We start from the raw sequence: 115,343 nt of genomic DNA on the forward strand, positions 1-115,343 counted from the left end.
CGGTGCTCGCGGCGCTCCGCGTGCACGGCGCCCACACACTGGGCGAGCTCGCCGAGCGCGAGCGGGTGTCGGCTCCGTCGATGAACCGCACGGTCAACTGCCTGCAGGAGTCCGGCTACATCGCGCGTGCGGCCGACGAGAGCGACGGCCGCAAGGTCGTCATCTCGCTGACGCCCGAAGGCGAAGCCGTCGTCGAAGAGACCGCGCGGCGCCGCGACGCCTGGGTGGAGTCCTCGCTCGCCGAGCTGACGCCGGCCGAGCGCGAGACGCTTGCGGCCGCCGCCGAGATCATGGCCCGGATGGTCGCCCGATGAGCGCGATGTTCCGGTCGTTCTCTGCCTTCAACTACCGCGTCTGGTTCATCGGCGCCCTGGTGTCGAACATCGGCGCCTGGATGCAGTCGACGGCGATCAGCTGGGTCGTGCTCACCGAGCTCACCGAGAACGACGCCGCGGCGATGGGCGTCACGATGGCCCTGCAGTTCGCCCCGCCGCTCCTCCTCGTCGGTGTCACCGGCCTGGTCGCGGACCGGTTCGACCGCCGGCGGATCCTCCTCGTGACGCAGAGCCTGCTGCTGCTGCTCGGCGTGGCGATCGGCGCTCTCATCTTCGCCGGCGCGATGACCCTGCCGATCATGTACGGCTTCGCGCTCGCCCTCGGCGTGGTCGCCGCGTTCGACAACCCAGCACGCCAGGCGTTCGTCTCCGACCTCGTCGCACGCGAGAACGCCTCGAACGCGGTCGCGCTCAACGCCGCATCGTTCAACGGGGCACGCATGATCGGCCCCGCGGTCGCGGGCATCGTCATCGTCGCCATCGGCACGGGCTGGGTGTTCGTCGCGAACGCGGTCACGTTCCTCGCGATGCTGGCGGCGCTGCTCCTCATCCGCACCCGCGAGCTCGTCCCGCGGGTCAAGGCGCCGCAGTCCTCGCGCCTCGCCGACGGCTTCCGCTACGTCGCCGGCCGTCCCGACCTCATCGTGACGTGCTCGATGGTGTTCCTCATCGGCGCGTTCGGCATGAACTTCCCGATCCTCGCGTCGACGATGGCGGTCGAGTTCGGCAAGGAGGCCGACGGGTTCGGCCTGCTCAGCTCGATCCTGGCGATCGGCTCGGTCGCCGGCGCGCTGCTCGCCGCCCGTCGCGATCGGGCCCGACTGCGCGTGCTGATCGTCGGCACGGCGATGTTCGGGGTCGCGGCGCTCGTGTCGGCGTTCATGCCGACCTACTGGCTCTACGCGGTCACGCTCATGTTCACGGGCTTCGCTGTCGTCACGATGATGACCACGGCGAACGGGTACGTGCAGACCACGACGGACCCGGTACTGCGCGGCCGCGTGCTGGCGCTGTACATGGCGATCCTCATGGGAGGCACCCCGATCGGCGCGCCGATCGTCGGCTGGGTCGCCGCCGAGTTCGGTCCGCGCAGCGCGATCCTCGTGGGCGCCGTCGCCGCCTTCGTCGCCTTCGCGATCGGCGCAACGTGGCTGCTCGTCTCCGGCCGGCTGCACCGCCACGAACGCAAGCGGTTCCGCCTCACGCTCGATGAGACGCGTCCGCTCACGGTCGTCGCCCCCGAGGAGTTCAGCGACGAGGTGGCCGCAACGACCCCCATCCCGCTGGCACGCGACGACGACGAGCTGCCGGCGCGCACGCGCGCCGCGAGCTGACCCCTCCCCCCTCTGCCACCTTTCGCGGTGCCTCCTCGGGCGTCAGCGTGACGCGGGCACCGAGATGGTGAGCGGGACGACCGCGGGGGCGAGACCGTCGGCGGTCGCCCTCACCGTCGCGGCGCCCGCCCCTGTCGGGCGGACGATCGCCAGCGCGCGGCCCTCGAAGGTCGTGACGGACGGACCGGCGAAGGACTCCTCGGTGCGGATGCGGCCGGTGCCGAGCGCGACGAGCTCGGCATCACCCTCGACCTCCACCGTCACCGGACGGTCGGCGTCCGAGGCGACCACCCCGTCCGCATCGGCCAGCGTGATCGCCACGAAGCCGAGCCCTCCGGTGGTGATCTCGGCCCGCTCGGCGGATGCCGTGAGCCCGGGCTCTCCTGCGGTGCGCAGCGCCGTGCGGCCGATCTCCCGACCGCCGCTGCGCGCGATCGCGACGAGTTCGCCTGGCCGGTACTCGGTCTCGAACCGCGCGCGGAACGCCTTGTCGGCTCCGACCGTCTCGACCCCGAGTGAGACGCCGTCGCGGAGCAGCTCGACCTCCTCGGCCGGCGCATAGACGTCGACCGTGACCGGGGCGCCGGGCTCGGCATCCCACGTCCATGACGACACCGAGTCGTCCCAAGACCACGGCGTCGTCGCGGTCGGGCGGCCGTGGTGGCGCGGTGGATGCACCGTCAGATACGGCGCGGTCCGCAGCCCGAACACGATCTCGCGGTAGTACGAGACCGGGCGGCGGTGCCCGGTGATATCGATGTCGCCGCAGCCGGCGAGCAGGTGCGGGTAGGGCCCCGCCGTGCCGGTCGGCTCGTAGCCCGGCGCGTCGGTGTAGTCGACGCGGCCGATGCCGGCCTCGCCGAGATAGTCCCAGCCGGTCCACGTGAAGTCGCCGATGACGTGGTCGAGGCGCTCGACGAGCCCCCACATCTTCTCGATGCGCGACGGGAAGGTCTCGGATCCGACGATGACGCGGTTCGGGAACAGCTCGCGATCGAGCTCGTAGCGCGACTCGGCGTAGTTGAACCCCACGACGTCGAGCACCGACGCGGATTCCTCGGTCGACTGCGTCACGAGCTCCGACGCGTTGGCCGCGGCCATCATGTCGCCCATCGCCGCCATCATCGTGTTCGGGTCGGCGGCGTCGGCCCCGCCCGCGTCGCCGGGAGCGGCATCCGGTTCGAAGCGGCCGAGATTGGCGATGATGCCGTTGATGCCGTTCGTCACCAGGCGGGTGTCGTCCAGATCGCGGATCGCCTCGGCGAGGCGCCGGCTCCACGCAGACCCTGCCGGCGTCGCGAGCTCGAGGATCTCATTCCCGATCGAGTACATGATGACGCTCGGGTGGTTCAGGTCCTTCGCGACGAGGGCGTCGACGTCGTGACGCCACCGGGCAGCGAAGCCCGGCGCCGCGTCGAAGGCGACCTTCGAGCGGGTCCAGGTGTCGGTGAGCTCGTCCATCACCAGCACGCCGTGCCGGTCGCACGCGTCGAGCATCGCGCGGCTCATCGGGTTGTGGGCGCTCCGCAGCGCGTTGAAGCCCGCTTCCTTGAGCAGCCGCACGCGCCGGTCCTCGGCGTCGGCGAACGTCGCCGCCCCGAGCGGCCCGCTGTCGTGGTGCACGCAGGCGCCCCGCAGCTTCACCGCCTCGCCGTTGATCCGGAGACCGCGCCGGGCATCGACCTGCAGGCGACGGATGCCGAAGGCCGCGGCATCCGTGTCGATCACGCGCCCGTCCTCCTCGGCGAGGGTCGTCCGCACGCGATAGAGCGACGGCGTCGTGTCGCTCCAGAGCGCGGGGTGGTCGACCGCGAGGCGCACCCGCGCCACGGCGTCGGAGCCGGGGAGCACCGTCACCGGCGCCGTGCCCGACGCGGCCTCGGAGCCGTCCGGGGCTGTCACCGCCCACGTGAGGCGCAGCGTGCGGGTGTGCCGCGAGCCGTTGCGCACGGTCGTCGCGATGCTCGCGATCGCACGGTCGGCGTCGATGTCGGGCGTCGTCACGCGCGTGCCGTCGAGCGGGATGTGCACCGGATCGGCGACCACGAGGTGCACCGGTCGATAGATGCCCGCTCCGGAATACCACCGGCTGTCGCGGTGCGCGCGAGCCTCGACGGTGATCCGGTTCTGCTCGCCGTACCGCAGGTAGGGGTCGAGCACCGCCTCGAACGCGTTGTAGCCGTTCGGCTCGTGCACGACCGCGTCGCCGCCCACGAAGACGACGGCGTCGCGGTAGACGCCCTCGAACTCGAGCCGCACCGTCTTCTCGCGCCACGCGTCCGGCACATCGAACGTCTTGGCGTACTCGAACACGCCCCCGGGGACGTAGCCGGTGTGCACGCCCTGGTCGCTGTCGGCGGAGCGGGGCAGGTCCCGGACCGCGTCGTGCGGCAGCCGCACGGCGCGCGGCGCGGACTCGGGCGTCGGCGCCTCGAACGCGCCGAGCTTCGGCCCCACCGTCCAGCCGTCGAGGAACGGCTCGCGGATCATGCCTCGTCCCCCTCAGCGGCCTCATCTGCGGTCGCCGGAAGTGCGGCACCGCTCGTCTCGACGGCGTCGACGGACGAAGCATCCGCCGACCGGGCGTCGAGCACCTGCTCGAGACCGGCGAGGTCGTAGCCGCTGATCATGCTGCGGAACGCCTCCGCGAGCGCCTGCGCCATGTCGGTGGACCCGGGGTCGAGGAGCCACTGCACCTGGAGCCCGTCCATGAGGGCGATGGTGGCGACGGCGGCGCGGCCCGGGTCGACGCCCGGATTGAGGCGCCCCGCCTCGGCGACGCGCCGGAAGGACGCGGTGGTGCTCTCGCGCACGGACTCGTAGCGATTCACGAAGTACGCGTGGGCCGGGTGCGTCGGCGACGTCGCCTCGGCGGACAGCGTGCAGTACAGCTCGACGACTCCCGGGATCGACGCATTGTGCTCGGCGAGCCTGACCAATCCCCGGAGGGCCTCGACGCCGTCGGGCAGATCGAAGTCGACGAGTTCGCGCGCCAACTCGTCACGGTGATCGAGCACGGCCATGAGCAGCGCGCTCTTGCTGCGGAAGTGGTGCAGCAGCCCGGCTTCGCTCATACCCACGCGCTCGGCGACCTCCCGCAGCGAGCCGGCCCGGTAGCCCGACTCGGCGAACACCTCGAGGGCCGCATCCAGGATCGCCGTGCGGGTGGCCGCGGATTTCGCATACTCGCCGCGCGGCTTGCGCCTCTTCGTGGGAGCGGTCCCCTCCCGCTTCGCGGCGGAGGTCGTCTCGGTCATCGTCTCACCGTATCCCCGGGTCGTCTCGCGCGCCTCCATCGGCGCCCGCCGGGGTCCTTCCCCTCCGTTCTATAACGAATACCTAGTTGTCGCTAGCTTTTTGTGCCAAAAACCTAGCGTTCACTCGATATTGCTGTTAGCGTCTCCCGGCAGTAGGCGATCCGCAGGGGCATCGCCACAGATGAAGGGACCAAGGATGTTCCGTTGGAAGGCAGCAGCAGCCACCATCGCGATCGCCGCGATCGCCCTCACCGGCTGCGCCGGTGGCGGGGACGACTCCGGCACGAGCGATTCCGGCCGAGCCGACCGGCTCACCCTCACCGCCATCATCGGCCCGACGAGCTACGACATCGGTCAGGGCGCCGAGTACGGCAACCGCAGCCCGTTCTTCCAGGCGGTGTTCGACACGCTGCTGCAGAAGAACGGCGAGGGTGAGATCGAGCCCTGGCTCGCCACCGAGTGGGAGTACAACGAAGACAACACGGTGCTCACGCTGACGCTCCGCGACGACGTCGAGTTCACCGACGGCACGCCGCTCGACGCCGAGGCCGTGGTCGGCAGCCTCGAGCGCTTCCGCGACGGCACCGCTCCCCAGGCGGCGACCCTCGCCGGCAAGGAGTTCGCGGCCGTCGACGCCACCACCGTCACGATCACCCAGCCCGCGCCCGACCCGTCGCTGGTCAACCTGCTGTCGATCGCGCCGGGGCTGATCCAGGCGCCCTCGACATTCGACGACCCCGACTCGGCGACCGAGCCGATCGGCTCCGGCCCCTACGTGCTCGACACGGCCGCCAGCGTCACCGGCACCACGTACGTCTACACGGCCAACCCCGACTACTGGAACCCCGACGTCGTCAAGTACGACAACCTGACGATCAACGTCATCGAGGACCCCACCGCCACCCTGAACGCTCTCAAGGCGGGCGAGGCCAACGGCGCGAAGATCGTCAACAACGACACGATCCCCGAGATCGAGGCATCCGGCTGGACCATCGAGGCCAACGAGCTCGACTTCCAGGGCCTGCTGCTGTTCGACCGCGCCGGCACGATGGCTCCCGAACTGGCCGACGTCAACGTCCGCAAGGCGATCAACATGGCGTTCGACCGCGAGGCGCTCCTCGACGCGCTGCAGGCGGGCTACGGCACGGTGACCGAGCAGGTCTTCCCGACGACGTCGGTCGGCTACGACGAGGCGCTCGACAGCACCTACGAGTACGACCCTGAAGGCGCCAAGGAGCTCCTCGCCGAAGCCGGCTACCCCGACGGGTTCACGCTGAACATGATGTCGACCGCCGCCTTCCAGACCACGTTCGACCTCGTCGCGCAGCAGCTGGCCGACATCGGGATCACGGTGAACTACACCGACCCCGGCACCGGCAACTTCATCACCGACATGCTCGCGCCGAAGTACCCGGCGACGTGGATGGCGCTGGAGCAGAACCCCGACTGGCAGCTGATCAACTTCATGATCGCGCCCGAGGCGACGTTCAACCCGTTCGGCTCGCAGGACCCGCAGGTGGACGAGTACATCACGACGATCCAGATGGGCACCGAGGACGAGGCCGCGCAGGCCACCAAGGACCTCAACGCCTGGATCGTCGAGAACGCCTGGTTCGCCCCGTTCTTCCGGGTACAGGGAACCTACGCGGTGGACGCGAACACGGACCTCGAGTTCTGGCCGTCGAACGCCTACCCCTCGATCTTCGGATTCTCGCCGAAGAACTGAGTCCTCGCCCCGCCCGCGCGTCGCGCGCGGGCGGGGCGACACCACCCACGGGAAGCGACAGACATGCTTGCATTCATCCTCCGGCGCCTGCTGTCCGGCGTCATCCTCATCGCGGTGATCTCCTTCCTCGCGTTCGTCCTCCTCTATGCGGCCGGAGGCGACATCCCCCGCCGAATCCTCGGCGAGAACGCGACCGCCGAGACCGTTGCCAAGAAGGCCGAGGAGCTGGGCCTCGACCGGCCGCTGCTCACCCAGTACTTCGAGTGGCTGACGTCAGCGTTCACCGGCGACCTCGGCCGCAGCTGGTTCACCGGTGAGCTGGTCACGACGAGCGTCACCAATCGCGTCGCCGTGACGTTGTCGATCGTGATCGGCGCGACGGTGATCTCGGCGATCATCTCCGTCGTCGTCGGGGTTCTCGCCGCCCGGCGCGGCGGTGCCGTCGACGGCACCGTCCAGGTGTTCTCGCTCATCGGCTTCGCGATCCCCGGCTTCCTCATCGCCCTCTTCCTGGTGCTCGTCTTCGCGATCAACCTCGGCTGGTTCAAGGCGACCGGCTACGTCCCGCTGACCGCCTCGGTCGCAGGGTGGCTGTCGTCGGTCACACTGCCGATCATCGCCCTGTCCATCGGCGCGATCGCGACCGTCACCCAGCAGGTCCGCGGCTCTGTCATCGACGCCATGTCGCGCGACTACGTGCGGACGCTCCGCTCGCGCGGGCTGAGCACGAACTCGGTGGTCTACCGCCACGTGCTCCGCAACGCCGGCGGCCCCGCCCTCGCCGTGCTGGCCGTGCAGTTCATCGGCCTTCTCGGCGGCGCGGTCATCGTGGAGCAGGTCTTCGCCATCCCCGGCATGGGCCAGCTCACCGTCCGCGCGACGACGCTCGGCGACATCCCCGTCGTCATGGCACTGGTGATCGTCTTCGCGATCATCGTCGTCGTCGTGAACCTCCTCATCGACCTCGCCCAAGCGGCGCTGAACCCGAAGGTGCGACTGTCATGACCGCTGTCGACGTTCCCCTCGCTGTCCCCGTCGCGCCGGTACGGGTGGCGCTCTGGCGACGCCTCGTGCGGCGCCCTCTGGGACTCGCCTCCCTCCTCTTCCTCGCGTTCGTGGCGGTCATCGCGATCATCGGACCGTGGATCGCCCCGCAGGACCCCAACTACGCCGACATCCGCAATGTGCTCTCGCCGCCCAGTGCCGAGCACATCCTCGGCACCGACGGCAGCGGTCGCGACGTGCTGTCGCGACTGCTGGTGGCGACGCAGATCAGTGTCTCCGCCGCCCTCCTCGCTCTCGTCGTCGCCGTCGTCCTCGGCGTGACCAGCGGCCTCATCGCGGGCTACTACCAGGGGTGGTTCAACAGCACGGCGACGTGGGTGACCGAGCTGAACATGGCGCTTCCCGGCATCGTCGTGCTGCTGGCAGCCCGGGCGGTGCTGGGCCCCTCGGTGTGGATCTCGATGTTCATCTTCGGCATCCTGCTCGCCCCGGCGTTCTACCGTCTCGTGTACGCCTCCGTCACCGCGGTGCGCTCGGAGCTGTACGTCGACGCCGCTCGCGTCTCGGGGCTCAGCGACACCCGCATCATCGGTCGCCACGTGCTGTCGGTCGTGCGCGCGCCCATCATCATCCAGGGGGCGATCATCGCGGGCATCGCCATCGCGATCCAGTCCGGACTGGAATTCCTGGGCCTCGGCGACATCAGCGTCCCCACGTGGGGCCAGATGCTCAACGACGGGTTCAAGAACATCTACAAGGAGCCCATCTTGATGCTCTGGCCGTCGCTCGCGATCGGTCTCACGTGCATCGCGCTGACCCTCCTCGCCAACGTCATGCGCGACGAGCTCGAACGGACGGTGTCGGTCCGGCGCAAGCGCCGCCGCGCGGTCGCCACCGCGACCGGCTCCATCGCCGCCGTCACCACCTCGCTCTCGACCGGCGGCGGAGACGTCGTCGACCTCGATGAGCCGCCGATCTTCGAGACCTCCGGCGTCATCGTCCACCAGGACGATGTGCGCAGCAAGGCGACCGAGAAGGTGCTCGAGGTGCGCGATCTCCGCGTCGGCTACGACCAGCCGGACGGCTCGCACATCGAGGTCGTCCATGGCGTCTCGCTCGACATCCGCAAGGGCGAGGTGCACGGTCTCATCGGCGAATCGGGCTCGGGCAAGACGCAGACCGCGTTCGCGGTCCTGGGCCTGCTCCCCCGCGGCGGTCACGTCACCGCCGGATCGATCGTCTACGAGGGCACCGAGCTCGCCGGCGGTGACGACCGCGCCTACGCCGGAGTCCGTGGCCAGCGCATCGGCTACATCCCGCAGGAGCCGATGTCGAACCTCGACCCCGCGTTCACGATCGGCAGCCAGCTGGTCGAGCCGCTGCGCAAGAACCTGGGGCTGTCGAAGAAGGCCGCCACCGACCGCTCGCTCGAGCTGCTCGCCCGGGTCGGCATCCCGAATCCGAAGCGCACCTTCGACGCGTACCCGTTCGAGGTCTCGGGCGGCATGGCGCAGCGTGTGCTCATCGCCGGCGCGGTCTCGACCGACCCCGACCTCATCATCGCCGACGAGCCCACCACGGCGCTCGACGTGACGGTGCAGGCCGAGGTGCTCGAGCTGCTGCGCGACCTGCAGGCCGAGCGGCACATGGCCATGCTGCTCGTGACGCACAACTTCGGCGTCGTCGCCGACCTCTGCGACCACGTCACGGTCATGCAGAGCGGCCTGTTCGTCGAGCAGGGACCCGTGCGCGCGATCTTCAACGACGCGCAGCACCCGTACACGCGGACACTGCTGGACGCGATCCTCGACGAGGGTCCCGCCCGCGGCCCGCTCGTCGCGGTGCCGTCGGGCACAGTGCCGTCCACCGAGAAGGGAGCATGGGCATGAGCACTCCGACCCCGCAGACGCCGCTGCTCGACATCAAGGACCTCGTCGTCGAGTACCCGGGCAAGGGCTTCCGGGCCCAGCCGTTCCGGGCGCTCAAGGGCGTCTCGCTCGACATCCTGCCCGGCGAGACCGTGGGGCTGGTCGGCGAGTCCGGCTCGGGCAAGACCACGCTCGGCCGGGCCGCGCTCGGCCTCGCGCCCGTCACCGAGGGATCGATCCGGTACGAGGGCAAGGAGATCGCGCACCTGAAGCGGCAGGAGCGCCGCGCGCTGAGCTCCGAGATCCAGGTGGTGTTCCAGGACCCCTACTCGTCGCTGAACCCGTCGATGACGATCGAGCAGATCCTCACCGAGCCGCTGACCGCGGCCGGCGTCGCCGGCAAGGAGGCGAAGACCCGCGTGCACGACCTGCTCGACCAGGTCGGCCTTCCCGCCGACGCACGCGGGCGCCTGCCGCGCGAGTTCTCGGGCGGCCAGCGCCAGCGCGTCGCGATCGCTCGGGCCCTCGCCCTGCGGCCGCGCCTCATCGTGTGCGACGAGCCGGTGTCGGCGCTGGACCTCTCGACGCAGGCGCGTGTGCTCGACCTGTTCATCGACATCCAGGACCGCACCGGCGTGGCCTACCTGTTCGTGACGCACGACCTCGCGGTGGTGCGTCACATCAGCCACCGCGTCGCCGTGATGTACCGCGGCGAGATCGTCGAGTCGGGCGACGGCGAGCGCGTGACGTCGCGGCCCGAGCACCCGTACACGCAACGTCTCTTCATGGCCGCGCCGGTGCCCGACCCCGACAAGCAGGAGGAGCGTCGCATCGCCCGGCACGCCCTGCTCGCTTCCGAGGCGGCCGCCGGCGCCGTCTGACCGACTCGGATGCCGCAGCCCGGCCCGGCCCGTGGGTGGCGGGCTGCGGCATCCGTCCTCCTGACCCTCCTCTGAGAAAGAACCTCCCCCGATGACCGACATCGCCACGCACCCCGACGCGGTGCGCCACCTCGTTCCCCTGCTCGGGCGCCTGACCCTCGAGCAGAAGTCGGCGCTCGTACAGGGCGCCGGCTTCTGGACCACCGTCCCGCTTCCCGAGATCGGGCTGCGCGCGATGACGCTATCGGACGGTCCGGCCGGGGTTCGCGGTCCGCGCTGGGACGAGCGCGAGCCGTCGCTGAACCTGCCGTCGGGGTCGGCGCTGGCCGCGTCGTGGGACGTCGACCTGGCATACCGGTACGGGGCGGCCGCGGCATCCGAGGCCCGCCGCAAGGGTGTCGACGTCGTGCTCGGTCCGACCATCAACCTTCACCGCTCGCCGCTCGGCGGGCGGCACTTCGAGTGCTTCAGCGAGGATCCGGAGCTGAGCGCAGAGCTCGCGGCGGCGTACGTTCGTGGTCTGCAAGAGAACGGCGTCGCCGCGACCCCCAAGCACTACGTCGCCAACGACTCCGAGACCGACCGCTTCACCGCCGACGTCCGCGTCGACGAGCGGGCGCTGCGCGAGCTGTACCTCGTGCCGTTCGAACGCGCGGTCGAAGCGGGCGCCTGGACCCTCATGAGCGCCTACAACGCCGTCGACGGCGTGACGATGACCGAGAACGATCTGCTCGAGACGCCGCTCAACTCCGAGTGGGGCTTCGACGGCGTCGTGATCAGCGACTGGACCGCGGTGCGCTCACTCGACTCGGTTCCCGCCGCGCAGGACCTCGCGATGCCCGGCCCCGCCCCCGCGTGGGCGGACCTCGTCGGGGCGATCCGCGACGGACGCCTCAACGAGGCCGACCTCGACCGCAAGGTGCTGCGCCTGCTGCTGCTCGCGGAGCGCGTCGGCGCGCTCGGCGACGCGACGCCGGTGGAGCCCGCGCCGCTCGACGGCCTTGCCTTCGCGCGCGCCGCGGCGATCGAGGGCGCCGTGCTGCTGCACAACGCGGGTGTCCTCCCGCTGGATGTCGCCACCCTGGGTCGCGTCGCCGTCATCGGGCAGAACGCACGCGAGGCCCGGACGCAGGGCGGCGGCAGCGCCACGGTGATCCCCGAGGCCGTCGTCTCGCCCCTCGACGCGATCCGCGCCGCCCTTCCGGGCGCCGACGTGCGGTACGAGATCGGCGCCGTCGTGCAGGAGGGCGTCGCCGAGATCCCGCTCGTGCAGCTGCGCAATCCGGCGACGGGTGAGGCGGGCATGCGCGTCGCGTTCTTCGACGCCGACGGCACCGAGCTCTTCGCCGAGAACCGTCGCTCGACCGCCCTCGTCTGGTTCGGCGGCGACGCACCCATCGCGGCGAGCGCCACAGTGGTCTTCGAGACGCTGTACACCCCGGTCGAGACCGGCGACATCGAGCTCGGCTTCGCGGGCGCGAACCCGGGCCGGCTGTTCGTCGACGAGCGCCTCGTGCTCGACGACGCACCCGTCATCGAGGGCTCCGACCTCGGCGCCGCGTTCCTCAACCCGCCGTCGATCACTGCGACGGTGGCCGTCGAAGCCGGCCGCGAGACGGCGGTGCGCGTGGAGTTCACCCGCGCCGCCGCCGGTGCGCTGTCGGGAGCGCTCAGCGCCACGCTCGGCATCGCCCCCGAGCGCACCGATCCCGAGGAGCTCATCGCCCGCGCGGTAGCGGAGGCCGCGGCATCCGATGTCGCGATCGTCGTCGTCGGCACCAACGCGAAGGTCGAGTCGGAGGGATACGACCGCACCAGCCTCGATCTGCCCGGCCACCAGGACGACCTGGTGCGCGCGGTCGCCGCGACCGGGACCCCGACGGTGGTCGTCATCAACGCCGGCTCGCCCGTCGTGCTGCCGTGGGCCGGCGAGGTCGCCGCGATCGTGCAGGGCTACTTCGGCGGGCAGGAGTTCGGCCACGCCGTCGCCGACGTGCTCACCGGCGCCGCCGAGCCGGGCGGGCGCCTGCCCACCACGTGGCCGGCCGCCCTCGCGGACGTTCCGGTCACCGAGGTGGTCCCCACCGACGGTCGCCTCGACTACCGCGAGGGCCTGCACATCGGCTACCGCGCGTGGCTGAAGGCGGATGCCGAGCCTGCGTTCCCGTTCGGCCACGGCCTCGGCTACACGACCTGGTCGTGGGGCACCGCGCAGCGCGTGGGCGACGCCGTCGAGGTGACGCTCGCGAACACCGGCGACCGTGACGGCAAGCAGGTCGTGCAGGTGTACGCCGAGCGAGCGGACTCCGCCGTCGAACGCCCCGCGCGCTGGCTCGTCGGTTTCGCGACCGTGCACGCCGCCGCCGGCGAGACCGTGACCGCCGCGATCCCCGTGCCGTCGCGACGCCTCGCGCACTGGGCCGGCGAGTGGGTCGTCGAGCCGGGCGACTACACGCTGCGCGCCGGCGCCTCGGTCGCCGACCTTCCGCTTACCGTGAACTGGACGGCCGCGCAGTAGCGGCCGGACCTTCGCCGACGAGAGGACCGCGATGCACGACGTCACCACCGAGAACCTGCAGGGACGCGCTGACGGGCGCCTGGACGAGATCGTCGCCCGCCTCGACGGCTTCCTCGCGGCCGACCCTGATCTCTCCTTCCAGGTCGCGGCGTTCCACCAGGGTGAACCCGTCCTCGACGCCTGGGGCGGGCCGCACCTGGCCGAGCAATCGGTCATGGTGCCCTACTCCGTGACGAAGAACACGATCGGGCTGTCCATCGGCCTCCTGGTCGAGCGGGGCGAGCTGGATCTCGATGAGCGCGTCGCACACTACTGGCCGGAGTTCGCCGCGAAGGGCAAGGACCGCGTCACGGTGCGGCAGCTGCTCTCGCACCAGGCGGGTCTTCCGCAGGCGACGCCGCCGCTGACGTGGGAGGAACTGCTCGACGACCACGCCGCCGCCGACCGGCTCGCGGAGACGTGGGCGTTCTGGCAGCCGGGAAGTGCGTTCGGCTACCACGCGGTGACGATCGGCAACCTCGGCTCGGAGCTCGTGTACCGGGTCAGCGGGCGCTCGCTGCACGAGTTCTACGAGCGGGAGATCCGCGCGCCGCACAGCATCGACTTCTTCCTCGGCCTGCCGGCCGGCCACGAGGAGCGACTGGTGCCGGTCCTGCCGATGATCCGTCCCGTCTCCGACACGACGGCGATGCAGCCGACCGCCATCGGTCTCCACACGTGGGTGACCCCGGGGCCGCAGGTCGATCTCGCGAACCACGAGGCGAGCTGGCGATATGGCCACCCCGCCGGCTCGGGCACGGGCACCGCCCGCGGACTCGCGCGCCTCTTCGCCGCTGCCGTCACCGGCGTCGACGGCACCGCGCCGTTCCTCTCGGCCGACACCGTGGCGCAGATCGGGCAGCAGCAGGTCCACGGCTTCGACGAGGTGCTGGGCCTGACCGACCGTGCACACGCGATCATCTTCCAGAAGTCGACGTCGACGGTCCCGTTCGGCGGTCCGCGCGCGTTCGGCCACGACGGCGCCATGGGCGCGCTGGCGTGCGTCGACCCTGACACCGGCATCGCCTTCGCCTGGACCATCGCGCGCGGCGCGTGGCCGGGTGGCGCGGACCCGCGCGCCGTCGCGCTCGCCCGGGAGCTCGGCATCCTGCTCTCGTCCTGAACCCGCCCTCGTCCTCTCGAACCCGGAGCACCCCGTGACCACGCTGTACAACCCCCTCGTCAACGGCTTCCACCCCGACCCCAGCGTCGTCGCGGTCGACGGCGTCTACTACCTCGCCACCTCGACGTTCGAGTACCTGCCGGGCATCCCCATCCACCGTTCGACCGACTTCGAGACGTGGGAGCTCATCGGGCACGTCGCGACACGACCCGGACAGCTGGGCGTGGAGGGCGTTCCAACGGGCGGCGGGGCCTGGGCCCCGACGATCCGCCACCACGACGGCGTCTTCCACCTCGTCATCACCGACGCGATGGGGCGCGGCATGCTGCACTTCACCGCGACGGATGCCGCGGGGCCCTGGAGCGACGGCGATCTTCTTCTGAAGGCGGATGGCTCGGGCACCGTCGAGGGCATCGACCCCGACATCGCATGGGATGCCGCGGGCACCTGTTACGTCACCTTCTCGGGCCTGCAGCTCAGCGGCGCTCTGGACCCCCATCAGCCCGCGCACCTCGGCATCCAGCAGGTTCGGGTCGACCTCGACGCGCACCGAGCCCTCGAAGAGCCGAGATCACTCTGGTCGGGCACGGGGCTGATGTTCCCCGAGGCGCCGCACCTCTACGAGATCGAGGGCGCGTGGTATCTCCTGATCGCGGAGGGCGGCACCGAGCGCGGTCATGCCATCTCGATCGCACGGGGCGAGTCCCCGACGGGGCCGTTCACCGGGGCTCCGGGCAACCCGCTCGTCTCGGCACGGTCGACGCCGCGACCGATCCAGAACACCGGCCACGGCGACCTCGTGCGCGGCCCCGGCGGAGGGTGGCTCTGCGTGCTGCTGGGCGTGCGGCCGCGCAGCGGCACTCGCGCCTTCTCGGCGCTCGGCCGCGAGACCTTCGTGACGCCCGTGACGTGGACCGACGGCTGGCCGTCGATCGCCCCGGTGGAGCTCGCGCCTCGGCCGGGAACGCGCGTCGAGATCGACTTCTCCGGGCCGCTCGACCGCGAGTGGATCGCGGTCCGCCGACAGCCGACCGACGTCTCGACGCTCATCGGCGGCCGACTGGTGCTGACCGCGGACGGCAGCACCCTCGCCGACCCGCAGCCGGTCTTCGTCGGGCGCCGCCAGGAGCATCTGACGAACGAGGTCACCGTGGCCATGGACGTCGGAAACGGGGTCGGCGGCCTGGCGGTCCGGTACGACGAGAGCTTCCGCATCGAGCTCGAGGCCGGTGGCGGGACGATCACCGCCCGCGCACTGATCGGCGGCCTGCGGCAGGACTGGGCGCACCCGTTCGACGGCGAGTCCGTCGTCCTCCACCTCGCTTCTCGCCGGCCCGTCGGCGGAGGCGGCATGCTCCCGACCAGCGACGTCCTCCATCTCGCCGCGACTATCGACGGCGAGCGCATCGAGCTCGCCGAGATCGACGGCCGCTTCCTGTCGTCCGAGGTCACCGAGTCCTTCACCGGCCGCGTCATCGGCGTCTACGCCGTCGCCGGCGAGGTCGGCGTGTCGAGCTGGATCGCCGAGGGCGACGACGACTGACGGATGCCGCGCACGGCGCTCGTCGCCTTCCCGGCGCCCCCGGCGCCCCGGCGACCCCGGCCCGTTCGGGGGTCGCAACACGCGGCATCCCACCCCTCGTAGCGGCGTGTCGTGCCACCCGAAGCCCGAGCCCCATCCTTCGCGGGTCGCAACACGCGGCATCCCACCCCTCGTAGCGGCGTGTCGTGCCACTCGAACCCCGAGCCCGAGAGGCCGCGAGGAGCTAGGCGGCGGTGACGGTGAGGATCACGCGCTGATACGCCTTGACCGGATACTCGGCGGCGTCGTCCGACGCCTCGGCGATGACGTGGATCGTGTCGCCCGGCCGCGCATCCGCGGGGACCCGCACGACGGTCGTGGAGCCTTCGTCGGCCGCGAGCGCGGCATCCGTCGCCCCCGCCTCGCGATCGACCCACCAGCGCACCCGCACGGTGTCGCCGTCGGGATCGTCGACGGCCGCGGTCAGCGACACCTCGCCGCCGGCCGCGACTCCGAGGTCGACCCCGTGCTCAATCCGCAGGACCGGGTGGTGGTTGGCGTCTTCGTACCCGGAAGTGACGCTCCACCGCAGGCGCGCGGCGAAGTCGGCCTGGGCGTCGGCGAACCAGCGGGTGACGGAGGCCTCGTCGCCGCCGCGTCCGAAACCGGAGTCGGCGATGACCCACGTGTCGTCGCCGTCGTCCGTGCGCACGGCCACGCCGCCCCAGCCGCCGAACGCGGGGTGCTCGTGGCCGCGGAGCCCGGGCACGAGCAGGTTGAGCATGTTGGTCGTATCGCCTTCCGAGATCCACTCACCGGCGGGCTGAGGGTCGATCCACACCTTGTACCCCTGCGCGCGGAGCTCGTCGGCGGACAGACCCGACAGGTGGAAGTAGTCGGTGACGTCGCCCGGCACCATCTGGCGCCCGTCGCCCCAGACGCGGTACAGGGCGCCGAGGGGTCCGACGCTCGTGACGTTCTCGCGCAGCCAGACCGCGCCGAGCAGGCGGTGGTCGGCGGCGGGGACCGTGCGGCGCGCCGTGTAGCCCCACGCCAGCGTGGCGACCTCGATCACGCGGATGCCGGGCCAGCCCTGTGCGATGTACTCGTCGTAGGTGGCGTCCTGCGAGGCGAACTTCGTGATCACGGCCTTCGCCGAGACCTCCGCACGCACCCTCTCCCAGTCGTCCGACCCGCGGAAGCGCTCCTCGATGGAGAGCAGGGCGCGGGCGACGGTGCTGGGCCCCGCCCACAGCTGCAGGAACAGCGGCCCGGGGCGATCGTCCAGCAGCGCGTCGGCGATGAGCCGCGAACCGGGCGACTCCTGCGAGATGTCACCCTCGAACGCGACGTTGCCCTCGCGGATCACCGACCGCAGCCGCTCGGGGCTGGGGTAGCGGGGGTCGTGCACGACCAGGTTCGGGTGCACCTCCGCATACGCGTCGACCGCGTCGTCGATGAACCTCTCGCCGGGCGCCCACCGCCACGCGGTCTGCGGCTCGTCGTACTCGCGGTCGGGGAGGAAGAACGTCGTGCCCGCCCCATCGCCGCGCCAGTGGAACCGGCTGCTCGCATAGATCAGGCCCTCGATCTCGAGCTCGTTGCTGTACAGCAGCAGCCGGATCATCGAGTTGAGGTCGTCGAGCTCGGGATCCGCGGTGATGATCGTCCGCGGCCGCGCCGTGGTCGTCGTCGTGGTCACGAGAGACCTCCCTGCCACCGCTCGAACTCGGCGAGCTTCAGATACATGTCCTCGAACATCAGCCGCGTGTCGACCCAGGTGTAGACCCGCATCGGGCGGGCGCCGGCGACGTCGCCGTAGGCGCCGTCCTCGCTGAGCGCGGGCGTGGGTCGCTGGACGTACCGGCTCGAGGACGGATCGGGCTCGAACACCGACTGCAGCGCGGTGAGCAGCACCAGCGGCGAGTCGCCGAGGGCGTACGTCTCCGACGCGCCGCCCAGGTGCGGGGCGACCATCGCGCACACGTACGCGACCTCGTCGTAGAGGTAGCGGCCGAGCGGACCCGCCGTCGCCACGCGGACGCGCAGCTCGGCATCCGACACGAGGCACTGCCGGTAGACGTCCCGCGCCACCTGCCACAGCGGGATCGTCGAGTCGTTGAACACGACCTGCCCGGCGACCGGGTCGATGAGCAGGTTGTACTCGATCGGCATGGGGTTGGGCGGGGGCACGGCGAGCCCCTCGTGCTCGGCGCCGCCGATCCACACGAGCGTCAGGCGTTCGGCGATCCGCGGCTCGGTGAGGTACGCCGAGGCGATGTCGGTCAGACCGCCGCCGGCGACGTAGAACAGCGGGCTCGAGACGTCGTCGCGCAGTGCCTCGGCGATGATCGCGTCGACGGCAGGGGCTGGCCGCGGAGTCGAGCGGTCCGGCAGCGGCTCGTCCGACCCCGCGACGATGACCTCGGTCGACGTGAGTCCCATGCGGGAGAAGACGTCGCGGACGACGGCCTCGGCGTTCTGCGCGCTGCGGCCGGACGGGTCGAACGGGTCGTCCGCGCGCAGGTGCGAAGCCACCACGAGCCGGATGTCGACGCTCGGCGAGAGCAGGTGATGCACGAGCTGGTAGAGGTCGTCGGGGTCGCCCGCGAAGTCGTTGTCGATGATGACGCGCGCACGCGGCCGGCCGACCGGCGGGATCTGCTGCCAGGGCGTCTCGCCGAGGCTCCAGGAGTGGGCGGGGCGGTTCGTCGGGCGGGTGCTCCCGCTCGGAATCTGCGTCATCGTCGACTTCCCTTTCGCCGCGGCGTCACGAACGATCTCGTCGGCAACTGTAACACCGGTTGACCAATCTCGATGCCCGCGCGGGACGCGGTGACGTGACGCGGCTTGACGTGTCAGCGCGGCTCGCGCACCCCGACCCTCTCGAGGTGCGCGTTGGTGAAACGGCCGTCGGGGTCGAGGCGCTCGAACACCGCGCGCGCGTCGGCCAGACGGGGGTGGACGCGCTCCATGGCGGCACGGTCGAAGCCGTGCAGCTTGCCCCAGTGCGGCCGGGCGGTGAACGGCTCGAGGGCCGCCTCGATGCGCGCGAGCGCGGCGGCGACCTCGTCGGGGTGGTTGAACCACGTGAAGTGGATGATCACGACGTCCCGACGGTACGCCGGGCTCAGCCACAGCTCGTCGGCGGCGGCGGTGCGCAGCTCGGTCCAGATCAGGTGCGCGCGGATGCCGTCGCCCAGGGCGCGCACCGCGTTCAGCGCGGCGGGCGCGTCGGCGCGGGCGACGAAGTACTCGCTCTGGATCTCGTCGCCGAACGAGGGCTGGGCGTCGAGGCGGAAGTGCGGCAGTCGCAGCATCCACGGCCCCGGGACGCCCGCGAGCTCGGTGACGTTGTCCTCGACCCCGAGCGGCGAGTCGCCGGTGAGCGCACGGACGCCGTCGAAGATCGTGTCGGGCACGACGTCGTCGTCGGCGTCGAGGCGCGTCTTGATCCACACGTAGCCGACCGACGGCTCCTCCCACCGCGAGAACACCGACACGCTGTAGCCCGCCGAGGTGAGCTCGTCGTAGTGCGCGAGCGCGGCATCCCAGCTCACACCGGTGTAGATGTCCTGCCGGACGCGGAAGGCCGGCTCGATGTCGAGCGTCAGCGACACGACGATGCCGTACGCGCCGAGGCCGACGACCAGGGCGTCGAAGTCCGCGTCGCCGCGTCGCACCTCGTGCAGTTCGGCGTCTGCGCCCACGTAGCGGAGGGCCCGGACGGATGCCGACAGCACCGGGTTCGCGTCACCCGATCCGTGCGTGCCGGTGGCGGTCGCACCGCCGACGTTGATGTGCGGGAGCGACCCCATGTTGCGCAGCGCCCAGCCCCGGTCGTCGAGCCACACCGCGAGCACCCCGTAGCGGATGCCGGCGGGCACGGTGACCGCCTGCGCGGCCTCGTCGAGCTCGAACTCGGCGGCGAAGCCGGTCACGTCCACGAGCGTGCCGGTGGTGTCGGGCAGGTCGGTGAAGGAATGGCGCGTGCCCAGCGGGCGGACACGCCCGGGCTCACGGAGCACCCGGCGGACGTCCTCCACCGATGTCGCGTCGACGATCCGCGGCGCGGAGTACTCGTAGGTTCCCGCCCAGTTGCGCGCCATCGCGCCTCCTTCACTGCTCGATACGGGCACTGCTCGATACGGGGCTCAGGGCGCGGATTCGGCGGCGAGACGCTCCGATGCGGTCGCCATGTGCGTCGCCATGGCCGAGGCGGCGGCATCCTCGTCCCCCGCCTCGATCGCCCGGAAGACGGCGCCGTGCTCGTCGACCGCGATCCGCGCCTCGGCGTCGTCGTGCACCGCGCGATCGGCGTACACCTGCAGGAGCGACCGCACGACGTGAAGCAGGTCGATGAGCGTGTCGTTGCCGGCGGCGGCGGCCAGCGCGTTGTGGAAGTCGAGGTCGGCGCGCGCGAAGGACTTGAGGTCGCTGACGCCGCTCTGCATGCGGGCGAGCGAGCCCGACAGCGAGGACAGATCGGATGCCGTCGCACGCCCGGCAGCGAGCCGGGCGACGTAGATCTCGAGCCCCGAGCGCAGCTCGAGCAGTTCGGCGGTGTTCTTGCTGCCGATGAGCAGACCCCACCGCAGCGTCTGCGGCAGCAGCTCGCTGGCGGTGCCGCGCAGGTACGTCCCCGAGCCGGGGCGGACGTCCACGATGCCGAGGATCTCCAGCGCTGCGAGAGCCTCGCGCACCGCGGATCTGCCGACGCCCAGCGTGGACGCGAGCTGGCGTTCGGGCGGCAGCCGCGTTCCGGCCTCGAGATCCCCGCTCGTGAACAGGTCCATGAGCCGCCGCGCGACCTCCGACACCGGCGTGCCACTGGGCAGCGCGCCGAGCGCGGCGGTGATCTCGGCCGAGCGGTCGTCGGGATAGGCGGGCATGCGAACAACCTACGGCAGTCGCGGCATCCGCGGGATTGCTTTCGGTCAACCGGTTTGTCAGACTGTCGGCAGGCGACGCTGGTCGCCTTTCTCACGGGCATGTGAGAAAACGTTTCCTGAGGCTCGATGACGAGAGGCGATCACAATGAAGTTCCGGAGCAGGAAGCTCATGGCGGGCACGGCTGGGGTGGCACTGGCGGCCCTCGTCGGATTGACGGGATGCGCCTCGGGCGCCCCGACCAGCACGCAGCCGACCCTCGACCCCGACGAGGAGGTCTCGATCACCTTCACGTTCTGGGGCAATGACGTGCGCGCCGAGCTGTACAACGAGGCCATTGCGGTCTTCGAGGAGCAGCACCCCAACATCGACGTCGACATCATCTTCCTCGCGCCGACGGACTACTGGGAGAAGCGGCAGATCGAGGCGGCCGGGTCGGGGCTGCCCGATGTCGTGACCATGGACCTCGCGTACCTGCGGCAGTACTCGCAGAGCGGGTCGCTGCTCGACCTCGAGCCCTACCTCGGCACCATCATCCAGACCGACCCGATCGATCCGCAGGTGCTGTCGGCGGGGGTCGTCGACGACGTCACCACCGCCGTGCCCCTGTCGACGAACTCGTGGGGCATGTTCCTCAACACGACGCTGCTCGACGAGCTCGGCGTCGAGCCCTTCACCGACGGCACGTGGGACGACTACTACGAGTGGATCGCCGAGGTCAGCGACGCCGGGAAGGCCGCGGGCGTCGACGTCTGGGGCGGCGTGGACCCGACCGGCCGCATCGAGAACTTCGAGCTGCAGCTGCGCGCCGAGGGCGCCGACCTGTTCGACGAGGACGGCACGCCCGGCTTCGACGAGGAGCGGCTCGCGGAGTTCTGGGAGTCCGTCTCCGCGCAGCGCGACGCCGGCCAGCTGGTCCCGCAGCAGCGCATCGCCGAGGTGCAGCCGCTGACGGCGTTCGACAGCGCGCTGAGCGCGAGCGACGCGACGTGGGACAACACCGGCGCCGGCTTCCTCGCGAATCTGGGCGAGGGATACGACATCCAGCTGATCGCTCCCCCGCTCTCTGTGGAGGACGGCAAGGATCTGTACCTCAAGGCGTCGCAGATGTACTCGATCGCGTCGAACTCGGAGCACCCCGCGGCGGCGGCGACGCTGATCGACTTCCTCATCAACTCGCCCGAGTCGGGCGAGATCTTCGGCACCAACCGAGGGCTCCCCGCGTCGGAGACGGCGCGCGAGTCCGCGAACCTCGACGAGCTCAGCCAGACCATCGCGGACTACGAGGCGTCGATCGCCGATCGTCTCGGCGCGGCACCGCCGGTGCCGATCGTCGGCTACGGCTCGCTGCACGAGAAGTTCCGCGAACTCGGAGAGGAGCTGAACTTCGGGACGATGACGGTCGATGACGCCGTGGCGCAGTTCTTCGCCGAGATGGACGTCGTCGTCAGCAGCCAGTAGCCCGGCGTGCGGGGCGGGACGTTGAGCCCGCCCCGCACCTGCCCTCGACCACAGAGGAGTCCCGTGTCCGGTTCCGATCCGCTTCCCGCCCCTCTTCCCGCTCCGCCCGCTTCCCGGCCGTCTCTCGGCATCCAGGGACCGGTCGTCGGCTTCCAGGACCCCTGGGCCGGCGACGCCTCGGACGCGATCATGCGCACGGGTACAGGCATCCCCATCCCGTCCCAGGATCCGGCGCCGAGTCCCCGGGAGTTCGTCGCGGCGCTGCAGGACCTGGGCGCCGACTTCTACGTGCACCACGTGATCCCGACCGTGCACGACCACGCCGCGCTGCTGCGCGACCTCGACGCCGCCGGGATCGACGTCGTGCTGGGCAACGAGTACGGCAACATCAACGGCCCCTACGTCGAGGGCACGAACCGCTACGACCCGCCGGCAGACCTGGTGAGGGATGCCGCCGCCTCTGGCCGCCTGGCCGGCGTGCTGTACGACGAGCCCGAGCACCTGCAGATCCACGCCGACCAGTACCGCAGGGACGCGCACCTGCCGCACTTCGGGCAGACCGACGGTCTCGGCGCCGAGGACGCGATCGCCGTGATCGACACCACGGTCCGCGACATCGTGCGGGATGTCGACGCCGCGGTCGCCGACGCCGGGGGCGCCGCCGTCCCGGTACTCGCCGAGCAGGTGTTCCCGGTGATGTTCCACACCCTCGCGCGGGCCGGGATGACGCCGGCACCCAAGGTCATGAAGGAGTCCTTCCAGCCGCTGCAGCTCGGGACCGCACTCGGTGCGGCGCGGCAGTACGAGCGCGAGCTCTGGATCTGCGCCGATCTGTGGGGCCCCGACGTGGGGCCGTGGCTCACGCGCGCGCCGGGCTTTCCCGGCCACTCCCCCGCCGAGTTCGCCTCGGCCCTGCGGCTCGCCTACCTGTTCGCGCCCACCCGGCTGTTCGTCGAGAACATCGACGTGCTCGTCCGCCATCGCGGCGCGGGGGCGTTCGAGCGCACCGCCCACGGCGAGGTGTGGCGGGAGTTCGTGCGCGACTTCGTGCCGCGGCATCCGCTCCGCTGGAGCCACCGCGATGCGCGCGCCGATATCGCGCTCGTGCACGCGGACGACAGCGACTTCGGACGCGGCGAGCGCCCCTTCGGCAACCGCGACGCGACGGCGCCCGCCGCAGCGCGGAGCGTCTTCGCGGCGTGGCACGCGCTCAGCCACGGGCAGCTCCCCGACCACGGCAGCTGCCTGCACATCCCGGGGTACGACTTCCCGCGTCATCAGCTCAACGGGATCGAACGATCGCGCTTCCCGCTCGACGTGGGCGCGACCGCGCAGACCCGGCTGCACGGCCTCTTCCAGGCCACGCGGAGCGTGCTCGTCTTCGACGAGCAGGTGCGCGCCGACCAGCTCGCGGATGCCGGCCTGATCGTCGTCGCCGGCAGCCGCCTTCCCGGCACGACGCTGGACGCGCTGCGCGTGCGCGCCGAGGCGGGCGCGACGGTGCTCGTCGCCGCGTGGCTGTGCGACGGCGAGCGCAGGCGGACGGAGCGCGTCGGTCGCGGAAGGTGGACCGTGTACGAGAGCTTCGACGATCCCGACGCGCAGGAGGCGATCGCCGCTCACGCCGGTCCGGCCGACGTGTGGACCCAGCGCTTCGCCGATGTCGAGCTGCGGATCCGTGCCGCGAGCCCCGGCGGCGAGACGCTCGATATCGAGATCGCGGACGCCGCGCGCGCTCGGAACGGCTGAGGCGCGGCATCCGACATCGGCTTGCAATTGGTCAACCGGTTTGTCACAATGGTGCGGGAAACCACCTCGATCACCGTCGATGAGCAGGAGTCACCGTGGACCAGAACCAGACCGTCGCCGACGCGCCGCCCGTCGCGCGCTCCGCGATCCGAAAGGTGTCGACGCGCCTCGTGCCGTTCGTGGCGCTGATGTTCTTCATCAACTACCTCGACCGCACCGCGATCGGCTTCGCAGCCCCCAACGGCATGAACGAGGACCTCGCCCTCAGCGCCGCTCAATTCGGGTTCGCGTCCGGCGTCTTCTTCATCGGCTACATCCTGCTCGAGGTGCCCTCCAACCTGGCACTGCACAAGTTCGGCGCACGGCGCTGGCTCTCGCGCATCATGGTCAGCTGGGGCATCGTCGCGTTGCTGTTCACCTGGGTGCAGAACTTCGAGCAGCTCGTCGTGCTGCGCTTCCTACTCGGTGTCGCCGAGGCCGGGTTCTTCCCCGGGGCGATCCTCTTCCTCAGCCTCTGGGTGCCCGCGCAGTACCGCGGCCGCATCCTCATGCTCTTCTACCTGGCGCAGCCCCTCACCACCGTGATCGGCGCCCCGCTCGCCGGCTGGCTCATCCAGCAGCACGAGGTGTTCTTCGGCCTCGAGGGCTGGCGGTTCATGTTCTTCGGCGTCGCGATCCCCGCGATCATCGTCGGCATCGTCGCGTGGTTCTACCTCAAGGACAAGCCGGCCGACGCGAAGTGGCTCACCCGCGACGAGCAGGTGTGGCTCACCGACGCGCTCGACCGCGAGAAGGCGGCCACCCAGAAGAAGGAGCACGGCCACGTCTCGGCGCGCTTCGCGTTCAAGAGCGGCCGCGTGTGGGTGCTCTCGTTCATCTACTTCGGCTTCATCTACGGCCTCTACGCACTCGCCTTCTTCCTCCCGACGATCATCGAGGGGTTCCAGGCGCAGACCGGGCAGACGTACGACGTGTTCCAGAAGGGCCTCATCACCGCGATCCCGTACCTGCCGGCCGCGATCGTCATGTACTTCTGGTCGCGCGACGCGTCCAAGCGGGGCCTGAAGACCTGGCACATCGCGGGTCCGGCGATCGCCGGCGCCATCAGCATCCCCCTCGCCCTGTTCGCCGGCTCGCCCGCCGCGACCATCGCGGTCATCACCGTCACGGCGTGCGCGATCTTCGCCGCCCTCCCGAACTTCTGGACGCTGCCCACCCGCTTCCTCACCGGAGCGGCGGCCGCCGCGGGCGTTGCGCTGATCAACACGATCGGCAACCTGGCCGGGTTCTCCGCGCCGTTCGTCACCGGCGCCGTGCACGACTGGACCGGCGGATACGAGGTGCCGATGTTCATCGTCGGCTTCGTCATGCTGGTGTCGGCCGTGCTCATGGTGCTGCTCGCCCGCAGCAACCGCATCAGCCCGGTCACGGTCGACGAGTCGGATGCCGACGCGCCCACCGTCGACGCGGACGCCCTGCGGGCCGCGGCCGACCCGAAGGGCGACGCCCGATGACGCGCCTGTGGAACGAGCCCGCCGACTTCGCCGACGAGATGATCGACGGCTTCGTCGCGGCCAACGCGCGATACGTCCGGCGCGTCCCGGGCGGCGTGGTGCGCAGCACGACGTCGCCGGCCGGGCAGGTCGCCGTCGTGATCGGTGGGGGCTCGGGCCACTACCCCGCGTTCGGCGGGCTCGTCGGCCCGGGACTCGCGCACGGTGCCGCGATGGGCAATCTCTTCGCATCGCCGTCGACGCAGCAGGTGCACACGGTGGCGAAGGCCGCCGACAACGGCGGCGGCGTGTTCTTCACCTACGGCAACTACGCCGGAGACGTGCTCAACTTCGACGCGGCCCAGGAGCGCCTGCGCGCCGAGGGCATCGCGTGCGAGACCGTCACGGTGACCGACGACATCTTCAGCGCCACGCCCGACGAGAAGCACAAGCGCCGCGGGATCGCCGGCGACCTCACCGTGTTCCGCATCGCGGGGGCGGCCGCGGCCGCCGGCGCCGACCTCGCCGAGGTCACGCGGCTCGCGCAGCACGCGAACGAGCGCACGCGGTCGTTCGGCGTCGCGTTCACCGGCTGCACGCTGCCCGGCGCCGACGACCCCCTGTTCAGCGTTCCCGAGGGCCGGATGGCGATCGGGCTCGGCATCCACGGCGAGCCGGGCATCGACGAGACAGGCATCCCCACGGCCGACGGCCTGGCGGAACTGCTCGTCGAGAAGCTCCTCACCGAGGTGCCGGATGGGGTCGACGCGGTCCGGGGGGCCCGCGTCGTCCCCATCCTGAACGGCCTGGGCTCGCTGAAGTACGAGGAGATGTTCGTCGTCTACCGGCGCATCGCCCAGCTGCTGACGGATGCCGGCATCGACGTCGTCGACCCTCACGTGGGCGAGTACTGCACGAGCTTCGACATGGCCGGCACGTCGCTGACGCTGTTCTGGCTCGACGACGCGCTGGAATCGCTGTGGGAGACCGCGGTCGACACCCCGGCCTACCGGCGCGGCTCGGTCGCTCCGCAGGAGCGGTCCGACGCGACGGCCGCGGCCGACGTCGCCGATGTCATCGAACCCGGCGACGAGGCATCCCGTGCCGCCGCCGGAACGGTGCTCGCCGCCGTGCGCGCGATCGCAGAGACCGTCGACGCCCACGTCGATGAGCTCGGCCGGCTCGATGCGATCGCCGGCGACGGCGACCACGGCATCGGCATGCAGCGCGGTTCGCACGCCGCGCTCGCCGCTGCGGAGACCGCAGTGGATGCCGGAGCCGGCGCCCGCACCACGCTCGCGCGGGCCGCCGACGCGTGGGCCGACAAGGCCGGCGGTACGTCCGGCGCGCTGTGGGGCGTCATCCTGAACGCGATCGCCGCGAAGCTGGGCGACGAAGGCCGCCCCGACGCGGCAGCCGTGGCTGCGGGCGTCGCCGCCGGATCACGAGGCGTCACCGACTACGGCAAGGCCGAGGTCGGCGACAAGACGCTCGTCGACGCGCTCGTGCCCTTCACCTCGACACTGACCCAGGCCGTCGACGCGGGCGCGCAGCTGACCGACGCGTGGCGGACGGCAGCGGATGCCGCCACGCGGGCCGCCGGCGCGACCGCCGACCTGCTCCCCCGCATGGGTCGCGCCCGCACGCACGGTCAGAACAGCGTGGGCACGCCCGATCCCGGCGCGATCTCGCTCGCGCTCATCGTGACGGCCATCGGAGAAACACTCGCCGCCGACACCGTCGCGACCGAGACCTCAATGAAGGAGAACGCTCATGGCACAGCCTGAGACCGCCCAGCCCCTGCGCATCGTGATCGGCGCCGACGATGCCGGCTTCGACTACAAGGAGATCCTCAAGAGGGATCTCGAGCAGAACCCCGGGGTCGCCTCCGTCATCGACGTCGGCGTGGACGCGGACGGCCACACCCCGTACCCCAAGGTCGCGATCGAGGCGGCCCAGCAGGTCGCCGCCGGCACCGCGGACCGCGCACTGCTCATCTGCGGCACGGGCCTCGGCGTCGCGATCGCGGCGAACAAGGTGCCCGGCATCCGCGCCGTCACCGCGCACGACTCGTACTCGGTCGAGCGCGGCGTGCTCTCCAACAACGCCCAGGTGCTCACCATGGGCCAGCGCGTGGTGGGCGTCGAGCTCGCCCGGCGCCTCGTGCGCGAATGGCTGACCTACCGCTTCGACACCACGTCGGCCTCGGCCGACAAGGTCGCCGTCATCGACGAGTTCGAGAACACGGGCTCCTGCTGATGCCTGCGCAGGTCACGGTCGGGGTGAGCCTGAAGACGTACTTCGGGCATGAGCGGGCGCGCGCCTGGTTCGCCGACGTGGCGCGCCGCGCGGCCGCGCACCCCGCCGTGGCCGGCGGCGACGTGCGGTTCTTCGTCATCCCGACGTACCTGCAGATCCCCGCGGCGCTCGAGGCGTTCGCCGGCACCCCGGTGCTGATCGGCGCGCAGGACGTCTCGGAGTTCCCGCCGGGCGCCTACACCGGCGAGGTCACCGCCGCCGAACTCGCCGAGGTCGGTGTCGCGGTCGCCGAGATCGGGCACGCCGAGCGCCGCCGCCTCTTCGACGAGACCGACACCGTGACCGCCGCCAAAGCCGCCGCCGCGCTCACGCACGGCATCACCCCGGTGCTCTGCATCGGTGAGGCCGAGCATCTCGGCGGCCCCGCCGCCGCGCTGGCGAACGTCGAGCAGCTCGCCGCCGACCTCGAAGGGGTGCCGGCCGGGCCCGTCATCGTCGCCTACGAGCCGGTGTGGGCCATCGGCGCGGCCGAGCCCGCTCCCGACGAGCACATCGCCACCGTGACCCGTGCCCTCCGCGGCGCGCTCGACGCCGATCCGGCGCGCGCCGGCAGCGTCGTCATCTACGGCGGATCGGCGGGCCCGGGCCTGCTCACCCGTCTGGGCGAGAGCGTCGACGGCCTGTTCCTCGGCCGCTTCGCCCACGACCCCGACGCCCTGTTCGCGGTGCTCGACGAGGCCGGCGTCCTGGCTGCCCGTCGCACCGGCGTCGCACCGTCCGATTCGGCGAGACCCCAGCGGGTGGACGAGACCGTGGGAGAACCCCACGGTCTCGTCCCCCCGCTGGGGTCTCGCGGAGATTCGCCGGGGGCGAGCGCATGATCGGCCTCGGCACGTACGCCTTCTTCTGGCAGCACTCCGACCAGGTGCCCGAGCCGCTCTCGCTCGTCGGCGCGTTCGAGGCGACCAAGAAACTCGGCGTCGAGCTGTTCCAGATCTGCGACTACGCGCCGCTCGAGTCGATGAGCGACGTGGAGCTGACGGATGCCGCAGCCGCCGCCCGCGACCTGGGCATCGTGATCGAACTCGGCACGAAGGGCATCGAGCCCGAACGGCTGGCGCGCTTCCTCGACCTGGCCGGAGTCTTCGATGCCCGGCTCGTCCGCAGCATGCTGTACTCGCCCGACACCCGGCCCACGCTCGCGCAGGCCGAGGAATGGCTGCGCGCCGCGCTGCTGGCGTACGAGGGGGCCGGGGTCGACCTCGCCCTCGAGACGTACGAGCAGCTCGCGACCGCCGACCTGGTCGGCCTGGTCGCGCGCATCGGCAGCCCGCGCCTCGGCATCTGCCTCGACCCGGCGAACGTCGTCGCCCGGCTCGAGCTGCCGCGCGACTGCGTCGGGGCCACCGCGCCCCACGTGAAGAACGTGCATGTCAAGGACTTCGCCTTCGCCCGCCAGCCCGGCTGGGTCGGCTTCACCTACGGCGGGGCGCCGATGGGCGAAGGGCTGCACGACTACCCGCACCTGCTCGAGACCGTCCGTCCCCGCGAACGCGGGGTCAACGAGATCGTCGAGCACTGGCTCTCCTGGCAGGGAGACGCCGAGACGACCATCCGCACCGAGCGGGAATGGACCCGCCGAACCATCGAATATCTGAGGAGCACGACATGAGCACCACCTCGACCGAGACGTACAAGATCGCCGTCGTCGGCGCCGGCGGGAAGATGGGCATGCGCGTGTCCGACAATCTCGTCAGGACCTCCCACCAGGTCGCGTACGTCGAGAACTCGCCCGCCGGCCGGCAGCGCACCATCGATGCGGGCCGTGAGCTGACGGATGCCGCCACCGCCGTCGCCGACGCCGACATCGTCGTGCTGGCGGTGCCCGACCTCGCGCTCGGACCCGTCACCGCCGACCTCGTGCCGCAGCTGAAGGCCGGCGCGATCGTGCTGACCCTCGACCCCGCAGCGGCGTATGCCGGGCTGCTGACCACCCGCGAGGACGTCATCCAGGCCGTGGCGCACCCCTGCCACCCGTCGATCTTCCTGCAGCGCCAGACGCCCGAGGAGTGGGCCGACACCTTCGGCGGCATCGCCGCCCCGCAGGACGCGATCGCCGCGATCGAGTCCGACGACCCCGAGAAGCAGGCGATCGTCGAGGCGACCGTCCGCGCCATCTACGCGCCCGTGATCGACGTGCACTGGGTCACCATCAAGCAGCTCGCGCAACTCGAGCCGACCCTCGTCGAGACCGTCGCGTGCATGATCGGCGCACTCCTCAACGAGGCGCTGCAGGAGGCCGTGAACACGATGGGCGTTCCCGAAGCGGCGGCGCGCAGCATCCTGTACGGCCACACCCAGGTCGCCCTCGCCAACGGGCTGCGCGGCGACAACCCGTTCTCGGACGCGTGCCTCATCGCGATGGACTACGGCCGCGAGAGCATCATCAAAGAGGATTGGAAGAAGATCTTCCGCGACGACGAGCTCGACAAGAACCTCGCGCGGATGCTGCACCTCGACCACATCGAGCGCTGAGGACGACGATGACCAGACTCGAACGCAAGACCGCGCTCGTCACCGGTTCGGGCACCGGCATCGGCCGTGCCGTCGCGGAGCGGTTCGCCCGCGAGGGTGCGCGCGTCATCATCGCCGACCGGGATGCCGCGGCCGCGAGCGCGACGGCGGATGCGATCGGGCCCGCCGCCCGCGCCGCTGTCATGGACATCTCCGACGAAGCGTCGGTCGAAGCCGCCTTCGGGCTGCTCGGCGCCGAGGGCTGGGCGCCCGACGTCGTCGTCGCCAACGCCGGCGTGCAGCTGTTCGGGCAGGACGCGGCGGCGGCCGACCTCGATCTCGACGTGTGGAAGCGCACGATCGACATCAACCTGACCGGCACCTTCCTCACCGTCAAGCACGCCGTCCGCTCGATGCTGGAGACCGGAGGAGGTTCGATCATCCTCACCGGAAGCCCGACCGGGATCAACGGCGAGGGACGGGACTTCACGGCGTACAGCGCATCGAAGGCAGGCATCCACGGCCTCGGACGGACGGTCGCAGCGGCCTACGCCGATCGCGGCATCCGGGTCAACACCGTCGTCCCGGCCTATACCGAGACCTCGCTCGTCACCACCATCACGAGCGACCCGGAGGCACGGTCGGCGATCATCGGCCGCATCCCGATGGGCCGTGCCGGAGCGCCGGCCGATGTCGAGGGGATCATGGTGTTCCTCGCGTCGGACGACGCCGCGTTCGCCACGGGCGCGCTGTTCGCCGTCGACGGCGGCATGACGATCTGAGGCCACGCGCGACCGGCGCGGAGCACTGCACGCGCGAGTCAGGCGCCCGCAGGCCGCTTCGAGCCCGGCGCGTGCGGGCCGCTCCGCTGTCACAAAACGGTGGCCGCGGCGCACCAATTGCGACAGCGGAGCAGCGGCAGACCGCAGCGAAGACGAGGATGGAGCGCATGGGCGACGAGTGGGACGGAAAGCCGGCGACCGCGTGGCGGAGCGGACCGTGGTCGCTCGAGCTGCGCGACGACGAGTTCGCCGACATCGCGTACGACGGGCACGTCGTGCTGCGGTCGGTGCGCGCCGTGGTGCGCGACCGCAACTGGGACACGGCGGGGCTGATCGTCGACCGCGTCGCCGCATCCGGCCTCGCGCTGACGCTGCACGTGCACTCGACAGACCTCGACGCGGACCTGAGCGGGATCGTCCGGGCCGAGGTGCGGGGGCCCGGGCGCCTGCGGGTGCTCACCGACCTTGAGTCGCAGACCGAGTTCGCGACCAATCGCACCGGCCTCGTCGTGCTGCACCTGCCCGCACTGGCGGGCGCGGCACTGCACGTCCGGCACTCCGACGGCGCGGTCGCGCACTCGCGGTTCCCCGAGCGCATCAGCCCGCACCAGCCGGCTCTCGACATCGCGGGCCTGTCGTGGTCGCACCAGGGGCTCGAGGTCGACGTGCGCTTCACCGGCGACGTCTTCGAGATGGAGGACCAGCGCAACTGGACGGATGCCTCGTACAAGACGTACAGCCGCCCGCTCGCGCTCCCCTTCCCCTACACGCTCGCCGCCGGCGAGAGGGTCGTGCAGTCGATCGACATCGCGGTGTCGGGCATCTCCGCGGCCGCCGAGCCGGATCCCGTGGCGCGCATCCGGCTCGAGGAGGGGCCTCCGCTCCCGGCGATCGGCGTCTCGGCCTCGACGGCACCCGACCCGGCCCCGGCGGACCGGTGGCCGGCGGACGGCGGCGCCTGGCCGGCGACCGTGCTCGTCGAGCTCGACCTCGCGACCCGCAACTGGCGCGCGGCCCTGGACCGCGCGGCAGGCCGGCATCCCGAGTCAGGCAGCGAGCGCCAGCAGAACGAAGCACCCGCCAACACCCCCAATCTCCGGCCACTGAGCGAGCGCCAGCAGAACGAAGCACCCGCCAACACCCCCAATCTCCGGCCACTGAGCGAGCGCCAGCGAGACGAAGCGCGCCCTCCTGCGCTCGACGTGCGATTCGTGCTCGACGACGCCGATCCCGCGAGCATCGACGAGGCCGTGGACGCGCTCCGCGGCCTCTCGATCGCGCGTGTCACCGCGTTCCCGCCTACTGGACCGGCGCGCCATGTCTCCGACCTCGACGCGATCGCCCGGCTCCGCCACGCGCTGACCGAGGCGGGTCTCGACGTCGCCGTCGTGGGCGGAGTGCGCTCGCACTTCACGGAGCTCAACCGCGAGCACCATCGCCTGCCGCGGGGGCTCGCCGGCATCGTGTTCAGCAGCACGCCTCTGTTCCACAGCCTCAGCACCGAGCAGCTGGTCGAGGCACTGCCGATGCAGCGGATCGTCGCCACGCAGGGTGTGAGCATCGCCGCAGGACTCCCGGTGCACATCGGCCCGATCTCGCTGCGTCCGCACTTCAACGATGTGGCGACGACTCCCCCGCCGATGCCCGCGCACGACGACCTGCGCGACGGCTACGGCTCCGCATTGATCGACGCGGTCGATCCGCGACAGTCGGCACCGCAGCTCGCTGCCTGGACCGTCGCCAGCGCCGCCGCCCTCGCCGTGCCCGGTGTCGCCACGCTCGCCTACTTCGAGGAGTGGGGGCCGCGCGGCGTCCGCATGTCCGACGGAACCACACTTCCCGTGTTCGACGCGGTCTCGGCACTGGCCGCGCTGGCTGGTGCGACGGGCCTCCGCGGCGACTCCCCCGATGGTCTCGTCTGGGCCATCGGCGCCCGCACCGCCGGCGACAGCGGCGGCGGCGGCAGCGGCAGCGGCAGCGGCGGCGGCGGCGGCGGCGCCACGATCCTGGTCGCCAATCTCGACGATCGCCCGCGCCGGGTCGAGGTCGAGCTTCCCGGCGGCACGACCCGCACCGCCGACGTCCCGCCAGGCTCGTTCCTGTCGCTCTGACGCCCCGCCCCCGCCCCCGCCCCCGCCCCCACGTCCCACCCGGTTCACTTGCGCTGAACGTACGCGAAACGGGCCGATCGGCGTACATTCAGCGCAAGTGAAACGGAGCCACGAGGGGGGTCAGCGCCACGCGACCTCGACGGCGCCGGCCTCGTAGGTCGCGACGGGATGCGCGAACGGCAGCGGAGAGAGCTGCTCGGCATGCACCAGACGGATGCCGGGCGCCGCGGCCAGCAGCTGCCCGACGGCTTCGCGGATCTCGAGGCGCGCGAGCTGCTGGCCGACGCAGCCGTGCGGCCCGTGCCCGAAGCCGAGATGACCGAACGCGTCACGAGTGACGTCGAACCGGTCGGGATCCTCGTACTGCCGCTCGTCGTGATTCGCGGCCACGGGCGAGACGGCGACGGTCGTGCCCGCGGCGATCGCGACGCCGTGCAGCTCGAGGTCCTCCCGCGCTGTGCGAGGGAACAGGGTGACGAACATCGCCCCCACTCGCATGAACTCCTCGATCGCTGCCGGGAGCGCCGTGGGATCCTCCCGCAGGACGACGAGCTGGTCGGGGTGCGTGAGCAGCGCGACCATTGCCGTGGCGATGAGGTAGGCCACCGAATCGCGGCCGGAGGTCATCAGGACCAGCAGGATCCCTTCGACCTCGGCACGCGTCCATTCGCCCTGCAGCAGGTGGGTGATCACGTCGTCGCCGGATGCGCCTTCCTTCTCGGCGAGGACGTCGCGGATGTAGTCGAACTTCTCCTGGGTCGCGGACGTCCCCGTGACGAACAGCTCGCCGAATCGCGGTGTCAGCGCGTCGGGCACGCCCAGGACGAGGCAGTGCGTCCGCATCGAGATCGGCGTCGCGTAGTGCGCGAACAGATCTGCCGGCTGATCGCGGGCGAGGAACTCGGCGAGCTGCGAGGTCACGATGCCGGCGACCGCGTCCTCGCGCGCCCGGACGGCGCGCATCGAGAACTGCGAGATGATCGCTCTCCTCATGCGGAGGTGCTGATCGCCGTCGAGGGCGAGCAGGTTCGAAGCGGCGAGTGAGGCGCGCGCGCCCTCGTCGAGGCCGTCGAGGTCGGCCCCGTCCTGCGGCTGAGGGAAGCGGTGGACCGCGACCGTGAACCTCGGATCCGCCAGCACATCGCGTGCGAGCGCATGCCGGGTGACGATGAGTCCGTCAGGCCCGTCGGGGTAGTGGAGCGGCGTCGCGGGCGCTTCGTCGCGCCATGTCGCCAGCGCCGGCGACGGTGCGAGAGGCGTGCCGTCGGTGGGCAGGCGACGCTCGTGATACGGACATCCGGTCATACGAGGCTCCTTTCGGCGCGCGGGAGCTCGGCCCGGGCCATCCGGAACTCGCGCGCCATGTTCCAGCCGATAAGCGCCTCCACGCGTCCCTCGCGCCGGGTGGCGACGACGAAGCGGTCGCCGTCGGCATCACCCGCGAGCGCGTCGAGCTCCGCGTCGGGCCGCACCCGGCCGTGGACGAGGATCCGCGTGCCGAACAGCGTCGTCCAGAAGAACGGCTCGATGGGCAGGGATGCCGCGCCGGTCGCGATGGCACGGGCCACTGTCTGCGCCTGCAGGATCGCCGTCTGCTGGTGCGCGGTGCGTCGTGGGCGGCCGTCCGCCGGATCGGTCCAGGCCGCGACGTCCCCGACCGCGTGGATCCCGTCCGCCACCCGGCCATCGGCGTCGCACACCACGCCGTCCGCGATCTCGACGCCGGACCCGCGCAGCCAGTCCACGGCGGGGGTGCAGCCGAGGGCGCTCACGACCGTCGACGCGCCGACAGTGGTACCGTCGGCGAGCTGCGCGCCGGCGGCATCCACCGCGACGACGTGGGCACGGGTGCGCAGCTCGACACCGTTCTCACGCAGCAGACCGGCGATGCGCTCCGAGAGGCGCGGGCCGAGGGTGCCGAGCGACACCCCCTCGTCACGGGCGATCAGCGCCACCGCGCATCCCGCGGCGCGCGCCGCCGAGGCCACCTCGCAGCCGAGCACGCCCGCCCCGATGATCGCCACGCTGTCGCCGCGCGCGAGCCGCCCGCGCAGTCGGTGCGCGTCCTCGATCGTCCGCAGGGTCTGGGCCGCCGGGAACGGATGCCGCGCCACCGCGCCGGTGGCGATCACCAGCTCGTCGTAGGCGATGCGTTCGCGACCGACCGCCACTTGGCGCCGCCGCGGGTCCAGCCCTGTGGCGGGGCGGCCGAGGCGGAAGGTCGCGCCGAGCCCGGCGAGCTCGGCGCGGCCGCGGATCGGAGCGGCATCCCACTCCCCGGAGAGGACTTGCTTCGACATGGCCGGGCGGCTGTAGGGCGCGTGGCGTTCGCCGCCGAGGAGCGTGATGCGCCCGTCGAAGCCCTCGGCGCGCAGGCTCTCGGCGGTCGTCAGCCCCGCGAGCGAGGCGCCGACGATGAGCACGTGCGTCATCGGTCCGCCACCCGGATCGCCCGCGCGGGGCAGAGGGATGCCGCCCGCACGGCCGCCGCGACGTCGTCGTCCGCGGTCGGGTCGGCGTCGAGCACGACGACGATCCCGTCATCGTCCTGGTCGAAGAGCGTGCCCGCCACAAGGGCGCACTGGCCTGCGCCCACGCAGGCCGTGGTGTCGGCGAAGATCGTCATAAGAGCAATATCCGCCGATTCCGTGGCGCATTCCACGTGTATGTTGACGTCATGTCGGAGGATGTTGACGGCCGTGCCTGACGTCCGCGTCCGCGTCCGCGGACGCCACCCCACGCTCGAACAGCACGGCGTCGCGGCCGAGAGGTTCACGGACTTCGTCAGTCCGACGCTCGACCTGCACGGGGTGGACGTCGTCCTCCTCACCTTCGTACTGCGCGGCACCGGCCGCCACGTCCTCGACGAGACCCAGTACGCGATCACCGGCCCGTCGTTCGCCGTCACGCGCACGGGAGAGCGTCACGGGCTCATCACCGACGGCGATGCGCTCGAGGTCGTGAACGTCTACCTCGACGTCGACGCGCATCCGGTCCTGCCGCTGTCGCCGCCGCTGGACCGCGCCCTCGCCGCCCTCCTGCCCCTCGGCGATGCACCCCGGGTGCGGCTTCCGCAGGTCGCGATCGACGACGTCGCGGCGACGCGCGCACTGCTCGAACTGCTGGAGCGCGAGACCCTCCACCCGGGGCCGGGCACGGGCGACATCGTCGCCGGCCTGCGGCGGGCGCTGCTCGTCGAGTGCGCGCGGGCGATCACGGCCCACGGCTTCCTGCCTGCCCGCAGCACCCGCACCCGCACCGACGTCGCCGTCGACGAGGTGCGGGCGCACCTGGATCGCTCCTTCACCGAGAACCAGAGCCTCGCCGACCTGGCCGCCCTGGTGCACCTGGAGCGGACGTACCTCTCGCGCGCGTTCGCGACCTCCACCGGAGAGACGATCTCGGCGTACGTCGCGCGCCTGCGGATCGGCTACGCGGCCACCCTCCTGCGCACGACCGATCGCAGCATCGCCGACATCGGCGCCACCGCCGGCTTCCGCGACCTCTCCCACTTCGGCCGGACGTTCAAGCGCCTGCGCGGCGTCTCCCCCCGCGAGTACCGCCGCGCCCCGTAACACCCCCACGCCCACGGCATCCGCTCACCGTGTTCACTTGCGCTGAACGTACGTGAAGCCGGGCGATCGGCGTACGTTCAGCGCAAGTGAACTGGTCACACAGAGGGGGCGCTCCGCTCCGTGGCGGACGGCGCCTGGCGCCAGACCCGCACATCCCACGGTGCGAGCTCGACCTGCGTGCCCGCCCGGTGCACCGTGTCATCCAGGACGGATGCCGCGTCCGCCGCGACCCGGACGGTGCGGGTCTGCGGCGACCAGTTGTGCACCACCCACACGCGACCCTGAGCGCCGGTCAGAGAGTGCGCGGTGACCGAGGCCGGGCGCCCCGTGAGGATCGCGGAGGCACCCGGGAGCGCAGACGCCACGGCCTCCTCGCGCCCGGATCCGCGGGCCGCGGCATCCGTCATCACGTCCGCCAGCGTCGCGCGGTCGAGGAGCGTGCCGACCGTCGTGATCGTGCCCGCACCGACCTCGCGGCGCGTGACCGCCGCCCATCGGCCGAACAGCGGATGCCGGTACCCCAGGACGACGGCGGCTCCGTCGGGCTCGAGCCCGTCGGACCAGCCGTGCGCAGTGCCGACGACCGCGCCGTCGCGGACGACCTCGATCGGCTCGGCGAGCGCCCCGAACTCCCGGTAGCCGACCCCGGCCGCCGGTCCGACGATCGCGGGCGCCCGTACGGGGCGCATGCGGCCCTCGTCGTCGCCGTACCCGGTGCGGGGGCCGATCACGAGCCGTCCGCCGAGACGGGCGTACTCGACGAGCGTCTCGAGCGTCGGATCGGATGCCGCGATCAGCCCCGGCACGACCAGCACCGGGTATCGCCGCACAAGCTCGCCCGCGTCGGGCAGCTGCCGCTCGTTCACGAATCCCACCTGCAGCCCCGCATCGACCGCCGCGCGTCCGAACGCGCCCACGATTCGCGCATACGAGCCGCGATCGGCATCGGAACCGCGCGCGAGCGGCGGCTCGAACGTCATCATCCACTCGCTGTCGTGCGCGTACACCAGGCCGACGTCGGCGTCGGGCTCGGCATCCGTCAGCCACGGCGCCGCCGCGGCGAACTGCCGGCCGATCGCGGCGACCTCGGAATGGATGCGCCCGGGTTCCAGGTCGTGACCCAGAACGCCGCCCCAGTGCACCTCGGCGCCCGAGTGCAGCGTGTGCCAGTGCCAGTACGACACGAGCCGCGCCCCGCGCGCGACGAGCAGCCACGCCGCCTGGGCGAGCTGACCGTCGTACGGCGGACGGGTGAGCCAGGCGGGGCCGATGGAGGCGGCGCCGGTCTCGGTGACGAGGAACGGGCCCTGCCGCGACGCCCGCATGCGGTCGGCCATGAGCACGAACTGCGGCACGTCGTCGGCGTACCACTGGCCGCCCGCGCCCTCGCGCTCGAGGTCCATCGCGTCCTGGGCGAGGTAGTAGGCGTTGCCGCTGGCGATGTCGAGCCGCGCGCCGACGGCGACGTCGTCCATCGCCGGCCGCTGGTAGGCGATGCAGGTGGTGAGGAACGTGTCGTCGGCCACGAGCGGGCGGACCAGGTCGGCCTGCCAGCCGATGAAGTCCGCGGTCAGCTCGGCCTGGAACCGCCGCCAGGCGAGGTCGTAGGCGGGAGTGGTGTTGCCCGACGGCGCCCACAGCTCGTCCCACTCGGCGATGCGGTGCGACCAGTACGTCAGCCCCCACGCGCGGTTGAGCGTGTCGACATCGCCGTAGCGGTCCGCGACCCACTCGCGGAATCGCCCGACGACGTGCTCGTTGTGGATCAGATGCAGGCCGGCCTCGTTGTCGAGCTGCACGCCGATGACCGCCGGATGCCGGCCATGCCGGCCGATCACCGCGCGGATCACGCGCTCCGCATAGCCGCGGAACAGCTCCGACGTGTAGTCCACCTCCTGGCGTCCGCCCCACGGCACGGTGCTGCCGTCCTTGCGCACGACCGCGAGCTCGGGGTGTGCCCGCGCGAGCCACGGCGGGACGGCGTAGGTGGGCGTGCCGAGGATCACGTCGATCCCGTGCGCGTGCGCCGCGTCGAGCACGGGCGTCAGCCACTCGAGATCGAACTCTCCGTCGCGCGGCTCCCACGTGGACCAGACCGATTCTCCGACGCGGATGCACGTGATGCCGGCATCCGTCATCAGGTGAAGGTCGGCCTCGAGCCGCGACGGGTCGGGCAGGTACTCGTTGTAGTACGCCGCCCCCAGGCGCGGTCCCCCGCGCCAGGCTTTCAGGCGATCGGATGCCGCGTCCACGGGTCAGCCCGCCACGCGCGTGATGCGCAGCGCCAGCGCCTCGCCCGCGGGCAGCTCGATCGGTGCGGAGGCCCGATCGAAGGCATCGTTGCGCTGCACGTCGTCGAGCGTGAAGCGCCGGCCGACGGGCGCGATCGTCATGTTCCAGGTGTCGATGACGTCGACCTCGAACGTGTCGCCCGGCTCGGGGCGCTCTCCGGGGAACCCGATCGGCAGCCGGAAGTCCCACGTCGCCGGCGCCGACCGGCCGAGGTACTGCACGTACAGACGGCGCGGGATGCCGGCCACATACGCCGGGTCGTCCCACTTGTCGATCGGATCCAGCCCCGCACCCTCGACCTCTTCGAGGACCCGGCGAAGGAACGCCAGCCGCGCGGGCGATGCGCCCCGCAGGGGCCCGCCCTCGACCATGTGAAGGCTCCCCGATGCCGTCAGGAAGCTCTCGCCGTGCGAGGCGTAGCAGCCGGCGACCGTGGTGATCCAGAACTGATGCACCAGCTCCTCGGCGCTGAGGTGACCCCACCGGTCGGGGATGTCTCCCTCGTACTTGATCTCGTCGAGGACGACCGGCTTGCCATACACGTCGCGGTACAGGTTCGCGCGCCCGAAGTCCGTCGTGGCCGAGCCGTTCTGGAGGGACGCGTGGGTCACCCACGGCTGGCTGTTGTCGTACAGCTCGATCCAGTTGTGGATGGATCGCAGATGGTCGGAGGGGTCGATCTCGGCCAGCAGCGCGCCGGTGCGGTCCCAGCGCTCGGCTGGGCGCTCGAGCTGGTCGAACTCGTTGCAGAGCGACCACCACACGTGGGGATACGCGGCCAGTCGCGCCACGAGATAGCGGAGGTAGACGGCATCCTCCTCCTCGGTGAGCTCGTTGAGACCGAACTGGCCGCGGTCGTAGGCGTTGTAGACGAGCACGTCGGCCTGGATGCCGCGCTCACCCAGCACCTCGACAGCCCGGTCGAGGCGCTGGAAGAACTCGGGCACCGGCTTGGTCACGTCCCAGCGGCCGTCGGTCCTCTCGAACGGCATCAGGCGCGGGACGTGCTCGATGTAGCCACCACCCTGCGGGAAGACCATGAACCGGAACTTGTTGAAGCCGGCCTCGGCGATCGCGTCGACGGTCGACGAGAACAGCGGCTCGTCCTGGTGCAGCCAGTTGTACGCGGTCGCTCCGACCGGGCGGAACGGCGTGCCGTCGGCGTGCGCGAAGTGGAAGCGGTGAGCGACGCGGACCGGCCCGTGATCGGCGCCGCGTGAGACCTCGAACGCGCCTGTCCGGCCCGAGAGCGCGGCCTCCGCGCTCTCGCTCGTCCATGACCACTCCCCCTCGAGCTCGGGAGCGAAGCGGACACGGTAGGTCGTACCACCGTCCCAGAAACCGGGCACCGCGATATCGCCGGAATCGGCGTGCCGGAAGGTCACGGTGAGCGGGGCTTCCAGGCCGACGGAGAGAGCGGAAGGCGCCTCGAACGCCAGCTCCACGGGACGGTACAGCGAGTGGGACATCGTCATCCTTCCGAATCTACGGCGATCGTCACCGACTATTGAAACGTACCAAAGTCGTGCATAATCTGCAGGAGATGAATGAACATGCACCCTTCCGCAGTTGTTACCGGTAACACCCGGATACAGCACGCGGAGGGCGCTCACTCCACCGGACATTCCAGAAGCGGAGAAGACAATGAAGGTTTCTCGCAAGATCGCAGCCGGCGCCGCCGGCCTCCTCGCCGTCGGCCTGCTGGCCGGCTGCAGCTCGGCCGGCTCAGGCGCCGGCGACGCAGGAGAAGACGTGGCGCTCACCCTGTGGGCCCGAGGCAACTCGGTGCCCGACGATGTCGAGCAGATCCTCGCCGACCAGTTCCCGGACTACGACATCACCTTCGAGAACATCCCCGACATCGAAGACAAGCTGCGCGCGGCCCTGCGTTCGGGCAGCGGCCTGCCCGACGTCGTCATGATGGGCGGCAGCCTGCCGTCGTTCTTCACGGTGGCCGACGAGTTCGTCGACCTGTCCGACCAGGCCGCCGAGAGCGATGCCGTCGAGTGGGGCCTCGAACTCGGCCAGGCGCCCGACGGTCGTCAGGTTGCGCTCCCCACCGACATCGGCCCGTGGGGCTTCTTCTATCGCGCCGACGTCCTCGAGTCGCTCGGCTACCCGACGGAGCCCGAAGAGGTCGCTGCAGCCATCGATTCGTGGGACGCCTACCGCGAGCTCGCCACCGCGGCTGCCGGAGCCGGCAGCTTCGTGTGCGACCACGCCGGCCAGGTCTACCAGGCTCGCCTCGCGCAGGAGGGCTACGCCTACTTCGAGCAGGAGGACGGCGAGGACGTCAACATCGTCGACTCGCCCATCTCGCACGACGCGTTCGTCGAGACCGCCTCGCTGGCGCAGGACGGCCTGTGCGCGAACGCCGAGCCGTACACGCCCGAGTTCAACGCGGCCCTGACGCAGGAGGACATCGTCGGCTTCGTCGGGCCCGCGTGGGAGGACGGCCTGCTGAAATCCGCGGGCGAGCTGCAGTCCGGCAACTGGCGCGTGACGACGGTTCCGGGCGGACCGGCTGCGACCGGCGGAACGTTCGTGTCGGCGCTGTCGGCGAGCGAGCACCCCGAGGCCGCGGCGGAGCTGGCGGCGTTCATCGGCGGCACCGAGTTCCAGAAGATCGGCTACCTCGAGAAGGGCCTCTTCCCGGCGTCGACTGGCGTGGCAGCCGACCCCGAGGCCGCCTCGCCGCAGGAGTACTACGGCGGTCAGGACACGCTCGGCGCGCTCGCACAGACCGCCGAGGAGGCGCCGCTGGTCTACCAGGCACCCGACAGCGGGACGGTCGCCTCGCAGTTCTTCGTCGCGCTGAACGACCTCTCGTTCAACGACGACGACGCCGAGAAGGTGTACTCCTCGCTCGTCGAGAAGAACTCCGCAGAGTGACAGCGGCGGGGGCGGCCGCGCGCCGCCCCCGCCTTCCAGGGAGCATCATGACCTCGACCGCAACTTCGACGGCGACTCCGCCCTCGACGACACCGGCACCCGTGCCGCCATCCCGACGCCGTCGCCCGGCACTGCTCCGCTACTGGCGCGAGTACCTGGCGATCTCGCCGTTCTACATCCTGTTCGCCGTCTTCGGGCTCTTCCCCCTCGTGTTCGCCGTGTACCTGTCGATGGTCTCGTGGGACGGCCTCGGCGAGCCGGAATGGGTCGGCCTCGAACAGTTCGAGCGCCTGTTCAGCTCGGGAGAGTTCGCGGGAGCGCTGAGCAACACCGTGATCATCTTCGTGATCGCGCAGGTTCCGGTGATCCTCGCCTCGCTCGGCGCTGCGGCCCTGCTGAGCTCGCCGAAGCTGCGCGCCAAGGGCCTCTACCAGACCCTGTTCTTCCTGCCGCAGGTGACCTCGATCGTGGCGGTGGCCATCGTCTTCCAGTCGGTCTTCTCGAACGAGTACGGCATCATCAACGCGTTCCTCGAGGCGATCGGGTTGTCGGCTGTCCCCTGGATGACCACCGAGTGGGGCGTGCGGCTCGTGGTCGCGCTCATGATCTTCTGGCGCAGCTTCGGCTACTTCGTGGTGATCTTCCTCGCCGGCATCTCGTCGATCCCGCCCTCGCTGTACGAGGCCGCGCGCCTGGACGGCGCCGGCCCGTGGCGCATTCTCCGCTCCATCACGGTTCCGATGATCTGGCCGACGATCCTCTTCGTCGCCGTGACCGGCACGATCAGCGGCTTTCAGATCTTCACCGAGCCGCAGGTGCTCACCAACGGCCTCGGGGGCCCCGACAACTCCGTCGTGACGCTGATGTTCCTCCAGGTCGGCTACATGGGGGCGACGCTGCCTACAGTGCGACCCGACCTCGGCTTCGCGACCGCCATCGGCTGGGGCATCTTCGTCGTGCTGATCCTCCTGGCCATCCTCAACTCCCGCGTCATCGCCCGACGCCGAAACGAGATGTGATGAAGACCCCTCGTCGCGCCTGGCTGCAGCATCTGGTCCTGATCCCCGCCGCCGCGCTGTTCGCGTTCCCGTTCTACTGGCTGATCGTCATGTCGACCAGCACGACGTCCGACATCTTCTCGAGCCCTCCCCGGCTGATCCCCGGGCCCGAGCTCTTCGAGAACATCGGGCGGCTCTTCGAGAGCATCGACTTCGGCCAGGCGTTCCTCAACTCCGTCGTCGTCTCGGTGATCGCGACGCTGGTCACGGTGACGATCGCGGCGCTGTCCGGGTTCGTTTTCGCGATGTACCGGTTCCCGGGCCGCAACTGGCTCTTCGGCATCCTGCTCGCCACCATGACGCTGCCCACCGGTGTGATGCTCGTGCCGATGTTCCAGATCTATGTCGACCTCGGCTGGCTGAACACCTACCTGCCGCTCATCGTGCCGGGCGCTGCCAGCGCCTTCGGGATCTTCTGGATGCGGCAGGCCGCGCGCGAGGCCGTGCAGTACGAGGTGATCGAGGCGGCCCGCGTCGACGGCGCCGGCTTCCTCCGCGTGTTCTGGCACGTCGGGGTTCCCGCACTGCGTCCCGCGATCGCCGGGTTCACCGTCTTCCAGTTCATGTGGAACTGGAACGAGTACATGTGGCCGCTGCTGGTGCTCAACGACTCGGACCTGTACACGTTGCCCGTCGCGTTGCAGCAGCTGAACGGCAACTACGGCACCAGCGACTACCCCGTGGTGATGGTGGGGACGCTCCTGGCGACCCTCCCCCTGATCGTCGTCTTCCTCCTGTTCCGCAAGCAGGTCATGAGCAGTGCGACGTCCGGCGCGGTCAAGGGATGAGCCCCATCGACGCCGCTGCGGCGATACACAGACACGCGGTCGTCGACCGGCATCGGATCCGCCGAACGCGGGTCGATGCGGAGGCACCGCTCACCGTGGGCAACGGCGAGTTCTGCTTCACCGCCGATGCCACAGGCCTGCAGACGTTCGCCGACTGGCACAGCCGCGCATCGGCGCGCGCCGATGCGCGGAGCGCGACGCCCCTGGGAACCCAGGCGCAGTGGGCGTTCCACTGGGCCCCCAATCCCGACGGGCTCACGCTCGACGACACGATGGTGCGCTTCGAGCGGCCCGACGGCTCGCCCGTCGACCACCCGACGACCTACGATTGGCGCCTGACCGAGGCCGATGCCCGTCGCCTGCAGCCGGCGGGCTACTACTACTGGGTGAACCCGCAGCGCCTCCACCTCGGCCGCGTCGCGTACGTGCTGCGGCATCCGGTGACCGGCGAGCCCGTCTCCGATCCCGGCGAGATCACCGGCACCGCGCAGACGCTCGATCTGTGGAGCGGCCTGCTCGACAGCACATTCGCCCTCGGCGGGCTCCGCACGCGCACGCGCACCGCCGTGCACCCCGACCGCGACATCCTCGCCGTCTCCGCGTCGTCCGAGCTCTTCACCGCGGGCGCTGCGGCGCTGCGCATCTCGTTCGCCACCATCCAAGACACCTGGGAGGCCGACGAGGACTGGACCCGCCCCGGCGCCCACTCCACCGACGTCGAGGTCGGCGACGACGGCATCGTGCGCATCACCCGCCGCGTGGACGAGGCGGCGTACACCGTGCAGGTGCGGGCGAGCGGATGCCGCGTCTCGGCCTCCGCGCGGCATGCGATCGACCTCGTGCCCGAGGCGGACGACATCGAGCTCGTCGTCGAGTTCGCGCCCGAAGCATCCGATCTTCCCCTCCCCACCGCCGACGAGACCTTCGCGGCCGCCGCGGAGCACTGGCGTGCGTACTGGAGCGAGGGCGCCTTCGTCGACCTGTCGCGATCAGAAGACCCGCGTGCGCACGAGCTCGAGCGACGGATCGTCCTGTCGCAGTACCTGACCGCGATTCAGTGCGCCGGCTCGCTGCCGCCCCAGGAGAGCGGTCTGGTCTGCAACTCGTGGGGCGGCACGTTCCACCTCGAGATGCACTGGTGGCACGCCGCGCACTTCCCGATGTGGGGCCGGCCGGCGCTTCTCGAACGCAGTCTGGCGTGGTACCAGCGCATCCTGCCGGTCGCCCGCGAGAACGCGGCCCGAAACGGCTACCCCGGCGCGCGCTGGCCCAAGCACGTCGGGCCGGAGGGGGTCGAGAGCCCCAACGAGATCGGACCGCTGCTGCTCTGGCAGCAGCCACACCCCATCTCGTTCGCCGAGCTGGTGTACCAGGCCCGCCGCGAAGACACCGGCGTGCTCGAGCAGTACGCGGAACTGGTCGATGAGACTGCCGAGTTCCTGGCCGGCTTCGTGTGGTGGCAGGACGGCACCGCTCACCTCGCGCCGCCGCTCATGCCGGCGCAGGAGCGCTACGAGGCCGCGACCACGTGGGACCCGACGTTCGAGCTCGCCTACGTGCTGTGGGCGCTGCAGACCGCGTGCGAGTGGCGGCGGCGGCAGGGCCGCGACGTACCCGAGGCATGGCGCCGCGCCGTCGACGGCATCGCGCCGCTCCCGATCGCCGGCGGCCGGTACGAGGCGGTGCGGGGGGCGACCGCCCTCATCGACCATCCGTCCCTCGTCGGTGCGTACGGCTTCGTCCCGCCGACGCGCCTCGTCGATCCCGACGTCATGGCCAGCACGCTCGACCACGTGCTCGAGGCGTGGGAGTGGAACTCGACGTGGGGGTGGGACTTCCCGCTGCTGGCGATGTGCGCGACACGTCTGGGCCGCTTCGATACCGCATTCGACCTGCTGCTGACCGATCTGCCCCGCAATCGCTCGTTGTCGAGCGGGCACAACTTCCAGGTGCCGAACCGGCTGCCGCTGTACCTGCCCGGAAACGGCGGTCTGCTCGCGGCGGTCGCGATGCTCGCGACCGACGACGACGGCGAACCGCGCCGCGGCCTGCCCGACGGGTGGAGGATCCGCGCCGAAGGCTTCGTGCCGCGGCCCTGAGTCCCCGTCGACCCCCGATCTCGTCCCACGGAGACACCGAAATGATCGATGTGCAGGATCTCGCCGCCAGCGTCCGCCCGACCGCGAAAGGCGGCGCCCTCGTCGTCGCCCCCACCCACCGGGCCGGCGACTGGAACAGCCACGGCGTGGACTGCCCGTTCGTGTTCCGCAAGGACGGCATGCTCGGCATGACGGTCGTGGGGTGGGACGGGCGCGGCTATCAGACCGGGCTGGCGTGGCACGACGGGACGCGGTGGTCCGCGCCGCGGCTGGTGTTCCCCCGCGACCCGGGATCGGTCCACCGCCGGCACAACGCCGCGCTCACCTCGATCCTGCGCGACACCGACCTCTACGGTCCGGGTGAGCTCACAGCGATCGACGACTGGTACTACGGCACCTATCACGCGTACCCCGATGCCGGCTACGAAGAGGGCTCGGCCGTCATCGGATTCGTGCGCAGCCGCGACCTCGTCGAATGGGAAGAGGCCGGCGAGCTGCTGCGCCCCGAAGACGGCGGGTCATGGGAACGCGGCGGCCTCTACAAGTCCTACCTGCTGCGCCATGACGGCCGCTTCTGGCTCTTCTACAACGCGAAGGACCGGGCCAACGGTCGCTGGATCGAGCAGACCGGTGCGGCCGTGTCGGACGACCTCACGTCGTGGCAGCGCGTGTCGGATGCTCCGCTGCTGCCCGTCGGCGCTGCCGGCGCTCCCGACGACCGGTTCGCCTCCGACCCGTTCGTTCTGCGCGCTCCGGACGGAACGTGGCTGATGTTCTACTTCGGGCTGCGCGCGGGCGGCCCGGCGGTCGATCTGCTGGCCACCTCTCCCGACCTCGTCACCTGGACCAAGTCGCCGGCCGTGCTGGTGGCACCCGGCGTGGCCGGCGCGATCGACGACTGGCACGCGCACAAGCCCGCGGTCATCCGCACCGGCGACCGCCTCGAGCACTACTACTGCGCGGTGCAGCGCCTCGGCACCCCCGTCGACATCGGCGGATACTCCCAGCCCGAGATGCGCGGCATCGCACGTGCCTGGTCGCCGGTGGTCGGAGCGCCGATGGACTCGGCCCCGGTGGGCCGGGCGGCAGCCGGCTGAGCGCCGCTCAGACGCCCCGCACCGCAAAGCCGGCGGTGCTCTCCCGGGCGATCAGCCGAGGCTGGAGCACGCGGTGCATCTGCGCGAGGGACCGCCCCTCCAGCGTCTCGAAGAGCATGTCGACGACCGTCGAGCCGACGTCCCGGTGGCGGCGGCTGATGCTGGTCAACGGGATCAGCGACGCCTCGGCGAACTCGTTGTCGTCGTAGCCCACGAGGGCCAGTTCCTCGGGAACGCGCACGCCGCGGGCCACGAGCTCCTGCAGCATCCCGAGCGCGAGCAGGTCGTTGACGGCGAAGATCCCCTCGGGCCGTTCGTTCGCTGGCCGCGCCGCGATCGCCGCTCCCGCCTCGCGTCCGGCCGCGAGCGAGCGCTCGGCAACCGGGATCACTTCGAGGTCGACGCCGCGGGCGGCAGCTTCGGCACGCGCTCCGTCGAGTCGCGCGGCCACGTACACGACGTCGTCGGGCCCGCCGACGAACGCCAGGCGGCGGCATCCCCTCTCCGCGAGGTGGGCGACGGCCAAGCGCCCCCCGGCGACCTCATCGACGGACACCGACGGCTGCTCGGGCGACTGCGCGTGCTGGCCGACGAGGACGGTGGGCGTACCGCGACGGCGCAGCAGCGCGAGCCGCTCCTCGACCGGATGGTGCGAGGCGACCAGCAGGCCCCGCACATGATGCTGCGCGAAGGCGTCGAGGTACGCGTCCTCCTGCGCGGGATCCGCCTGAGAGTCGGCGAGGAAGACGGAGAGGCCGAGCTCTGCTGCTCTGTGCTGCACGCTCTGAGCGATCTCGCCGAAGTGCGGATTGCCGATGTCGGCCGCGAGGTAGCCGATGACGGTGCTCACGCCCAGTCGCAGCTGGCGGCCCGCGTTGCTCGGCACGAAGCCGAGTGTTTCGATGGCGTCCGCCACGCGGCGGCCCATCGCCGCCGACAGCCTGTCGGGGTGGTTGAGGTAGTTCGACACCGTGCCGATCGAGACGCCCGCGAGCGCCGCGACGTCCCGGATGCCCGCCGGTGCCATCAGCGCCAGTCGTGCTCGGCGACGAAGCCGAGGCGTTCACGGATCTTGCGGGTGGACATCAGCGACTCGAACTCGCCGAGGTCTTCGGCGATCGGGGTGCCCGGGAACCAGCGCGCCGCGACCTCGCGCGAGGGCTGCGCGTTGCCGGAGCGGGGAGCGGCCACGTTGTACACCTCGAACCCCGGCTCCGCCGCCGCGAGCGCCCGCGCGACAGCCTCGGCGCCGTCGCGAGCGTCGATCCAGGAGCCGACGAGGTCGCGGCGGTAGTCCGGCTCTGCGGCGCGGTCGAACGTCGCGTACTCGTCGGCGTCGACGACGTTGGTGAAGCGAAGGGCGGTGATCGACGTCTCGGGATGCCACCTGACCAGCTGGGCCGCGATCGCCTCCTCGGCCACCTTGCCGAGTCCGTACGTGTTGTTCGCGCTGGTGTAGTCCTCGTCGACCGGCAGAGAGGGCGGTGCCTCGTCGAACGGGAAGCCCATCGCGGTGATGCTCGAGGCGAGAACGATCGTGCGGATGCCTGCCCGGTGCGCGGCGAACAGGGCGTTGAACGACACGGTCATGTTGTTGTGGAAGGTCGCGGCATCCGGCACCAGGCCGTTCACCGGGATCGCCGCGAGGTGCACGAGCGCGTCGAGCCCGTCGTGGCGCGCGGTCACCGAGAGGAACGCGTCGAGCGTCTGCCCGAAGTCGGTGAGGTCGACGCGGGTGAAGCCCATGCCGGGGGTTCCGGCGAGGTCGAACCCGATCACGTCGTGCCCGTCGGCCCGCAGTCGCTCCATCGCCGCGCGGCCGAGCTTGCCGCCGCTGCCTGTCACACCGATCGTCATCGAATCCTCCTCTGCCGCCCGGGTCGCGGCTCCCTCGACAGCGTACTTGAAACGTTTCGAAATCGGTGCCAAACTCCCATCTTGAAACGTTTCGCCACGCCCCGGCCACAGCGCAAGGAGACAACACGGATGTCCGTCACCGTCGACGCACCCCGCATCGAACACCACCGCGAACCCCTCGGGATCGGCGAGCCGATGCCGCGCCTCTCGTGGCGCGTCGCGTCTGCACCGTCCGGCTGGCGGCAGACCGCGTACTCCGTCGAGGTCGACCGCGGCGGCGACGTCACGACGTACGTCGTCGACTCGCCCGAGCAGGTGCTCGTGGACTGGCCGGCCGACCCGCTGCGCTCGCGCGAGATCGTCACGATGCGCATAGCCGTCAGGGGTGCGGACGGCGCGTGGTCCGCGGCATCCGTCCCCACGGTTCTCGAAGCGGGACTGCTCGAGCCCGGCGACTGGTCTGCGCGCCCGGTCGGCGCCTTCCGCAACGAGAACCCGCACTCCGACGAGCGCCGGCCCTCACTCGTACGCCGCGCGTTCGAGGTGCGCGACGACATCGTGCGCGCACGGCTCTATGCGACCGCGCACGGCGTCTACGAGGCCGAGCTCAACGGCGAGCGCGTCGGCGCCGACACGCTCTCGCCCGGCTGGACGGTGTACGGCAGCCGGCTGCGGTACTACACGTACGACGTCACCGACCTGGTGCGCCCCGGCGTGAACGCTCTCGGCGCCTGGCTCGGCGACGGCTGGTATCGCGGCCGACTGGGCTGGCGCGGCGGCTTCCGCAACGTCTACGGCTACGACCAGTCCTTCCTCGGCCAGCTCGAGCTGACCTACGCCGACGGCAGTCGCGAGGTCGTGGCCACCGACGTGTCGTGGCGCTCCGCGCCGAGCCCCATCCTGCACAGCGGCCTCTACGACGGCGAGGACTACGACGCGCGCGCGGAGCAGCCCGGCTGGTCGACGGCGGACTTCGACGACACCGGCTGGGAAGGGGTGCAGGAGCGCCATCGCGACCCCGCCACGTTGGTCGCGCCGACGGCTCCGCCGGTGCGCGCGACCCAGGAGCTGCGGCCGATCGCGGTGCTCACCGGCCCCAGCGGCTCACGCATCCTCGACTTCGGGCAGAACCTCGTCGGTCGCGTGCGCATCCGGGTCTCGGGCGACGCGGGCACCACGGTGACGCTGCGCACCGCCGAGGTGATGCAGGACGGCGAGATCTACACGCGACCGCTGCGCGCAGCGCGCTCGACCGACAACTACACGCTCGCCGGCCGCGACGTCGAGGAGTGGGAGCCGCGGTTCACCTTCCACGGCTTCCGCTACGTCGAGGTGACAGGGTGGCCCGGCGACCTCGACGCCGATGCGGCGGCCGGCGCACTCGTGGCGCGCGTGTACCACACCGACCTCGAGCGCACCGGCTGGTTCGAGTCGTCGGACCCCGCCCTCAACCGCCTGCACGAGAACGTCGTGTGGGGCATGCGCGGCAACTTCGTCGACATCCCGACCGACTGCCCGCAGCGCGACGAGCGCATCGGCTGGACGGGCGACATCCAGGTCTTCGGCCCCACGGCGTCGACGCTCTTCGACGTGTCGGGCATGCTCTCGGGCTGGCTCCGCGACGTCGCGATCGAGCAGCTCCCCGACGGCACGGTCCCCTGGTACGTGCCGGTGATCCCCGCGGTCGACAAGTGGACGCCGATGCGCCCCGGCGCCGCGTGGGGCGACGTCGCCACCCTGCTGCCCTGGACGCTGTACGAGCGCTTCGGCGACGCCGGCGTGCTGCGCGCGCAGTTCGACAGCGCGCGCCGCTGGGTCGATCTGCTCGAGCGCCTCTCCGGCCCCTCTCGGCTGTGGGACACCGGCTTCCAGCTGGGCGACTGGCTCGACCCGGCCGCCCCGCCGGACGACCCGGCCGATGCGCTCACCGACCGCTACCTCGTCGCGACGGCCTACTTCGCCAAGTCCGCGCGAACCGTCGCGCGCATGGCGGAGGTGCTGGGACTCGGCGACGAGCGCGCGCACTACGACACGCTCGCCGACGAGGTCGTGGCCGCCTTCGAGGGCGCCTACGTGAACGACGACGGCACCATGACCAGCGACGCGCAGACGGCTTACGCCCTCGGCCTGCGGTTCGACCTCATCACCGATCCGCAGAAGCGGGATGCCGCGGCGGCACGTCTCGCTCAGCTCGTGCACGAGGCGGGCAACCGCATCGCGACCGGCTTCGTGGGGACGCCGCTGGTCTCGGATGCCCTGAGCGCGGGCGGCCAAGTGCCGACCGCCTACGACCTGATCCTCGAGCGCGAATGCCCGTCGTGGCTCTACCAGGTGGAGCAGGGCGCGACCACGGTCTGGGAGCGGTGGGACTCGCTGCTGCCCGACGGCACCGTCAACCCCGGCCAGATGACCTCGTTCAACCACTACGCGCTGGGCGCCGTCGCGGACTGGATGCACCGCGTCGTCGGCGGCCTCGCTCCCGACGCCCCCGGCTACCGGCGCATCCGCTTCGCCCCGCGCCCTGGCGGCGGACTCACCTCCGCCTCGGCCCGCCAGCTCACCGCCTACGGCGAGGCGGCGATCTCGTGGGGCATCGCGGACGGCCAGCTGCACGTCGAGGTCGTGGTGCCCGTCGGCACCGAGGCCGTGCTGGACCTCGAGGGCTCTCCCGAGGAGACGCTGAGCCCCGGTATCCACACCCGTGTCGTCGAGGTGCCGGTCGGGGTCGGCGCGCCCGTCTGATCCCGACCGCGGACGGCCACGTCCGCACCCTGACGCCTCACAGATGGCGGATGCCGCGGGCCGCGGCATCCGCCATCCGCGTCGTTCGCGTGCGACGGGCGGAGTCGACGATCGCACCACGCCGGGCGGGCCCGCCGCCATTCGCGCCTCTGCGCACCGATCAGGTGTTTCTCGCCAGAACTAGGGCTGGCTTCACGGCCTCAGAGTGAATATCCTTTCGTTAGCGAATCCGAATACACCTCGGATCGCCACGATCGGAGACCACCGTGCCCCTGACGCCCTACACCCGGCCCGCAGACGGCCAGGTGCGCCTGCTCACCAAAGTCGCGCGCATGTACCACGAGCGCGGCGTGCGCCAGGCCGACATCGCGGCCGCGCTCAATATCTCACAGGCGAAGGTCTCGCGTCTGCTCAAGCGCGCGGAATCCGTCGGCATCGTGCGGACGATCGTCACCGTCGCGCCAGGCGTCTACGCCGAGCTGGAAGAGCAGCTCGAGGAGAAGTACGGGCTCGCGGAGGCCGTGGTGGTCGACGTCGACCACGACGCCGACGAGGGCGAGCTGCTCGCGTCGCTCGGCGCCGGAGCGGCCGCCTACCTGGAGGCGACGCTCTCGGGCAGCGACCGGATCGGCGTCTCGTCGTGGAGTCAGACGATCCTCGCGATGGTCGACCGCATGCGCCCCTTCACCGTCCGCGGGGCGACGGAGGTGGTGCAGCTGCTGGGCGGCGTCGGCGCGCCCGAGGCGCAGAGCCACTCCAACCGCATCCTCGGCGAGCTGGCCCGCACACTCGGCGCCGAGCCGGTCTATGTGCAGGCGCCGGGCATCGTCGGCGACCCGGCGATCCGCGACAGCCTGCTGCGGGATCCGTCGATGCAGGAGGTCGCGCGCCACTGGAACGACCTCACGATGGCGATCATGGGCATCGGCAGCATCGAGCCGTCGGACGTGCTCGCCACGAGCGGCAATGCTTTCCCCGCCGAGGAGCGGCAGGCTCTCCTCGACGAGGGTGCCGTGGGCGACATCTGCCACCGCATCTTCCGAGGTGACGGCTCGCTCGTGCGCGGGGCGCTCGACGACCGCATCATCGCCATCACGGTGGAGAACCTGCGTCGCATCCCGCGCCGCGTCGGCATCGCCGGCGGCGAGCGCAAGCTCGAGGCGATCCACGGTGCCCTCGCCGGCGACTGGGTCACGACGCTCGTCACCGACCTCCGCTCCGCCGAGGCCCTCGCCGAGCGGTGACCCCGGGGCCGGAGCGCACCGCCGCCGTCGGCGGGCTCGAGGCGTTTCGTCTCCGGGCGCTGGAGCGCCCTCCGCTCAACGACCGGTGCAAGCAGCCGGTCGATGAGCGAGCGAGACGTCACGCCCCATCCCGATCGTCGAGCGAGCGAGACGTCACGCCTCATCCCGGTCGTTGAGCGAGCGAGGAACGAGCGAGACGAAACGCCTCGAGCCCGGCGGAGACGTCGGGCTCGAGGCGTCAGCTCTCGTCGAGCGACGCGGCGAGGCGCTCGACGCCCAGCCGCGGGCTGGTGAGCACCGGAACGTCGACCGAGACCGCATCGGCGGCGGAGGCCATGGATGCCTGCGCCAGCACGACGACGTCGGCTTCAGCCGCGCCCCGCTCGATGGCGGCCGCGACCAGCCGGTCGTGCGTGGCGCGGTCACCGCTCGCGACCGCAGCGAAGGCGCCCTCGATGACCTCGCTCGAGAACTCGGGGCTCACTCCCGCGAGCGCGGCGCGCTCCTGCAGCAGTCCCAGCGTCGGCCGGCAGGTGGTCGGCAGTGTAGCGAGGACGCGCACCCGGCGTCCGGCCCGCACCGCGGCATCCGCCATCGCCTCGTCGACGCGCAGCACCGGCACCCCGGCCGCAGCGGCGGCAGGCGCGGCGAGCTCCGAGATCGACGAGCACGTGAACATGACCGCATCCGCTCCCCCAGCCGCGGCGGCGCGCACGAGGTCGTCGACCCGGTCGGGCACCGAGCCCGCCCGCTCCTGGTCACCCAGGTCGGCGACGATGCGGTCGTCGAGGTAGTTCACGATCGTCGCGTTCGGCAGGAACTCGGTGGCCAGTGCCCCGAACGGAGCGATGTTGACGGCTCCGGTGTGCAGGAACGCGATGCGGGGTGCGGACGAGGTCATGCGAACAAGCCTTCCAGCTTCTCAGCCCTTGAGGGCGCCGCCGGCCATGCCGGCCATGATCTTCTTGTTGAGCGTCAGGAACAGGATCAGCAGCACGACGATGTTGATGCTCACGGCCGCGAAGAGCGGTCCGTACTGCGTCGAGCCGTACTCGTCGCTCAGGCTCAGCAGACCCACCTGGATGGTCGCGAGGTCGGGCCGCGTCGTGAAGGTCAGCGCGATGAGCAGGTCGTTCCACACGCTGAAGAACTGCACCAGCGCGATCGTGATGATCGAGTTCTTCATCATCGGGATGCCGATCACGAAGAACGATCGCAGCGGCCCCGACCCGTCGACGGTCGCCGCCTCGAAGATCTCACGCGGAACCGACCGGAAGTAGGTCGCCATCAGGAACGTCGTCAGGGGCAGACCCATGACGGTGTACGTGATGATGAGCGGCCACAGCGTGTCGGTGATGCCGATGCGGAAGTACGTGATGAACAGCGGCACGAGGATCATCTGCCCGGGCACCATGATGCCGGCGAGGATGTAGAGGAGGACCCCGTTGCGGCCCTTCCAGATCATCACCTCGAGCGCGTAGCCCGCGGCGACGCCGATGAAGACGATGAGCAGCACCGACGGGATCGTCACCAGCACGCTGTTGAGCCAGTTGCGCGCCACGTTGCCGTTCGTCAGTGCGGTGACGTAGTTGTCGAAGTTCCACGTCTCGGGCAGCGACAGCGCGGGGTTGGAGAGGAACTCGGACTGCGTCTTGAACGAGCCCAGCACCATCCAGACCTGCGGATACAGCACCACGATCATGAGGACCGCGACGAGGATCCACACCGGCAACCGGCGCAGGGCCTTCACGAGGCCGCGCCGCGCGCGGCTCGGCCCGGGCCTGCGGACCGTGGGGGTGGCGACCGTGTAGGCGGTGTCAGTCTGGGTCAGAGTCATTGTCAGACCTCCGCCTTGCGACGCGACGATCGGAAGATCGCGAGGGTGAACACGAGGCAGAGGGCCGTGAGGATCACGGCGATGGTGGAGCCGTAGCCGTACTCGGCGTACTCGAACGCCGTGCGGTACATGTACAGCGTCATCGGCGCGGTCGAAGTGCCGGGCCCGCCGCCGTTGAGGGCGAGCAGGCTGTCGAAGACCTTGAGGGTGGCGTTGAGGCTGAAGATGATCGACGACAGCAGGATCGGCAGCGACAGCGGCACCACGATGTGCCGGACCAGCTTGAACCCGTTGGCTCCGTCGAGCCGGGCCGACTCGATGACCTCCTCGGGGATGTCGAGCAGGCCGGCATAGAGGAGCACGGCGTAGAAGCCCATCGAGCTCCACAGCGTCATCGCGATCGCCGTGGTCATCGTGCCGACGGTCGACGCCAGCACCTCGACGCTCTCACCGCCGAAGAAGTTGATGATGTCGTTGATCGGGCCCTGGTTGTCGCCGACGGCCACGAAGCTGCGGAACAGCATGGCCACCGCCACGGTCGGCAGCACGGTCGGGAAGAAGACGAGCGTCCGCACCAGGGTGGAGCCCTTGCGGAGGACGAAGACGTAGAGGAGAGCCAGCGCGTAGCCCAGGGCGACCTGGAGGGCGGTGGCCACGATCGCGAAGAAGACGCTCACCCACATCGACTGGAGAGCGGCCGGATCGGTGAAGAAGGTGGTGAAGTTCTGCAGCCCCACCCACTCGAAGCCGCGCAGCGAGTTGCCCTCGAAGAACGAGAGGCCGAGGGACCAGCCCACCGGCACCACCTTGAGCAGGGTGTACAGCACGAGGGCCGGTGCCAGCAGGATGAAGATCGTCTTCCGATCTCCGAAGATCGAGTTCATCTGCGAACTGCTTTCTGTCGTGAGCCGGCTCCCCGGGCGACCGCCCGGGGAGCCGGTGCGGGGTCTCAGCCGTTGGCGTCGATGCTCGCCTGCAGCTGGGCCATGTAGTCCTCGGCGGTCATCTGGCCGGTCGTGAGCAGGGTCGCGTTGGTCGACGCCAGCGAGTTGCTCTTCGAGTCCATCAGGGCCTCGAACCACAGTACGGTCTCGTCGATGCCCGCGATCCGCTCCTGGATCTCGGCCGTGTTCTCGGAGATGTCGGTGACGTCGCCGTTGACCTTGAAGCCCGAGATGACGCCGGCATCCTGCAGCGCCTGCTGACCGTAGTTCTCCGCGATGCAGCTCACCCAGTCGACGACCTTCGGACCGAACTGCTCGGCGTCGATGATCATCGGAGCGCCCGCGTTCGCCGCGTACTGGTCGATCGAGCCCTTGCCGCCGTCGACCTCGGGGAACGGCATGAAGCCGACGTTCTCGCCGCCGATCTCATTGCGTTCTGGGTCGTTGATCGCGCTCAGCAGCCACGAGCCGTCGTACGTCATCGCGGCCTGACCGGTCAGGAACATGTTCGACGAGGTGTCGCCGTCGCGGGTCGAGAAGCCTTCGCCGAAGTAGCCGGCCTCGGCGAAGTCGGCGAGCGCCTGTGCGCCGGCGACGTACTCGGGGTCGGTGAGCTTGGCGTCGCCGTCGCGGACGGCGGCCATCGCTTCGGGCCCGACGTTGCGGAAGATGTACATGCCCATGATGCGGGTGAGCGGCCAGCCGTTGGCGCCCGCCTCGGTCATCGGGACGACACCGGCGCCGGCCAGCGTGTCGGCGGCGTCTACGAGGTCGTCCCAGGTCTGGGGCTCTTCGATGCCGTTGTCGGCGAGGATCTCCTTGTTGTAGAAGATGCCTTCGATGTTGTACTGGTACGGCATCGAGAACATGCCGCCGTAGACCTGCTCGACGGTGGAGGCGGCGGCCGGCAGCACGTTGTCCCAGGTGCCGGCGTCTTCGAGGGCTGCCTTGAGGTCGCCGACCAGACCGGCCGCATTGAGGTCGCCGTCGGGACGGATGAGCGCCGTGCCCGCGATCGTATGGGTCGGCAGCGCGCCCTGGCTGGCCAGCAGCGTGACCTTCTGGACCGTGTCGGCCTGCGCCACCTTCTGGTGCTCCAGCGGCAGCGCCTCGTTCTCGGCCTCGCAGGCGCCCTCGGAGAGCGCGGTGAGCTGCTCCTCGAGAACGGGGTTCTCGTTCGCCGTCATCACGGTGAACGTTTCGGGATCGGTGCCGCCGGCGCCGGAGCCGCCCTCCGAGGAGCCGGTGTCGGTGTCGGCACCGCCGCCGGCGCAGGCTGCCAGCGGCAGCACCGCCGCGAGTGCGATCCCCAGCGCCGCGATGCGGCGACGGTTGCTGCGTGTGTTCATAGCGTCCTCCTTGACGACGACCATGCGGGTGAAAGGTACGAGCACGACAGTAGGCACGATTTCGATGTGTGTCAACAGTCAGTACTGAAATTCTATTCACTTTGACACGATTCAGGGGTTAGACTGCATTTCCATGCAGCGTTGCGAGAACTTTCAACGCTGCCTGATCTGACCCGCACCGTACCTGGCTTGCCGCGATGCCGCAGCGAGCACGAGACTGAACGCCACTCGGAAGGAACAGCCATGACCGCCACGACCGCGACCCGGGCTCACGCCCGGCTGCGACCCCTCGGCGCCGACAGTGCGCGCTGGGCGAGCGGCTTCTGGGGAGACATCCACGATCGCACGCGCGACGTGACGATCCCCCAGATCTGGTCCTCCCTGAGCGACCCCGCCATCAGCGCCGGTCTCACGAACTTCCGCATCGCCGCAGGCCTCGAGAGCGGCGAGCATGCCGGTCCGCCGTTCATGGACGGCGACTTCTACAAGTGGCTCGAGGCCGCCATCGCCCGCCTCGAGACCGACCCCGACCCTGAGCTCGCGGCCCGCATCGAGCAGATCGCGCAGCTGATCGCCTCGGTGCAGCGCGACGACGGGTACCTGCACACGCCGACGATCATCTCGAGCCGCAACCACGAAGACGCGATCGCCCTCGCCGACCGCTTCAACTTCGAGACCTACAACCTCGGCCACCTCATCACCGCCGGCGTGCGCCACTACGAGGTGACGGGGTCGACCACCCTGCTGGATGCCGCGCGCAAGGCCGCCGGCTTCCTCGAGGACCTCGCGACGAACAAGCCGCGGGAACTCGCCCGCAGCGCCATCTGCCCGTCCCATTACATGGCCGTCATCGACCTCTACCGTGCGACCGGCGATGAGCAGTACCTGCGGCTGTCGGAGGCGTTCATCCGGGTGCGCGACGACTTCGAGGGCGGCGACGACAACCAGGACCGCCTTCCGGTGCGCGAGCAGACCGTCGTCGCGGGGCACGCGGTGCGCGCCAATTATCTGTACGCCGGTCTCGCCGACCTCATCGCCGAGAACGGCGACCAGGAGCTGGAGGCGGTGCTCGAGCGGCTGTGGCACGACGTCGTCGACACCAAGCTCTACATCACGGGCGGAGCGGGAGCGCTGTACGACGGAGCGTCGCCCGACGGCTCGCCGTGGCAGGACCAGATCAGCCGCGTGCACCAGGCCTACGGCCGCTCGTACCAGCTGCCGCACACCACCGCGCACAACGAGTCGTGCGCGAACATCGGCCTCATCCTGTGGAGCGAGCGGATGCTGTCGCTCACGGGCGACGCCAAGTACGCCGACGTCATCGAGCAGGTGGCCTTCAACAGCCTGCTCTCGAGCATCAGCCTCGCCGGCTCGGAGTACTTCTACACGAACCCGCTGCGCCAGGTACGCGACCTTCCCTTCGCGCTCCGCCGCCCGGGCGATACGGCCCTCCACCCGACGCCGCCGCCCCCGCCGTCCGACGAGCGGCTGCGCGAGCCGTACCTCAGCTGCTTCTGCTGCCCGCCGAACATCGCGCGCACCCTGGCGCGGTTCCACGAGCGCGCGGCATCCGTCGGCGAGGAAGGACTGTACGTCCACCTGTACGGCGGCAGTGCGCTCGACGTCACGACCGAGGACGGCGGCCGGCTCGCCCTGCGCGAGGACAGCGACTACCCCTGGAGCGAGAGGATCGCCTTCACTGTCACGGACGCTTCGGGCCGCGGCATCCCGCTCCACCTGCGCATCCCCGGCTGGTCGTCGGGCGCGATCCTCACCGTCAACGGTGAGCGGGTGGCGGCGAGCGAGCCCGGCACCTACACCCGTATCGAGCGCGAGTGGCAGCAGGGCGACCTCATCGAGCTGACGCTGCCGATGCCGGTCCGGGTGCTCCGCGCCCACCGCCTCGCCGAAGAGGCGACCAACCAGGTCGCGGTGCGACGCGGTCCCGTCGTGTACTGCGTGGAGAGCGCCGATCTGGCCGACGGCGTCGTGCTCGAGCAGGTCGCGCTCCGCCGAGGCGCAAGGTTCACGCCGGCCGAGACGGTGATCGCCGGCCACCGCGTCGTCGCCCTCGAGACCGAGGCGGTGGTGCTGCCCGGCACCGCCGAGACCGCGCTCTACGACGACGTCGCCGACGCCGATCTCGCCACCGCGCCCGTGCGGCTCGCCCCTTATTTCGCATGGGGCAACCGCGGCGCCGGCGAGATGTCGGTCTGGCTCCCCCTGGTGTGGTGACGCGCATGTCTGTTCAGCACGTCACCGCGACCTACGTCATCGAGACCTCGCTGCCGCTGCAGCACGCCGCCGAGGTGCTCGCCGGCGAGCAGTCCACCGGCACCTTCGTCCGCGTCGAGCGCGAGTCCGACGACCTGCGTGCACGCTTCGCCGCCCAGGTCGAGTCGATCGAAGAGCTCCCCCTCACCGGCGCGTCGCCCCTTCCCGGGTCCGTCGGCGATCCGGCGCTCCGCCGCCGCGCCCGGCTGCGGCTGCGGTTCCCGCTCGACAACTTCGGCCCCTCGCTGCCGAACCTCCTGGCGGCGGTCGCGGGCAACCTGTTCGAGATCAAAGAGTTGTCGGCCATCCGTCTCATCGACCTCGAGCTTCCGCCGGCGTTCGCCGAGCGCTATCCCGGTCCGGCCTTCGGCGTCGAGGGCACGCGGCGGCTGATGGGCCGTCCCGACGGCGCGATGATCGGCACCATCGTCAAACCCAGCATCGGGCTCTCGCCGGCCGAGCTCGCCGAGGTGGTGTCGCAGCTCGCCGAGGCCGGCATCGACTTCATCAAGGACGACGAGCTGCAGGGCAACGGGCCCAGCGCCCCGCTCGCCGAGCGGGTCGCCGCGGTCATGCCGGTGCTCGAGCGCTACGCCGACCGCACCGGCCGCAAGCCCATGTACGCGTTCAACATCACCGACGACATCGGGCGCCTCGAGGCGAACCACGACCTCGTCGTCGGCGCGGGCGGAACGTGCGTGATGGCGTGCGTGAACCTGATCGGCCTGCCGGGTCTGGAGTTCCTCCGTCGCCACAGCGACGTTCCGATCCACGGGCACCGCGCGATGTTCGGCTCGTTCGGGCGCTCCGAGCAGGTCGGGATAGGGTTCCGGGCGTGGCAGAAGCTCGCGCGCCTCGCCGGCGCCGACCACCTCCACACCAACGGCATCAGCAACAAGTTCTACGAGACGGACGACCAGGTGCTCGACTCCATCGCGGCGGTGCGCGAGCCGCTCCTCGGCCTCACGCCGACGCTTCCGGTGCTGTCGTCGGGACAATGGGGCGGCCTCGCCCACGCCACCTACGCCGCGGTCGGCACCACCGACCTGCTCGTGCTCGCCGGCGGCGGCATCCACGGTCATCCGGACGGTGCGGCCGCCGGGGTGGCGAGCATGCGCGAGGCGTGGGCGTCGGCCGCGCGCGGCGAGAGCGCGGACCACGCCTTCGAGAACTCCGCCGCGCTGCGCCGGGCGGCGGAGCTGTTCGGCCCCGTCCGTGTCTAGGGCGCGCGTCGCCTTCTACGGCGACGACTTCACCGGCAGCGTCGACGCGCTGCTGCAGTTCGCGCGGCGCGGGTGGACCGGGCGCCTCTTCACGGGGCTTCCGGATGCCGCGACACTGCGTCGCGCGGCGGACGAGGTCGACGTGATCGGCGTGGCCGGCATCTCGCGGTCCCTCGCGCCGGCGGACATGGACGACGAGCTCCGACCGGTGTTCGCCGCCTTCGCGGACCTCGAGCCGCAGCTCGTGCAGTACAAGGCCTGCTCGACCGCGGACTCCGCACCGCACGTCGGCAGCCTGGGCCGGGTCGTCGAGCTCGCTCGCGAGGCCTTCGGCGACCGCGCCGTGCCGATGCTCTTCGCCCAGCCGGATTTCGGCCGCTACACGCTCTTCGGCCAGCACTTCGCCGCCGAGCGAGGCACCGTGTACCGGCTCGACCGGCAGCCGACGATGTCGCAGCACCCCTCGACTCCTATGACCGAGGCCGACCTCGCCGTGCACGTCGGCCGCCAGACGGAGCTTCCGATCGGCTGGGTGCCGCTGGTCGACTTCGACGACCTCGCGGCGCGGCTTCAGGACGCGACCGAGGCCGGCCTCGTGCTCGACGCCCTCACCGACGAGCACCTCGTCACCATCGGCGAGGCGCTCGGCGCGCTCCCCGCACCGGTGTTCGCAATCGGCTCGGGCGGGCTGTCCCATGGCGTCGCCGCCGCAGCGCCGGGCGACGCCCCGGCGCTGCCCACATCGACCGCCGCGCAGGGCCTGGTGCTGGTCGTGTCGGGCAGCCGCTCCGCGCAGACACGACGGCAGGCGGATGCCGCAGCCGCCGCGGGCTGGCTGGTCCGCCCGCTCCCGCTCGACGGCGCAGTGCCGGCGACCGTGGCCTCCGAGGTCTTCGAGGCGCTCCGGGCAGGCCGCGGGGTCGTGCTGACCTCCGACGACGCCGACACTGCAACCTCGGGCGCGAGGCCGGTGCTGGAGGCGATCGCCGAGGCCGCGGCATCCGTGATCTCCACCGTCGCGCGCGACGGCGCGGCGCGGCGCGTGATCGTCTGCGGCGGCGATACGTCGAGCCGCGTGACCCGCCTGCTCGGGGTCGAGTCCCTCTCGATCGCGGCGAACCCGTGGGGCAACGTCGTGCTGCTGAGCGCCGATGCCGAGGACCCGGCGATCGACGGGCTCGAACTGCTGCTCAAGGGCGGCCAGGTCGGGGCCGACTCGCTCTTCATCGACGTGGCGGCGCTGGGCTCCTGACCCGGCCGCTAGGTTGGATCGCCGTGAGCCGCTTCTCCGTCGTCCCGTCCTCGTACGTCTATCTCCGCCGGGGCGGAGCCGTGCTGCTGCAGCTGCGGCACAACACCGGGTACATGGACGGATGCTGGGCGGCCGGTGCGGCCGGCCACGTCGAGCTCGGCGAGACCGCCGTCGCGGCCGCGATCCGCGAAGCGCGCGAGGAGCTGGGTCTCACGCTCGCGCCGGAGGCGCTGTCGGCCGTCGCGGTGATGCAGCGCACCGACGGGACCGACAACCCGATCGAGCAGCGCGTGGACTGGTTCTTCGTGTGCGACGACTGGGCCGGCGAGCCGCAGATCCTCGAGCCCCGCAAGTGCGCCGAGATCGCGTGGTTCGACCTCGACGCGCTGCCCGAGCGGATGCCGGAGTACGAGCGGGAGGCGCTCGTCGCGCTTCGCGACGGCGCCGGCGCGACACTGCTGAGCCGCGGCTTCTAGAACGTCTATTCTAATGTCGGAGGCTGATGCCACGATGGAGTATGAGCTTCTTCTCCGACATGCAGGCGGCGTTCGAAGAGCTGCGTGCGGTAATCGGAGACGATATCGAGTCGGGTGAGGTCGCTGCGGCGGTGCAGCGACTGACCGATGACGGTGTCATCACGTTGATCGAGCAGGCGACCGTGCTGGTGCGGGGCGGCGAGTCGCTGCGTATCGCCGGGTCGGGCGTGGTCGCCGCGCGGTCGACCCGGGATGCCGGTCACGGCGGACTGGCGCAGACGCGCGGGCACCGCTCCCCCGTGTCGCTGATCCAGGACCTCACCGGCACCACCCGGGCTGACGCGGCCAAGCAGGTGCGGCTCGGCGAAGCGCTCGCTGAGAACGTGCCGGCCCTCGCGGGTGACCTGATCGACCGAGGAACGGGGGAGGTGGGCGCGGCGGGTGAGCCGGTCGCGGCGCCGACGCCGGTCCGGGCCCGGCCCTGGCACGCCGCGCTCGGCGACGCGCTGATGACAGGGAAGCTGACCTCTGCGCAGCACGACGCGATCTACCGCGGACTCGGCGCGCCACCCCTGCTCCCGGCCGGCGATGACGGCGGCCTCGAGGCGTCCGAAGCCTCCTCGATCTCCGCGGATGTCACCTCCGCGTGGGAGACCGCGGCCGCCCAGCTGATCGACGAGGCCGCCCTGCGGACGGTGGATGAGCTCGGCTCCGCTGCGCGCAGCATCCGCGACGTGCTCGACCCGGTCGGCGCGGACCGCCGCTTCGAGGAGAGGTTCCACGGCCGATCATTCCGGACCTGGACCGACCGCGACGGGACACGCCGGGGAACCTTCCAGTTCGAAGACGAGGGAGGCGCGTGGATCGAGGCCATCATCGGCACCGCGTTGCGCCCCCGCCGCGGCGGCCCCCGGTTCGTCGACTCCGATGAACGCACGCGCGCCGCCGACCTCGTCGCCGATCCGCGCAGCAACGACCAGCTCGCCTACGACCTGATCATCGACGTACTGCGTGCGGGCGCGCTCGCCGACGCCCCCACCGTGTTCGGCACCCGCCAGCCGGGCATCCGGATCGTCAGCACGACCACCGCTCACCGCGACGCGGTCGACGGTCGACCGGCTGTCGCGCTCCTGGAAGACTCCGGCACGTCGGTGCCCGGCTGGCTCGTCGCCCAGCACGCCTGCAGCGTCGGCACCCGGGCGGTCATCCACGACGAGCACGGAAACCCCCTCGACCTCGGCCGTGAGGCCCGCCTGTACTCGCCGAAGCAGCGCATCGCGCTCGCGATCCGCGACGGCGGCTGCCGCTGGACCGGTTGCGATCGGCCGGCGTCTTACTGCGAAGCGCACCACATCGACCACTGGCACCGAGACCACGGCAAGACCGACATCGACCGCGGCATCCTGCTGTGCCGCTTCCACCACATGCAGCTCCACCACGGCGGATGGCGCATCACTCGCCACGGCGACGGAGACTTCCTCCTTCATCCCCCCGACGACACCCCACCGCTCGCGCTCGTCCCGCGCCTCGCCCGCCGCTACGCCTTCGGCGACCTCCAGCCCCCACCGCGAAGATTCCGCCCCGCCGCGTGACCGGCGGGATGAGGGATGGCCGCCACCCCGCCGCGTGACCGGCGGGGCCTGATGGCCGCCACCCCGCCCCGTGACCGGCGGGATGAAGTACCCGTTTCGGAATCCGGAGCGGTCTGTCATGCTGTCTCCCACCGCACATTGGAAGTCGTCATGAAGCGGTCATCGAAGGACTCGGCGAAGGCGCCAGCGCCGCCTTACACGCGCACATTCGCCGGCGTTCTCGGTGGTCTCGCGGGGCTCGTCGTGCTCAGCGCGATAGCGGGCCTGCTGGTGGTCGCTCCGCTCGCACCTGTCCTCGCGATCTCAGGACACGCGGCGAGCACAGCGGTCTCCCTGTTCGACGGCATGCCGAGCTACCTCGCGATCGATCGGCTCATGCTGCCGACGACGATCTACGCGCGCGACCCGGCGAGCGGGCAGGACGTCGAGCTGACGTCGTTCTACGACCAGAATCGCGTTCCGGTCACGTTCGATGAGGTCGCGCCCGTCATGTACGACGCGATCCTGGCCTCTGAGGATCCCCGTTACTACCAGCACGGCGGCATCGACATCGTCGGCACGACCCGCGCTCTCATCAAGAACGCTCAGGGCGGTGCGACCCAGGGCGGCTCCTCGATCAGCCAGCAGTACGTGAAGAACGTGCTGGTGCAGCGCTGCGAGCGGGACGCCGTCGCGACCGACACCCAGTCTCGCGACGAGGTGCTGCGGGACTGCTGGCACGACGCCACTCAGGCGAGCGGTGTCGAGGGCTATCAGCGCAAGCTCCAGGAGATCCGCTACGCCGTGCAGGTCGAGCAGAAGTACTCCAAGAACGACATCCTGCTGGGGTATCTGAACATCGCGAACTTCGGCGGCACGACCTACGGCATCGAAGCCGCAGCCCGCTATTACTTCAGCACCACGTCGGCGGGGCTCACGCTGACCCAGGCGGCCACGCTCGCAGGCATCGTGCAGAATCCCAACACGTTCCGCATCGACCGAACCAGCGGGTCGATCACCGGCGCCGATGGGACCACCTACAACAAGGCCGCCGACGGCTCGATCGACGATGTGACGCCCGGCACGCTCGCAGGACTGGATTCGCTCCTCGCCGACGGCACCATCACGCCGGAGCAGCACCTCGCGGCCGGCGATGCCTACAGTGCGACCAAAGGACGCCAGCTCTACGTGCTCGACCGGATGCGCGAGGACGGGCGCATCACCGTCGATCAGTACGTCGCGGCGGCGATCGAGCCGATCGCTCCCGCGGTGCAGCCCGCACATGTCGGGTGCGTGGCGACGTCCGCGCCCTTCTTCTGTCAGTACGTGGTGAACACCGTGCGCTCCGACCCGGACTACGCGGCGGCTTTCGGCGAGACCGAGCAGGAGCGACAGCAGTCGCTGACGCGCGAGGGCCTCAACATCTACACGACGCTGGACTGGCAGCTGCAGAACGCGTCGCAGGACGCCATGCGGCGATACGCGCCCGAGACCGTGGCGGGCATGGACTTCGGGTCGGCGTCGGTCAGCATCGAAGCCACCACCGGGCGCATCCTCGCGATCAGCCAGAACAACAGGTTCACGGAGGACCGCGACCTCGCCGCCACCGATCCGGTCTACACGTCGCTCGTGTACGCCGGCGACCTCGAGCACGGGGTCTCCAAAGGGTTCGCGACCGGGTCCACGTTCAAGCTGTTCACGCTCGTCGACTGGCTCGAGAAGGGGCACTCGCTGTCGGAGAGCGTCAACGGAAGGCTGCGCGCGATCCCCCGCCTGCAGGACCGCTGCGAGGGCACGTGGATCAACCGCGAGAACCACGTCGTGCGCAACTTCGGGGGCGTTCCCGGCTACACCGGGACGCCGATGCAGTTCACCGCGCAGTCGTTGAACAGCGGCTTCCTCGCGATGGCGGAGAAGCTCGACCTCTGCGACATCGAAGACGTCACGGCGCGGCTGGGCGTGACACGCGGGACCGGCGAGCGGGTGGACATCGACGGCTCCGCGGCGATCATCGGAACCAACAACATCGCACCGGTCGCGCTGGCCTCGGCGTTCGCCGCGGTCGCCAACGACGGCGTCTCCTGCGTACCGCGCGCGATCGAGCGTGTGGTCAATGCGGACGGCAAGGAGCTTCCCGTTCCCGGCGACCGGTGCACGCGGGCGATCAGCCCTGAAGTGGCCGCCGCGGCGGCGTTCGCGCTGCAGGGCGTCATGCGGCCCGGCGGCACCGGGTCGGGCGCCAACCCGAACGACGGCACGCCGATGATGGGCAAGACCGGCACCCACGAGCAGATCCAGACGTGGCTGGTCCAGTCCAGCACGCGGGTGACCACCGCCGTCTGGGTGGGCAACGCCAACGGAGAAGGCGACGTCTTCCGGGTCTCGCACAACGGCCGCGTGCTGTCGACGATCCGCCTGCCGATGAGCCGTGACATCCAAGCCACCGCCAACCAGCTCTACCCCGCCGGCGCGTTCCCCGCACCACCCGCCGAGCTGGTCGGCCGCCCGCGCGCCCCGGATTGACCCCACCGGGTCGCCGGATCCACGACGGTCTCCGCGACTCAGCGCACCGCCAGTCGCACGCTCCACACGGTGCGCTCGCGAGGCACGCGGTACCGCTCAGGCAGCGCGGGACCCACGGATGCCGACCCCAGCCCCTGCTGCGCATGATCGATGTTGAGCCACACGCGGCCCGAGTCCGCAAGCTCGTGCAGCTTGGTCGCCCGATCGAGATCGTGCGACGTCCAGCGGCGGGCGGTGAAGTCGAACTCAGGCCGACCCTCGACTCTCAGCGTCGGCGCGCCGGGCGCCGAGACCTCCAGCCAGCGCGTCTGCACGTGGTTGCCGTTCTCCTGCGGCACCGGGTAGGGCACCTGCAGGTCGTCGATCAGCCGCTCGAAACGCCCCACGCGGGATCCTTCGAACGAGTCGACGTACGTCTCTCCGCGCCCACGGCCGAACCACTTCACGCGCTCCGTCACCCCGGGCAGACCGAAGAGCAGACCGAGCCGCGGTACCAGGATGTCGCGGTGCATGTACGGGGTGTCCGTCCACGGTCCGACGAAATCGGCGTCGACATCGAGGAGCAGCCCGTCGCCGTCCACGGTCCAGGTCATCGTCCACTCGACGCCGTGCGGATGCGTCCGCGGCGCTGTGCGCCCGGACACCCGCAGCCACCCCTCGCCGCCGTCGAGCTCGTCGACCCGGTGCAGCAGCCGATGCAGCTGGGTCTTGCGCCACACCGACGCGAGGTCGTTGAGGTCGCCCTGGCCGTGGTCGTTCTCAGTGGGCGCTCGGTAGAGGTCGAGCACCGGCCCCTCGATCTCGAGCTCGCCGAGCCGGACGAGCCGGCCTGTCGTCGCGTCGAAGACGCCGGGGCCCACCTCCACGGTCGCGTTCGCGACGAGTGGAGGCGCGAGGTCCGCCCGCCGGGTGTCGGCGACCGCATCCTGGGTGGTGTCTCCGGCTGCGCCCCGAGTGGTGGCGTCGGCCCCACCCGACGACGCGACCGCGCTTGCGCTCGTGACTGCCTCCGCATCCGACACCCGCTGTCCCCACGCCACGACGTGGCCCGCAGGCGCCCACAGGCGGTCGGTCGCGAGCGCGGCTTCGATCGTCAGAACGACATCGACAGCAGCGGATGCCGGGTCCGCAGCATCCCCCGCCGCGAGCACGCCCGAGTGGGCGAGGTCGCGAGCGGCGGCATCCGGAATCGCGATCTCGAGAGAATCGCCCGCACGCACCGGCGGGACATCCAGCACCCCGTGCGCGACCACCTCGCCGCTCGCCTCCACCGACCAGCGGAACACCAGATCCGAGGTGTCCACAGAGTGTCGGTCATTCGCTATGCACACCGAGCGCGGACCCACCTCGACGGTGACGGGCTCGTGGGCCTTGGCGAGCTCCACGAGGCCGGGAGTCGGCGTGCGATCGCTGAACACGAGGCCGTGCAGGCTGAAGCGCCCGCCCCGGGGCTCGTAGTCCACGTCGTCGCCGTGCATCACGAAGGGCACACCCTGCTCGGTCACCGAGTGGAAGCCGTGGTCGATCCACTCCCACACGAAGGCCCCGCACAGGCGGTCGTGCGCGCGGATGATGCGCCAGTAGTCCTGCAGCGAGCCCGGCCCGTTGCCCATCGCGTGCGCGTACTCGACCAGCAGGAACGGCAGCGCACGCCGGCGCTCCTCGTCGGCCTCCGTGACCCCGTCGGGCAGCGGCGCAACCGCATCCGACTCCCCGAACACCATGCCATGCATGCTGAGGCGGCCCCCGCGCGGCTCCTCATGGCGGCCGATCTGCTCGAGCAGCTCGAGCGAGGGATACATCAGCGAGTAGAAGTCGGAGTCGCGATAACTCGGATCGCGCTCGTACAGCACGGGTCGCGAAGGATCCCGCTCGTCGAGCCATCGCCGCATCTCGGCGAAGCCGTCTCCGGTCATGCTCTCGTTCGCGAGCGACCACACCACCACGCTCGGACGGTTCTTGTCACGCTCGACGGTGCGCCGCAGGCGATCCATCAGCGCGTCGCGCCACTCGGGCAGCGCCGGCGGGTTGTGCGCCCATCCCTCGTAGATGAACCCGTGCGTCTCGAGGTCGACCTCGACCACGACCCACAGGCCGTACTCGTCGCACAGCCGCAGGAACTCCGGATGCGGCGGATAGTGGCTCGTGCGCACGGCGTCGATGTTCGCGCGCTTCATCATCACGATGTCGCGGATCATCGTGTCGCGATCGAGCGTCCGGCCGGTGTCGGGATGGTGCTCGTGCCGGTTCACGCCGCGGAACGTCACCGCGCGACCGTTCACCGTGAACACGCCGTCCCGGATCTCGACCCGGCGGAAGCCGACGGCCAGCTCGACCATCTCGCCGCTCGAGCGCAGCGTCCCCCGGTACAGGCGAGGGCTGTCGGCGCTCCACGGCTCAACCGGAACGGCCACGGTCTCCCCCGCGGGGATCCGGACGCCGAGCTCGGGGATCTCGACGATCGCGGCGATCGAGGCATCCACCCGCAGCGTGCCGATGCCGGTCTCGGGGTCGAAGTCGGCGTGCACGAAGTGGTCGTCGACGGCCCCGGCGGGACGCGAGAGCAGCTCGACATCGCGGAAGATGCCCGGGAGCCACCACATGTCCTGGTCCTCCAGGTACGTGCCGGCCGACCAGCGGTGCACCCGCACGCACAGCACGTTTCGCCCCGGGCGCACCGGCGCACCGAACTCGAACGGCAGCCGGCTGCCCGTCGACCAGCCGAGCTCCTCGCCGTTCAGCCAGACCTTGGCGCAGGAGTCGACACCCTGGAAGCGCAGCACCGCCGGGCCGAAGTCCGCGGGCACATCGAAGACGAGCCGGTAATCGCCGGTGGGGTTCTCGGTGGAGACGTGCGGCGGATCCAGCGGGATCGGATACGCCGTGTTCGTGTACAGAGGACCCTCCTCGGTGCCGAGCACGCGCCGCGCCGGTCCACCGGCGAGCGGCGTGAACTCCTCCAGCACCCAGTGCGAGGGGACGCGCATCTCATCCCACGCCGCATCGTCGAAGTCGTCCGCGAGGAACTCCTCGCCCGTACCCGCTGCGGTCGGTGAGAGCCGGAAGCGCCAGGTGCCGTTGAGGCTCAGCACGCGGGCGTCGCTCTGGGCGTCGGCCCGCGGCATCCGTCGACCGGCACCCGGCGCGGTGCTCTCCCAATATCGCTCGAAGCCCGCACCGTGGGAGAGTCCGCTATTCTGCATATCCATAGGAGTGTGCATATCCATTCTTGGTCGAATGCGATTGCAGTCTAACTCAGCGAGGAGTCCCCCGTGGCAAGAACCATCCCGCGCTCATCATCGAGGCGATCGGCGGCGACCGCTGCGGCGGAAGCGACCACGGCGGCGACGACCCTGGCGCCTGCGGCGGTTCCCGGAGCCATCTCGCGCACGGTCGCAGAGGCGTCCCGCGTCAAGACCCGCGCGATCGACCGTGTGGCGTACGCCTCCGACGCGTCGCACTTCCTCCTCACTCCGCAGGCGGTGGTGGTCGCCGCCGACGCCGCCGAAGTCGGCGCCGTCATGCGCGCGGCGACCGAGAGCCGGTCGCGTCTGACGTTCCGCTCCGGCGGCACGAGCCTGTCCGGCCAGGCGTCGACGGACGGGATCCTGGTCGACGTGCGCCAGCGCTTCCGCCGCATCGACGTCGAGAGCGGCGGGCAGCGCGTCCGCGTCCAGCCCGGCGCCACCGTGCGCCAGGTCAACGCCCGCCTCGCGCGGCACGGCTTCCGGCTCGGCCCCGACCCCGCGAGCGAGATCGCCTGCACGATCGGCGGCGTGGTGAGCAACAACTCCAGCGGCATGGCCTGCGGCATCACCGAGAACACATATCGCACGCTCGAGTCCCTCGTCTTCGTGCTCCCCTCGGGCACCGTGGTCGACTCCGGAGCGCCCGACGCCGACGCCGCGCTGCGGGCGGCAGAACCAGAGCTCGTGGAGCGGCTCATGCGACTGCGCGACCGGGTCGTGTCGAATCCGACGTCGGTCGAGATCATCCGGCGCCAGTTCGCGATGAAGAACACCATGGGGTACGGGGTCAACGCATTCCTCGACTTCGAGACGCCGCCCCAGCTGCTCGCACACCTCATCGTCGGCAGCGAGGGAACGCTGGCGTTCGTGGCCGAGGCGACCTACCGCACGGTTCCGATCCTGCCGCGGATGGCGACGGCGCTCACCGTCTTCCCCGACCTCGACGCGGCGACGCAGGCTCTGCCGGAGCTCGTCGCGACCGGCGCGGCCACGCTCGAGCTCATGGACGCGACATCCCTCCGCGTCGGCCAGTCGCTCGCCGGCGCACCGCGCGAGATCGCCGGCCTGACCGTGCGCTCGCAGGCCGCCCTGCTGGTGGAGTACCACGCGCACGACGACGAGGAGCTCGCCGTCCTCGTCGACCGCGGCTCCCGGGCGCTGGCCGCGCAGCCGCTCGAGGCGGCGGCCGCCTTCTCATCCGACGCCGTCGAGCGCGCCGCCGCGTGGAAGCTGCGAAAGGGGCTCTACGCCTCCGTCGCCGGTGCGCGTCCGACCGGCACCACCGCGCTGCTCGAAGACATCGTGGTGCCCGTCGCGGGCCTCGCCGCCACCTGCGCGAGTCTGCAGACGCTGTTCGACCGTTACGCCTACCGCGACAGCGTGATCTTCGGACATGCCAAGGACGGCAACATCCACTTCATGCTGACCGACCGCTTCGAGTCGCCGGATCAGCTCGCCCGCTACTCGGCGTTCACCGAAGACATGGTCGACCTCGTTCTCGACGCCGGCGGCAACCTCAAGGCCGAGCACGGCACCGGTCGCGTCATGGCGCCGTACGTGCGCCGCCAGTACGGCGATGAGCTGTACGACGTCATGCGCGAGCTCAAGGCGCTCTGCGACCCGAGCGGCATCCTGAACCCCGGCGTGATCATCGGCGACGACGCCGAGGCGCACCTGCGCGACATCAAGCTCGCCGACCCGATCGAGCCCGAGGCCGACCGCTGCGTCGAGTGCGGCTACTGCGAGCCCGTCTGCCCGAGCAAGGACCTGACCCTCACGCCCCGGCAGCGCATCGTCACGCGCCGCGCGATCGCCCGGGCCGAGGCATCCGGAGATCACGCACTCGCGGGCGAGCTCGAACGCGACTACGACTACGCCGGGATCGACACGTGCGCGGTGGACGGCATGTGCCAGACGGCCTGCCCGGTGCTGATCAACACCGGAAGCCTCGTCAAGCGACTGCGACGAGAGGATGCCGCCCCCGCGGCGAGCGCCGCCTGGAAGGGCGCCGCACACGCCTGGGGCACCGCCACACGTGTCGCGAGCGCCGGGCTGACGCTCGCCGACCACCTCCCCGCCAGGATCGTCACCGCTGCGACGGACCTCGGCCGCGCCGTGCTGGGCGCCGACACCGTGCCGCGGTACTCCGGCGACCTGCCCGGCGGCGGTCGGTCGCGCTCACGTCTCGGCGACAGCGTCGGCTCGGGCGAGGGCGCACCCGTCGCCGTGTACCTGCCCGCCTGCGTCAACACGATGTTCGGCGCGGCAGGCGACGGCATCGGCGTGACCGAGGCCTTCCGCCGCCTGGCGGAGCGCGCGGGCGTGCGGCTCGCGGTGCCGGAGCACGTCGACTCCCTGTGCTGCAGCACGCCGTGGACGTCGAAGGGATACGCGGGCGGACGAGAGGTCATGGCCCGGCGAGTGGCCGCGTCGATCGCCGAGGCGTCACGCGGCGGCGAGCTGACGATCGTGACGGACGCCTCGAGCTGCACCGAAGGCTTCCTCCACCTGCTCGTCGACGCCGGCGTGGACGCCCGCGTCGAAGACGCCGTGGCGTTCGCCGAGCGCGTGATCCTCCCTCGCTTGGGCACCGTGACGCCGCGCGTCGGCACGCTCGCCCTGCACCCCACGTGCTCGTCGACCCAGCTCGGACTCGCCCCGTCGCTGCGCCGGGTCGCCGGCGTCGTCGCGACCGAGGTCGTCGTGCCGGACGCGTGGTCGTGCTGCGGCTTCGCCGGCGACCGCGGGATGCTGCATCCCGAGCTGACCGCGTCGGCCACAGCGCCCGAGGCGGCCGAGGTGCGAGCGCTCGACGCCGATGCGCACGCGTCGTGCAACCGCACATGCGAGCTGGGCATGGCACGCGCGACCGGCGCCGACTACCGCCACGTGCTCGAGCTGCTGGAGGAGGCGACGCGCCCGTAGCCGGCGCGGGCTGACGCTTCGTCTCGCCGGCGCTCGCTCAGCGACCGGATAAGACGGACGGGCCGATGCTCGCTCCGCGACCGGTGGGAGGGCCTCGCCGGCGCGGGCCCGCTCAGCCGGCGGTGGACTCGCGGACCACGAGCTCGGGCTGGAAGCGCACGGTGCGGTCGTGGGCGCCCTCCGGATCCTCGATGTCCTTCAGCAGCAGGTCGACCGCCGTGTAGCCGATGAGGTGCGCGGGCTGTCGGATCGAACTGAGCGGCACGACGGTCGCCGAGGCGAAGTCGATGTCGTCGTAACCGATGAGCGCGATGTCGCGCGGCACCTGCAGGTCGCCCATGAGCGTGAACGCCTGCAGCGCACCGACCGCGAGCAGATCGTTCGCCGCGAACACGGCGTCGGGCCGGTCGGCCGCGGCGCGTCCTCGCAGCAGCTCGCCTGCCTCGCGTCCCTGCAGCACCGACAGCGCCGACATCTCGATGACCTCGAGCGTCGCACCCGGCACCTCGGCGACCGCCCGGCGGGCGCCTTCGAGCCGGTCGGCGACCTGCCGGAGCGAACGCGGGCCGCCGATGTACGCGATGCGCCGGCGACCGGTCGAGAGCAGGTGCGACACGGCCAGATAGCCGCCCTCGACGTCGTCGACCGAGACCGATCCGAACGCCCGCTCGGAGTCCTCGTGGTCGACCAGCACCACCGGCACGCCGCCGCGCTGCAGGCGCGCGAGCCGTTCGAGATCGCGGTCGACGGGCGTGACCAGCACGCCGTTCACCCGCTGCTCACGGAAGAGCTCGAGGTAGGCGTCTTCGCGGTCCGACCGCTCGTCGCTGTTGCCGAGCAGCACGCTCATGCCCGACTCTGCGGCGCGGTCCTCGGCGCCCCGGGCCACCTCGGCGAAGAACGGGTTGCCCGCGTCGAGGACGATGAGCGCGACGCTGCGGCTGCGTCCGGCGCGCAGCTGACGGGCGGCGTCGTTGCGCACGAAGCCGAGTTCCTCGATCGCCTGCGTGACGCGTTCGACGGTCGCCGGCGACACCTTCTCGGGGCGGTTGAGCACGTTCGAGACGGTGCCGACGGAGACGGATGCCGCAGCCGCGACATCCCGCACACTCACCACCATGGCACTCCCCGAACGACCTTCTGCTCTCCGCGAGTGTAGGGCACGGGCGCGCGGCGGCGCCCAGGGGTGTGGGGCGAAGCCCCCGTGGGCGGGGAAGCGGTCGCCCGCCTCCCCGGTCCGCACTCAGGCATCGACCCTCGCCCCCTCGCGTTTCGCCGACAGCTCGGCGAGGCGCTCGGCGATCTCGCGCTGCGTGTCGGGACCCGCGTGCATGAACAGCGCCTCGCCGAGCTCACGGCGCTCCGACCACTTGGTGTTCGTGCGGAACGCGTGAGCCGACTCGGGGTTCGCCGCCTCGAGCACCTCCCCGATCGCACGGTAGGCGTCGAGGTCGTCGATGACGGCGGCGAGGGTCGAGTCGAGATCGATGCGGGACGCGGCGGCCGGCGGTGCGGCATCCTCCATCTCCCACTGGTGGGTGCCCGATCCGACCTCGAGCTCGTGCCCGTCGGGCAGCACGACGACCGCCGTCGTGTTGGGCGGGACGACCGCCTCGACGCGGACGACACCGTCGGCGCGGGTCCAGCCGGCGCGCGCGGTGCCGTACGGGGTGAGGTGCTCGGCCCACGCGTGATCGAACTCCGCGAGCGGGTGCGGCTGGATGCGCAGGCGGGCGTACCCGGGCGCGTCGGGGGCGAGACCGGCTACGACGCGGTGCAGCCAGTCGCCGATCGCGCCCAGCGCGTAGTGGTTGAACGACGTCATCTCGCCCGGGTTGATCGAGCCGTCCGGGAGCATGGAGTCCCAGCGCTCCCAGATGGTGGTCGCGCCCATCGTCACCGGGTACAGCCATGACGGGTTCTCGGTCTGTGTGAGCAGGCGCCGTGCCGTCTCGAGGTGACCGGTGCGGGTGAGGGCGTCCTGGATGATCGGCGTGCCGACGAACCCCGTGCCGATGCGGTACCCCGACAGCCGCGTGAGCTCGGCGAGCCGGGCGCCGAGCGTCTCCTGCTGGTCGGCGGGCGCGATGTCGAACACGATCGCCATCGCGTAGGCGGTCTGCGCGTCCGACATCATGCGTCCCGCGGGGGTCACGTACTCGGCCAGGAACGCGGTGCGCACCTCCTCGGCGATCTCCGCATACTGTCGCGCTTCGTCATCTCTGCCGAGGAGCGCCGCGGCGCGCGCCACGGCGTCGGCCGACCGGAAGAGGTACGCCGACGCCACGATGTCGCCATCCGTCTTGGCGTTGGCCGGAAGGTGCGGCGGCGCGTCGGGGTCGAGCCAGTCGCCGAACTGGAACATGCCCTCCCACAGGCGGCGCGGGCCGGCGAGGTCGATGAGCACGTCCGCCCATCCCTTCATGCTCGAGTACTGGCGCTCGACGGTCGCGACGTCGGCGTAGCGCTCGTGGAGCACCCACGGCACGACGGTGGCGGCATCTCCCCACGCGGCGGCGGGACGCGCGACGCCGAGCGCGTTCGGCACGACGAAGGGCACGACACCGTCGACCTGCTCGATCGCGAGGTCCCGCAGCCACGAGTCGAGGAACCCGCGCACGTCGTACAGGAACGACGCCGTCGGCGCGAACACCTGGATGTCACCCGTCCAGCCCAGCCGCTCGTCGCGCTGCGGGCAGTCGGTCGGCAGATACAGGAAGTTGCCGCGCAGACCCCACACGATGTTCTCGTGCAGCTGGTTGACGAGGGGATCGGATGCCTCGAACCAGCCGGTGCGCTCCATGTCGCTGTGGATCACGACCGCGGTGACGTCCGCCGGGTCGAACTCGCCCGGCCAGCCCTCGACCTCCGCGTAGCGGAAGCCGTGGAACGTGAACTCGGGCTCCCACTCCTCGAGGCCCTCGCCCGACAGGATGTAGTGGTCGGTCGCAGCGGCGGCGCGCAGCGGTCGCGTGCCGAGCTCGCCGTGCTCGAGCACCTCGGCGTGACGCAGCGTGAGCTCGGTGCCCGCGGGACCCGACACCCGCAGCCGCAGCCGGCCGACCAAGTTCTGTCCGAAGTCGAGGACCGTCCGGCCGGCCGGCGTCGTGATGACCTGCTGGACGCTCAGCTCTTCGATGCGTCGCACGAACGGCGATACCCGCGCTTCGGGCGTGTGGATCGGCTCCTGTTCGGCGGCCGCCTCCCAGCCCTCGGCGGCGAAACCCGCCTCGGCGAAGCCGCGGCCATCGCCGTCGACGAGCGCCGAGCGGGCGTCGTAGTCCTCGCCCGCGTAGAGCCCGCTGGCGGTGATGGGGCCGGTCGACGCCTGCCACGAGGCATCCGTCACCACCCACTCGCTCGATCCGTCGGCGTACTCGACGAGCAGCTGCGCGGCGAACCTCGGCTGGTCGCCGTAGAGCGGCCGCGCACTGTCGCGGAACCCGAAGCGCTCGGTCGCCCAGGCTCCGGCCAGCCGCACGCCGATCGCGTTGCGCCCCTCCGCGATGAGGGCGGTGACGTCGGTCGTCTCGTGGATCGTCCGCTGCTCGTACGGCGTCCAGCCCGGCTTCATCACCTGGTCGTCGACGTCGATGCCGCCGATCGCCACCTGGTACACGCCGACGGCGGTCGCGTAGAGCGTGGCGCGGGTGACCGCACCGATCGCCTCGAACTCGGTGCGGAGGTACGCGGGCTGCGCCGTCTCGGACGGCGAGGCGAGTCCGATGGTCGCGGCCTGCCACTCGTCATCGCCGAGGAAGCCCGCGACGACGCGGCGGGGCGCGCTCCACGCACCTTCCACGCCGTCTTCGCCGGTCACGCGCACGCGCAGCGACACCTGCTCGCGCGGCGTCAGCGGAGCGAAGGGCCAGGCGATGCGCGTGGACGCTCGCCCGTCGATGCGGTGGGTCGACAGGTCGCCGTCACGTGTGATCTCGATGCCGGCGACCGCCTGCAGCCAGTCCGGCGTCGTGGTCTCGGTGCGCCAGCCGAGCTCGGGGGCGGGCGACGCGACGACGTCGCTGCCGTGCGGTGCGTCGATGACGATGTGCGGAACGGGGCTGCTCATGGCACTCCTCTGGGGGATGGTCGGTGTGGTGGGGTTTGTCTGGGTGCGCTGACGGATGCCGGGATCAGGCCGGTACGACGGCGCCGGATGCCGCGACCGCGGGTGCGGTGACGACGATGCGGTGCGTGCCGTGGCGGAGCTCGGCGGGCGCCGGGGCCTCGCCGACAGTGGCGGTCGATTGCGCCGTGACGGGGAGATCGAGCAGGGCCCGCGTGCCGAACGGCACCTCGAGCGTGGCTTCGAACACCCCGCCGTCGACGCGCCAGTCGATCGCCAGGCGACCCTGCGGGGTGTCGATCGACGCCGACGCGTGCGACAGCCCCACCGCTGGCCGCGGAGCGACGTGCACGGTGCGATACCCGGGGTCGTCGGCATCCGGAGCGAGTCCTGCCACGGTGCGGTAGACCCAGTCGATCATCGCGCCGTACGCGTAGTGGTTGAACGACAGCATGCCGGTCTCGTCCTCGGAGGCGTCCTCGGTGGGGAGTGCGTCCATTGCGCCGGAGTGGATGCTGCCGTCCGGGAGGATCGCATCCCACCGCTCCCACACCGTCGTCGCGCCGCGGTCGACCTGGTACAGCCACGACGGCGCCTCGCGCCGCAGCAGCATGAGGTACGCCTCGTCGAGGTGGCCGCTGCGCGACAGCGCGAAGAGCACGAGCGGGGTGCCGAGGAAGCCCGTGGCGATGCGGCCGTTCTCACGGCGGACGTTCTCGGCGAGGCCGTCGGCGATCTCGGCCCGGCGTGCGGTCGGCGCGAGTCCGAATTCGAGGGCGATCGCGGCACCGCTCTGCGTGAGGACCGCCTCTTCACCCCAGCGCTCGAAGGTGGTGGCGGCGACGCGGTCGGCGAGCGCGTCGTACTCCGCGGCACTGTCCGCGTCTCCGAGGATCCGCTCCGCGCGGGCGAGGAGACGAGCCGAGTGCGCGTAGAACGCGTTCGACACGAAGTCGCTCGAGACCTTCGCCTCCCACGGCCGGTCGCCGGGCGCATCGGGGTCGAGCCAGTCGCCGAACTGGAAGTCGCCGGTCGGCAGCACGACGCCGTCGCCGGCGCGGCGGCGGAGGTGCTCCACCCAGCGCCGCATGCTGCTCCGCTGTCGCGCGAGCACCTCCGTCGATCCGTATGACTCGTACACCGCGAGCGGCACGATGGTCGCGGCATCCGCCCATCCCGCACGGCCCATGTTCTCGGTCGGCACGCCGCCCATCAGCATGTCCTGCGGACGGATGATGTCGGGCACGACCGCCGGGACGCCGCCGGAGTCGGTCTGGTCGATCTCGAGGTCGCGCAGCCACGACATCCAGAACGCCTCGGCGTCCATGAGCGTGTTCGCCGTCGCGGCGAACGCCTGGGCGTCACCGGTCCAGCCGAGGCGCTCGTCGCGCTGCGGGCAGTCGGTCGGAACCGAGACGAAGTTGTCGCGCTGCGACCAGAAGACGTTCGAGTGGAAGCGGTCGAGCGCCTCGTGCGATGAGGAGAACGTGCTGCGGGGAGCGAGGTCGCTCGAGATGGCGACGGCGGTCGCCGAGACGACCTCGGCGCCCTCGACGTCGGCGTAGCGGAAGCCGTGGAAGGTGAACGCCGGCTCGAGCGTGTGCTCGCCGTCGCGGTCCAGGGTGTAGACGTCGGTGGCCTTCGCCGACCGCAGGGCCTTCACGTGCAGGTCGCCCGAAGGCTCGAGCACCTCCGCGTGGCGCACGGTCACGACATCGCCGGCGTGGCCGCGGACGGTCAGCCGCACCCAGCCCGACACGTTCTGCCCGCCGTCGAGGCGCGTGCGTCCGTCGTGCGCGGAGGCTTGCATGGGCAGCTCGGCGACGACACGCACGGGCGGTGCGGACCGCGGCTCGAACCGTGCCGGGTCGATGTCGATGACGGATGCCGCGCACCAGCCGTCCGCGGCGAACCCGGGCTCGTGAACGGCGGGGTCGTCGAGGCGCAGGTCGGTCACGGTGCCGTCGTAGATGCCGGCGCTGCGCACGGCTCCGAAGCCGGCCCGCCACGTGGCATCCGTCTTCGCCACGATCTCACCGTCGGCCTCGAGCTGCGCGAGGGCGCCGGTGCGGTCGCCGTAGATGGCCTGGCGCCGAGCGAAGCCGAAGCTGCCGCGGTACCAGCCGTCGGCGACCGCGAGCACGACGACGTTCGTCCCCTCACGCAGCAGCGGGGTGACGTCGATCGTGTCGACGAGGATGCGCTCCTGGTACGAGGTCCAGCCCGGTGTGAGCAGCGCATCGGTGGCGCGCACGCCGTTGATCCACGCGTCGACGAGGCCGAGGGCGCTGAGGCGCAGGCGCGCCGACGCGGGCACGCGATCGAGGGCGAACTCGGTCCGCATCAGCGGGACGGGTCCTTCGGCGGTCGTGTCGGTGCCGATGACGGCCGCCTCGAGGTCGGCGCCCTCGACGCCGGCCTCGACCACGAGCGGCTCGCTCCATGCGGTCCAGCCGGTCGTCGTCGCGACCCGCACCGCGAAGGCGCGGCGCTCGCGTGGGGCGAGCGATCCGGGGATCGCGACGCCCGCGGTGCGGGGGGATGCGACCGGCTCCGATGGGACGAGCTCGGTGTCCTCAGGACCCTCCGCGAGCTGGTAGCCCTCGATCCGGGCACCGGCGTCGTCGGTCTCGGCGCGCCAGCTCACACGCAGGCCTGCACGGGGCACACCGAGGAGGCCGGGGCCGTGCTGCGTGCGGAGTGCGACGACGCGCGTCGCGGCATCCGCTGCCGAGGGAGAGGGAAGAGCCGCCATGGCTGTGTCCTTTCGTCGGTCGGCCGCATCGCCGACCCGCTCCATCATCGTGAAACGATTCATGGTTCTTGTCAATCGAAGTGTAGACCGTTACACGATCGTGACGCTCCAGTTCGGAATCCACTGTTGACCCCGCCGCGGAACGGACGTACCTTACGAGGGTTGAATGGTTTCAATGCTCGAGGCATCGAGATCCACTCGGCGAAGCACCAGGGAATCCGGCAACGTGGGCGGACCATCCGCTCAGCTTTACAAGGAGGTAAAGATGAAGAGCTCCCCGACCAGGAAAGTGCTCCTCGCAGGCGCGGGCATCGTCGCACTGGCCCTGCCGCTGGCCGCGTGCAGTGGTGACGGCGGATCCGACGACGGGACGGTCGAGATCACGTATCTCACCCAGAACGCCGAAGCCAACGTCACTGCGGCGGAAGCGCTCATCGAGGCGTTCGAAGAGGAGAACCCCGACATCTCGGTCAAACTCGAGACGCAGCCCGCGGGCACCGAGGGCGACAACCTGATGAAGACCAAGCTGGCCACCGGCGAGATGGAGGACGTCTTCCACTACAACTCGGGCTCGCTCTTCCAGGCCCTCAACCCCGACCAGAACCTCGTCCCGCTCGACGACCAGGACTGGCCAGGCGACCTCATCGACACCATGACCGCCGTGGTCTCGACCGACAACGGCGTGTACGGGGCGCCCTGGGGCGCGACCCAGGCCGGCGCCGTCGTCTACAACAAGGCGATCTACGCCGAGCTCGGCCTCGAGATCCCGACCACATGGGACGAGTTCGCCGCGAACAACGAAGCGATCAAGGCCGCCGGCATCACCCCGGTCATCCAGACCTACGGCGACACGTGGACGAGCCAGCTGTTCGTGCTCGGCGACTTCGGCAACGTGCTGGCGGCGGACCCCGACTGGGCCGAGGAGTACACGGCAGGCAACCGCAAGTACGTCGACGAGCCGGCGCTGGAAGGCTTCGCCAACCAGCAGGCGGGCTTCGACGCCGGCTGGTGGAACGAGGACTTCGGCTCCGCGCTGTTCGATGATGGCGCCCGCATGATCGCGACCGGCGAGGGAGCGCACTACCCGATCCTGACCGGCATCGTCTCGACCATCGCACAGAACAACCCCGACGAGCTCGAAGACGTCGGCGTCTTCCCGCTGCCCGCACAGGACGCGGCCGACACGAAGCTGACCGTCTGGCTCCCGAACGCGATCTACATCCCGAAGACGACCGAGGGCGACAAGCTCGAGGCCGCGAAGAAGTTCGTCGCATTCACGCAGACCGAAGCCGGTTGCGAGGTCCAGAACACCGCGATGGTGCCCAGCGGTCCTTACGCGAACGCGTGCGTCCTGCCCGACGACGTGCCGGGCCTCCTCAAGGACATGCAGGTGTACTTCGACGAGGGCAACACCAACCCGGCTCTCGAGTTCCTCTCCCCGATCAAGGGACCGAACCTCGAGAACATCACGGTGCAGGTCGGCTCGGGCATCAGCACGGCTGAGGCCGGCGCCGCCCTCTACGACGAGGATGTCGTCAAGCAGGCTCAGCAGCTCGGACTCGAAGGCTGGTGACCCGGACGCGAGTCTGAACAGCATCCGATTCGGGGGTCGCGTCGTCCGCGGCGCGGCCCCCCTTTCACATCAATGGAGATGACATGACGACGCTAGCCCCCGCGCGGAAAGACACCGCCGCGCCTCCGCCGCACACGCGGCGCTCGATGAGGAGCATGTACCCGCTCTGGTTCTATATCCCGGCGGGGATCCTCTTCATCGTCCTCTTCGCCGTCCCGACGTTCGCGTCGTTCTACTTCAGCCTCACGCGCTGGTCCCTCTTCGACGTCGAGTTCATCGGCTTCCAGAACTTCGTGACCTTCTTCACGGAGCCGATGCTCTATCAGAGCCTGATCAACACCTTCATCTACGGCTTCATCACCTCCGGCCTGAAGGTCGTCCTCGGCCTCGCCCTCGCCCTGCTGCTGACGGGCTCGATCCTCGGTCGCGGGTACCTCCGCGCCACCATCTTCTTCCCCGTGCTCGTGTCGACGATCGGCGTCGGCATCACGTTCAAGGTGCTGATGGATCCGTTCGACGGGCTCATCAACAAGTCGCTCGCCGCGATCGGCATCCAGGGCCCCGCGTGGCTCACCGACCCCTCGCTCGCGCTGTACTCCGTCTCACTCGTCGACGTCTGGCAGGGCGTCGGCATCGCAACGCTCATCTACATCGCCGGCATCGTCGCCATCCCCCAGGAGTACTTCGAGGCCGCCCGCGTCGACGGCGCCGGGGCGTGGAAGGTCTTCCGCAACATCACGCTGCCGCTCGTCACGCCGGCGACGGGCACCGTCGTGCTGCTCTCGCTCATCGGCGGCCTGAGATCGTTCGAGCTGATCTGGGCGATGACCCGAGGCGGCCCCGGGTTCTCGAGCGACGTGATCGCGTCGGTGATCTACAAGCAGTACCAGGCGGGCTTCTACGGCCTGTCGACGGCGGGCAACGTGGTGCTCTTCGTCATCGTCACGGCCATCGTCGTGCCGATCTTCTACTTCATCAACCGTCGGCAGGTGGAATCATGACCGTCACGCGCACCATCACGACCGCGGACGCCCGCGCGGTCCGCCGCGCCGCACGCGAGGATCGTCGACCGCTCACGCTCCGGAGGTTCCTGCGCAAGTACGTCGTGGGCGTCATCGCGATCGTCCTGTCGATCATCGTCTTCATCGTCCCGTTCGCGTTCATCTTCCTCACCGCCGCGAAGAACCCGCAGGAGGCCTCGCTCTTCGAGTTCACGCTGCCTCAGCAGGGCTGGTACCTGTGGGAGAACTTCCTGGCGGTGCTCCAGACGCGGGACTACATCATCCTGCGCGCATTCTTCAACAGCACGGTGCTGACGGTCGTGAGCGTCGCGATCATGGTGGTCTTCTCGGCCGCGGTCGGCTATGTGCTGCAGCGGCGGAAGTCCCGCTGGAACGCCATCGTCTACTTCCTCGTCTTCGCCGGGCTCATCGTCCCGCCGGCGGTGGTGCCGACGATCTGGGTGCTGCAGGGTCTCGGTCTCTTCAAGACGATGCCGGGCATGATCCTCATCGAGGCGGCCTTCGGCCTCTCGTTCTGCATCCTGCTCTTCCGCGCGTTCGTCTCGACGATCCCGCGCGAGCTCGACGAAGCGGCGATCATCGACGGAGCCGGACCCATGCGGCTGTTCTTCTCGGTCGTGATGCCGCTGCTTCGCCCGGTGATGATCACGATCATCGTCGTTCAGGCGGTGCGCGTGTTCAACGACTTCACCGGCCCGTTGTACTTCCTGCCCGGAGATGCCAACGCGACGGTGCAGCTCACGCTCTACAACTTCCAGAGCCAGAACCTCAGTCAGTGGAACCTGCTGTTCATGGACATCCTGCTCATCACGATCCCGCCGCTGATCATGTACATCTTCTTCAACCGGCAGATCGTCGCGGGGCTGACCAGCGGAGCGGTCAAGGGGTGATGCGCCGTGCGTTCACCAGAACTCCGCGGGGACGGTCCCGCGGAGCCAGGCGAGCTCGTTGTCGCGGATGAACGTCGACAGCGCCTCGTCGGGGGTGAGACCGTCGCCCAGCCACTCGTCGAGGATGCGCAGCAGCTCGCGGCCCGACTCGATGTCGGGGTCGTCGACCACCTGACTCCAGCTGTCGACGAAACCTTCGGGGGTGGGCACCGAGCGCACGAGCTGGGAGATGTACTTCGGGCCGGGAAGCATGACGTGGTTCGCGGCGAGGGCCGCCCGCGCGGCGGCCAGGGCGAGGTGCAGTCCGGCGTGGCGGCGGAGGAATCCGTCGCCGCGCTCGACCGCCTGACGAAGGAAGTAGCCGCCGTACAGGCGCGCCTGCGCGACGTGGGACCTCACGCGCTCCTCCCACACGTCGTCGGGCAGCGTCGCGATCCGGGCCACCGTCTCGTCGAGGCCCGGCAGGACGCTCCACGCGATGCGCGCACCGACGAACGACGCGCGGGTCGGGTCGTCCGCCTTCTCGACGGCGGTGGCGAGGTACGACGGACTCGCGAGCTTGATGTCGATGTACGAGCCGGCATAGTCGAGGTCCCGGCGATCGACCCAGGCGAAGCGGCCACGCGCGGTCTCAGCGGCGAAGCGGTCGTCGTCGACGACGAGGTACACGTCGACGTCGGAGTCTGCCCGCTCCCTCCCCTGCGCGACGGAGCCGACGAGCACGACGCCGAGCGCGCCCTGTTCGCCCTTCACCGAGTCCACGTAGGCGGCGAGCGCCCGTTCCTGCTGCAGCATCCGTGCTCCTTCGCGTCGAATCGGCTCCCACGCTATCGACACCCGGGCGGCCGGCGCGTACCATGCGACGGGAAGCGTTTTCCCATTTGCGGAATCGGTATTGAGCGTTTATCGTTGAAACGATTCATCCACGCGGTGAGTCATCCCCGCACTTTCAACATCGGCAGAGGAGCGCCCCGCGCATGACAAGCACCACTGCGACGACGCGTGTCTGCTTCCAGCTGCGGATACGTTCTGAGCTGCTCGACGAGTACATCGCCCGGCACACTCCGGTGTGGCCCGAGATGCTCGCCGAGATCGCCGCCGCCGGCCGCCGCAACTACTCGCTCTTCCTCGGCGAGGGCGGGCAGCTGATCGGGTACTACGAGACCGACGACGACGCGGCCGCACAGGCCTATCTCGCGAACTCCGAGGTCGCCGCCCGCTGGGAAGCCGAGATGGGCCGTTTCTTCGTCGGTCTCGACGGACGCCCTGACCAGGCGGCGACGCCGCTGACCGAGGTCTTCAACCTGCACGACCAGCTCGCCGCCGCTCGAGGCGCGACGACCGAGCACTCCTCCCCTACCGACCCCACCCACGAAGAAGGCACCGCATCATGACGACGCTGTCACCCGACATCCTGTCCGCGCTCGAAGGCCAGGGCATCGAGCTTCCCAGCTGGGCGTTCGGCAACTCCGGCACGCGCTTCCGCGTCTTCACGACCGCCGGCACGCCGCGCGACCCGTACGAGAAGATCGCCGACGCCGCACAGGTCAACGCCTATACGAAGCTCGCCCCGAGCGTCGCCCTGCACATCCCGTGGGACAAGGTCGACGACTACGCCGACCTGCGCCGCCACGCCGAAGACCTCGGTGTGAGCCTGGGCACCATCAACTCCAACACCTTCCAGGACGAGGACTACAAGTTCGGGGCGCTCACGCACCACGACGACCGCATCCGCAGCAAGGCGATCGACCACCACCTCGAGTGCATCGACATCATGGATGCCACCGGCTCGCGCGACCTGAAGATCTGGCTCGCCGAGGGGTCGAACTACCCGGGGCAGGCCGACATCCGTGCGCGTCAGGACCGCCTGCAGGACTCGCTGCAGAAGATCTACGACCGCCTGTCGGACGAGCAGCGGCTCGTGCTCGAGTACAAGTTCTTCGAGCCGGCGTTCTACCACACCGACGTTCCGGACTGGGGCACGTCCTACGCGCAGGTCGCCTCGCTCGGCGACAAGGCGATGGTCTGCCTCGACACCGGCCACCATGCGCCGGGCACCAACATCGAGTTCATCGTCATGCAGCTGCTGCGCCTCGGGAAGCTCGGCTCGTTCGACTTCAACTCGCGCTTCTACGCCGACGACGACCTCATCGTGGGCGCCGCCGATCCGTTCCAGCTGTTCCGCATCATCTTCGAGGTGGTGCGCGGCGGTGGGCTCAACAACCCGGACGTGGCGTTCATGCTCGACCAGTGCCACAACGTCGAGGACAAGATCCCCGGCCAGATCCGCTCGGTGCTGAACGTGCAGGAGATGACCGCCCGCGCCCTCCTCGTCGACCGCGACGCCCTCGCCGCGGCGCAGCAGGCGAACGACGTGCTCGGTGCCAACGCCGTGTTCATGGACGCCTTCTACACCGACGTCCGGCCCGCCCTCGCCGAGTGGCGCGAGTGGCGCGGACTCGCGGCCGACCCGATGGCCGCGTACGCGGCATCCGGCTACCAGCAGCAGATCGCTGCGGACCGCGTCGGTGGCACGCAGGCCGGCTGGGGCGCCTGACGTCCTCAGCACCCATTGGGGCTACGCCCCAAACCCGCGGCCGCTGACGCGGACCAAGACCCACCGGGGGTGCGGGATGCCGATCCCCGCTCCCCCGGTGCACCACCTCGATCCCGGCACCGATGCCGGGCCCGGACCCGAAGGATCCAGATGAGCGAGCCCTACTCCGCCGCCGACGGCCTCGTGCGCGTCTACCCCGCGCGCGAGCCCCACGGCACCGGCCTGGTGTGGGCGCACGGAGGTGCGTTCGCGTTCGGCGACCTCGACATGCCCGAGTCCGACTGGGTCGCCGGGCAGCTCGCGGCCCGCGGCACGACGGTCGTCTCGGTCGACTACCGCCTCGCGCCCGTTCCGGAGGGGTGGGATGCCGCCGGCCGGTCCGGTGGCGGAGACCACTACCCCGCGGCATCCGACGACATGCTCACGGCGTGGGCGTGGGTCGTCGACAATGCCGACCGCCTGCGCATCGACCGCGAGCGGCTGGCGATCGGCGGAACCAGCGCCGGCGGCAACCTCGCCGCCGGGGCGACGCTCCGGCTCGTCGAGCAGCGGTCGATGCCGCGTCCCGCGCTCGTTCTGCTCGCCTACCCCACGCTGCTGGCGGTGCAGCCGGCGCCGGATGTCGCGCTCCGTGCCGCGCTGGATGCGCAGCCCGCGGCCGACCGGTTCCGCCCGGAGATGATCCGGGCGATGTACGAGAACTTCCTGGGCGGTCCGATCGACGACGCGCCGCTCGCGGCGATTCCCGGGAACGCCCGCCCCGACGACCTCGTGGAGTTCCCGCCCACGCTCATGATCAACGGCGACGTCGACGAGCTCCGCGTCTCGGGTGAGGCGTTCGCCGCGTCGCTGCGCGCCGCCGGGCGCCCGATCGAGGTCGTCACCGAGCCGGGCACCGATCACGGGCATCTCAACCGGCCGCAGGAGCCCGCGGCATCCGTCACCCTCGGCCGCTTCGCGACCCGCCTCGCCTCCCTGTCCCTCACCGGCGCCCGCCCCGCCGCACCCACCTCCGCTCCGGCCTCACTCGCCTGAGCCACACCAGCCACCTCAGAAGGAATCCCGACATGACCAACCCGGCCGTCTCCGACCTCATCACCCGGTCCAATCGCCTCGGCGCCGACCCGAAGAACACGAACTACGCCGGCGGCAACACGTCGGCGAAGGGCACCGAGACCGACCCGGTCACGGGCGAGCCCGTCGAGCTGCTGTGGGTCAAGGGCTCGGGCGGAGACCTCGGCACCCTGAAGGAGTCGGGGCTCGCGGTGCTGCGCCTGGACCGCATGCGCGCGCTCGTGAACGTCTACCCCGGCGTCGACCGCGAGGACGAGATGGTCGCCGCGTTCGACTACTGCCTGCACGGCAAGGGCGGCGCCGCGCCGTCGATCGACACCGCGATGCACGGCCTCGTCGATGCCGCGCACGTCGATCACCTGCACCCCGATTCAGGCATCGCGATCGCGACCGCCGCCGACGGCGAGGAGCTCACCGCGAAGGTCTTCGGCGAGAAGGTGGTGTGGGTGCCGTGGCGCCGCCCCGGCTTCCAGCTGGGCCTGGACATCGCCGACATCAAGGCGAAGAACCCGCAGGCGATCGGCTGCATCCTCGGCGGCCACGGCATCACGGCGTGGGGCGACACCTCCGACGAGGCCGAGCAGAACTCGCTCTGGATCATCGAGACCGCCGCCGCCTACATCGCCGAGCACGGCAAGGCCGACCCCTTCGGCGGCGTCCGCGCGGGCTTCGAGGCGCTGCCCGAGACCGAGCGCCGGGCCAAGGCCGCCGCGCTCGCGCCCACGATCCGAGGCCTCGCGTCGACCGACAAGCCGATGGTGGGCCACTTCACCGACGCGCCCGAGGTCCTGGACTTCCTCGCGTCCGAGAAGGCGCCCACCCTCGCCGCGCTCGGCACCAGCTGCCCCGACCACTTCCTGCGCACCAAGGTCAAGCCGCTCATCCTCGACCTGCCGTCCGACGCGTCGGTCGAGGACTCCATCGCGCGCCTCGCAGAGCTGCACGAGGCGTACCGCGCCGACTACCAGGCGTACTACGACGCGCACGCGACCGCCGAGAGCCCCGCGATCCGCGGCGCCGACCCGCTGATCGTGCTGATCCCGGGTGTCGGCATGTTCTCGTACGGCGCGAACAAGCAGACCGCCCGGGTCGCCGGCGAGTTCTACGTCAACGCCATCAACGTGATGCGCGGCGCCGAGGCGCTGTCGACCTACTCCCCCATCTCCGACGCCGAGAAGTTCCGCATCGAGTACTGGGCGCTCGAAGAGGCGAAGCTGCAGCGCATGCCGAAGCCCAAGACGCACCAGGGCCGCATCGCGCTCGTCACGGGCGCGGCATCCGGCATCGGCAAGGCCATCGCGACCCGCCTCGCCGCCGAGGGCGCGTGCGTCGTGATCGCCGACCTCGACCTCGAGAAGGCGCAGGCCGCTGCGGCCGAGCTCGGCAACACGGATGTCGCCATCGGCGTCGCCGCGAACGTCGCCGACGCCGACGCGATCCAGGCCGCCTTCGACGCGGCCGTGCTCGCGTTCGGCGGCGTCGACCTCGTCGTCAACAACGCCGGGCTGTCGCTGTCGAAGCCGCTGCTGGAGACCACCGAGAAGGACTGGGACCTGCAGCACGACGTGATGGCCAAGGGCTCGTTCCTCGTCTCGAAGGCCGCTGCGAAGATCCTCATCGAGCAGAAGCTCGGCGGCGACGTGATCTACATCTCGTCGAAGAACTCCGTCTTCGCCGGCCCGAACAACATCGCGTACTCGGCGACCAAGGCCGACCAGGCGCATCAGGTGCGCCTGCTCGCGGTCGAGCTCGGTGAGCACGGCGTGCGCGTCAACGGCATCAACCCCGACGGCGTCGTGCGCGGCTCGGGCATCTTCGCCGCCGGCTGGGGCGCGAACCGCGCCGCCACCTACGGCGTCAAGGAAGAGGACCTCGGCCAGTACTACGCGAACCGCACCATCCTCAAGCGCGAGGTCGTGCCCGAGAACGTCGCCGACGCGGTATTCGTGCTGACCGGCCCCGAGCTCTCGCGCACCACCGGCCTGCACATCCCGGTCGACTCCGGCGTCGCCGCCGCGTTCCTCCGATGACAGCGCGTTCGGGGCGTTTCGTCTCGCTCGTTCCTCGCTCGCTCAACGACCGCGACAAGATCTCGGTCGTTGAGCGAGCGAAGCAAGTCGAAACGCCAGGAGACCCATCATGACCGGCAGGATCGTCGCGGCCGTCGACCTCGGCGCGACCAGCGGGCGCGTCATGCTCGGGTACGTGGGCGACGGGATGCTGCGCCTCGAGCAGGTCGCCCGGTTCCCGAACGGTCCCGTGCCCGGCCCCGACGGCGGGCTGCACTGGGACTTCACGGCGCTGTACCGCCACATCCTCGACGGGCTCGCGGAGGCGTTCCGGCGCGAGCCGGGCGTCGCGAGCATCGGCATCGACTCGTGGGCGGTCGACTACGGGCTCGTGCACGGCGAGGAGCTGCTCGGCGAGCCGTTCCACTACCGCGACGAGCGCACCGCCCGCGGGGTCGAGATCGTCCACCGCGATGCCCCGTTCGAGGACCTCTACCGCCGCAACGGCCTGCAGTTCCTCCCCTTCAACACGCTGTACCAGTACGCCGTGGAGCCCGCGCTGGCAGATGCGGAGGCATCGCTGCTCATCCCCGACCTCGTCGCGTTCCTCCTCACCGGGACCCGCGTGGCCGAGCGCACGAATGCCTCGACGACCGGGCTGGTCGATGTCCGCACCGGCGAGTGGGACCTCGAGCTCGCGGCACGACTCGGCATTCCGGCATCCGTCCTGCCAACGCTCGTCGACCCGGGCGCCGTGCTCGGCACCCTCCACGGCGAGGCTCGCGAGCGCATCGGCGCACCTCTCGAGGTGATCGCGGTCGGCTCGCACGACACGGCTTCCGCGGTGGTGGCGGTGCCGCTCAGCACCCCCGACGCCGCCTACATCTCGTGCGGCACCTGGGGCCTGGTCGGCGTCGAGCTCGACGAGCCCGTCGTGAGCGACGCGGCCCGCGAGGCGAACTTCACGAACGAGGGCGGCGTCGACGGACGCGTCCGGTTCCTGCACAACGTGACGGGGCTGTGGCTGCTGAGCGAGGCCGTCCGCACGTGGGAGGCCGAGGACGGGGCGACGATCGATCTTCCGGCATTGCTGGATGCCGCGGCCGCCGTCACCGGTGACATCCCGCTGTTCGACGCCGACGATCCGCGCCTGTCGGCACCGGGCGACATGCCCGCCCGCATCGCGGCCGTCCTCGACGAGGCCGGCGCAACGGTGCCGGCGACCCGGGAGGCGTTCGCGCGGACGATCGTGGAGAGCATCGCGCAGGCGTTCGCCGACGCCGTCGCCACCGCCGCCCGGCTCACCGGCCGCGACATCGATGTCATCCACATCGTCGGCGGCGGAGCGCTCAACCGGCTGCTCTGCCAGGCGACCGCCGACCGCTCGGGGCTTCCCGTGCTGGCGGGACCGGTCGAGGCGACCGCGCTCGGCAACGTCCTCGTGCAGGCGCGCGCGCACGGCTGGTTCGGCCCCGACGCCTCCCTGGAGGATCTGCGGCGCGTGGTAGCGGCATCTGTGTCTCCCGAGCGGTACGAGCCGCGCGCGTGAGCGGCTACGGGGCGGCGTTCGACTGGGCGCGGCGTCATGTCGAGGCGGGGCGTCTGCCGACCGCCGTGCTCGGCGTCGCGACAGCGGACGGGGTCGTCGCGCTTGACGCGTTCGGGACGACCGACGGCCGGCCGGCACGGGCAGACGACCCGTACTGGCTGTTCTCCATCACCAAGGTGCTGACGGGCCTGACCGCGGCGCGCGCGATCGAGCGCGGGCTGCTCACCACCGAGACGCCGCTCGCCGCAGCCGTTCCCGAGTTCGCGAGCGGGCGTGAGGACGTGGTGCGCCTGCGTCACCTCGTGAGCCACACCTCCGGCATCCGGGAGCCGACGCTCGACCCGGCAGAGGGACTTCACGCCGCGCTGCGCGCGCCGGGACGCGACTTCGCCGCCGGCGCCGCCTCGCGGTACTCGACCGTGGCGTTCCAGGGCATCGCCGAACTGGTACGGCACGCGACCGGTCAGGACTGGGATGCCGACATCGCGACGTGGGCTCCTGAACTCGGCGCGAACGGGTTCACGCTGGATCCCTCCGTCGACCCGCACACCGTGGTCGACGCGGAGCGTCTCGGGCTCGACATGCGCGGATTCGCGAGCCACCGCAGTCCCGGGGCCGGCATGATCGGCACGGCCGCCGACCTGCTCGCCGTCGGGTCGGCGCTGCTGCGCATCGGGCAGGGCGAGGCCGGAGGCATCGTGCAGCCGGCCACGCTCACGATGATGCGGCGCCCTCTCACCGGCGACATCCCGCGGCTCGAGCCCTACCCCGCCGAGCGCGGGCAGGACTGGGGCTTCACGTTCAACCTCCGCACGCGCGCACCCGGCCTCATCGATCGCGACGTGTTCGGCCATGCCGGATGGGCGGGCACCGAGTTCTGGGTGCACCCCACCGCGGATGTCGCCTACGTGCTGCTCACGAACGCGGCCGAACGGCCCGGCGTCGATGTCGACGAGCTCGACAACGCGGTGGTGGCGGGCGTCTGACAGCGCCGCGACGCCGGCCGTCGCGTGACGGTGTCCCGGACCGGCAGGATGGCGTCTGGCGTCGCCCGACGGCGGCCGGCCCGACGCGACGCGACGCGACGCGACGCGACGCGACGCGACGGCGTCAGGCTGGCGGCGCGCCTGTGGAGGTGCGCACCTTCAGCTCGACGTCGAAGATCTCGCGCGCAGCCTCCGTGCGTCCCGCGAAGCGCTCCAGGAGCATCTGCACCGCTCGCGCGCCCATCGCCTCGCCCGGCTGGTGCACCGTCGTGAGACCCAGGGCGGGGTGCGACGCCATCGGCACGTCGTCGTAGCCGACCACGGCGAGAGGCACCCCCGCCTCCGCGGCGGCGCGCATCGCCCCGAACGCGAGCTCATCATGGGCGGCGAACACGGCGGTCACCGGGGTGCCCGCTTCGAGTATGCGACGGACCACGCCGTACGAAGGGGTCTCGCCCTCGTCGGTGCGCCACACCACGGCGTTCCCGCCGAGCCCCGCGGCCGCCATCTCCGCCTCGTACTCGCGCAGCCGCACGCCGTGCGGGAACGGCTCGTGCGCGCCGGACTCCTGGAGGGTCAGATGAGCGATGTGCTGATGCCCCAGCGCGAGCAGGTGCCGCATCGCAGCCTTCGCCCCCGACGCATCGTCGCCAGCGACGACGTCGTAGCGGTCGGACGTGTCGTGCCGGCCGAACATGACGACAGGGACGGAGGCGGAGATGCGCTCGAGGCCCGCCTCGTCCACACGGGGCGACACGGCGATGACGCCGTCGACCTGGCGGTCGACGAGCGCCTCCAGTGCGCGCAGGCCCTCGCGCGAGCCGGCCTCGGCGGGGGCGATGATGAGCTGGTACGGCGTTCCCTCGAGAGCGCGGGTCGCTCCGCGCGCGATGCGCGCGAAGAAGTGGTTGGCAAGATCCGGAAGCTCGATGCCCAGCGTGTAGGTGCGTCCGCGCATCGCGCGGGCGGCGATCCGCGGGCGATAGTTCAGCTGCGTCATGGCGGCCGTCACGCGCTCGCGCATGGCGTCGCTCACGCCGTAGGCATCGCGCAGCACCTTCGACACCGCCGCCCGCGACACTCCGGCCACCTGCGCGACGTCTTCGATGGTCGCCGCACGCGGTCGCTCGACACTCATGACACGAGGGTAGTGGCGGCCGGCGCAGCGACGCCGGATGAGGCGGCACGCGCCGCCACCACCCCATCCGGCGCCATGGGCTACTTCACCGAGAAGGACGCCTCGGCGTCGGCGCTGACCGACCCGCCGACCGTCACCGTGTAGGTGCCGGGCGCGGTCGTCCAGGCCGATGCCGCAGTGTCCCAGTACTCGAGCAGGTGCATGTCGGCGAGGTCCTCGGCCGACAGCGTCACCTGCACGTTCCGGTGCTCGCCGGGCTCGAGCGTCACCCGCTCCCAGCCGATCAGGCGTTTCGAGGGCTCACCCGAGGCGTCCGGCAGCTCGAGGTAGACCTGTGCGACCTCGGTGCCGGCCACATCGCCGGTGTTGGTGAGCTTGAACCGCACCCGGATCTCCTTGTCTCCGGTGGTCGACTTCGGCGTCACCGTCACCTTGTCGTAGGCGAACTCGGTGTAGCTCAGGCCGTGCCCGAACTCGAACAGCGGCTCGATGCCTTCGGCCTCGTACCAGCGGTAGCCGACCTCCAGCCCCTCGCTGTAGTCGACCTGCCGGATGCCGGACGCGTCGAGCACCCCCGGATACTGCGCCTCGGAGCCGGCGGTCGGCGTGTCGGCGAGCGAGACGGGGAACGTCATCGGCAGCTTGCCCGACGGGTTCGCATCGCCGTACACGAGCGCCGCGAGCGCCGGGCCGAACTGCTCTCCCGAGTGCCATGCGTGCAGCACCGCGTCGACGTCGGCGATCCACGGCATCTCGACGGCGGAGCCTGCGTTGAGCACTGCCACCGTGGCGGGAGCGGATGCCGCGACCGCCTCGATCAGCTGATCGCCGTTGCCGTCCAGCCGGAGGTCGGGCAGGTCCTGACTCTCGCCCATGGTGTAGTGGCCGAACACGATCGCCACATCCGCGGCGGATGCCACCGCCGCGGCCTGCGTGAGGTCGGCTCCGTTGTCGTACACGACCTCTCCGCCGGCCTGCGTCACGCGCTCGGCGAGAGCGGTGAGCGGGTCGACGAGCGCGGTGCAGTTCAGCACCGGCCCACCGGGTCCGAACGGGAAGTCCCAGCCGCAGCCGGTCTGCGCGCTGACGTCCCCGGTGGGGACGCTCGACGCCGTCTGTCCGATGACGGCGACGGTGAGCTCCCCCTCGGCGAGAGGCAGCACCCCGTCGTTCTTGAGCAGCACCGTGCTCTGCTCGGCGATCTCGCGGGCGAGCGCCTTGTGCTCCGGCGTGGAGACTTTCGCGACGGGTGTCGCAGGCACCGGGTGATCGAACAGGCCTCCTGCGATGTAGGAGCGCACTACGCGGAAGGCGGCTTCGTCGATCCGCTCCTGCGTGATCTCACCCGCGGCGAGCGCGGTGTCCAGACGCGCGGGCGTGAACCAGCGCGGCCGGTTCAGCTCCTGATCGAGGCCCGCGTTCAGCGACGGAGCGGTCGAGTGCACCGACCCGAAGTCGCTCATCACGTAGCCCTGGAACGGATAGTCCTCGCGCAGGCTCGTCGTGAGGATCTCGTTCTCGCACGCCCACGCGCCGTTGACCTGGTTGTACGAGCACATCAGGCTGCCGGGATCGCTCTTGCGCACCGCGATCTCGTACGGCAGGTCGTAGATCTGCTTGAACGTGCGCTCGTCGATGTTCGACGAGCTGGACTGCCGCGCGAGCTCCTGCTCGTTCGCCACGTAGTGCTTGAGGTTCGCGATCACCGGCTTGTCCGGGTTCCCGTCCTCCAGACCGCGCACGTTCGCGGCCGCCATGAGACCGGAGAGCACCGGATCCTCGCCGAAGTACTCCGAGCCCCGGCCGGACAGCGGTGTGCGGCCCGACGCGATGCCCGGTCCGAGGACGACCGCGCTGCGCTTGTCGAAGGACTCGCTGCCGTGCGCGATCGCCTTCTGCTCGCCGAGCTCGAGGTTCCATGTCGCGGCGACCGCGATCGGCCCCGGCCACGCGGTCGTCCCCGCCGATTGATAGACGCCGTCCGGTCCGTTGGCGTAGATGACGACCGGCGTACAGGCCACCTGTGCGGGGTACACGACCGGCTCTTCGCCGGTGAACCCGGGGTTCCACGTCGTACGAGCGGGGTCGTTCGCCGGCTGCTCGACCAGCCAGCGATACTTCTGATGCTGCGAGCTCGCGTCGAGCAGCGCCTGGGCGCGTTCGTCCGCGGTCTTCGAGTTATCCATCCAGGGCACGGTGCTGCAATCCACCGCGGCGGCCGGTGCGGCGACCGCGATCACCGTCCCCGTGCTCACCAGCGTGGCGCCCAGCAGCACCGCGATCGCACGTCGCCGCCCGCGCATCCGGCGCGGCTGTCGGTCGTTCTCGGACAACGTCATCGTCGTTCCTCTCCGTCGAGGAGCGATCCGTAGACCGCTCTACATATGTAGACCGCTCTACGGTGGCACGCCGCATCCGTGAACGTCAAGGCTTCTTCCGCCGTGTTCCACACGCCGGGACGGAGGAATGCCTCCACCTCGGCAGCGTGCCGATCTCTCCCGTCCCCGCACATGCGGGCCGCAGCAGGGCCATGTCAAGGGCCCGGCGCGCGGCATCCGTCGGGGTTAGCGTGTCGGCATGGACGAACGGCGAAGCGACGACGAGACGCCCCGTGACGGCATCCCGGGCGACGAGAGGCCGAGCAGCGGCGACGAGAACCCGGTGGGCGGGGACGAGACCACCGAAGAGCAGCTCGAGGCGGACAACCCGGTCGAAGCCGACACTCTCGAGACCCTCGACCCCGACAACCCGCCTGCCTGACGACCCACGCCGGCCAGCAGCGCCGGGGACGGCGAACCGCGGCTATGCCTCGCCGCGCCGGGGCAGGCAGCGCCCGGGGACGGCGAGCTGGGGCTACGCCTCGCGCGTGATCGTCACCTTGACGTGCAGGTTGCTCTTGAACGGGCCGGCGTACACGCCGCGCAGCGGCGGCACGTCGCCGTAGTCGCGGCCACGGCCGACGAGCACGTGCCGGTCGCCGATCTCGATGTTGTTCGTGGGGTCGAAGCCCTGCCACTCCCCCGCGTACCACTCGATCCAGGCGTGGGACTCGCCCGTCACCGCGACGCCGACCTCCGCCGACGGACGCGGGTGCAGGTAGCCCGACACGTAGCGCGCCGGGATGCCGACCTCGCGGAGCGCCCCGAGGGTGACGTGCGCGATGTCCTGACAGACGCCCTTGCGCGCCTCCCACGCCTCGCTCGCGGTCGAGTGCACGCCGGTGATGCCGTGCATGTACTCGACGGCGTCGCCCACCGCGACCGAGATCGCGTGCGCGGCGCGACCGGGGTGCTCGTGCTCCGCGGCGATGGCGCGCGCGAGCTCGGCGACCTCGGCGTGCGGGCGGGTGCGCCCGGTCTGCGTCAACTGCTCGACGGTCTCGATCGAGCGGGCGGACTCGCGGGCGAGGTCGTCCCACGTGAGGTCGATGTGCTCGAGCGGTCGCGGACGCACCTCGACCAGCGAGCGCGCGGTGATGGTGAGCGACGCGTGGGGCGACAGCACGTCGAACGCCGCGACCCGCGTGCCGAAGTAGTCGACGTACTGGTTGACGGATGTCGACGGCTCGATGTCGAGCGACGAGTTCAGCACGAACTGGCTGTCGGTCGAGCCGGGGAGCATGCGCGCCTCGTTGTACGAGGCCGTCACGTCGCCCAGATAGCTGAACCCGGTCTGGTGCTCGATGCGCAGGCGTTTCATGAGATCTCTCCGATCCAGCTGGGCTCGGCCTGCGTCGGGAAGAACCGGCCGCGGATCGCTTCGGATGCCTCGCGCGTGACGGTCTGCACGCGGTCCATGTGCGTGGGCAGCTCGCTGAGGATCTCGGAGATCGGCCGGTACTCGAGGTCGTTGCGGATCTGCCCGAGCGCGCGCAGCACCGTGTTGGAGTGGCCCACGCGATCGGCGCGCGGGTCGATCGCGCTCATGCACTCCTCGGCGCGCTGGATCGAGTAGATGATCGAGCGCGGGAAGAGCCGGTCGAGCAGGAGGAACTCGGCGGCATTGCCGGCGCTCGGCATGCCGCGGTACGTGCGCAGGTAGGCCTCGTAGGCGCCGCACGAGCGCAGGATCGTCGTCCACGACGGACCGGATGCCTCGGTTAGCGACCGTGTCGCCAGCAGGCGCGCGGTCATGTCGGTGCGCTCGATGCTGCGTCCGAGCGTGAAGAACTGCCATGCCTCGTCGCGGCTGGTGGACGAGTCGACGATGCCGACGGCGAGCGCCGCGCGCTCGCGCACCCACTGGAAGAACTCGTGCACGCGGTCGTTCTGCAGGCGCCGCGGCATCCGTGCATTCGTCGTGTTGAGCGTCTCCCACAGCTCCGTCGAGACGATCTCCCGCGCGCGGCGGGCATTCTCGCGCGCAGCCGTGAGGGCGTAGGCGATGCTCGAGGGGTTCATGCGATCGACCGCGAGGCGGGCCAGCACGTCTTCGCGGCGGACGTGCTCCACTCCCGGCGGCGGGGCGGAGCCCATGACGCTGAGCAGCGACCGGCAGGCGGTGTCCTCGTCGATCCAGGGGTCTTCGAGCAGCAGCTGCAGGTGCACGTCGAGGATGCGCGCCGTGCCGTCGCTGCGCTCGATGTACCGCCCGATCCAGAACAGGCTCTCCGCGATGCGACTCAGCATGTCGTGTCCTCGGAAGCTCGACGCGTTTCGTCCCGGTCGCCGGCGCTCCCTCGCTCGACGACCGGAATCCCGGTCGCTGAGCGGGCGATGCGAGACGAAACGCCCTCGACCGCGGCCTGCCGCTGCTGTTGCTGTTGCTGCTGCTCCTGCTGCTCGACGCGGGAGCGGGGCCGGTCGTGCGGCGAGTGGGTGGGCTCGGTCTGGGCGTCGTAGATGATCGGCACCGCGGCGGTCACCGTCGACGCCTGGTCGGCGACGAGCTCGGGCATGCCGCGGCCGTGGCCGTACTCGACCTTTCCGGGCGCGGAGCCGCCGACGATCCACGTGTCCTTCGAGCCGCCGCCCTGGCTGGAATTGACGACGAGCTGACCTTCCGGCAGGGCGACGCGGGTCAGGCCTCCGGGGAGCACCCAGACGTCTTCTCCGTCGTTGACCGCGAAGGGCCGCAGGTCGGCGTGGCGCGGTCGCATGCCGTCCTCCACGAGGGTGGGGATCGTCGACAACATGACCACGGGCTGAGCGATCCAGCCGCGGGGGTCGGCGCGCAGGCTGTGCCGGAGCTTCTCGAGCTCGGCGGGCGAGGCATCCGGTCCGACGACCAGCCCCTTGCCGCCCGAGCCGTCGACCGGCTTCACCACCAGCTCGTCGAGCCGGTCGAGCACCTCTTCGAGGGCGTTCGGGTCTTCGAGCCGCCACGTGTCGACGTTCTTGAGGATCGGCTCCTCCGCCAGGTAGTAGCGGATGAGGTCGGGCACGTACGTGTACAGCAGCTTGTCGTCGGCGACGCCGTTTCCCACCGCGTTCGCGATGGTGACGTTGCCGAGCCGCGCCGCCAGCATGAGTCCCGGTGCGCCGAGCATCGAGTCGGCGCGGAACTGCAGCGGATCGAGGAACTCGTCGTCGACACGTCGATAGATCACGTCGACGCGCTTGGGGCCGCGGGTGGTGCGCATGAACACCTTGCCGCCGATGCACAGCAGGTCGCGGCCCTCGACGAGCTCGACGCCCATGAGTCGCGCGAGCAGCGTGTGCTCGAAGTAGGCGGAGTTGTAGACGCCGGGCGTGAGCACGACGACGTTCGGGTCCTCGATGCCGGCGGGCGCCGAGGCGCGCAGCGCCGCGAGCAGCTTGTTCGGGTAGTCGCCGACCGGGCGCACCCGCATCGAGACGAAGAGCTCGGGAAGGGTCTGCGCCATGACACGCCGGTTCGAGATGACGTAGCTGACGCCCGACGGCACGCGCACGTTGTCTTCGAGCACGCGCATCTCGCCGTGCTCGTCGCGGATGAGATCGATGCCCGACACCTGGATGCGCACGCCGTTGGCGGAGTGGATGCCGGCGGCCTGGCGGTAGAAGTACTGCGAGCTCGCGATCAGCCCGGCGGGCAGCACCTCGTCGCGCACGCAGTACTGATGCCCGTAGGCGTCGTCGAGGAAGGCCTCGAGCGCGCGCACGCGCTGCTTCACACCGGCCTCGATGCGCGACCACTCGTCGAACGTGATCACGCGGGGCACGGCATCCAGCGGGAAGGGACGCTCCTCGCCCGCGAAGTCGAACGTCACGCCCTGCGCGAGATACGAGCTCGCGAGCGAATCGGTGCGCCCGCGCAGCTCCTCCTGAGTCATCTGCGCGAGCGCCTGGTAGAGCTCTCGATAGGCCTCGCGCGACTCGGCCGGCGCACCCGGGTGCGCCGGGTTTCCGAACATCTCGTCGAACGCGGGAACCCCCGAGGGCGTCTTGCGCGGCGCGAGCGTGGAGCCGTAGCCGTCGAACAGATCACCCATCCGGACAGCCTAATGCGGGCCGTGTTGCCGCGGTGTTTCGACGGATGCCGGCAGCACCGTGAGCGCGAGCCGGCGGCGGGGCGACACCCGGCGAACCGGCGGCCATGCCGCTCACGGCACGCTGCACCGCGCCGCGGACCGGTGCGCCGTAAGAACCCCGTAATCCCGGACACCGCCCTGCGGACGCTCACGAACCATACGCTGGCACCATGGCAGCGACCCGACCGGCGGGACGCGCCCCGGCCCCGCTGACGTGGGTCGCGGGCGTGGCTGCCGTGCTGCTCGGGGCGGGGCTCGGCGAGTTGACGGCCATCGTCGTCAGCCCCTCGTCCAGCCCCGTGGCCGCGATCGGCGCCGCCCTCATCGACGTCGCGCCGCCGTGGGCGAAAGACACCGCGATCGCCCTGTTCGGCACGGCCGACAAGATCGCGCTCGTGGTCGGCATCGCCCTCGCGATGCTGGTCCTCGCCGCGCTCGCCGGCTGGCTCCAGGCACGCCGTCCGCCGTGGGGTGTCGTCGTGATCGCCGTCTTCGGCATCACCGGCGCGATCGTCGCGGCGACGCGACCCGGCGCCGGCGCACTCGCGTGGCTGCCGGCACTCGTCGCAGGTGCGGTGGGCGCCGTCGCGCTCTGGCTGCTGATCCGGCTGCTCCAGCCCGCCCCGGCCGACCCTGCACCGGCCGACCCGGCACCGGCCGAGCCAGCACCGGCCGACCCTGCACCGGCCGACCCGGCACCGGCCGAGCCTGCACCGGCCGGGCCCGCACCGGCCGAACCCGCAGCGCCCATTGCCGCTCCCGCCTCGGACGTGCCCGCCGCCTCGCCGCCCAGCCGGCGCGCGTTCTTCGCGTGGGCGGGTGCCGCAGCGGCAGCCGGCATCCTCGCGACAGTGGTCGGCGTGCGAGGTGCGACGTCGGCGACGGTCGCCGCCGTCCGGCGGGCGGTGAGGCTGCCGCAGCCGGCGGTCGCGGCATCCGCCGTCCCCGCCGGCGCGGAGCTCGACATCGCCGGCCTCGCCGATGTCGTCACGCCCAACGACCGGTTCTACCGCATCGACACCGCCCTCATCGTGCCCGAGGTCGACCCCGCGGACTGGCGCCTGCGCGTGCACGGCATGGTGGCGAACGAGTTCGAGCTGACGTGGGACGAGCTGCTGGCGCTGCCCCTCGAGGAGTCGTTCACAACGCTCGCCTGCGTGTCGAACGAGGTCGGCGGCACCCTGATCGGCAACGCGCGGTGGCTGGGCTACCCGCTCCGCGAGCTGCTGGCACGTGCCCGCCCCACGGCGGACGCCGACATGGTGCTGTCTCGCTCGATCGACGGGTTCACGGCATCCACCCCGCTGGACGCCCTCACCGACGAACGCAACGCGATCCTCGCCGTCGGCATGAACGACGCCCCGCTGCCGACGGAGCACGGCTTCCCGGTGCGCATGGTGGTGCCGGGGCTGTACGGCTACGTGTCGGCGACGAAGTGGGTCGTCGATCTCGAGGTCACGCGCTTCGACCGCGCGACCGCGTACTGGACGACGCGCGGATGGTCGGAGCGCGGACCGATCAAGCTGCAGTCGCGCATCGACGTGCCGCGTCGCGGCCAGGGCCTGAAGGCCGGGGAAGTGGTCGTCGCGGGCGTGGCGTGGCAGCAGCAGGTGGGCGTCGAGGGCGTCGAGGTGCGCATCGACGAGGGCGAGTGGATGCCGGCTGCCCTCGCGACGGCCATCTCGGACGACACGTGGGTGCAGTGGAGCTTCCCCTGGACGGCGACGACGGGTGACCACGTCATCGAATGCCGCGCGACGAGCAAGGCCGGAGAGGTGCAGACCGAGAAGACGGCGCCGCCCGCCCCGGACGGGGCCACCGGCTGGCACTGGCGCACGGTGTCGGTCTTCGACTGACGGCCGGGGCCGACCCGGTTCAGGCGGAGAGCACCACGCGCAGCTGCTCGACCGCCCAGTCCAGCTCGGTGCCGCGGATGACGAGCGGCGGTGCGATGCGGATGGTCTGGCCGTGCGTGTCCTTGACGAGCACTCCGCGGCCGATGAGCCGTTCGGCGATCTCGCGGCCGGTGCCGACGGCAGGATCGATGTCGACACCCGCCCAGAGCCCCGCGACGCGGATCTCCGTCACGCCATGGCCGATGAGCGCCTGCAGCTTGGACTCGAGGTGCTCGCCCAAGAGCTTGGCGCGCCGCTGGAACTCGCCGGTCTGCAGCATCTCGACGACACGGAGACCCACCGCCGCGGCGAGCGGGTTCCCGCCGAAGGTCGAGCCGTGCTCGCCCGGGTGGATCACGCCGAGGACATCGCGATCGGCGACGACCGCTGAGACGGGAAGGATGCCGCCGCCCAGCGCCTTGCCGAGCAGGTACACGTCGGGCACGACGCCTTCGCGGTCGCACGCGAACGTCTCGCCGACACGGCCGAGGCCCGACTGGATCTCGTCGGCGATGAGCAGCACGCCGCGGCGTGTGCAGATCTCGCGCACCGCCCGGAGGTATCCCTCGGGCGGCACCACCACGCCCGCCTCGCCCTGGATCGGCTCGATGAGCACGGCGACCGTGTCGGCGGTGATCGCCGCGTCGATGACGGCGGCGTCGCCGAAGGGCACCGACACGAAGCCCGGCGTGAACGGCCCGAAGTCGGCCCGCGCCTGCGGGTCGTCGCTGAAGCCCACGATCGTGGTCGTGCGGCCGTGGAAGTTGCCGTGGGCGACGACGATGCGCGCGGCATCCGGCGCCACGCCCTTCACGCGATAGCCCCACGCACGTGCGACCTTGATGCCGGTCTCGACCGCCTCTGCGCCCGTGTTCATGGGCAGCACGAGATCCTTGCCGCACAGCGCGGCGAGTGCGGCCGCGAACGGCCCCAGGCGATCGTTGTGATACGCGCGGCTGGTGAGCGTGAGGCGGTTCAGCTGCTCCTGCGCCGCGGCGAGCAGCGCCGGATGCCCGTGCCCGAAGTTGAGCGCCGAGTAGGCCGACAGCAGGTCCAGGTAGCGCTTGCCTTCGACATCGGTCACCCACGCGCCCTCCCCGCGGGAGATCACCACGGGCAGCGGGTGGTAGTTGTGCGCGACGTGCTCCGCTTCGGCGGCGATGATCTGGCTCATCGCCGCGTCGACGGAGGGCGAAGTGGCGGTCATGGTGCTCCTCTTTCCCGCCGTCAGCGCCGCAGCTCGAGCGTGCAGCACTTGATGCCGCCGCCGCCGAGCAGCAGCTCGGACAGATCGACGAGCACCGGGTTGTAGCCGCGCTCGCGCAGCTGCGCCTCGAAGCCCTTCGCACGAGGCGAGATGATGACATTGAGCCCGTCGCTGGCCGAGTTGAGCCCGAACACGGCGCCATCGGCGTCGGCGACGCGGATCGCGTCGGGGTAGCGCTCGGCGAGGATCGCCTGGCTGCGCTCATCGAACGCCTGCTCGAGGTAGGCGATGTTGGCCTTCTCGACGCCGCCCGTGCCTTCGACCGGATCGAGCACCGAGATGGCGGTGTCGAGGTGGTAGAACCGCGGGTCGACGAGGTTGAGACTGACGACCTCCTTGCCGAACACGTCGGCCAGTTCGCGGTGGCTGTCACCCGTCGAGCGGAAGCCGGTGCCGGCGAGGATCGTGTCTCCGACCAGGAGGAAGTCGCCTTCGCCCTCGTTGACCTCGACGGGCTCGGCGACCTCGAAGCCGTTGGCGCGGAACCAGTCCATGAACGCCGGGCCCTCGGGCACACGCTCCTGGAACCGGAACTTCGCGCCGTAGGCGACGTTGTCGATGACGAAGCCGCCGTTGGCGGTGTACACCATGTCGGGCAGGCCATCGATGGGGTCGATGAGGTGCACCTCGTGGCCGAGTGCGATGTAGGTGTCGTACAGCGCCTGCCACTGGCGGACGGCGAGAGCCGTGTCGGTCGGGTTCGCCGGCTCCATCCACGGGTTGATCCGGTAGCTCACGATGAAGTGCTCGGGGCGGCACATCAGGTAGCGGCGCACCTGCTGGATGCGACCCGCGGCGACGGCGGTCTCGGTCGCACCTTCGGTCGCCGAACCGGTCGAGGTGGCGGGCGCGGTGTTCTGCGTGGACATCTTGCTCCTGTACGAGGGGCGGCGGACGCTGTCCAGGGGCCCGGCGGCCCTTCGACTCGCTGCGCTCGCTCAGGAACCGCGACGGAAGGGGACAACCGGGCACGCCGCGACCATTCTCTCACGAAGGTTGTGCGCGCCCTGGGAGCAGCTCCCCGCGCCGTTTCCACAAAGCGCCGGCGCGCAGTGCGAAGCCTCCGGGCGTGGGCCCGGCGGCAGCCTCAGGCCGCCGTCACCACGACCTTCCCGACCGTGTGCCCGGCGGCGACGTGGGCGAGCGCGGCGGGCGCGGCGTCGAACGGGAACGTCCGCTCGATGACGGGGCGCAGCGACCCGGCCGCGGCGAGGGCGATGAGCTCCGCGAGCACGTCGGGCTTCGCGGTCGCCGCGAGCGGGCGAAGCGGCCGTCGCGAGCCGATCGAGCGCAGGGAGGCGCCCAGGATCCGCCCCATCGGTCCCAACAGGCGACCGCCCTCCCCCGACACGAGCACGACCCGGCCGCCGTCGCGCACGAGGCGCTGCAGCACACGCAGCGGCGCGGTGCCGGCGATGTCGACGACCACGTCGAACGCGCCGTCCTCGAGCTCCGGCGAACCGGGCTGCACACGGCGATAGTCCAAGGTGCGCGTCGCGCCCAGCCCTTCGACGAGGTCGCGGTTCTGCTCACCGCACAGCGCCCAGACCTCGGCGCCGCGCAGGACCGCGAGCTGCACGGCGAACGTGCCGACGCCTCCCGAGGCTCCGATCACCAGCACGCGATGACCGGATGCCGCGCCGCCGCGCTCGAGCGCCTGCCACGCGGTCCCGCCCGCGATCGGGAGTGCCGCCGCGACGACGGCGTCGAGAGCGGGAGGGCGGGGCACGAGCCGAGCGGCCGGTGAGATTGCGTAGCGCGCGAGCCCGCCGCCGCCGGGCAGCTCCCCCACGACCTCATCGCCGACGGCCACCTGCGTCACGCCGTCGCCGATCGCGACCACGGTGGCCGCGGCATCCATCCCCCGCACCGGCTGACGCGGCCGGCGCAGACCGAACGCGAGACGCACGAGGAGCGGCTCGCCGCGCATCACGCGGATGTCGCCGTTGTTGAGGCCCGTGGCGCGCAGGTGCAGCAGCACCTCGCCGCGTCCGGGCGCGGGGATGTCGACCATCCCCCGCGCGACGGCCTCGACCTCGCCGTAGCGATGCTGGGTCCAGGCGGGCATCTGGTCGGTGCTGAGTGCCGTGGGTCTGTTCGCGGACATGTCATTCCTCCGGATAGTCGAAGAGGTCGTCGAGACCCACGCCGAAGGCGCGGGAGAGCTGGAAGGCGAGCTCGAGCGTGGGCGAGTACTTGCCCTGCTCGATGGCGATGAGGGTCTGTCGAGTCACGCCGATCCGGCGGGCGAGCTCGGCCTGGGTGATGCCGGCCGCCTCGCGCACGGCGCGGATCGAATTGGTGACCTTGGTGGGCTTGACCATCAGACGAGCCCGCGGCGGTAGGCGATGACGCTCGCGATGCCGCCGATGATCGACGAGGCGGCGAAGCCGAAGAACATGCAGTTCGCGATCCAGAACCAGTCCGCCTCGAAGGCGCACAGCACGATGACGCCGAGACCGGCGATGACGGTGAACGCCTGGCCCACCCTGCCGCTCATAGCGCTGATGTCGCGGTCGCGCTGATCGCTGGTGCCGACGCCGTCGGGGTCGCGCATGCCGGCGAGGATCCCCCACACGATGCTGATGACGATCGCCGCGACGATGCTGCCGCCGATCGTCCAGAGCATCAGCGGCACCCAGTCGACATCCGTCAACGGCCCGCCACCCGCCTGCTGCAGGACCAGGATCACGTAGACAGCGACCCCGACCACGCTCGCGATGAGGCTCGCCCAGATGTTGCGCTCTTCGTAGACCATGAGATGCCCCCGGCAGTGTGTAAAAGATTCTTGACACTGAACTTAGGCCGGTCTGCCGCGCATGTCAAGAATCTTTTACACATCTGAGAGGACCCGACATGAATGTTCGTCTGCGACCCCTCGCTGGACCGGCGAGCTCCTACCTGGCCCTCGCCGTATTCGGCATGCCGGGCTCTCTGCTGCCGAGAGCTTCGGCAACGCGCAGCTCGGCGTCGCGCTCGAACTCCGACCCGCGGAATCAACCTCGATCGCGCCCGCCCCCGCAGCACTGATCGGCGAGCCGGTCAGGTGACGCGGATGCCGTGGGAAGCGGCATCCGTCATGACATCCGTCGCCCGATCATGCGAGTGTCGCGTGCACCGGCAGAGCATCCCATTCAGCCCGCAGCACACCCATCACGACGGAGTCGTAGCGCGCGCCGCGCACCTCGCGGGCGTTGCGGAAGCGCGCCTCCTCGACGAAGCCGAGCCGGTGCCCGACCCCGAGCATGCGCGAGTTGCCCGACCACGTGGAGTAATCGAGACGCACGACCTCGGTCGCCGCGAAGAGGTAGTCGGTCCAGATCCGCAGCGCCTCCGTGCCCACGCCGCGGCCCCGGGTCGCGGGGTCGTAGACGGTCAGGCCCATGCGGCGCCAGTCCGACTCCTCGGACTCCCAGTGCCACGAGATCGAGCCGACCATCGCGTCGGGCTCTTCGTCCATCACGATCACGGCTCGCGCCAGAGGTGACTCGGCGGCATACTCCCCCGAGGCGATGCGGCCGCGGAACCGATCGAGGCGCTCGTCGATCTCGGACGACGAGAGCTTCGGGAAGTACGGCCCATCCCACCTGTGCCAGTCTTGCTCGGGCTGCAGCCAACGGCGGTACGCCTCGAGGTCGCCTTCCTCGTAAGCGCGGACGGCGACGCCGTCACTCCGGCCGATCACTCGATATGCGCTCACCCGCCCCAGTCTTCCAGGATGCCGTGGGCCGAGGCATCAGCTCGCGTCGAGGCCCCCGTCCGGGCGGAGCCCTCGGTTCGAGTGCCACGTTGTGTGGACTCAGCGCCTGTGAAGGCACATATCGTGACACTCGAACCTGCGACGTACGGCACCGCCGCCTCCCCGTGAGGGAAGACGGCGGCGCGTCGGCTCGGCTGCCGCCCGCTACCCGTTCGGGTCCTGGAACAGCCGAGGGGCGAAGTCGATGAGGTTCTTCTGCCAGACGTCCCACCCGTGAGGGCCGACCGTCACGCCGTCGAACTCGTAATCGATGCCCAGCTGATCCAGCACCGGAAGGGAGTTCATCACCGACCCGTACGTGAAGTCCGTGATGTCACCGGTGTAGAGGCGATACAGCTCGGTGCCCGCGTTGATGGCCTCGACGTCGACGCCTGCCGTCCCGCCGAAGCCCGCTGCGAAGGTCCCGATCCAGGCGAACTCGCCGGGATGCGCCTTGAGCACGGACACTGTGCGCGCCCCGCCGGCCGACAGCCCGGCCAGCGCCCGGTCGGCGGGATCGCTGCTGACGTTGTAGCGCTCCTCTGTCACCGGTACGACGTTCTCGAGCAGCTCCCGCGGGTAGTCCCCGACGTTGCCGTTGGGCATCACGACGACCATCGGCTCGATGGCGCCGTCCAGCGACAGGTTGTCGAGGATCTGGCGTGCACGCCCGACCTCCACCCAGTCGGTCCAGCTCTGACCGCCGCCGTGGTTGAGCACGAACAGCGGATAGGGCTCGGCGCGGTCGGGGTCGTATCCCGGCGGGGTCCACACGTAGGCACTGCGCTGCTGGCCGGCCACGGTGCTCTCGTAGGTCATGACGTCCAGGTCCCCGCCCTGACCCTCGGCGACGTCGGCAAGCAGTCGCGATCCCTCTCCGGGGACGAGGAAGGTGCTCCACGCCGGCTCCGATGTCACCTTCGTCGGGTTGGACGTGTCCTTGACGGACTGACGATCGACGATGAGCCGATAGTGGTAGAACTTCTCCTCGAGCGGGCCGACGGTCGCCCTCCAGCGATCACCGACCTTGTTCATCTCCACCCGCAGCCAGCTGCCACCGGGCGCCCAGTTCGCCCACACCGAGACGTACTCGGCATCGGCGAAGTCGGTCGTCGTCTCGAACGTCACGAAGTCGTCCCCGGTGAGCCACGGTGTGGGCGTCGTGCCCGCGGCGGGCGGCTCGAAGCGCTCCGTGAGCGCCGTGTGCCCCTCGCTCATGGCGGGGTCGGATGCCACACCGGCGAACAGCCGCGGCGCGAAATCGATGAGGTTCTCCTGCCAGGCGTTCCAGTTGTGTCCGGCATCCGGGTTCACACCGTCGAACTGATAGTCCAGTCCGAGCTCGTCGAACTTCTGGAACGAGTCGTAGACGTCGTTGTGCGCGATGTCGGTCTTGTTGCCGACATAGACGCGGAACAGCTCGGTTCGGTCGTTCATCCTGTCGACGGGGATGGCGTCGAGGTCGCCGAAGCGTCCGGCTCCGAACGTGCCGATCGCGTCGAACTCGCCCGGGTGCTCGCTGAACACCTCGAATGCCTGGCCCCCGCCCATCGACAGGCCCGCGAGCGCCCGATGGTTCTTGGAGGGTGAGACGTTGTAGGTCCGCTCGACCGCGGGGACGATGTTCTCGAGCAGCTCAGCCGAGAAGTCGTCGACGTTGCCGTTGCCCATCACGACGAGCATGTCTTCGAGCTGGCCCCGCAGCCACAGGTTGTCGAGGATCTGCTCCGCACGCCCCACCTCGACCCAGTCGCGGTAGCTCTGGCCGCCACCGTGCTGGAGGTACAGCACGGGCAGCTTCTTCCCCTTGGGCCGGTAGGTCGGCGGAACCCAGACGAGCGCCTCGCGCTCCTCGCCCGCGACGGAACTGGCGTACGAGAGCGTCTGGACGACGCCGGCCTGCTCGGGCGCATCCGCCAGCAGCGCCGCCGACTCGCCGGGGATGAAGAACGTGCTCCACTCCGGTTCGGATGCGACGCTCGTCGGGTTGCTCGTGTCCTTCAGGACTTTGCTGTCGTCCCCCGTGACCTGGTAGTAGTACAGGCCGGGCTCGAAGGGCCCGTACGTCGCGGTCCAGTTGGCGCCGCTGCGCTGCAGCCCGATCTGCGCCCAGTTGTGCGAGGGTCCGAAATTGCCCTCGACGACCACCTGCGACACCGGCCCGACCGCGGCTTCGACGGCGGCGTTGGGGACGGCGATCCGCAGATATCCGCCTTCCTGCTGCGCGATCCAGGGGTCCGCCGCGCTCGCCGGCGCGGCCGCCATCAGCCCGGTGAGTGCCAGGACTGCAGCAGTCACGACGGCAACGGCTCGTCTCGCTCTCCCGAACCGGCGGGAGCGCCGGTCCTCGGATGTGATCTCCATCGATTCCTCATCTCGTGTGACTCGACCGGCTCCGGGAGCACGCTGGCCCCCGGGGCCGACTGGCTGAGACGGGCGGGCGCGCAGCGAAGCGCGCGCATTTACAACGTAGTAATTCCCGTCCTCGCTCACTCTTGCAGAGCCGGTCACATCTGGTCAAGGGAAAAGTACAACGTCGTAAACGGCGCTTCACAACGTCGTGGATCGGCGGTAGCCTGGCGCCCGCACGGCCTTCGTGCGAGGCCTGCAGCGACTGCCGGCATCCTTCTCGCACGCAGTCTGACGCTCTGCATCGAGCTATCGAGCGGGCGCGGCCGTCGAATCGCGGACGACGAGAGTCGTGGCCAGTTCGACCCGGGTGACGTCCGGCCGCGGCTCGTCGAGCAGCTGGAGAAGCAGCTTCGTCGCCTGCTCGGCCATCTCGCGAAGCGGCTGATGAACGGTCGTCAGCCGCGGGCTCGCGAGCTCGGCGATCGCAAGGTCGTCGTAGCCGACGACAGACAACCCGCTCGGCACCGCGATTCCCCTCGCCTGCGCCGCGTACACCACACCTAGGGCCTGCAGATCGTTCCCCGCGAAGATCGCGGTCGGCGGATCGGCGAGTCGCAGCAGCTCGGAGGCATGCCTCTCGCCCCCCTCACGCCGGAAGTCGCCGTAGCGGATCCACTCCGGCTCGATCGCCAGCCCGGCGGAGGTCATCGCCGCTCGGTAGCCATCGAGTCGCGCCAGGGAGCACATGACATCCTCGGGACCCGTGATCGCCGCGATCCGGCGATGTCCCAGCTCCAGCAGGTGCCTCGTCGCCGCGAGACCGCCGGACCAGTTCGCCGACCCGACGGAGGGGATGCCGGGTGCCGGGTCCCCTGCCGGATCGATGGTGACGAACGGGATGCCTCGCGCCTTGAGCGTTGCGCGACCCTGCGGAGGCACATCGGCGAACAGCAGGATGATCCCGGTAGGTCCGCGGCGCACGACGGCATCGATCCACTCGGGTCCGGGCGCACGCCTGTCGCCGCTGACCGACAGTGAGATCGCCAGGCCCACCTCGGCGGCGCTCTCGCGAACCCCTTCGATGACGGCGAGTGCCCAGTCGCCGTCGAGTTCGTGCAGCACCACCTCGATGTACTCGCGCCGCTCTTTGCTCTTCCGGCGTCGATAGCCGCTCCTGCGCAGCTGCTCCTCGACGAGGGCGCGCGTCGCCGACGACACGTCGGCCGCACCGTTGAGCACCTTCGAGATGGTCGTCAGCGACACCCCGGTCTGTGCGGCGATCTCCTTGAGTGTCACCCGCTGGGCCCGCGCCATCACACCACCCGTGCTAGCGCGCCGCGCGCCCGAGTATCGTCGCCAGCCCTTCGCGGATCCGGCGGTGGGCGAACGAGAAGGCGTCAGCCATGTTCCAGCCGCCGAGCCCGAACCCCCTCAGGGTCACCGGCCCGTCGTCGGCCACGATGCGGGTCCCGTCGACACGGAGCATGCCGTGCGGCGTCATCGACTCTCCTCCTCTGTGTGCACGTCTGAGACGGATCGGTCGGCTGCGCTCAGTCGAGCGTCAGAACCGTCCACGAGACAGGCGGCAGCGTGATGCTGACCGTGCCCTCGCCGACCCTCACCGAGGTGTTCTCCCGCGGGGTGACGCGTTCGGGATCATCCAGGGTGTTCGCCGCGTGGATGTCGCCGTCGAAGAGCGACGTCGCCCGCGCGTCGCCGATAGCACCCACCGCACGGGTGTCGATGTCGAGTGTGACCTCCTCCGTCAGGCTGCGGTTCACGGCGAAGACCGTCGTTCCGCCGCCGGCCGCGTCGTGGGTCGCGACGGCGTCGACGACCGGCACCTCGCCGTAGAGCGGGGTGTCGTAAGTCGGGCTGTCGAGCTTGAGCTCGAGCGCGACGTCGCGGGCCAGTCTCGAGGTGAGCGAGAACGGGTGGAACGTGGTCTGCCGCCACGCGGGGCCGCCCGGCTCGGTCATGATCGGCGCGATCACATTGACGAGCTGCGCGAGGCTGGCGGCGGTCACCCGGTCGGCGTGGCGGATCAGCGAGATCATGAGGCTGCCCAGTACGACGGCATCCAGCACTGAGTACGAGTCCTCCAGCAGCCGCGGCGCGACCGGCCACTCGGCCACGTCGGTGATCTTGTCCACCTCGTTGTAGCGGGACTGGTACCAGACGTTCCACTCGTCGAACGAGATGTTGATGGTCTTGTCGCTGCGACGGGTCGCCTTGACGTGATCTGCCGTCGCGACGACAGCCTCGATGAAGCGGTCCATGTTGACGCCCGACGCGAGGAAGCTGCCGTAGTCGTCGCCCTTGGGCTCGTAGTAGGCGTGGCACGAGATGAAGTCGACGTCGTCGTAGGTGTGCTCGAGGACCACACGCTCCCAGTCGCCGAACGTCGGCATCTGCGCGCTCGAGCTGCCGCAGACGACGAGCTCGAGATCGGGATCGATCTGCCGCATCGCGCTCGCTGTCTTCGCCGCGAGCCTGCCGTACTCCTCAGCCGTGCTGTGGCCGAGCTGCCACGGGCCGTCCATCTCATTGCCCAGGCACCACATCCGGATGCCGTGCGGTTCGGGATGCCCGTTCGCGACCCGTCGCTGCGCCCAATGGGTGCCCGAGCGCAGATTGGCGTACTCGAGGACGTCGAGGGCCTCGAGCACCCCACGCGTGCCCAGGTTGACCGCGTACATCAGCTCGCTGTCGACCTTCTTCAGCCAGGTCGCGAACTCGTCGAGGCCGATCTCGTTGCTCTCGGTCGAGTGCCAGGCCAGGTCGAGCCGTGGCGGTCGCTCCTCCCGCGGCCCGACGCCGTCCTCCCAGCGGTAGCCCGACACGAAGTTGCCGCCCGGGTACCGGATGGTCGAGACCCCGAGTTCGCGCACGAGCTCGATGACGTCGGTGCGGAAGCCGTCCTCGTCGGCATTCTCATGCCCCGGCTCGTAGATGCCGTCGTACACGCAACGGCCCAGGTGCTCGACGAACGAGCCGAAGAGGCGGCGATCGACGGGTCCGATCGTGAACTGCGGGTCGAGGGTGAGGTGTGCTCGGTTCATTCTTCTCTTCCAACGACGAGGGAAAGGGGCAGGGGCGTGTGCCGCGCGGTCACTTGAGGCTTCCGATCGACAGCCCGCCCTGCCAGTACTTCTGAAGCCCGAGGAACGCGATGATGAGCGGGATCACGGAGACGAGCGCGCCGAGGATGATGATGCTCCACAGGCTCTGCCCGCCTGCCGCCCCGTATGTGGATGCGGTGGACTGCCAGAGCCCGATGCCGACGGTGACCGGGAAGAGGCGGTTGTCCGACAGCATCACGAGCGGGAGGAAGTAGTTGTTCCACGACGCCACGACGGACAGCAGCACCACCGTCACGATCGCCGGGCGGAGGAGCGGCAGCGCCACCTGCAGGAACGTCCTGAACTCGCCCGCGCCGTCGACGCGTGCGGCGTCCAGAAGCTCGTCGGGCACCGCATCACGCGCGTACACGTTCATGAGGTAGACCCCGAACGGATTGAGCAGGCTCGGGAAGATCACCGCCCAGATGGTGTTCGTCCAGCCGACCTGGGCGAACAGCACGAAGGTGGGGATGACGAGGGCCGTCGTCGGGATCATGACGGCACCCAGCAGGATCGCGAACGCGGCACGCCGGCCGGTGAAGCTGTACTTCGCGAATCCGTAGCCGGCCAGCACGGCGAGCACCGTCGCGCCGACGCCGCCGGCGATCGCGTAGAGGGCGGAGTTCGCCAGCCACCGTGCGTAGATGCCCCCGCTGTAGGTGAAGAGTTCGACCAGATTGCCGATGTAGTCGATGTCGTCCGAGAACCAGAGCGCACTGCCGCCGCCGAACAGACCGGCCGAGCTCTTCGAGCTGTTGACGATGAGCCACCAGAACGGGATCAGGAAGTACACCATCAGCAGCGCGAGCACGATGTTCATCGGGATGCGGCCGCGCTTCTGCGGAGTCGTTCGACGCTCGAGGCGCCTCCGGGGCTTCGGGTTCGTGCCGGTGAGCTCCATGGGTGTGACGGTCATGAGAAGAAGCTCCCTCGCTTGCGGGTGGCGAACAGGAAGATGTAGACGCACAGGAAGACGACCGCCCCGAGCGCGAACGAGATCGCCGCGCCGTAGTTGTAGTTCGCCAGCGAGAACGCCTGCTGGTAGGCGTACATGTTCGGCGTGAAGTCGTTGGGAATCGCTCCGGCGGCCAGCTGCTGCAGGATCTGGGGCTCGTTGAAGAACTGCAGGGTGCCGATGAGGGCGAACACCAGGATCAGCAGCAGGGCTGGAGAGAGCAGCGGGATCTTGATCCGCAGGACGATCTGCCATTGGGATGCGCCGTCGATGCGAGCGGCCTCGTAGAGCGTCGGATCGATGCCCTGCAGCGCGGCGTACAGGATGATCATGTAGTAGCCGACCCACTGCCAGGTGACGATGTTGAGCAGGCCGTAGAAGATCAGGCTGCTGCTCAGGAAATCAGGGGCCTGCCTGCCGAAACTTTCGAAGATCTCCGCGAGGGGACCGAAGTTGTCGCTGTAGAGGAACCCCCACATCAGGGCACCGATCACGGTCGGGATCGCGTAGGGCATGAAGATCATCAGGCGCGAGAATCGCGCGAACCGTGTGATCACGATGTCGAGGATCAGAGCGATCGCGAGCGAAATCGCCATCTGCAGCGGAATGAGCACCAGCGAGAACCGGATGACGAACCACATGCCGTCGAGGAAGGACGGGTCGCTGAAGGCCTTGACGTAGTTCCCGAAGAGAACGAACCTCGTCCCGCCGATGAGGGACTTCTGGAACAGGCTCAGATAGAGCGCGAACCCGATCGGGAGTATGAGAAGGGCGAGAAAGACGATCCCGAAGGGTCCGACGAAGAGCCAGCCGTAAAGGTTCTGGCGCCGCGTGGTCGACCTTCTGGGCTTCGTCTTCGCGGGAGTTGCGGTTGACGCAGTCATGATTTCTCCAGGTCTGGCAGGGGATGGCCGAGGGCCGGTCCGCAGGAGCACGGACCGGCCCTGCGGTCACGTCACTTGACGGTGAAGCCCTGCTCCTCCGCATATGCCACGACGGCCTCTTGCAGGGCGTCCGCCGCCTCGGAGCCGGTTGCGGACCCCTCGTTGATGCGGGCGATCTGCTCCGTGAGCTGCGAGTAGTAGTACTGGCCGATCGGCGTGTAGGTCATGCCCTCGTAGGCATTGGCCGCCGGCACGTACACCTCCTTGTTGGCCTGCTGGCCGCCGAAGAAGGGCACCTCGTAGTCCTGGAACTCCGGAGACTCCAGCACGTTGACGTTCAGCGGGAAGATGATCTGGTTCTGCCAGCCGTCGTCCAGCGAAGCCTGGTCCGCGTAGACGCCGAACGCCACCTGGGCCGCGAGGTCGGGGTCGCTCGCCTGGCTCGACACCGAGAAGGCGGAGCCACCCCAGTTGATGGCGATGGGGTTGCTCGCATCCCACTGCGGCATCGGGGCAGTCGCCCAGACACCGGCATCCGCGCCCTCGCCGACGCCCGCGCCCTGGAGGTAGCCCGGAGCCCAGGCGGCCGAGAGGTAGGTGGCGTAGTCGCCGTTGATGACACCCGCGATGTACTCGGGCGTGAACTGGTCCTCCGTGCCGACAAGATCCTTCTCGACAAGTCCGCTCCAGTAGTCGAGGACCTCCTTGACCTCGGCGCTGTTGAGGTCGATCCCGATCTCACCTTCGTTGGCGGGGTCGTACTCGAACGGCTGCGCGCCGTTCTGGTACATCAGCGCCGTGACCTCGGCGGGCTGGTTCGCGGCGAAGCTGGCGAAGACCGGGCCCCCGGCATCCTTCACCGTCTGCGCAGCAGTCTCGAGCTCAGCCCACGTGGTGGGCGGAGTGATGCCGTACTGATCGAAGATGTCGGTGCGGTAGATCATGCCCATCGGGCCGCCGTCGACCGGAGCGCCGTAGACGCCGTCGCCGACGGAGACGTCCTTCCACGCGCCCTCGCTGAAGTTGTCCTTCACGTCCTCGTAGCCGAGGTCGTTCAGCTCGACCAGGGCGTCCTGCGCCTGGAAGGTCGCGATCCGGTCAGCCTCGACCATCATGACGTCGGGGGCGCCGCTGCCGGCTGAGATCGCGGTCTGGAACTTGTCGTAGGCGTCACCGCCCGCACCGGCGTTCGTCCAGCAGACCTGGACCTCGTCGTTCTGCTCGTTGAAGTTGTCGACGACGAGCTCCATGTTGGGGTACCAGGCCCACATGGTGACGACCGGCAGATCCTCTTTGGGGATGGAATTCGTGCAGTTCGCGTCGTCGTTGCCGCCGCCGTCGGCATTGTCGCCGCCACCTCCGGCGGTGCAGGCAGCCAGAGCGCCGACCAGGGCGAGCGCTGTGACTGCAGCAAGGACAGGCTTCGTCTTCACTGGAGTTTCCTTTCGGTATTGCTGACTTCTTCGTCGGTGCACGACCGTTCCGAGGGCCGGTCCGCCCCGGGTGGCGACGGTCGGTCCAGGTGGTCTACAACGTTGTAGAGCAACGTTGTAGTCACTTTCCCACCGGCCGCATCGGCTGTCAAGACGCCGGCGGGAATTTCTGGGCGGCGGGCGAAACTTCTGCCGTCAGTAGGTGACCGGCGCGCTGCCCAGGCGGGCCAGGAGCGCCGACAGGGCCGCGTACGCCTCATCGCGATAGGCCGCGAGCTCCGGCGCGAGCTCCGGCCCCGGTCGCGATCGCGTTGCGAGCCGCGTCGAGCAGATGGCGGGCGGTGGCCGCGGCGCGACGCGAGGCGGGAGTCGACGGAAGGGATCGCGTCCGGACTCCGTCCTCGGCGCATGGTGGGTCCGCCATGACGCGCAGCGCGGGCACGATACACTTCTTTACAACGTTGCATTGCGACGTCGCATACACTCTGCGGCTCCCTCGACGGCCACCGCTCGCCGACTGGGGAACGCAGTAGAGTGCAGAGATCGCACATGGGAAGGCGGGAGCATCGATGGGGGCAACGATGCATGACGTCGCCCGAGTGGCCGGCGTCTCGATCAAGACGGTGTCGAACGTCATCAACGACTATCCGCACGTCCGACCCGGCACGCGCGATCGCGTCAATGAAGCGATCGAGCAGCTCGACTACCGTCCGAACCTCTCGGCGCGGGGGCTGCGGTCCGGCCGCACAGGTGTCATCGGGCTGGCTGTGCCGTCCCTGCGTGAGAACTACTTCGCCGAACTCGCGGACGAGGTGATCAGAGCGGCCGAGAAGCGCGGCCTCGGTGTCATGGTGGAGCAGACCAGCGGCGAGCGCGAGGCCGAGCTGCGCGCGGTCACCGGCAACCGTCCACGCTTCCTGGACGGCCTGCTGTTCAGCCCGGTGAGCCTCGGACAGGACGATGCCGAAGCGCTCGCCGTCGACGGACCGCTCGTGCTCCTCGGCGAACGCATCTTCGGCGGACCCACCGACCACGTCACCATGCACAACACCTCGTCGTCTCAGGCGGCGGTGGAGCACCTGCTCGAGATCGGGCGCCGACGCATCGCGCTGGTCGGCGCCGACCTGCACGGCCGCGACGAGGCGAGTTCGGCGAATCTGCGCCTGAAGGGCTACCTGCGTGCCCTCGAGCAGGCCGGTATCCCGCTCGATCCGGAGCTCGTCCGCCCGACCGCGATGCTCCGCTGGAACCGGGCCGGCGGCGCGGCGGCAACCCACCTCATGGTCCGCGAGGGCGTGGACTTCGACGCCGTGTTCGCCCTCAACGACACCCTTGGCCTCGGCGTGCTGCGCGCGTTGCGCGAGGAGGGCCTGCGCGTTCCCGACGACGTCGCCGTCATCGGCTTCGACAACATCGACGAGAGCAACTACTCGGTCCCCTCGATGTCGACGGTCGACACCGGCCGCGCCGAGATCGCGGCCATCGCGGTCGAC

86 protein-coding genes (2 of these 86 cut by a window edge) are annotated in these 115,343 nt (G+C 70.5%); 46 read left to right on the top strand and 40 right to left on the bottom strand.

The genetic code is table 11. From position 1 onward, the window contains the following. Together MRBLMI12_RS06430 and MRBLMI12_RS06435 are read left to right on the top strand one after the other, a co-directional pair. Nucleotides 1-314 carry the 3' portion of a MarR family winged helix-turn-helix transcriptional regulator gene (locus MRBLMI12_RS06430; protein ID WP_363354915.1) on the top strand. The gene continues 160 nt to the left of window position 1, outside the view, so only the last 314 of its 474 coding nucleotides appear in the window; the start codon falls outside the window, past its left edge; its stop codon occupies nucleotides 312-314. Further along, nucleotides 311-1,669: an MFS transporter gene (locus tag MRBLMI12_RS06435; RefSeq protein ID WP_363354917.1), complete on the top strand. Its 1,359-nt coding sequence runs from the start codon at nucleotides 311-313 to the stop codon at nucleotides 1,667-1,669. The genes MRBLMI12_RS06430 and MRBLMI12_RS06435 overlap by 4 nt, the downstream gene beginning before the upstream one ends. Nucleotides 1,670-1,711: 42 nt before the next feature. On the opposite strand, the gene MRBLMI12_RS06440 is transcribed toward MRBLMI12_RS06435, so the two are convergent. Then, the gene (locus MRBLMI12_RS06440) at nucleotides 1,712-4,159 is read right to left on the bottom strand and encodes a glycoside hydrolase family 2 TIM barrel-domain containing protein (RefSeq protein WP_363354919.1); all 2,448 of its coding nucleotides are present in this window, start codon (nucleotides 4,157-4,159) and stop codon (nucleotides 1,712-1,714) included. Continuing rightward, on the bottom strand, nucleotides 4,156-4,926 hold the full coding sequence (locus MRBLMI12_RS06445; RefSeq protein WP_363354921.1) for a TetR/AcrR family transcriptional regulator: 771 nt from the start codon (nucleotides 4,924-4,926) through the stop codon (nucleotides 4,156-4,158). Before MRBLMI12_RS06445 ends, MRBLMI12_RS06440 begins: the two co-directional genes overlap by 4 nt. A 196-nt stretch (nucleotides 4,927-5,122) precedes the next feature. Between MRBLMI12_RS06445 and MRBLMI12_RS06450 the strand changes: the two genes are divergently transcribed. From MRBLMI12_RS06450 to MRBLMI12_RS06480, 7 genes are all read left to right on the top strand, one after another. Continuing rightward, entirely contained in the window at nucleotides 5,123-6,652 is a 1,530-nt protein-coding gene (locus tag MRBLMI12_RS06450; RefSeq protein WP_363354923.1) for an ABC transporter substrate-binding protein, read from the top strand. Between the two features lie 63 nt (nucleotides 6,653-6,715). After that, nucleotides 6,716-7,657 carry an ABC transporter permease gene (locus MRBLMI12_RS06455; RefSeq protein WP_363354925.1) on the top strand — a complete coding sequence of 314 codons (942 nt, stop codon included), beginning with the start codon at nucleotides 6,716-6,718 and terminating at the stop codon, nucleotides 7,655-7,657. Further along, nucleotides 7,654-9,546 (top strand): dipeptide/oligopeptide/nickel ABC transporter permease/ATP-binding protein, encoded by a 1,893-nt coding sequence (locus MRBLMI12_RS06460; RefSeq protein ID WP_363354927.1) that lies wholly within the window; start codon nucleotides 7,654-7,656, stop codon nucleotides 9,544-9,546. Before MRBLMI12_RS06455 ends, MRBLMI12_RS06460 begins: the two co-directional genes overlap by 4 nt. Continuing rightward, complete coding sequence (locus MRBLMI12_RS06465; protein ID WP_363354929.1) at nucleotides 9,543-10,406, top strand: ATP-binding cassette domain-containing protein; 864 nt, start codon at nucleotides 9,543-9,545, stop codon at nucleotides 10,404-10,406. Before MRBLMI12_RS06460 ends, MRBLMI12_RS06465 begins: the two co-directional genes overlap by 4 nt. 91 nt (nucleotides 10,407-10,497) lie before the next feature. After that, nucleotides 10,498-12,924 (top strand): beta-glucosidase, encoded by a 2,427-nt coding sequence (locus MRBLMI12_RS06470; RefSeq protein WP_363354931.1) that lies wholly within the window; start codon nucleotides 10,498-10,500, stop codon nucleotides 12,922-12,924. A 31-nt stretch (nucleotides 12,925-12,955) separates the two neighbouring features. Next, nucleotides 12,956-14,086 (top strand): serine hydrolase domain-containing protein, encoded by a 1,131-nt coding sequence (locus MRBLMI12_RS06475; protein ID WP_363354933.1) that lies wholly within the window; start codon nucleotides 12,956-12,958, stop codon nucleotides 14,084-14,086. Between the two features lie 34 nt (nucleotides 14,087-14,120). After that, nucleotides 14,121-15,629, top strand: coding sequence for a glycoside hydrolase family 43 protein (locus tag MRBLMI12_RS06480; RefSeq protein ID WP_363354935.1), 1,509 nt, complete (start codon nucleotides 14,121-14,123; stop codon nucleotides 15,627-15,629). Nucleotides 15,630-15,852: 223 nt separating this feature from the next. Here MRBLMI12_RS06480 and MRBLMI12_RS06485 read toward each other — a convergent pair whose 3' ends face one another. From MRBLMI12_RS06485 to MRBLMI12_RS06500, 4 genes are all read right to left on the bottom strand, one after another. After that, on the bottom strand, nucleotides 15,853-17,310 hold the full coding sequence (locus MRBLMI12_RS06485) for a DUF1593 domain-containing protein (protein ID WP_363354937.1): 1,458 nt from the start codon (nucleotides 17,308-17,310) through the stop codon (nucleotides 15,853-15,855). Then, nucleotides 17,307-18,353: a nucleoside hydrolase gene (locus tag MRBLMI12_RS06490; protein ID WP_363354939.1), complete on the bottom strand. Its 1,047-nt coding sequence runs from the start codon at nucleotides 18,351-18,353 to the stop codon at nucleotides 17,307-17,309. Before MRBLMI12_RS06490 ends, MRBLMI12_RS06485 begins: the two co-directional genes overlap by 4 nt. Before the next feature lie 113 nt (nucleotides 18,354-18,466). Further along, entirely contained in the window at nucleotides 18,467-19,717 is a 1,251-nt protein-coding gene (locus MRBLMI12_RS06495) for a D-arabinono-1,4-lactone oxidase (protein WP_363354941.1), read from the bottom strand. A 45-nt stretch (nucleotides 19,718-19,762) separates the two neighbouring features. After that, complete coding sequence (locus MRBLMI12_RS06500) at nucleotides 19,763-20,500, bottom strand: FadR/GntR family transcriptional regulator (RefSeq protein ID WP_363354943.1); 738 nt, start codon at nucleotides 20,498-20,500, stop codon at nucleotides 19,763-19,765. Between the two features lie 145 nt (nucleotides 20,501-20,645). On the opposite strand from MRBLMI12_RS06500, the gene MRBLMI12_RS06505 reads away from it, so the two are divergent. The 10 genes from MRBLMI12_RS06505 (at nucleotide 20,646) to MRBLMI12_RS06550 (ending at nucleotide 32,867) form a co-directional block, all read left to right on the top strand. After that, nucleotides 20,646-21,959 (top strand): ABC transporter substrate-binding protein, encoded by a 1,314-nt coding sequence (locus MRBLMI12_RS06505; RefSeq protein ID WP_363354945.1) that lies wholly within the window; start codon nucleotides 20,646-20,648, stop codon nucleotides 21,957-21,959. Nucleotides 21,960-22,022: 63 nt separating this feature from the next. Continuing rightward, complete coding sequence (locus tag MRBLMI12_RS06510; RefSeq protein ID WP_363354947.1) at nucleotides 22,023-23,708, top strand: hypothetical protein; 1,686 nt, start codon at nucleotides 22,023-22,025, stop codon at nucleotides 23,706-23,708. 95 nt (nucleotides 23,709-23,803) lie between these two features. After that, nucleotides 23,804-25,222: an MFS transporter gene (locus MRBLMI12_RS06515; protein WP_404910303.1), complete on the top strand. Its 1,419-nt coding sequence runs from the start codon at nucleotides 23,804-23,806 to the stop codon at nucleotides 25,220-25,222. Beyond that, nucleotides 25,219-26,988, top strand: a complete 1,770-nt coding sequence (locus MRBLMI12_RS06520) for a dihydroxyacetone kinase family protein (RefSeq protein WP_363354949.1) — start codon at nucleotides 25,219-25,221, stop codon at nucleotides 26,986-26,988. Before MRBLMI12_RS06515 ends, MRBLMI12_RS06520 begins: the two co-directional genes overlap by 4 nt. Further along, a complete protein-coding gene (locus MRBLMI12_RS06525) occupies nucleotides 26,975-27,460 on the top strand; it encodes a ribose-5-phosphate isomerase (protein WP_363354951.1) in 486 nt (161 codons plus the stop codon). Before MRBLMI12_RS06520 ends, MRBLMI12_RS06525 begins: the two co-directional genes overlap by 14 nt. After that, nucleotides 27,460-28,341, top strand: coding sequence for a triose-phosphate isomerase family protein (locus tag MRBLMI12_RS06530; protein WP_363354953.1), 882 nt, complete (start codon nucleotides 27,460-27,462; stop codon nucleotides 28,339-28,341). The genes MRBLMI12_RS06525 and MRBLMI12_RS06530 overlap by 1 nt, the downstream gene beginning before the upstream one ends. Next, on the top strand, nucleotides 28,338-29,132 hold the full coding sequence (locus MRBLMI12_RS06535; RefSeq protein ID WP_363354954.1) for a sugar phosphate isomerase/epimerase family protein: 795 nt from the start codon (nucleotides 28,338-28,340) through the stop codon (nucleotides 29,130-29,132). The genes MRBLMI12_RS06530 and MRBLMI12_RS06535 overlap by 4 nt, the downstream gene beginning before the upstream one ends. Beyond that, nucleotides 29,129-29,995, top strand: coding sequence for a phosphogluconate dehydrogenase C-terminal domain-containing protein (locus tag MRBLMI12_RS06540; protein ID WP_363354956.1), 867 nt, complete (start codon nucleotides 29,129-29,131; stop codon nucleotides 29,993-29,995). Before MRBLMI12_RS06535 ends, MRBLMI12_RS06540 begins: the two co-directional genes overlap by 4 nt. Before the next feature lie 8 nt (nucleotides 29,996-30,003). Then, nucleotides 30,004-30,756: an SDR family NAD(P)-dependent oxidoreductase gene (locus MRBLMI12_RS06545; protein ID WP_363354958.1), complete on the top strand. Its 753-nt coding sequence runs from the start codon at nucleotides 30,004-30,006 to the stop codon at nucleotides 30,754-30,756. Nucleotides 30,757-30,923: 167 nt separating this feature from the next. Then, the gene (locus MRBLMI12_RS06550) at nucleotides 30,924-32,867 is read left to right on the top strand and encodes a hypothetical protein (protein ID WP_363354960.1); all 1,944 of its coding nucleotides are present in this window, start codon (nucleotides 30,924-30,926) and stop codon (nucleotides 32,865-32,867) included. A 120-nt stretch (nucleotides 32,868-32,987) separates the two neighbouring features. On the opposite strand, the gene MRBLMI12_RS06555 is transcribed toward MRBLMI12_RS06550, so the two are convergent. From MRBLMI12_RS06555 to MRBLMI12_RS06565, 3 genes are read right to left on the bottom strand one after another with little or no spacing between them, the layout of a single operon-like run. Beyond that, nucleotides 32,988-34,172, bottom strand: coding sequence for a cytochrome P450 (locus MRBLMI12_RS06555; RefSeq protein WP_363354962.1), 1,185 nt, complete (start codon nucleotides 34,170-34,172; stop codon nucleotides 32,988-32,990). Then, nucleotides 34,169-35,299: an NAD(P)/FAD-dependent oxidoreductase gene (locus MRBLMI12_RS06560; protein ID WP_363354963.1), complete on the bottom strand. Its 1,131-nt coding sequence runs from the start codon at nucleotides 35,297-35,299 to the stop codon at nucleotides 34,169-34,171. Before MRBLMI12_RS06560 ends, MRBLMI12_RS06555 begins: the two co-directional genes overlap by 4 nt. Beyond that, nucleotides 35,296-35,493, bottom strand: a complete 198-nt coding sequence (locus MRBLMI12_RS06565) for a ferredoxin (RefSeq protein WP_363354965.1) — start codon at nucleotides 35,491-35,493, stop codon at nucleotides 35,296-35,298. Before MRBLMI12_RS06565 ends, MRBLMI12_RS06560 begins: the two co-directional genes overlap by 4 nt. 73 nt (nucleotides 35,494-35,566) lie before the next feature. Between MRBLMI12_RS06565 and MRBLMI12_RS06570 the strand changes: the two genes are divergently transcribed. Beyond that, entirely contained in the window at nucleotides 35,567-36,442 is an 876-nt protein-coding gene (locus tag MRBLMI12_RS06570; RefSeq protein ID WP_363354967.1) for a helix-turn-helix transcriptional regulator, read from the top strand. A gap of 95 nt (nucleotides 36,443-36,537) precedes the next feature. Here the strand turns inward: MRBLMI12_RS06570 and MRBLMI12_RS06575 are convergent, their stop codons facing one another. Together MRBLMI12_RS06575 and MRBLMI12_RS06580 are read right to left on the bottom strand one after the other, a co-directional pair. Continuing rightward, nucleotides 36,538-38,694 (bottom strand): beta-galactosidase, encoded by a 2,157-nt coding sequence (locus MRBLMI12_RS06575; RefSeq protein WP_363354969.1) that lies wholly within the window; start codon nucleotides 38,692-38,694, stop codon nucleotides 36,538-36,540. Nucleotides 38,695-38,697: 3 nt separating this feature from the next. Then, nucleotides 38,698-40,209, bottom strand: coding sequence for a DUF4038 domain-containing protein (locus tag MRBLMI12_RS06580; RefSeq protein ID WP_363354971.1), 1,512 nt, complete (start codon nucleotides 40,207-40,209; stop codon nucleotides 38,698-38,700). A 169-nt stretch (nucleotides 40,210-40,378) separates the two neighbouring features. Between MRBLMI12_RS06580 and MRBLMI12_RS06585 the strand changes: the two genes are divergently transcribed. From MRBLMI12_RS06585 to MRBLMI12_RS06605, 5 genes are read left to right on the top strand one after another with little or no spacing between them, the layout of a single operon-like run. After that, complete coding sequence (locus MRBLMI12_RS06585; RefSeq protein WP_363354973.1) at nucleotides 40,379-41,626, top strand: extracellular solute-binding protein; 1,248 nt, start codon at nucleotides 40,379-40,381, stop codon at nucleotides 41,624-41,626. A 47-nt stretch (nucleotides 41,627-41,673) separates the two neighbouring features. Beyond that, nucleotides 41,674-42,645 (top strand): carbohydrate ABC transporter permease, encoded by a 972-nt coding sequence (locus MRBLMI12_RS06590; protein ID WP_363354975.1) that lies wholly within the window; start codon nucleotides 41,674-41,676, stop codon nucleotides 42,643-42,645. Further along, nucleotides 42,645-43,472, top strand: coding sequence for a carbohydrate ABC transporter permease (locus MRBLMI12_RS06595; protein WP_163630496.1), 828 nt, complete (start codon nucleotides 42,645-42,647; stop codon nucleotides 43,470-43,472). Before MRBLMI12_RS06590 ends, MRBLMI12_RS06595 begins: the two co-directional genes overlap by 1 nt. Further along, a complete protein-coding gene (locus MRBLMI12_RS06600; protein WP_363354977.1) occupies nucleotides 43,469-45,571 on the top strand; it encodes a hypothetical protein in 2,103 nt (700 codons plus the stop codon). The genes MRBLMI12_RS06595 and MRBLMI12_RS06600 overlap by 4 nt, the downstream gene beginning before the upstream one ends. Before the next feature lie 41 nt (nucleotides 45,572-45,612). Further along, nucleotides 45,613-46,668: a family 43 glycosylhydrolase gene (locus tag MRBLMI12_RS06605; protein WP_363354979.1), complete on the top strand. Its 1,056-nt coding sequence runs from the start codon at nucleotides 45,613-45,615 to the stop codon at nucleotides 46,666-46,668. Between the two features lie 7 nt (nucleotides 46,669-46,675). On the opposite strand, the gene MRBLMI12_RS06610 is transcribed toward MRBLMI12_RS06605, so the two are convergent. Continuing rightward, nucleotides 46,676-47,695, bottom strand: coding sequence for a LacI family DNA-binding transcriptional regulator (locus tag MRBLMI12_RS06610; RefSeq protein ID WP_363354981.1), 1,020 nt, complete (start codon nucleotides 47,693-47,695; stop codon nucleotides 46,676-46,678). Next, nucleotides 47,695-48,525: an NAD-dependent epimerase/dehydratase family protein gene (locus tag MRBLMI12_RS06615; protein WP_363354983.1), complete on the bottom strand. Its 831-nt coding sequence runs from the start codon at nucleotides 48,523-48,525 to the stop codon at nucleotides 47,695-47,697. Before MRBLMI12_RS06615 ends, MRBLMI12_RS06610 begins: the two co-directional genes overlap by 1 nt. 129 nt (nucleotides 48,526-48,654) lie before the next feature. Here MRBLMI12_RS06615 and MRBLMI12_RS06620 point away from each other — a divergent pair, with 129 nt between their 5' ends. Both MRBLMI12_RS06620 and MRBLMI12_RS06625 read left to right on the top strand, forming a co-directional pair. Beyond that, a complete protein-coding gene (locus tag MRBLMI12_RS06620; RefSeq protein WP_363354985.1) occupies nucleotides 48,655-51,267 on the top strand; it encodes a family 78 glycoside hydrolase catalytic domain in 2,613 nt (870 codons plus the stop codon). Nucleotides 51,268-51,533: 266 nt separating this feature from the next. Then, nucleotides 51,534-52,511, top strand: coding sequence for a sugar-binding transcriptional regulator (locus tag MRBLMI12_RS06625; RefSeq protein WP_363354987.1), 978 nt, complete (start codon nucleotides 51,534-51,536; stop codon nucleotides 52,509-52,511). Between the two features lie 238 nt (nucleotides 52,512-52,749). On the opposite strand, the gene MRBLMI12_RS06630 is transcribed toward MRBLMI12_RS06625, so the two are convergent. The 4 genes from MRBLMI12_RS06630 to MRBLMI12_RS06645 all read right to left on the bottom strand — a co-directional run bounded on the left by MRBLMI12_RS06630 (nucleotide 52,750) and on the right by MRBLMI12_RS06645 (nucleotide 56,641). Further along, on the bottom strand, nucleotides 52,750-53,412 hold the full coding sequence (locus MRBLMI12_RS06630) for an aspartate/glutamate racemase family protein (protein ID WP_363354989.1): 663 nt from the start codon (nucleotides 53,410-53,412) through the stop codon (nucleotides 52,750-52,752). 21 nt (nucleotides 53,413-53,433) lie between these two features. Continuing rightward, the gene (locus MRBLMI12_RS06635) at nucleotides 53,434-54,348 is read right to left on the bottom strand and encodes a carbohydrate ABC transporter permease (protein ID WP_363354991.1); all 915 of its coding nucleotides are present in this window, start codon (nucleotides 54,346-54,348) and stop codon (nucleotides 53,434-53,436) included. Between the two features lie 2 nt (nucleotides 54,349-54,350). Further along, nucleotides 54,351-55,232 (bottom strand): carbohydrate ABC transporter permease, encoded by an 882-nt coding sequence (locus MRBLMI12_RS06640; RefSeq protein ID WP_363354993.1) that lies wholly within the window; start codon nucleotides 55,230-55,232, stop codon nucleotides 54,351-54,353. A gap of 65 nt (nucleotides 55,233-55,297) precedes the next feature. Then, a complete protein-coding gene (locus MRBLMI12_RS06645) occupies nucleotides 55,298-56,641 on the bottom strand; it encodes an ABC transporter substrate-binding protein (RefSeq protein WP_363354995.1) in 1,344 nt (447 codons plus the stop codon). Nucleotides 56,642-56,884: 243 nt separating this feature from the next. Here MRBLMI12_RS06645 and MRBLMI12_RS06650 point away from each other — a divergent pair, with 243 nt between their 5' ends. The 6 genes from MRBLMI12_RS06650 to MRBLMI12_RS06675 all read left to right on the top strand — a co-directional run bounded on the left by MRBLMI12_RS06650 (nucleotide 56,885) and on the right by MRBLMI12_RS06675 (nucleotide 65,960). Continuing rightward, a complete protein-coding gene (locus MRBLMI12_RS06650) occupies nucleotides 56,885-58,876 on the top strand; it encodes a glycoside hydrolase family 127 protein (protein ID WP_363354997.1) in 1,992 nt (663 codons plus the stop codon). Nucleotides 58,877-58,881: 5 nt separating this feature from the next. Continuing rightward, on the top strand, nucleotides 58,882-60,138 hold the full coding sequence (locus MRBLMI12_RS06655) for a ribulose-bisphosphate carboxylase large subunit family protein (RefSeq protein ID WP_363354999.1): 1,257 nt from the start codon (nucleotides 58,882-58,884) through the stop codon (nucleotides 60,136-60,138). After that, nucleotides 60,131-61,390: a four-carbon acid sugar kinase family protein gene (locus tag MRBLMI12_RS06660; protein ID WP_363355001.1), complete on the top strand. Its 1,260-nt coding sequence runs from the start codon at nucleotides 60,131-60,133 to the stop codon at nucleotides 61,388-61,390. The genes MRBLMI12_RS06655 and MRBLMI12_RS06660 overlap by 8 nt, the downstream gene beginning before the upstream one ends. 23 nt (nucleotides 61,391-61,413) lie before the next feature. Continuing rightward, nucleotides 61,414-61,866 (top strand): NUDIX hydrolase, encoded by a 453-nt coding sequence (locus MRBLMI12_RS06665; protein ID WP_363355003.1) that lies wholly within the window; start codon nucleotides 61,414-61,416, stop codon nucleotides 61,864-61,866. A 41-nt stretch (nucleotides 61,867-61,907) separates the two neighbouring features. Then, a complete protein-coding gene (locus MRBLMI12_RS06670; protein WP_363355005.1) occupies nucleotides 61,908-63,458 on the top strand; it encodes an HNH endonuclease signature motif containing protein in 1,551 nt (516 codons plus the stop codon). Between the two features lie 150 nt (nucleotides 63,459-63,608). Then, entirely contained in the window at nucleotides 63,609-65,960 is a 2,352-nt protein-coding gene (locus MRBLMI12_RS06675; RefSeq protein WP_363355007.1) for a transglycosylase domain-containing protein, read from the top strand. Nucleotides 65,961-65,998: 38 nt separating this feature from the next. Here MRBLMI12_RS06675 and MRBLMI12_RS06680 read toward each other — a convergent pair whose 3' ends face one another. Beyond that, the gene (locus MRBLMI12_RS06680) at nucleotides 65,999-69,169 is read right to left on the bottom strand and encodes a glycoside hydrolase family 2 TIM barrel-domain containing protein (protein ID WP_363355009.1); all 3,171 of its coding nucleotides are present in this window, start codon (nucleotides 69,167-69,169) and stop codon (nucleotides 65,999-66,001) included. Nucleotides 69,170-69,313: 144 nt separating this feature from the next. Here MRBLMI12_RS06680 and MRBLMI12_RS06685 point away from each other — a divergent pair, with 144 nt between their 5' ends. After that, nucleotides 69,314-72,133 carry an FAD-binding and (Fe-S)-binding domain-containing protein gene (locus tag MRBLMI12_RS06685; RefSeq protein ID WP_414686210.1) on the top strand — a complete coding sequence of 940 codons (2,820 nt, stop codon included), beginning with the start codon at nucleotides 69,314-69,316 and terminating at the stop codon, nucleotides 72,131-72,133. A 112-nt stretch (nucleotides 72,134-72,245) separates the two neighbouring features. Here MRBLMI12_RS06685 and MRBLMI12_RS06690 read toward each other — a convergent pair whose 3' ends face one another. The 3 genes from MRBLMI12_RS06690 to MRBLMI12_RS06700 all read right to left on the bottom strand — a co-directional run bounded on the left by MRBLMI12_RS06690 (nucleotide 72,246) and on the right by MRBLMI12_RS06700 (nucleotide 78,954). Then, entirely contained in the window at nucleotides 72,246-73,253 is a 1,008-nt protein-coding gene (locus MRBLMI12_RS06690; RefSeq protein WP_363355011.1) for a LacI family DNA-binding transcriptional regulator, read from the bottom strand. 123 nt (nucleotides 73,254-73,376) lie between these two features. Continuing rightward, complete coding sequence (locus MRBLMI12_RS06695; protein WP_363355013.1) at nucleotides 73,377-76,202, bottom strand: alpha-L-rhamnosidase; 2,826 nt, start codon at nucleotides 76,200-76,202, stop codon at nucleotides 73,377-73,379. 64 nt (nucleotides 76,203-76,266) lie between these two features. Further along, nucleotides 76,267-78,954 carry a family 78 glycoside hydrolase catalytic domain gene (locus tag MRBLMI12_RS06700; protein WP_363355015.1) on the bottom strand — a complete coding sequence of 896 codons (2,688 nt, stop codon included), beginning with the start codon at nucleotides 78,952-78,954 and terminating at the stop codon, nucleotides 76,267-76,269. Nucleotides 78,955-79,219: 265 nt separating this feature from the next. On the opposite strand from MRBLMI12_RS06700, the gene MRBLMI12_RS06705 reads away from it, so the two are divergent. The 3 genes from MRBLMI12_RS06705 to MRBLMI12_RS06715 all read left to right on the top strand — a co-directional run bounded on the left by MRBLMI12_RS06705 (nucleotide 79,220) and on the right by MRBLMI12_RS06715 (nucleotide 82,439). After that, complete coding sequence (locus tag MRBLMI12_RS06705; protein ID WP_363355017.1) at nucleotides 79,220-80,527, top strand: ABC transporter substrate-binding protein; 1,308 nt, start codon at nucleotides 79,220-79,222, stop codon at nucleotides 80,525-80,527. 83 nt (nucleotides 80,528-80,610) lie between these two features. After that, entirely contained in the window at nucleotides 80,611-81,528 is a 918-nt protein-coding gene (locus MRBLMI12_RS06710; protein ID WP_363355019.1) for a carbohydrate ABC transporter permease, read from the top strand. Continuing rightward, nucleotides 81,525-82,439, top strand: coding sequence for a carbohydrate ABC transporter permease (locus tag MRBLMI12_RS06715; protein ID WP_363355021.1), 915 nt, complete (start codon nucleotides 81,525-81,527; stop codon nucleotides 82,437-82,439). The genes MRBLMI12_RS06710 and MRBLMI12_RS06715 overlap by 4 nt, the downstream gene beginning before the upstream one ends. A gap of 12 nt (nucleotides 82,440-82,451) precedes the next feature. On the opposite strand, the gene MRBLMI12_RS06720 is transcribed toward MRBLMI12_RS06715, so the two are convergent. Further along, entirely contained in the window at nucleotides 82,452-83,234 is a 783-nt protein-coding gene (locus tag MRBLMI12_RS06720) for a nucleotidyltransferase domain-containing protein (RefSeq protein WP_363355023.1), read from the bottom strand. A 182-nt stretch (nucleotides 83,235-83,416) separates the two neighbouring features. Here MRBLMI12_RS06720 and MRBLMI12_RS06725 point away from each other — a divergent pair, with 182 nt between their 5' ends. The 6 genes from MRBLMI12_RS06725 to MRBLMI12_RS06750 all read left to right on the top strand — a co-directional run bounded on the left by MRBLMI12_RS06725 (nucleotide 83,417) and on the right by MRBLMI12_RS06750 (nucleotide 90,614). Next, the gene (locus MRBLMI12_RS06725; protein WP_363355025.1) at nucleotides 83,417-83,833 is read left to right on the top strand and encodes an L-rhamnose mutarotase; all 417 of its coding nucleotides are present in this window, start codon (nucleotides 83,417-83,419) and stop codon (nucleotides 83,831-83,833) included. Further along, the gene (gene rhaI, locus MRBLMI12_RS06730) at nucleotides 83,830-84,996 is read left to right on the top strand and encodes an L-rhamnose isomerase (RefSeq protein WP_363355027.1); all 1,167 of its coding nucleotides are present in this window, start codon (nucleotides 83,830-83,832) and stop codon (nucleotides 84,994-84,996) included. Before MRBLMI12_RS06725 ends, rhaI begins: the two co-directional genes overlap by 4 nt. A 150-nt stretch (nucleotides 84,997-85,146) precedes the next feature. After that, nucleotides 85,147-86,031, top strand: a complete 885-nt coding sequence (locus MRBLMI12_RS06735; RefSeq protein ID WP_363355029.1) for an alpha/beta hydrolase fold domain-containing protein — start codon at nucleotides 85,147-85,149, stop codon at nucleotides 86,029-86,031. Between the two features lie 32 nt (nucleotides 86,032-86,063). Beyond that, on the top strand, nucleotides 86,064-88,100 hold the full coding sequence (locus tag MRBLMI12_RS06740) for a bifunctional aldolase/short-chain dehydrogenase (RefSeq protein WP_363355031.1): 2,037 nt from the start codon (nucleotides 86,064-86,066) through the stop codon (nucleotides 88,098-88,100). Nucleotides 88,101-88,209: 109 nt separating this feature from the next. Continuing rightward, nucleotides 88,210-89,628, top strand: a complete 1,419-nt coding sequence (locus MRBLMI12_RS06745; RefSeq protein WP_363355033.1) for a rhamnulokinase — start codon at nucleotides 88,210-88,212, stop codon at nucleotides 89,626-89,628. Next, nucleotides 89,625-90,614 carry a serine hydrolase domain-containing protein gene (locus MRBLMI12_RS06750; protein ID WP_363355035.1) on the top strand — a complete coding sequence of 330 codons (990 nt, stop codon included), beginning with the start codon at nucleotides 89,625-89,627 and terminating at the stop codon, nucleotides 90,612-90,614. The genes MRBLMI12_RS06745 and MRBLMI12_RS06750 overlap by 4 nt, the downstream gene beginning before the upstream one ends. A 124-nt stretch (nucleotides 90,615-90,738) precedes the next feature. Here MRBLMI12_RS06750 and MRBLMI12_RS06755 read toward each other — a convergent pair whose 3' ends face one another. Next, a complete protein-coding gene (locus tag MRBLMI12_RS06755) occupies nucleotides 90,739-91,752 on the bottom strand; it encodes a LacI family DNA-binding transcriptional regulator (RefSeq protein ID WP_363355037.1) in 1,014 nt (337 codons plus the stop codon). Between the two features lie 80 nt (nucleotides 91,753-91,832). Further along, nucleotides 91,833-94,091, bottom strand: coding sequence for a beta-glucosidase family protein (locus tag MRBLMI12_RS06760; RefSeq protein ID WP_363355039.1), 2,259 nt, complete (start codon nucleotides 94,089-94,091; stop codon nucleotides 91,833-91,835). A gap of 238 nt (nucleotides 94,092-94,329) precedes the next feature. Here MRBLMI12_RS06760 and MRBLMI12_RS06765 point away from each other — a divergent pair, with 238 nt between their 5' ends. After that, nucleotides 94,330-94,512 carry a hypothetical protein gene (locus tag MRBLMI12_RS06765; protein WP_349425323.1) on the top strand — a complete coding sequence of 61 codons (183 nt, stop codon included), beginning with the start codon at nucleotides 94,330-94,332 and terminating at the stop codon, nucleotides 94,510-94,512. 93 nt (nucleotides 94,513-94,605) lie between these two features. Here MRBLMI12_RS06765 and MRBLMI12_RS06770 read toward each other — a convergent pair whose 3' ends face one another. Genes MRBLMI12_RS06770 through MRBLMI12_RS06780 form a run of 3 tightly spaced genes read right to left on the bottom strand, consistent with a single transcriptional unit; the run spans nucleotide 94,606 to nucleotide 98,164 of the window. After that, nucleotides 94,606-95,451, bottom strand: coding sequence for a transglutaminase family protein (locus MRBLMI12_RS06770; RefSeq protein ID WP_349425324.1), 846 nt, complete (start codon nucleotides 95,449-95,451; stop codon nucleotides 94,606-94,608). Beyond that, nucleotides 95,448-96,380 carry an alpha-E domain-containing protein gene (locus tag MRBLMI12_RS06775; RefSeq protein WP_363355042.1) on the bottom strand — a complete coding sequence of 311 codons (933 nt, stop codon included), beginning with the start codon at nucleotides 96,378-96,380 and terminating at the stop codon, nucleotides 95,448-95,450. Before MRBLMI12_RS06775 ends, MRBLMI12_RS06770 begins: the two co-directional genes overlap by 4 nt. Continuing rightward, complete coding sequence (locus MRBLMI12_RS06780; RefSeq protein WP_363355044.1) at nucleotides 96,374-98,164, bottom strand: circularly permuted type 2 ATP-grasp protein; 1,791 nt, start codon at nucleotides 98,162-98,164, stop codon at nucleotides 96,374-96,376. Before MRBLMI12_RS06780 ends, MRBLMI12_RS06775 begins: the two co-directional genes overlap by 7 nt. A gap of 209 nt (nucleotides 98,165-98,373) precedes the next feature. On the opposite strand from MRBLMI12_RS06780, the gene MRBLMI12_RS06785 reads away from it, so the two are divergent. Next, the gene (locus MRBLMI12_RS06785) at nucleotides 98,374-100,059 is read left to right on the top strand and encodes a molybdopterin-dependent oxidoreductase (RefSeq protein ID WP_363355046.1); all 1,686 of its coding nucleotides are present in this window, start codon (nucleotides 98,374-98,376) and stop codon (nucleotides 100,057-100,059) included. A gap of 19 nt (nucleotides 100,060-100,078) precedes the next feature. Here the strand turns inward: MRBLMI12_RS06785 and rocD are convergent, their stop codons facing one another. From rocD to MRBLMI12_RS06850, 13 genes are all read right to left on the bottom strand, one after another. Next, complete coding sequence (gene rocD / locus MRBLMI12_RS06790) at nucleotides 100,079-101,305, bottom strand: ornithine--oxo-acid transaminase (RefSeq protein ID WP_363355048.1); 1,227 nt, start codon at nucleotides 101,303-101,305, stop codon at nucleotides 100,079-100,081. Nucleotides 101,306-101,325: 20 nt separating this feature from the next. After that, complete coding sequence (ddaH, locus tag MRBLMI12_RS06795) at nucleotides 101,326-102,234, bottom strand: dimethylargininase (RefSeq protein WP_363355050.1); 909 nt, start codon at nucleotides 102,232-102,234, stop codon at nucleotides 101,326-101,328. Nucleotides 102,235-102,452: 218 nt separating this feature from the next. Next, nucleotides 102,453-103,472, bottom strand: coding sequence for an NAD(P)-dependent alcohol dehydrogenase (locus MRBLMI12_RS06800; RefSeq protein ID WP_363355052.1), 1,020 nt, complete (start codon nucleotides 103,470-103,472; stop codon nucleotides 102,453-102,455). A gap of 1 nt (nucleotide 103,473) precedes the next feature. After that, nucleotides 103,474-103,689 carry a helix-turn-helix transcriptional regulator gene (locus MRBLMI12_RS06805; RefSeq protein ID WP_349425330.1) on the bottom strand — a complete coding sequence of 72 codons (216 nt, stop codon included), beginning with the start codon at nucleotides 103,687-103,689 and terminating at the stop codon, nucleotides 103,474-103,476. Next, the gene (locus MRBLMI12_RS06810; RefSeq protein ID WP_363355054.1) at nucleotides 103,689-104,123 is read right to left on the bottom strand and encodes a hypothetical protein; all 435 of its coding nucleotides are present in this window, start codon (nucleotides 104,121-104,123) and stop codon (nucleotides 103,689-103,691) included. The genes MRBLMI12_RS06805 and MRBLMI12_RS06810 overlap by 1 nt, the downstream gene beginning before the upstream one ends. A 339-nt stretch (nucleotides 104,124-104,462) precedes the next feature. Continuing rightward, nucleotides 104,463-105,065, bottom strand: coding sequence for a GNAT family N-acetyltransferase (locus tag MRBLMI12_RS06815; protein ID WP_363355056.1), 603 nt, complete (start codon nucleotides 105,063-105,065; stop codon nucleotides 104,463-104,465). Nucleotides 105,066-105,269: 204 nt separating this feature from the next. Further along, a complete protein-coding gene (locus MRBLMI12_RS06820; protein WP_363355058.1) occupies nucleotides 105,270-107,402 on the bottom strand; it encodes an alpha/beta hydrolase-fold protein in 2,133 nt (710 codons plus the stop codon). Between the two features lie 360 nt (nucleotides 107,403-107,762). Continuing rightward, nucleotides 107,763-108,770 (bottom strand): LacI family DNA-binding transcriptional regulator, encoded by a 1,008-nt coding sequence (locus MRBLMI12_RS06825; RefSeq protein WP_363355060.1) that lies wholly within the window; start codon nucleotides 108,768-108,770, stop codon nucleotides 107,763-107,765. 13 nt (nucleotides 108,771-108,783) lie between these two features. Next, nucleotides 108,784-108,957 carry a hypothetical protein gene (locus MRBLMI12_RS06830; protein ID WP_363355062.1) on the bottom strand — a complete coding sequence of 58 codons (174 nt, stop codon included), beginning with the start codon at nucleotides 108,955-108,957 and terminating at the stop codon, nucleotides 108,784-108,786. A gap of 49 nt (nucleotides 108,958-109,006) precedes the next feature. Then, complete coding sequence (locus MRBLMI12_RS06835) at nucleotides 109,007-110,518, bottom strand: alpha-N-arabinofuranosidase (protein WP_363355064.1); 1,512 nt, start codon at nucleotides 110,516-110,518, stop codon at nucleotides 109,007-109,009. 49 nt (nucleotides 110,519-110,567) lie between these two features. After that, nucleotides 110,568-111,494, bottom strand: coding sequence for a carbohydrate ABC transporter permease (locus tag MRBLMI12_RS06840; protein ID WP_349425337.1), 927 nt, complete (start codon nucleotides 111,492-111,494; stop codon nucleotides 110,568-110,570). Continuing rightward, nucleotides 111,491-112,417, bottom strand: a complete 927-nt coding sequence (locus MRBLMI12_RS06845; protein ID WP_349425338.1) for a carbohydrate ABC transporter permease — start codon at nucleotides 112,415-112,417, stop codon at nucleotides 111,491-111,493. The genes MRBLMI12_RS06840 and MRBLMI12_RS06845 overlap by 4 nt, the downstream gene beginning before the upstream one ends. Before the next feature lie 71 nt (nucleotides 112,418-112,488). After that, entirely contained in the window at nucleotides 112,489-113,850 is a 1,362-nt protein-coding gene (locus MRBLMI12_RS06850; RefSeq protein ID WP_363355067.1) for an ABC transporter substrate-binding protein, read from the bottom strand. Between the two features lie 581 nt (nucleotides 113,851-114,431). Between MRBLMI12_RS06850 and MRBLMI12_RS06855 the strand changes: the two genes are divergently transcribed. Continuing rightward, nucleotides 114,432-115,343 carry the 5' portion of a LacI family DNA-binding transcriptional regulator gene (locus tag MRBLMI12_RS06855; protein ID WP_363355069.1) on the top strand. It continues 117 nt past the right edge of the window, so the window shows 912 of its 1,029 coding nt (coding positions 1-912); it begins with the start codon at nucleotides 114,432-114,434; its stop codon lies off the right edge, out of view.

Origin of the sequence: Microbacterium sp. LMI12-1-1.1 (genome assembly GCF_040676455.1) — a bacterium.
Lineage (GTDB): Bacteria > Actinomycetota > Actinomycetes > Actinomycetales > Microbacteriaceae > Microbacterium.

Excerpts from the sequence above, each read along its gene's own strand:
- MRBLMI12_RS06435 (WP_363354917.1), top strand. The coding sequence starts at position 311 with ATGAGCGCGATGTTCCGGTCGTTCTCTGCCTTCAACTACCGCGTCTGG.
- MRBLMI12_RS06440 (WP_363354919.1), bottom strand. The coding sequence starts at position 4,159 with ATGATCCGCGAGCCGTTCCTCGACGGCTGGACGGTGGGGCCGAAGCTC.
- MRBLMI12_RS06445 (WP_363354921.1), bottom strand. The coding sequence starts at position 4,926 with ATGACCGAGACGACCTCCGCCGCGAAGCGGGAGGGGACCGCTCCCACG.
- MRBLMI12_RS06450 (WP_363354923.1), top strand. The coding sequence starts at position 5,123 with ATGTTCCGTTGGAAGGCAGCAGCAGCCACCATCGCGATCGCCGCGATC.
- MRBLMI12_RS06455 (WP_363354925.1), top strand. The coding sequence starts at position 6,716 with ATGCTTGCATTCATCCTCCGGCGCCTGCTGTCCGGCGTCATCCTCATC.
- MRBLMI12_RS06460 (WP_363354927.1), top strand. The coding sequence starts at position 7,654 with ATGACCGCTGTCGACGTTCCCCTCGCTGTCCCCGTCGCGCCGGTACGG.
- MRBLMI12_RS06465 (WP_363354929.1), top strand. The coding sequence starts at position 9,543 with ATGAGCACTCCGACCCCGCAGACGCCGCTGCTCGACATCAAGGACCTC.
- MRBLMI12_RS06470 (WP_363354931.1), top strand. The coding sequence starts at position 10,498 with ATGACCGACATCGCCACGCACCCCGACGCGGTGCGCCACCTCGTTCCC.
- MRBLMI12_RS06475 (WP_363354933.1), top strand. The coding sequence starts at position 12,956 with ATGCACGACGTCACCACCGAGAACCTGCAGGGACGCGCTGACGGGCGC.
- MRBLMI12_RS06490 (WP_363354939.1), bottom strand. The coding sequence starts at position 18,353 with ATGACGCAGATTCCGAGCGGGAGCACCCGCCCGACGAACCGCCCCGCC.
- MRBLMI12_RS06495 (WP_363354941.1), bottom strand. The coding sequence starts at position 19,717 with ATGGCGCGCAACTGGGCGGGAACCTACGAGTACTCCGCGCCGCGGATC.
- MRBLMI12_RS06500 (WP_363354943.1), bottom strand. The coding sequence starts at position 20,500 with ATGCCCGCCTATCCCGACGACCGCTCGGCCGAGATCACCGCCGCGCTC.
- MRBLMI12_RS06505 (WP_363354945.1), top strand. The coding sequence starts at position 20,646 with ATGAAGTTCCGGAGCAGGAAGCTCATGGCGGGCACGGCTGGGGTGGCA.
- MRBLMI12_RS06520 (WP_363354949.1), top strand. The coding sequence starts at position 25,219 with ATGACGCGCCTGTGGAACGAGCCCGCCGACTTCGCCGACGAGATGATC.
- MRBLMI12_RS06525 (WP_363354951.1), top strand. The coding sequence starts at position 26,975 with ATGGCACAGCCTGAGACCGCCCAGCCCCTGCGCATCGTGATCGGCGCC.
- MRBLMI12_RS06530 (WP_363354953.1), top strand. The coding sequence starts at position 27,460 with ATGCCTGCGCAGGTCACGGTCGGGGTGAGCCTGAAGACGTACTTCGGG.
- MRBLMI12_RS06535 (WP_363354954.1), top strand. The coding sequence starts at position 28,338 with ATGATCGGCCTCGGCACGTACGCCTTCTTCTGGCAGCACTCCGACCAG.
- MRBLMI12_RS06540 (WP_363354956.1), top strand. The coding sequence starts at position 29,129 with ATGAGCACCACCTCGACCGAGACGTACAAGATCGCCGTCGTCGGCGCC.
- MRBLMI12_RS06545 (WP_363354958.1), top strand. The coding sequence starts at position 30,004 with ATGACCAGACTCGAACGCAAGACCGCGCTCGTCACCGGTTCGGGCACC.
- MRBLMI12_RS06550 (WP_363354960.1), top strand. The coding sequence starts at position 30,924 with ATGGGCGACGAGTGGGACGGAAAGCCGGCGACCGCGTGGCGGAGCGGA.
- MRBLMI12_RS06555 (WP_363354962.1), bottom strand. The coding sequence starts at position 34,172 with ATGACCGGATGTCCGTATCACGAGCGTCGCCTGCCCACCGACGGCACG.
- MRBLMI12_RS06560 (WP_363354963.1), bottom strand. The coding sequence starts at position 35,299 with ATGACGCACGTGCTCATCGTCGGCGCCTCGCTCGCGGGGCTGACGACC.
- MRBLMI12_RS06565 (WP_363354965.1), bottom strand. The coding sequence starts at position 35,493 with ATGACGATCTTCGCCGACACCACGGCCTGCGTGGGCGCAGGCCAGTGC.
- MRBLMI12_RS06580 (WP_363354971.1), bottom strand. The coding sequence starts at position 40,209 with ATGACGATGTCCCACTCGCTGTACCGTCCCGTGGAGCTGGCGTTCGAG.
- MRBLMI12_RS06585 (WP_363354973.1), top strand. The coding sequence starts at position 40,379 with ATGAAGGTTTCTCGCAAGATCGCAGCCGGCGCCGCCGGCCTCCTCGCC.
- MRBLMI12_RS06590 (WP_363354975.1), top strand. The coding sequence starts at position 41,674 with ATGACCTCGACCGCAACTTCGACGGCGACTCCGCCCTCGACGACACCG.
- MRBLMI12_RS06595 (WP_163630496.1), top strand. The coding sequence starts at position 42,645 with ATGAAGACCCCTCGTCGCGCCTGGCTGCAGCATCTGGTCCTGATCCCC.
- MRBLMI12_RS06600 (WP_363354977.1), top strand. The coding sequence starts at position 43,469 with ATGAGCCCCATCGACGCCGCTGCGGCGATACACAGACACGCGGTCGTC.
- MRBLMI12_RS06605 (WP_363354979.1), top strand. The coding sequence starts at position 45,613 with ATGATCGATGTGCAGGATCTCGCCGCCAGCGTCCGCCCGACCGCGAAA.
- MRBLMI12_RS06610 (WP_363354981.1), bottom strand. The coding sequence starts at position 47,695 with ATGGCACCGGCGGGCATCCGGGACGTCGCGGCGCTCGCGGGCGTCTCG.
- MRBLMI12_RS06615 (WP_363354983.1), bottom strand. The coding sequence starts at position 48,525 with ATGACGATCGGTGTGACAGGCAGCGGCGGCAAGCTCGGCCGCGCGGCG.
- MRBLMI12_RS06620 (WP_363354985.1), top strand. The coding sequence starts at position 48,655 with ATGTCCGTCACCGTCGACGCACCCCGCATCGAACACCACCGCGAACCC.
- MRBLMI12_RS06630 (WP_363354989.1), bottom strand. The coding sequence starts at position 53,412 with ATGACCTCGTCCGCACCCCGCATCGCGTTCCTGCACACCGGAGCCGTC.
- MRBLMI12_RS06635 (WP_363354991.1), bottom strand. The coding sequence starts at position 54,348 with ATGACTCTGACCCAGACTGACACCGCCTACACGGTCGCCACCCCCACG.
- MRBLMI12_RS06640 (WP_363354993.1), bottom strand. The coding sequence starts at position 55,232 with ATGAACTCGATCTTCGGAGATCGGAAGACGATCTTCATCCTGCTGGCA.
- MRBLMI12_RS06645 (WP_363354995.1), bottom strand. The coding sequence starts at position 56,641 with ATGAACACACGCAGCAACCGTCGCCGCATCGCGGCGCTGGGGATCGCA.
- MRBLMI12_RS06650 (WP_363354997.1), top strand. The coding sequence starts at position 56,885 with ATGACCGCCACGACCGCGACCCGGGCTCACGCCCGGCTGCGACCCCTC.
- MRBLMI12_RS06655 (WP_363354999.1), top strand. The coding sequence starts at position 58,882 with ATGTCTGTTCAGCACGTCACCGCGACCTACGTCATCGAGACCTCGCTG.
- MRBLMI12_RS06670 (WP_363355005.1), top strand. The coding sequence starts at position 61,908 with ATGAGCTTCTTCTCCGACATGCAGGCGGCGTTCGAAGAGCTGCGTGCG.
- MRBLMI12_RS06675 (WP_363355007.1), top strand. The coding sequence starts at position 63,609 with ATGAAGCGGTCATCGAAGGACTCGGCGAAGGCGCCAGCGCCGCCTTAC.
- MRBLMI12_RS06680 (WP_363355009.1), bottom strand. The coding sequence starts at position 69,169 with ATGGATATGCAGAATAGCGGACTCTCCCACGGTGCGGGCTTCGAGCGA.
- MRBLMI12_RS06690 (WP_363355011.1), bottom strand. The coding sequence starts at position 73,253 with ATGGTGGTGAGTGTGCGGGATGTCGCGGCTGCGGCATCCGTCTCCGTC.
- MRBLMI12_RS06695 (WP_363355013.1), bottom strand. The coding sequence starts at position 76,202 with ATGAGCAGCCCCGTTCCGCACATCGTCATCGACGCACCGCACGGCAGC.
- MRBLMI12_RS06700 (WP_363355015.1), bottom strand. The coding sequence starts at position 78,954 with ATGGCGGCTCTTCCCTCTCCCTCGGCAGCGGATGCCGCGACGCGCGTC.
- MRBLMI12_RS06705 (WP_363355017.1), top strand. The coding sequence starts at position 79,220 with ATGAAGAGCTCCCCGACCAGGAAAGTGCTCCTCGCAGGCGCGGGCATC.
- MRBLMI12_RS06710 (WP_363355019.1), top strand. The coding sequence starts at position 80,611 with ATGACGACGCTAGCCCCCGCGCGGAAAGACACCGCCGCGCCTCCGCCG.
- MRBLMI12_RS06715 (WP_363355021.1), top strand. The coding sequence starts at position 81,525 with ATGACCGTCACGCGCACCATCACGACCGCGGACGCCCGCGCGGTCCGC.
- MRBLMI12_RS06720 (WP_363355023.1), bottom strand. The coding sequence starts at position 83,234 with ATGCTGCAGCAGGAACGGGCGCTCGCCGCCTACGTGGACTCGGTGAAG.
- MRBLMI12_RS06725 (WP_363355025.1), top strand. The coding sequence starts at position 83,417 with ATGACAAGCACCACTGCGACGACGCGTGTCTGCTTCCAGCTGCGGATA.
- rhaI (WP_363355027.1), top strand. The coding sequence starts at position 83,830 with ATGACGACGCTGTCACCCGACATCCTGTCCGCGCTCGAAGGCCAGGGC.
- MRBLMI12_RS06735 (WP_363355029.1), top strand. The coding sequence starts at position 85,147 with ATGAGCGAGCCCTACTCCGCCGCCGACGGCCTCGTGCGCGTCTACCCC.
- MRBLMI12_RS06740 (WP_363355031.1), top strand. The coding sequence starts at position 86,064 with ATGACCAACCCGGCCGTCTCCGACCTCATCACCCGGTCCAATCGCCTC.
- MRBLMI12_RS06745 (WP_363355033.1), top strand. The coding sequence starts at position 88,210 with ATGACCGGCAGGATCGTCGCGGCCGTCGACCTCGGCGCGACCAGCGGG.
- MRBLMI12_RS06755 (WP_363355037.1), bottom strand. The coding sequence starts at position 91,752 with ATGAGTGTCGAGCGACCGCGTGCGGCGACCATCGAAGACGTCGCGCAG.
- MRBLMI12_RS06760 (WP_363355039.1), bottom strand. The coding sequence starts at position 94,091 with ATGACGTTGTCCGAGAACGACCGACAGCCGCGCCGGATGCGCGGGCGG.
- MRBLMI12_RS06765 (WP_349425323.1), top strand. The coding sequence starts at position 94,330 with ATGGACGAACGGCGAAGCGACGACGAGACGCCCCGTGACGGCATCCCG.
- MRBLMI12_RS06770 (WP_349425324.1), bottom strand. The coding sequence starts at position 95,451 with ATGAAACGCCTGCGCATCGAGCACCAGACCGGGTTCAGCTATCTGGGC.
- MRBLMI12_RS06775 (WP_363355042.1), bottom strand. The coding sequence starts at position 96,380 with ATGCTGAGTCGCATCGCGGAGAGCCTGTTCTGGATCGGGCGGTACATC.
- MRBLMI12_RS06780 (WP_363355044.1), bottom strand. The coding sequence starts at position 98,164 with ATGGGTGATCTGTTCGACGGCTACGGCTCCACGCTCGCGCCGCGCAAG.
- MRBLMI12_RS06785 (WP_363355046.1), top strand. The coding sequence starts at position 98,374 with ATGGCAGCGACCCGACCGGCGGGACGCGCCCCGGCCCCGCTGACGTGG.
- rocD (WP_363355048.1), bottom strand. The coding sequence starts at position 101,305 with ATGACCGCCACTTCGCCCTCCGTCGACGCGGCGATGAGCCAGATCATC.
- ddaH (WP_363355050.1), bottom strand. The coding sequence starts at position 102,234 with ATGTCCACGCAGAACACCGCGCCCGCCACCTCGACCGGTTCGGCGACC.
- MRBLMI12_RS06800 (WP_363355052.1), bottom strand. The coding sequence starts at position 103,472 with ATGTCCGCGAACAGACCCACGGCACTCAGCACCGACCAGATGCCCGCC.
- MRBLMI12_RS06805 (WP_349425330.1), bottom strand. The coding sequence starts at position 103,689 with ATGGTCAAGCCCACCAAGGTCACCAATTCGATCCGCGCCGTGCGCGAG.
- MRBLMI12_RS06810 (WP_363355054.1), bottom strand. The coding sequence starts at position 104,123 with ATGGTCTACGAAGAGCGCAACATCTGGGCGAGCCTCATCGCGAGCGTG.
- MRBLMI12_RS06825 (WP_363355060.1), bottom strand. The coding sequence starts at position 108,770 with ATGGCGCGGGCCCAGCGGGTGACACTCAAGGAGATCGCCGCACAGACC.
- MRBLMI12_RS06830 (WP_363355062.1), bottom strand. The coding sequence starts at position 108,957 with ATGACGCCGCACGGCATGCTCCGTGTCGACGGGACCCGCATCGTGGCC.
- MRBLMI12_RS06835 (WP_363355064.1), bottom strand. The coding sequence starts at position 110,518 with ATGAACCGAGCACACCTCACCCTCGACCCGCAGTTCACGATCGGACCC.
- MRBLMI12_RS06840 (WP_349425337.1), bottom strand. The coding sequence starts at position 111,494 with ATGACCGTCACACCCATGGAGCTCACCGGCACGAACCCGAAGCCCCGG.
- MRBLMI12_RS06845 (WP_349425338.1), bottom strand. The coding sequence starts at position 112,417 with ATGACTGCGTCAACCGCAACTCCCGCGAAGACGAAGCCCAGAAGGTCG.